Annotated in this window: 99 protein-coding genes and 1 riboswitch (2 of these 100 cut by a window edge); of the genes, 58 read left to right on the top strand and 41 right to left on the bottom strand. The window is 44.7% G+C overall.

Annotated elements, in window-relative coordinates; all coding sequences use genetic code 11:
- From pspC to OCV11_RS06675, 4 genes are all read left to right on the top strand, one after another.
- Positions 1-194, top strand: partial view of an envelope stress response membrane protein PspC gene (gene pspC, locus OCV11_RS06660; protein WP_261895812.1) — the 3' portion only. Its footprint begins 184 nt before the window's first position; only the last 194 of its 378 coding nucleotides appear in the window; the start codon falls outside the window, past its left edge; the stop codon is at positions 192-194.
- 95 nt (positions 195-289) lie between these two features.
- The gene (locus tag OCV11_RS06665; RefSeq protein WP_261896245.1) at positions 290-817 is read left to right on the top strand and encodes a DNA-3-methyladenine glycosylase I; all 528 of its coding nucleotides are present in this window, start codon (positions 290-292) and stop codon (positions 815-817) included.
- A 117-nt stretch (positions 818-934) separates the two neighbouring features.
- Positions 935-1,477, top strand: a complete 543-nt coding sequence (locus OCV11_RS06670; RefSeq protein ID WP_261895814.1) for a shikimate kinase — start codon at positions 935-937, stop codon at positions 1,475-1,477.
- Between the two features lie 269 nt (positions 1,478-1,746).
- Positions 1,747-2,706 (top strand): acyltransferase family protein, encoded by a 960-nt coding sequence (locus OCV11_RS06675; protein WP_261895816.1) that lies wholly within the window; start codon positions 1,747-1,749, stop codon positions 2,704-2,706.
- A 106-nt stretch (positions 2,707-2,812) separates the two neighbouring features.
- Here OCV11_RS06675 and OCV11_RS06680 read toward each other — a convergent pair whose 3' ends face one another.
- Together OCV11_RS06680 and cls are read right to left on the bottom strand one after the other, a co-directional pair.
- Positions 2,813-4,009 carry a cystathionine beta-lyase gene (locus OCV11_RS06680; protein ID WP_261895818.1) on the bottom strand — a complete coding sequence of 399 codons (1,197 nt, stop codon included), beginning with the start codon at positions 4,007-4,009 and terminating at the stop codon, positions 2,813-2,815.
- A 67-nt stretch (positions 4,010-4,076) separates the two neighbouring features.
- Positions 4,077-5,531 carry a cardiolipin synthase gene (cls, locus tag OCV11_RS06685; protein WP_261895819.1) on the bottom strand — a complete coding sequence of 485 codons (1,455 nt, stop codon included), beginning with the start codon at positions 5,529-5,531 and terminating at the stop codon, positions 4,077-4,079.
- A gap of 451 nt (positions 5,532-5,982) precedes the next feature.
- Here cls and OCV11_RS06690 point away from each other — a divergent pair, with 451 nt between their 5' ends.
- The 3 genes from OCV11_RS06690 (at position 5,983) to OCV11_RS06700 (ending at position 9,108) form a co-directional block, all read left to right on the top strand.
- Positions 5,983-7,317 carry a sodium-dependent transporter gene (locus tag OCV11_RS06690; RefSeq protein ID WP_261895820.1) on the top strand — a complete coding sequence of 445 codons (1,335 nt, stop codon included), beginning with the start codon at positions 5,983-5,985 and terminating at the stop codon, positions 7,315-7,317.
- 111 nt (positions 7,318-7,428) lie between these two features.
- Positions 7,429-8,133: a TIGR01621 family pseudouridine synthase gene (locus OCV11_RS06695; protein ID WP_261895822.1), complete on the top strand. Its 705-nt coding sequence runs from the start codon at positions 7,429-7,431 to the stop codon at positions 8,131-8,133.
- Positions 8,134-8,172: 39 nt separating this feature from the next.
- Positions 8,173-9,108: a class I SAM-dependent methyltransferase gene (locus tag OCV11_RS06700; RefSeq protein WP_261896246.1), complete on the top strand. Its 936-nt coding sequence runs from the start codon at positions 8,173-8,175 to the stop codon at positions 9,106-9,108.
- A gap of 93 nt (positions 9,109-9,201) precedes the next feature.
- Here OCV11_RS06700 and OCV11_RS06705 read toward each other — a convergent pair whose 3' ends face one another.
- Both OCV11_RS06705 and OCV11_RS06710 read right to left on the bottom strand, forming a co-directional pair.
- Entirely contained in the window at positions 9,202-10,353 is a 1,152-nt protein-coding gene (locus OCV11_RS06705) for an ABC transporter substrate-binding protein (protein ID WP_261895823.1), read from the bottom strand.
- A 207-nt stretch (positions 10,354-10,560) separates the two neighbouring features.
- Positions 10,561-11,001, bottom strand: a complete 441-nt coding sequence (locus OCV11_RS06710) for an META domain-containing protein (RefSeq protein ID WP_261895825.1) — start codon at positions 10,999-11,001, stop codon at positions 10,561-10,563.
- Between the two features lie 154 nt (positions 11,002-11,155).
- Here OCV11_RS06710 and OCV11_RS06715 point away from each other — a divergent pair, with 154 nt between their 5' ends.
- Positions 11,156-11,404 carry a DUF1289 domain-containing protein gene (locus OCV11_RS06715; protein WP_261895827.1) on the top strand — a complete coding sequence of 83 codons (249 nt, stop codon included), beginning with the start codon at positions 11,156-11,158 and terminating at the stop codon, positions 11,402-11,404.
- Between the two features lie 91 nt (positions 11,405-11,495).
- Here the strand turns inward: OCV11_RS06715 and OCV11_RS06720 are convergent, their stop codons facing one another.
- The 3 genes from OCV11_RS06720 to OCV11_RS06730 all read right to left on the bottom strand — a co-directional run bounded on the left by OCV11_RS06720 (position 11,496) and on the right by OCV11_RS06730 (position 14,931).
- Positions 11,496-11,717, bottom strand: a complete 222-nt coding sequence (locus OCV11_RS06720) for a hypothetical protein (protein ID WP_261895829.1) — start codon at positions 11,715-11,717, stop codon at positions 11,496-11,498.
- Between the two features lie 406 nt (positions 11,718-12,123).
- Positions 12,124-13,383 (bottom strand): aromatic amino acid transport family protein, encoded by a 1,260-nt coding sequence (locus OCV11_RS06725; protein WP_261895831.1) that lies wholly within the window; start codon positions 13,381-13,383, stop codon positions 12,124-12,126.
- A gap of 348 nt (positions 13,384-13,731) precedes the next feature.
- Positions 13,732-14,931 carry a DEAD/DEAH box helicase gene (locus OCV11_RS06730; RefSeq protein WP_261895832.1) on the bottom strand — a complete coding sequence of 400 codons (1,200 nt, stop codon included), beginning with the start codon at positions 14,929-14,931 and terminating at the stop codon, positions 13,732-13,734.
- Positions 14,932-15,277: 346 nt separating this feature from the next.
- Here OCV11_RS06730 and OCV11_RS06735 point away from each other — a divergent pair, with 346 nt between their 5' ends.
- The 11 genes from OCV11_RS06735 (at position 15,278) to OCV11_RS06785 (ending at position 26,645) form a co-directional block, all read left to right on the top strand.
- Positions 15,278-15,829 carry a flavodoxin family protein gene (locus OCV11_RS06735; RefSeq protein ID WP_261895834.1) on the top strand — a complete coding sequence of 184 codons (552 nt, stop codon included), beginning with the start codon at positions 15,278-15,280 and terminating at the stop codon, positions 15,827-15,829.
- A 292-nt stretch (positions 15,830-16,121) separates the two neighbouring features.
- On the top strand, positions 16,122-17,555 hold the full coding sequence (gene rhaB, locus OCV11_RS06740; protein WP_261895836.1) for a rhamnulokinase: 1,434 nt from the start codon (positions 16,122-16,124) through the stop codon (positions 17,553-17,555).
- A 14-nt stretch (positions 17,556-17,569) separates the two neighbouring features.
- Positions 17,570-18,829 carry an L-rhamnose isomerase gene (locus OCV11_RS06745; RefSeq protein ID WP_261895838.1) on the top strand — a complete coding sequence of 420 codons (1,260 nt, stop codon included), beginning with the start codon at positions 17,570-17,572 and terminating at the stop codon, positions 18,827-18,829.
- Positions 18,830-18,912: 83 nt separating this feature from the next.
- Positions 18,913-19,941: an L-rhamnose/proton symporter RhaT gene (locus OCV11_RS06750; RefSeq protein WP_261895840.1), complete on the top strand. Its 1,029-nt coding sequence runs from the start codon at positions 18,913-18,915 to the stop codon at positions 19,939-19,941.
- A gap of 10 nt (positions 19,942-19,951) precedes the next feature.
- The gene (gene rhaM / locus OCV11_RS06755) at positions 19,952-20,266 is read left to right on the top strand and encodes an L-rhamnose mutarotase (protein WP_261895842.1); all 315 of its coding nucleotides are present in this window, start codon (positions 19,952-19,954) and stop codon (positions 20,264-20,266) included.
- The gene (gene rhaD / locus OCV11_RS06760; protein WP_261895844.1) at positions 20,263-21,066 is read left to right on the top strand and encodes a rhamnulose-1-phosphate aldolase; all 804 of its coding nucleotides are present in this window, start codon (positions 20,263-20,265) and stop codon (positions 21,064-21,066) included. Before rhaM ends, rhaD begins: the two co-directional genes overlap by 4 nt.
- 220 nt (positions 21,067-21,286) lie before the next feature.
- The gene (locus tag OCV11_RS06765; protein ID WP_261895846.1) at positions 21,287-22,096 is read left to right on the top strand and encodes a helix-turn-helix domain-containing protein; all 810 of its coding nucleotides are present in this window, start codon (positions 21,287-21,289) and stop codon (positions 22,094-22,096) included.
- Between the two features lie 430 nt (positions 22,097-22,526).
- Positions 22,527-23,501 (top strand): calcium/sodium antiporter, encoded by a 975-nt coding sequence (locus OCV11_RS06770; protein WP_261895848.1) that lies wholly within the window; start codon positions 22,527-22,529, stop codon positions 23,499-23,501.
- 409 nt (positions 23,502-23,910) lie between these two features.
- Positions 23,911-25,554: a phosphoethanolamine transferase gene (locus OCV11_RS06775; protein WP_261895850.1), complete on the top strand. Its 1,644-nt coding sequence runs from the start codon at positions 23,911-23,913 to the stop codon at positions 25,552-25,554.
- 126 nt (positions 25,555-25,680) lie between these two features.
- Entirely contained in the window at positions 25,681-26,019 is a 339-nt protein-coding gene (locus tag OCV11_RS06780) for a hypothetical protein (RefSeq protein WP_261895852.1), read from the top strand.
- 104 nt (positions 26,020-26,123) lie between these two features.
- On the top strand, positions 26,124-26,645 hold the full coding sequence (locus OCV11_RS06785) for a DUF3750 domain-containing protein (protein WP_373332820.1): 522 nt from the start codon (positions 26,124-26,126) through the stop codon (positions 26,643-26,645).
- A 75-nt stretch (positions 26,646-26,720) separates the two neighbouring features.
- Here the strand turns inward: OCV11_RS06785 and OCV11_RS06790 are convergent, their stop codons facing one another.
- Positions 26,721-26,933 (bottom strand): cold-shock protein, encoded by a 213-nt coding sequence (locus OCV11_RS06790; RefSeq protein WP_261895855.1) that lies wholly within the window; start codon positions 26,931-26,933, stop codon positions 26,721-26,723.
- Positions 26,934-27,451: 518 nt separating this feature from the next.
- On the opposite strand from OCV11_RS06790, the gene OCV11_RS06795 reads away from it, so the two are divergent.
- On the top strand, positions 27,452-27,619 hold the full coding sequence (locus OCV11_RS06795) for a hypothetical protein (RefSeq protein WP_261895857.1): 168 nt from the start codon (positions 27,452-27,454) through the stop codon (positions 27,617-27,619).
- A 16-nt stretch (positions 27,620-27,635) separates the two neighbouring features.
- On the opposite strand, the gene nikR is transcribed toward OCV11_RS06795, so the two are convergent.
- The 6 genes from nikR to nikA are packed head-to-tail and all read right to left on the bottom strand — an operon-like array spanning position 27,636 to position 33,016.
- Positions 27,636-28,076 (bottom strand): nickel-responsive transcriptional regulator NikR, encoded by a 441-nt coding sequence (gene nikR / locus OCV11_RS06800; RefSeq protein ID WP_261895858.1) that lies wholly within the window; start codon positions 28,074-28,076, stop codon positions 27,636-27,638.
- A gap of 6 nt (positions 28,077-28,082) precedes the next feature.
- Positions 28,083-28,880, bottom strand: coding sequence for a nickel import ATP-binding protein NikE (nikE, locus tag OCV11_RS06805; RefSeq protein ID WP_261895859.1), 798 nt, complete (start codon positions 28,878-28,880; stop codon positions 28,083-28,085).
- Positions 28,877-29,668, bottom strand: coding sequence for an ATP-binding cassette domain-containing protein (locus OCV11_RS06810; RefSeq protein WP_261895861.1), 792 nt, complete (start codon positions 29,666-29,668; stop codon positions 28,877-28,879). The genes nikE and OCV11_RS06810 overlap by 4 nt, the downstream gene beginning before the upstream one ends.
- Positions 29,668-30,498 (bottom strand): nickel ABC transporter permease subunit NikC, encoded by an 831-nt coding sequence (gene nikC / locus OCV11_RS06815; RefSeq protein ID WP_261895862.1) that lies wholly within the window; start codon positions 30,496-30,498, stop codon positions 29,668-29,670. The genes OCV11_RS06810 and nikC overlap by 1 nt, the downstream gene beginning before the upstream one ends.
- Positions 30,495-31,442: a nickel ABC transporter permease subunit NikB gene (nikB, locus tag OCV11_RS06820; RefSeq protein ID WP_261895864.1), complete on the bottom strand. Its 948-nt coding sequence runs from the start codon at positions 31,440-31,442 to the stop codon at positions 30,495-30,497. Before nikB ends, nikC begins: the two co-directional genes overlap by 4 nt.
- On the bottom strand, positions 31,442-33,016 hold the full coding sequence (nikA, locus tag OCV11_RS06825) for a nickel ABC transporter substrate-binding protein (protein ID WP_261895866.1): 1,575 nt from the start codon (positions 33,014-33,016) through the stop codon (positions 31,442-31,444). The genes nikB and nikA overlap by 1 nt, the downstream gene beginning before the upstream one ends.
- A 327-nt stretch (positions 33,017-33,343) precedes the next feature.
- Here nikA and OCV11_RS06830 point away from each other — a divergent pair, with 327 nt between their 5' ends.
- From OCV11_RS06830 to OCV11_RS06840, 3 genes are all read left to right on the top strand, one after another.
- Positions 33,344-33,931 carry a GNAT family N-acetyltransferase gene (locus tag OCV11_RS06830; protein ID WP_261895868.1) on the top strand — a complete coding sequence of 196 codons (588 nt, stop codon included), beginning with the start codon at positions 33,344-33,346 and terminating at the stop codon, positions 33,929-33,931.
- Complete coding sequence (locus tag OCV11_RS06835; RefSeq protein ID WP_261895869.1) at positions 33,916-34,623, top strand: helix-turn-helix domain-containing protein; 708 nt, start codon at positions 33,916-33,918, stop codon at positions 34,621-34,623. Before OCV11_RS06830 ends, OCV11_RS06835 begins: the two co-directional genes overlap by 16 nt.
- Positions 34,624-34,740: 117 nt before the next feature.
- Complete coding sequence (locus tag OCV11_RS06840; RefSeq protein WP_261895871.1) at positions 34,741-35,646, top strand: DMT family transporter; 906 nt, start codon at positions 34,741-34,743, stop codon at positions 35,644-35,646.
- Between the two features lie 81 nt (positions 35,647-35,727).
- On the opposite strand, the gene OCV11_RS06845 is transcribed toward OCV11_RS06840, so the two are convergent.
- The gene (locus OCV11_RS06845; RefSeq protein WP_261895872.1) at positions 35,728-36,780 is read right to left on the bottom strand and encodes a GGDEF domain-containing protein; all 1,053 of its coding nucleotides are present in this window, start codon (positions 36,778-36,780) and stop codon (positions 35,728-35,730) included.
- A 357-nt stretch (positions 36,781-37,137) separates the two neighbouring features.
- Here OCV11_RS06845 and OCV11_RS06850 point away from each other — a divergent pair, with 357 nt between their 5' ends.
- Positions 37,138-38,316 (top strand): flagellin N-terminal helical domain-containing protein, encoded by a 1,179-nt coding sequence (locus OCV11_RS06850; RefSeq protein ID WP_261895874.1) that lies wholly within the window; start codon positions 37,138-37,140, stop codon positions 38,314-38,316.
- A 4-nt stretch (positions 38,317-38,320) separates the two neighbouring features.
- Here the strand turns inward: OCV11_RS06850 and mntP are convergent, their stop codons facing one another.
- Complete coding sequence (mntP, locus tag OCV11_RS06855; RefSeq protein WP_261895875.1) at positions 38,321-38,905, bottom strand: manganese efflux pump MntP; 585 nt, start codon at positions 38,903-38,905, stop codon at positions 38,321-38,323.
- 8 nt (positions 38,906-38,913) lie between these two features.
- A riboswitch (yybP-ykoY riboswitch) is annotated at positions 38,914-39,078 on the bottom strand.
- Between the two features lie 281 nt (positions 39,079-39,359).
- Here mntP and OCV11_RS06860 point away from each other — a divergent pair.
- Complete coding sequence (locus OCV11_RS06860; protein WP_261895877.1) at positions 39,360-39,566, top strand: TOBE domain-containing protein; 207 nt, start codon at positions 39,360-39,362, stop codon at positions 39,564-39,566.
- 164 nt (positions 39,567-39,730) lie between these two features.
- On the opposite strand, the gene OCV11_RS06865 is transcribed toward OCV11_RS06860, so the two are convergent.
- Both OCV11_RS06865 and OCV11_RS06870 read right to left on the bottom strand, forming a co-directional pair.
- Positions 39,731-40,024 carry a hypothetical protein gene (locus OCV11_RS06865; RefSeq protein WP_261895879.1) on the bottom strand — a complete coding sequence of 98 codons (294 nt, stop codon included), beginning with the start codon at positions 40,022-40,024 and terminating at the stop codon, positions 39,731-39,733.
- A gap of 212 nt (positions 40,025-40,236) precedes the next feature.
- Positions 40,237-40,977, bottom strand: coding sequence for an NADPH-dependent oxidoreductase (locus tag OCV11_RS06870; protein WP_261895880.1), 741 nt, complete (start codon positions 40,975-40,977; stop codon positions 40,237-40,239).
- Between the two features lie 556 nt (positions 40,978-41,533).
- Between OCV11_RS06870 and rarD the strand changes: the two genes are divergently transcribed.
- The 6 genes from rarD to OCV11_RS06900 all read left to right on the top strand — a co-directional run bounded on the left by rarD (position 41,534) and on the right by OCV11_RS06900 (position 49,042).
- On the top strand, positions 41,534-42,424 hold the full coding sequence (gene rarD, locus OCV11_RS06875; RefSeq protein WP_261895881.1) for an EamA family transporter RarD: 891 nt from the start codon (positions 41,534-41,536) through the stop codon (positions 42,422-42,424).
- Between the two features lie 182 nt (positions 42,425-42,606).
- Positions 42,607-43,311 carry a hypothetical protein gene (locus OCV11_RS06880; RefSeq protein ID WP_261895882.1) on the top strand — a complete coding sequence of 235 codons (705 nt, stop codon included), beginning with the start codon at positions 42,607-42,609 and terminating at the stop codon, positions 43,309-43,311.
- Between the two features lie 493 nt (positions 43,312-43,804).
- A complete protein-coding gene (locus tag OCV11_RS06885) occupies positions 43,805-45,997 on the top strand; it encodes a TonB-dependent receptor (RefSeq protein ID WP_261895884.1) in 2,193 nt (730 codons plus the stop codon).
- 65 nt (positions 45,998-46,062) lie between these two features.
- Entirely contained in the window at positions 46,063-47,178 is a 1,116-nt protein-coding gene (locus tag OCV11_RS06890) for an ABC transporter substrate-binding protein (protein ID WP_261895885.1), read from the top strand.
- A gap of 9 nt (positions 47,179-47,187) precedes the next feature.
- Positions 47,188-47,985, top strand: coding sequence for an ABC transporter ATP-binding protein (locus OCV11_RS06895; protein ID WP_261895887.1), 798 nt, complete (start codon positions 47,188-47,190; stop codon positions 47,983-47,985).
- On the top strand, positions 47,975-49,042 hold the full coding sequence (locus OCV11_RS06900) for a FecCD family ABC transporter permease (protein ID WP_261895889.1): 1,068 nt from the start codon (positions 47,975-47,977) through the stop codon (positions 49,040-49,042). The genes OCV11_RS06895 and OCV11_RS06900 overlap by 11 nt, the downstream gene beginning before the upstream one ends.
- 113 nt (positions 49,043-49,155) lie before the next feature.
- Here OCV11_RS06900 and OCV11_RS06905 read toward each other — a convergent pair whose 3' ends face one another.
- Positions 49,156-49,461 (bottom strand): DUF4282 domain-containing protein, encoded by a 306-nt coding sequence (locus OCV11_RS06905; protein ID WP_261895890.1) that lies wholly within the window; start codon positions 49,459-49,461, stop codon positions 49,156-49,158.
- A gap of 268 nt (positions 49,462-49,729) precedes the next feature.
- Positions 49,730-50,008, bottom strand: a complete 279-nt coding sequence (rplY, locus tag OCV11_RS06910; protein WP_261895891.1) for a 50S ribosomal protein L25 — start codon at positions 50,006-50,008, stop codon at positions 49,730-49,732.
- A 346-nt stretch (positions 50,009-50,354) separates the two neighbouring features.
- Here rplY and OCV11_RS06915 point away from each other — a divergent pair, with 346 nt between their 5' ends.
- Together OCV11_RS06915 and OCV11_RS06920 are read left to right on the top strand one after the other, a co-directional pair.
- A complete protein-coding gene (locus tag OCV11_RS06915) occupies positions 50,355-51,086 on the top strand; it encodes a glycosyltransferase family 2 protein (protein WP_261895892.1) in 732 nt (243 codons plus the stop codon).
- A 324-nt stretch (positions 51,087-51,410) separates the two neighbouring features.
- Positions 51,411-53,348: an AAA family ATPase gene (locus tag OCV11_RS06920; RefSeq protein WP_261895893.1), complete on the top strand. Its 1,938-nt coding sequence runs from the start codon at positions 51,411-51,413 to the stop codon at positions 53,346-53,348.
- A 357-nt stretch (positions 53,349-53,705) separates the two neighbouring features.
- Here the strand turns inward: OCV11_RS06920 and OCV11_RS06925 are convergent, their stop codons facing one another.
- The 4 genes from OCV11_RS06925 to OCV11_RS06940 all read right to left on the bottom strand — a co-directional run bounded on the left by OCV11_RS06925 (position 53,706) and on the right by OCV11_RS06940 (position 58,016).
- On the bottom strand, positions 53,706-55,055 hold the full coding sequence (locus tag OCV11_RS06925; RefSeq protein ID WP_261895895.1) for an ATP-binding protein: 1,350 nt from the start codon (positions 55,053-55,055) through the stop codon (positions 53,706-53,708).
- Positions 55,045-55,704 carry a response regulator transcription factor gene (locus tag OCV11_RS06930; RefSeq protein WP_261895897.1) on the bottom strand — a complete coding sequence of 220 codons (660 nt, stop codon included), beginning with the start codon at positions 55,702-55,704 and terminating at the stop codon, positions 55,045-55,047. The genes OCV11_RS06925 and OCV11_RS06930 overlap by 11 nt, the downstream gene beginning before the upstream one ends.
- A gap of 5 nt (positions 55,705-55,709) precedes the next feature.
- A complete protein-coding gene (locus OCV11_RS06935; protein ID WP_261895898.1) occupies positions 55,710-56,096 on the bottom strand; it encodes a PepSY domain-containing protein in 387 nt (128 codons plus the stop codon).
- Between the two features lie 147 nt (positions 56,097-56,243).
- Positions 56,244-58,016 carry a DEAD/DEAH box helicase gene (locus tag OCV11_RS06940; protein ID WP_261895899.1) on the bottom strand — a complete coding sequence of 591 codons (1,773 nt, stop codon included), beginning with the start codon at positions 58,014-58,016 and terminating at the stop codon, positions 56,244-56,246.
- Between the two features lie 86 nt (positions 58,017-58,102).
- Between OCV11_RS06940 and rsuA the strand changes: the two genes are divergently transcribed.
- The 3 genes from rsuA to OCV11_RS06955 all read left to right on the top strand — a co-directional run bounded on the left by rsuA (position 58,103) and on the right by OCV11_RS06955 (position 60,791).
- Positions 58,103-58,798, top strand: coding sequence for a 16S rRNA pseudouridine(516) synthase RsuA (gene rsuA / locus OCV11_RS06945; protein ID WP_261895900.1), 696 nt, complete (start codon positions 58,103-58,105; stop codon positions 58,796-58,798).
- Between the two features lie 131 nt (positions 58,799-58,929).
- Entirely contained in the window at positions 58,930-60,135 is a 1,206-nt protein-coding gene (locus OCV11_RS06950) for a Bcr/CflA family multidrug efflux MFS transporter (RefSeq protein WP_261895901.1), read from the top strand.
- Positions 60,135-60,791 carry a DUF2913 family protein gene (locus tag OCV11_RS06955; RefSeq protein ID WP_261895902.1) on the top strand — a complete coding sequence of 219 codons (657 nt, stop codon included), beginning with the start codon at positions 60,135-60,137 and terminating at the stop codon, positions 60,789-60,791. Before OCV11_RS06950 ends, OCV11_RS06955 begins: the two co-directional genes overlap by 1 nt.
- 99 nt (positions 60,792-60,890) lie before the next feature.
- On the opposite strand, the gene OCV11_RS06960 is transcribed toward OCV11_RS06955, so the two are convergent.
- On the bottom strand, positions 60,891-62,339 hold the full coding sequence (locus OCV11_RS06960; protein ID WP_261895903.1) for an SDR family oxidoreductase: 1,449 nt from the start codon (positions 62,337-62,339) through the stop codon (positions 60,891-60,893).
- A gap of 557 nt (positions 62,340-62,896) precedes the next feature.
- Here OCV11_RS06960 and OCV11_RS06965 point away from each other — a divergent pair.
- The 7 genes from OCV11_RS06965 to nspC all read left to right on the top strand — a co-directional run bounded on the left by OCV11_RS06965 (position 62,897) and on the right by nspC (position 74,531).
- Positions 62,897-63,568: an ABC transporter ATP-binding protein gene (locus tag OCV11_RS06965; RefSeq protein WP_261895904.1), complete on the top strand. Its 672-nt coding sequence runs from the start codon at positions 62,897-62,899 to the stop codon at positions 63,566-63,568.
- On the top strand, positions 63,549-66,005 hold the full coding sequence (locus OCV11_RS06970; protein WP_261895905.1) for an ABC transporter permease: 2,457 nt from the start codon (positions 63,549-63,551) through the stop codon (positions 66,003-66,005). The genes OCV11_RS06965 and OCV11_RS06970 overlap by 20 nt, the downstream gene beginning before the upstream one ends.
- On the top strand, positions 66,005-67,126 hold the full coding sequence (locus OCV11_RS06975) for a lipocalin-like domain-containing protein (protein WP_261895906.1): 1,122 nt from the start codon (positions 66,005-66,007) through the stop codon (positions 67,124-67,126). Before OCV11_RS06970 ends, OCV11_RS06975 begins: the two co-directional genes overlap by 1 nt.
- Positions 67,127-67,329: 203 nt before the next feature.
- The gene (gene nhaA, locus OCV11_RS06980; RefSeq protein WP_261895907.1) at positions 67,330-68,499 is read left to right on the top strand and encodes a Na+/H+ antiporter NhaA; all 1,170 of its coding nucleotides are present in this window, start codon (positions 67,330-67,332) and stop codon (positions 68,497-68,499) included.
- A gap of 643 nt (positions 68,500-69,142) precedes the next feature.
- Positions 69,143-72,031 carry a pyridoxal phosphate-dependent class III aminotransferase gene (locus tag OCV11_RS06985; RefSeq protein ID WP_261895908.1) on the top strand — a complete coding sequence of 963 codons (2,889 nt, stop codon included), beginning with the start codon at positions 69,143-69,145 and terminating at the stop codon, positions 72,029-72,031.
- 16 nt (positions 72,032-72,047) lie between these two features.
- Positions 72,048-73,295: a carboxynorspermidine synthase gene (locus OCV11_RS06990; RefSeq protein ID WP_261895909.1), complete on the top strand. Its 1,248-nt coding sequence runs from the start codon at positions 72,048-72,050 to the stop codon at positions 73,293-73,295.
- A gap of 102 nt (positions 73,296-73,397) precedes the next feature.
- The gene (gene nspC, locus OCV11_RS06995) at positions 73,398-74,531 is read left to right on the top strand and encodes a carboxynorspermidine decarboxylase (RefSeq protein ID WP_261895910.1); all 1,134 of its coding nucleotides are present in this window, start codon (positions 73,398-73,400) and stop codon (positions 74,529-74,531) included.
- Between the two features lie 143 nt (positions 74,532-74,674).
- On the opposite strand, the gene OCV11_RS07000 is transcribed toward nspC, so the two are convergent.
- Together OCV11_RS07000 and OCV11_RS07005 are read right to left on the bottom strand one after the other, a co-directional pair.
- Positions 74,675-76,282, bottom strand: a complete 1,608-nt coding sequence (locus OCV11_RS07000; RefSeq protein WP_261895911.1) for a methyl-accepting chemotaxis protein — start codon at positions 76,280-76,282, stop codon at positions 74,675-74,677.
- Between the two features lie 245 nt (positions 76,283-76,527).
- A complete protein-coding gene (locus OCV11_RS07005; protein WP_261895912.1) occupies positions 76,528-77,043 on the bottom strand; it encodes a glycine cleavage system protein R in 516 nt (171 codons plus the stop codon).
- A gap of 433 nt (positions 77,044-77,476) precedes the next feature.
- On the opposite strand from OCV11_RS07005, the gene OCV11_RS07010 reads away from it, so the two are divergent.
- Together OCV11_RS07010 and OCV11_RS07015 are read left to right on the top strand one after the other, a co-directional pair.
- Positions 77,477-78,718, top strand: a complete 1,242-nt coding sequence (locus OCV11_RS07010) for a CinA family nicotinamide mononucleotide deamidase-related protein (RefSeq protein WP_261895913.1) — start codon at positions 77,477-77,479, stop codon at positions 78,716-78,718.
- A gap of 267 nt (positions 78,719-78,985) precedes the next feature.
- Positions 78,986-79,240, top strand: a complete 255-nt coding sequence (locus OCV11_RS07015; RefSeq protein WP_261895914.1) for a hypothetical protein — start codon at positions 78,986-78,988, stop codon at positions 79,238-79,240.
- 52 nt (positions 79,241-79,292) lie between these two features.
- Here OCV11_RS07015 and yfaE read toward each other — a convergent pair whose 3' ends face one another.
- The 4 genes from yfaE to ubiG all read right to left on the bottom strand — a co-directional run bounded on the left by yfaE (position 79,293) and on the right by ubiG (position 84,276).
- Positions 79,293-79,571 (bottom strand): class I ribonucleotide reductase maintenance protein YfaE, encoded by a 279-nt coding sequence (gene yfaE, locus OCV11_RS07020; RefSeq protein ID WP_261895919.1) that lies wholly within the window; start codon positions 79,569-79,571, stop codon positions 79,293-79,295.
- The gene (nrdB, locus tag OCV11_RS07025) at positions 79,571-80,704 is read right to left on the bottom strand and encodes a class Ia ribonucleoside-diphosphate reductase subunit beta (RefSeq protein WP_261895920.1); all 1,134 of its coding nucleotides are present in this window, start codon (positions 80,702-80,704) and stop codon (positions 79,571-79,573) included. The genes yfaE and nrdB overlap by 1 nt, the downstream gene beginning before the upstream one ends.
- A 130-nt stretch (positions 80,705-80,834) precedes the next feature.
- A complete protein-coding gene (gene nrdA / locus OCV11_RS07030) occupies positions 80,835-83,120 on the bottom strand; it encodes a class 1a ribonucleoside-diphosphate reductase subunit alpha (protein WP_261895922.1) in 2,286 nt (761 codons plus the stop codon).
- A gap of 448 nt (positions 83,121-83,568) precedes the next feature.
- Positions 83,569-84,276 carry a bifunctional 2-polyprenyl-6-hydroxyphenol methylase/3-demethylubiquinol 3-O-methyltransferase UbiG gene (gene ubiG / locus OCV11_RS07035; protein ID WP_261895923.1) on the bottom strand — a complete coding sequence of 236 codons (708 nt, stop codon included), beginning with the start codon at positions 84,274-84,276 and terminating at the stop codon, positions 83,569-83,571.
- A 368-nt stretch (positions 84,277-84,644) separates the two neighbouring features.
- On the opposite strand from ubiG, the gene gyrA reads away from it, so the two are divergent.
- From gyrA to OCV11_RS07060, 5 genes are all read left to right on the top strand, one after another.
- Positions 84,645-87,284 (top strand): DNA gyrase subunit A, encoded by a 2,640-nt coding sequence (gyrA, locus tag OCV11_RS07040; RefSeq protein ID WP_261895924.1) that lies wholly within the window; start codon positions 84,645-84,647, stop codon positions 87,282-87,284.
- A gap of 471 nt (positions 87,285-87,755) precedes the next feature.
- Complete coding sequence (locus tag OCV11_RS07045) at positions 87,756-87,935, top strand: hypothetical protein (protein WP_261895925.1); 180 nt, start codon at positions 87,756-87,758, stop codon at positions 87,933-87,935.
- 320 nt (positions 87,936-88,255) lie between these two features.
- The gene (locus OCV11_RS07050; RefSeq protein WP_261895926.1) at positions 88,256-88,855 is read left to right on the top strand and encodes a GTP cyclohydrolase II; all 600 of its coding nucleotides are present in this window, start codon (positions 88,256-88,258) and stop codon (positions 88,853-88,855) included.
- 191 nt (positions 88,856-89,046) lie between these two features.
- Positions 89,047-90,621 carry a L,D-transpeptidase family protein gene (locus tag OCV11_RS07055; RefSeq protein ID WP_261895927.1) on the top strand — a complete coding sequence of 525 codons (1,575 nt, stop codon included), beginning with the start codon at positions 89,047-89,049 and terminating at the stop codon, positions 90,619-90,621.
- Positions 90,622-90,727: 106 nt separating this feature from the next.
- Complete coding sequence (locus OCV11_RS07060; protein WP_261895928.1) at positions 90,728-91,381, top strand: MBL fold metallo-hydrolase; 654 nt, start codon at positions 90,728-90,730, stop codon at positions 91,379-91,381.
- On the opposite strand, the gene OCV11_RS07065 is transcribed toward OCV11_RS07060, so the two are convergent.
- Positions 91,378-92,061: a DUF2982 domain-containing protein gene (locus tag OCV11_RS07065; protein ID WP_261895929.1), complete on the bottom strand. Its 684-nt coding sequence runs from the start codon at positions 92,059-92,061 to the stop codon at positions 91,378-91,380. The genes OCV11_RS07060 and OCV11_RS07065 overlap by 4 nt on opposite strands.
- 218 nt (positions 92,062-92,279) lie before the next feature.
- Between OCV11_RS07065 and OCV11_RS07070 the strand changes: the two genes are divergently transcribed.
- A complete protein-coding gene (locus tag OCV11_RS07070; protein WP_261895931.1) occupies positions 92,280-92,669 on the top strand; it encodes a MarR family transcriptional regulator in 390 nt (129 codons plus the stop codon).
- A gap of 99 nt (positions 92,670-92,768) precedes the next feature.
- Here the strand turns inward: OCV11_RS07070 and OCV11_RS07075 are convergent, their stop codons facing one another.
- On the bottom strand, positions 92,769-93,248 hold the full coding sequence (locus OCV11_RS07075; RefSeq protein WP_261895933.1) for a MarR family winged helix-turn-helix transcriptional regulator: 480 nt from the start codon (positions 93,246-93,248) through the stop codon (positions 92,769-92,771).
- Positions 93,249-93,630: 382 nt separating this feature from the next.
- On the opposite strand from OCV11_RS07075, the gene OCV11_RS07080 reads away from it, so the two are divergent.
- From OCV11_RS07080 to OCV11_RS07090, 3 genes are all read left to right on the top strand, one after another.
- Positions 93,631-95,202, top strand: coding sequence for a BCCT family transporter (locus OCV11_RS07080; RefSeq protein WP_261895935.1), 1,572 nt, complete (start codon positions 93,631-93,633; stop codon positions 95,200-95,202).
- Positions 95,203-95,412: 210 nt separating this feature from the next.
- Entirely contained in the window at positions 95,413-97,296 is a 1,884-nt protein-coding gene (locus OCV11_RS07085) for a methyl-accepting chemotaxis protein (protein WP_261895936.1), read from the top strand.
- Positions 97,297-97,653: 357 nt separating this feature from the next.
- Positions 97,654-99,537: a methyl-accepting chemotaxis protein gene (locus OCV11_RS07090; protein ID WP_261895938.1), complete on the top strand. Its 1,884-nt coding sequence runs from the start codon at positions 97,654-97,656 to the stop codon at positions 99,535-99,537.
- Positions 99,538-99,644: 107 nt separating this feature from the next.
- Here OCV11_RS07090 and OCV11_RS07095 read toward each other — a convergent pair whose 3' ends face one another.
- The 4 genes from OCV11_RS07095 to asnS all read right to left on the bottom strand — a co-directional run bounded on the left by OCV11_RS07095 (position 99,645) and on the right by asnS (position 105,313).
- A complete protein-coding gene (locus OCV11_RS07095) occupies positions 99,645-100,361 on the bottom strand; it encodes a 3'-5' exonuclease (protein WP_261895939.1) in 717 nt (238 codons plus the stop codon).
- An 8-nt stretch (positions 100,362-100,369) separates the two neighbouring features.
- Complete coding sequence (locus tag OCV11_RS07100; RefSeq protein WP_261895940.1) at positions 100,370-102,259, bottom strand: DUF294 nucleotidyltransferase-like domain-containing protein; 1,890 nt, start codon at positions 102,257-102,259, stop codon at positions 100,370-100,372.
- 181 nt (positions 102,260-102,440) lie between these two features.
- A complete protein-coding gene (locus OCV11_RS07105) occupies positions 102,441-103,631 on the bottom strand; it encodes an amino acid aminotransferase (RefSeq protein ID WP_261895942.1) in 1,191 nt (396 codons plus the stop codon).
- Positions 103,632-103,912: 281 nt separating this feature from the next.
- Positions 103,913-105,313 carry an asparagine--tRNA ligase gene (gene asnS, locus OCV11_RS07110; protein ID WP_261895943.1) on the bottom strand — a complete coding sequence of 467 codons (1,401 nt, stop codon included), beginning with the start codon at positions 105,311-105,313 and terminating at the stop codon, positions 103,913-103,915.
- Between the two features lie 489 nt (positions 105,314-105,802).
- On the opposite strand from asnS, the gene OCV11_RS07115 reads away from it, so the two are divergent.
- From OCV11_RS07115 to OCV11_RS07130, 4 genes are all read left to right on the top strand, one after another.
- Positions 105,803-106,753: a substrate-binding domain-containing protein gene (locus OCV11_RS07115; RefSeq protein WP_261895944.1), complete on the top strand. Its 951-nt coding sequence runs from the start codon at positions 105,803-105,805 to the stop codon at positions 106,751-106,753.
- Positions 106,754-106,797: 44 nt separating this feature from the next.
- Positions 106,798-108,780, top strand: a complete 1,983-nt coding sequence (locus tag OCV11_RS07120) for a HAMP domain-containing methyl-accepting chemotaxis protein (protein WP_261895945.1) — start codon at positions 106,798-106,800, stop codon at positions 108,778-108,780.
- Positions 108,781-108,890: 110 nt separating this feature from the next.
- Positions 108,891-109,358 carry an ASCH domain-containing protein gene (locus tag OCV11_RS07125; protein ID WP_261895946.1) on the top strand — a complete coding sequence of 156 codons (468 nt, stop codon included), beginning with the start codon at positions 108,891-108,893 and terminating at the stop codon, positions 109,356-109,358.
- Positions 109,359-109,708: 350 nt separating this feature from the next.
- Positions 109,709-110,965, top strand: a complete 1,257-nt coding sequence (locus tag OCV11_RS07130) for a sensor domain-containing diguanylate cyclase (RefSeq protein WP_261895947.1) — start codon at positions 109,709-109,711, stop codon at positions 110,963-110,965.
- A 120-nt stretch (positions 110,966-111,085) separates the two neighbouring features.
- Here the strand turns inward: OCV11_RS07130 and OCV11_RS07135 are convergent, their stop codons facing one another.
- From OCV11_RS07135 to acnA, 4 genes are all read right to left on the bottom strand, one after another.
- Complete coding sequence (locus tag OCV11_RS07135) at positions 111,086-111,979, bottom strand: GntR family transcriptional regulator (protein WP_261895948.1); 894 nt, start codon at positions 111,977-111,979, stop codon at positions 111,086-111,088.
- A 213-nt stretch (positions 111,980-112,192) separates the two neighbouring features.
- The gene (locus tag OCV11_RS07140; RefSeq protein WP_261895949.1) at positions 112,193-113,458 is read right to left on the bottom strand and encodes an SLC13 family permease; all 1,266 of its coding nucleotides are present in this window, start codon (positions 113,456-113,458) and stop codon (positions 112,193-112,195) included.
- A 13-nt stretch (positions 113,459-113,471) separates the two neighbouring features.
- Positions 113,472-114,533, bottom strand: coding sequence for a lactonase family protein (locus tag OCV11_RS07145; protein WP_261895950.1), 1,062 nt, complete (start codon positions 114,531-114,533; stop codon positions 113,472-113,474).
- 279 nt (positions 114,534-114,812) lie between these two features.
- Positions 114,813-115,343, bottom strand: partial view of an aconitate hydratase AcnA gene (gene acnA, locus OCV11_RS07150; protein WP_261895951.1) — the end only. It continues 2,085 nt past the right edge of the window; 531 of the gene's 2,616 nt are visible here — the last part of the coding sequence; its start codon lies beyond the right edge, outside the window; its stop codon occupies positions 114,813-114,815.

Consider the following 115,343-nt stretch of genomic DNA (forward strand, 5'->3'; position numbering starts at 1 on the left):
AGCAACCTTATGTGAAAGAAGAGTACTCTGCGCACACCATCAAGAGTAAACCTTGGGAGCAGGGGAAAACGGCGAAGCAATTACTTGAAACACTGGAAAGTGATTTAAAGCAAGTGGAACGCCGCGTTCAGAAGATAGAAGCCTATGTCACTTCTGAAGCGTTTGATGTAAACCGAGAATTCAATAAACTCTAACTGGAGCCAGCATGTCGAGTAAACCGAGTTCTAATCGTGTTGTTTCAGTTGTGGCCCCTCAAGACACGCCTCAACCACCAGTATGTGCTTGGGCGATGAACCATCCCCTGGAGCGAGAATATCACGATAGCGAATGGGGTAAGCCGGTCCACAATGATACCGTCCTGTTCGAATTTCTAACCCTAGAGGGTGCTCAGGCCGGGCTAAGTTGGCTTACCGTGCTGAAAAAGCGCGCTGGCTATCGTGCTGCATTTTTATCTTATGACCTCCAAGCGCTCGCTCAACTTGATGATTCTGCGGTAGAAAGTATCATTGCCCAATTTGATGTAGTGAAACATCGTGGCAAAATCGCGTCGGTTTTTTCCAATGCACGTGCGGCGTTGGCGCTGCAACAAGAGTTTGGCTCACTTGATAAAGCGTTATGGCAGTTTGTTGATGGCAAAACGGTAATCAATCAGTGGACTGAGCAGTCTCAGGTTCCTGCATCGACCGACCAATCTAAAGCGATGAGCCGTTTTCTCAAAAAACGCGGCTTCAAATTTGTTGGTGAAACCATTTGTTATGCGTTTATGCAAGCAACCGGTATGGTTAATGACCATTTGGTCGGCTGTCCTTGCCGATAGGGAATAGGAATTTCCTATACCGAGCCAATCAAGAAGTGTAGAAGCACCTGCCTCGTTTTTAGTGGCTAGCCAATCCTTGGCTAGCTTGTTCTATTACAAAATATATGTCAGTTAACGATGAATAAAAACATAAGAAAAATCAATATTATCGGCACTAGTGGCAGTGGCAAATCGACATTTGGACGCCAGCTTGCTGCAAAACTGGATATCCCATACGTGGAGATGGATGCACTTTATTGGAAACCCAATTGGCAGGAGCCTTCCGACGAAGAGTTTTTTGCCAATTTAGAAAAGGCATTGCAGCAAGATTCATGGATTCTAGACGGAAACTATAATCGGACGGCACCGATTAAATTCGCCTACGTACAAAGCGTGATTTGGATTGATTATTCTTTTGTTCGTACGCTTTATCAGGCAGTGAAACGGGCCATTGTGCGTTCTATCAGCCAACAGGAGATTTGGGCTAATACGGGCAATAAAGAGAGCTTTCGCAAGACGTTTTTCAGCAAAGACTCGATCATTCTCTGGACATTAAAAACCTTCAAAAATAATCGAGTTCGGTATCAAGCTTTACTAAATGATCCCAACTATAGCCATATCCATTTTGTGAGATTGAAAAGTCCAACCCAAGCAAAAGCGTTTTTGGAAAGTCTAGATTAAATCATTCGTAATATGAATGATTTAAGCTAGTAATAATAGAAATATTTAGCGATTTTGAGCATAAAAATATGGGTCGTTAAGGTAAGCTGTAATACCGATGAGATAATGGCCTATTTTATTTTCATAAAGACTATTTATGATTGACGCCTAGGTCATAAGGTGCTGTCATCAATTATACATCAAAAGTAAATAACAAATTGAGCTTACTATTATTTTTGATTGAAAGGCGATTTATTCTTTAAGTTTTAACGATATTAGAGATAAAATCAATGGAAAGAAATGTTGCACTAGATTATCTAAAATTGTTTTTATCTTTTATGATTGTCGGACTTCATGGCCATTTCTTAAGTGATTACTCATTAATTGGTTATTATCTTACGGTGAATGGCATTTTTAGAGTTGCTGTTCCATCCTTTCTTATTATTAATGGATTCTATTTTTTCTCAGTAATTAAACGCAATCGATTCTGTGGTTGGTTAAAACGAGTTCTTATCTTATACCTGTTTTGGATGGTTTTTTACGCCTACTTTTGGTTGTTTGTCCCAGATCTTTATCAAGTGGGTATCATCAAGACAGTGGTTGTCAATATGGTATTAGGCTATTTTCATCTCTGGTATCTATCAGGAATGATTATTGCTGGAGTGCTACTTTTTTGGCTTAGAAAGTATTCGGCGTTCATCCTTATCATGTGCTCGCTCACGCTATTTCTTATTGGCGTTGCTTTACAGTATCTCTTCGAGTATCACCAATTAGATAGTCTTATTATAGATTCTGCTATTAATAGACATTTCCTACACCGTAATGCATTACTCTTTTCTTTTCCCTTTTTTTGTATGGGGTATCTGATTAGAAAATATGATCTTCATAATAAGGTAAGTGTTAATTTAGTTTGGATGATCACTGTACTCGGAGTAATGCTGCTCTTCATTGAGTCGTATCTAAATTATGCATTCTTGGGAGTAAATAGTGATTTTGATAATTATCTCTCACTTATCCTAATCGTGCCGTTTTTATTTATAGCGATTATCAAGTTGAATGTTATCGGTCACAGTAAAAAAGTCGCACTATACTCATCGGCAATCTATTTCATCCATGCGGCTATATTGTATGCCTTAAAGAAGTACACTGTAGTGGGTTCGACCAAGTTAACTATGCTATGCATTCTATTATCGACAATCGCAGCCTATTTTATTATTGCGGTCAATCGCCGAATTCATCTCATCTTATGATAGACATATGATTGATAGCACAAGATAGCGCTTATTGGTGAGTGGAGCGAAAGTAAAAAAGAGCGCAAATGCGCTCTTTTAATCGATGAACTGACACAACAGTTATTTAAGCGTTTTGTTCTAGTGCCGCTTGATAACGATCTAGGCCTTCTGCTAAATCGGCAATAAGGTCGTCGGTATCTTCCAAACCAATATGCAAACGAATTAGCGTACCAGAGAAGTGAGGGTGTGCTACGGTGCGCAGCGCATCAAAACTACTTGGCTCGTTCGCCAAAATAAGGCTTTCAAAACCGCCCCAAGAGTAACCCATACTAAAATGCGACATGCCATCGAGTAAGGCTGTGGTCGCTTTAGGTGCACTCTGTTTTAAGACGAATGAAAATAGGCCATTACCGCCGGTAAAGTCGCGATTAAAAAACTCATGACCAGGGCAGCTTGGTAAGCCTGGGTGACGAACTTCTTCTACCATTGGGTGGTTGGCTAGCCACTGTGCCACTTTTAGGCTGCTTGCTTGATGTTGCTGTAAGCGTACGCCCAGAGTGCGAATACCGCGCATGGCGAGGTAAGCATCATCAGGTGAAACGCACTGACCCATCAAATAGCTCTGTTCGCGCAGTTGATCCCAATAAGGAGCAGAAGCGACCGCGGTACCTAACATCACATCGGAGTGACCAACGATATATTTTGTTGCTGCTTGAATAGAAATATCAACGCCGTGTTTAAATGGGTCGAAATTCACACCCGCCGCCCAAGTGTTGTCGAGCATGACGATGATGCCGTGCTCGTGAGCAATACTAGACAAAGTAGGAATATCTTGGACTTCCATGGTGATAGAACCAGGAGATTCGGTAAACAGGACTTTGGTGTTGGGCTGAATCAAGTCACGAATACCTGCACCGATCATCGGATCGTAATAGGTGGTTTCAACACCTAGCTTTTTCAGCATGATGTTACAAAAATCGCGGGTTGGTTCGTAACAGGTGTCGACCATCAAAATATGATCGCCTGTGCTTACAAATGACAAAATGGCATTTGTGATTGCTGCTGCGCCACAAGGGTAAAGTGCACATCCTGCACCCCCTTCGAGTTCTACCATGGCATCTTGCAGCGCGAAATGCGTTGTGGTGCCACGACGTCCATAGAAAAGTGTTTTATTGGCACGATTGGCCGTTGCATGGTGTTTTTCTGCAACAGAATTAAAAACGATAGTCGAGGCGCGTTGTACGGGTGGGTTTACCACTCCTTGGGTCCATTTCTTATTACGGCCTGCGGTGACAAACTGTGTCTTCTTACCTTCTGACATTGGCTGTCCTTGTCTAACTAATTATATAAAACATGGGCGGCCAAGTGGCTCGCCCATCTGAAAAGGGTTACAGCAGTGGGCTAAAGAGATAGAACAAACGCTCTTTAAAACGGTGTCCTAGGGAGCGCTGCTTCCACTGCTGAGCATCGATCGTGCTGGATTGACGCATATAATCGCACTGTTGCCAGTAGAGCTCTTTGGTGAACTCTTCATCATCAACCGCTAGGGTTAACTCAAAGTTGAGCCACAGGCTGCGCATGTCGATGTTAACCGTACCGATTAAGCAGAATTTCTGGTCGATCACTACCGATTTAGTGTGCAATAAGCCACCATGAAACTCATGGATACGTACACCAGCAAGCATCAACTCTTCATAAAATGCCCGCGATGCCCATTGCACCATGTATGAGTCATTCTTTTTCGGCAAAATGATATCAACTGAAACACCACGTTGTGAGGTCATCTTGATGGTGGCAAGAAGATCCGCACTTGGCACAAAATAAGGTGTGGTGATGCACACCGATTTTTTGGCTTGATGCATCGCCAGTGTCAGTACTTGCGATATCAAATTTTCCGGCATACCCGGACCCGAAGGCACCACTTGAATTGGATGGTGATGTGTCAGTGGATCCAATTGGCATTCAGGAATATCAGGTAATCGGCGTTCACCAGTTTCAAATTCCCAATCCCAAGCGTGGATAGCGGAAAGAACATTGACTGTTGGGCCGGTGACTCTAACAAACACATCAATCCATTGTCCTACGCCGGAATCTTGCTTGAAGTAGGCGGGGTCGACCATGTTCATTGACCCTGTATACGCAATTTTTTCATCAATCACAATGATTTTTCTGTGCTGACGTAGATCCAAACGGTTTAAGAAAATCCGCCATGGATTAACGTGCATCACCTCGACAAGGCGAATCCCAGCATCACGCATCATGTTGACCCAATGACTGCGGAAAAATCGCGCACTTCCTGCTGAATCAAGTAGCAGTTTGACCTCAACACCTCGACGTGCGGCACGAATTAATGCAGAAGCAACGGCATCCGTTAAGCCCCCTGGGTGCCAGATATAAAACACCATATAAATGCTGCTTTGCGCCGATTCGATGTCTTTGATGACTGAATAAAGTATGTCGTTAGGGGAATTTTGTAGAGTCAATGTATTGCCGCTAAGCGCAGGTATGCCCATACGGTGATTACACAGCTCGTCGATTTTGGTGATATGCGCACCCATACCTTGAGGGTTATGAGCTTGGCAATCCATCAGCGAACGAAACCATTGCTCAAAAGGAGCAAACATCTCTTTAGCGCGCTCGGCACGTTTTCGACCTAAATTAAGTTCACCAAATAAGAAGTAACAGATCACCCCGACAATCGGAATGATGTAAATGATCATTAGCCAAGAGAGGGAAACACTGACTGCCTTACGTTTTAACACTACTCGCAAGGTGACCCCAGCGACTAACAGCCAGTAGATCCCGATGCCAACTAAAGTAAGTATGTGATAAATCTTTTCCATGCGTCACTGTTCTGAAAGTGTTCAACTCTGTGATAGTAAAGCGAATGCGTAAGCATAGGAAGAGCACAGCCATGTTTTCTTACTATTCTTATACAAAGTTGGCGCCTATCGGCGCAGGGATTCGAGCGAAAAATGAATACCAGACGTCTCTGCAAGCTAATTGATGGCGTGGTTATTGTGCGTGTAAATGATATGAAATTGTTACAGCTGATTATGGTCGAAATAGAGGAAGGAGTAGTAGGTAATGCATCATATGAGCAAAAAAGCAGCGCTTAAACAATAAAAGTGCGTCAAATGCAGAAAATTACACTGTTCGGGCTTCCAATTTTAGCGGCTAACTGGTCTACTTGCCATATCAACGGTGCCACTTCACTTTTTGTTAGAGTGTAAAAAAATATATACACAATAAATTTTGGCACACCATTTAACACAACATATTTGGTAAACATGTATGGCGAGTAGTTCAAGAAGCCAATTTAGTTCGAGATTTGGATTTATCATGGCCGCGGCAGGCTCTGCGGTCGGATTAGGTAACGTATGGGGATTTCCAACGCAAGCGGCCAGTAACGGTGGTGCAGTCTTTTTGATTGTTTACCTGTGCATGGTATTTTTGCTCGCGTATCCCATGTTGGTAGCCGAGATGACCATTGGTCGTTATGGTCAATCTAACGCGATTCGCTCATTCCGTGCAGCATGGCCAAAAGGCAAGGCGGGCGCCATTTTACTTGGCATCGTTGGCCTAGTCGTGGTGTCTCTCATTTTAAGTTTCTACGCCATTGTGGCTGGATGGCTGATGGGCTCTTTTGCGGACAGCGGTATGAGCCTCTTGGGGTTACACGATCACAGCCACTGGTTAACCACCTTTGGCACTGAGCGTAACCTGATTTTGATGGTGGCATTTATGCTGCTGACCATGTACGTCGTGCGTAATGGTGTGGCGGATGGTATCGAAAAATGGTCGACCCGTTTGATGCCACTGCTGTTTGTATTGTTCATCGTACTGACCGCTTATATCTTTACCCAAGATGGCGCGATGGAAGGTTTGAAGATGTATCTGATCCCAGATCTTTCTCACCTGACTGCAGAATTGTGCGTTAGCGCTATGGGTCAAGCCTTCTTCTCCCTCTCTTTAGGGGTGTGCGTGATGACCACGTACGGTTCTTACCTGAAGAAAGATGCCAATATTCCGAAAACCGCGGCGCAAGTTGCCTTGATTGATACCGGTGTTGCGTTTATCGCTGGATTGATGGTTCTGCCAGCGATGTTTGTGGCCAAACATAACGGTGTACAGATCTTCTCTGATACTGGCGCGTTATTAAATTCGGATACTTTGGTATTTGACGTTCTTCCTGCCATGTTTAACACCATGGGCTTGATTGGTGCATTGGTTGGTGCGATTTTCTTCTTATTGATGATTATTGCTGCGTTGACTTCATCAATCTCGATGTTAGAAGTGCCTGTATCTTGTGCGACTGAAGAGTTGAAACTGAGCCGTAATAAAGCGGTATTGATCATTGGTGGACTGATTACCTTGGTTTCTGCTGTGGTCGTGCTCAATTTTTCAAGCCTGTTTGGTCTTGTGGTGACATTTACCACCGTTTACTCACAACCTATTATCGCTTTGATGATTACATTGATTGTGGGTTGGATTTGGAATCGTAACCAAATTCTCAACGAGCTAAAACAGGGCTGTCCAGAGATCGAAAAAGGCTGGTTCTGGAAAATTTGGCCAATCTACGTACGTGTAGTTTGCCCAATCTTGATGCTCTTGGTGTTCTTTGCCTAAGAACTGTGCAATAGAGGAAAAAGCTGCCGATTTGGCAGCTTTTTTTATGACTCGCGTACTGACCTTTTGGGCGACATAGGTATAATTGGCAGCCTGTTACAGAGAGGTCTTATGTTTGATATCGTCTACACCCATGCGGATTTTGTGCTGATCAATAAGCATCCTAACGTCTCAGTTCATAAAGACGATGGCGATGTTATGTTGCTACAAGAAGTGGCAGCCGTGACCGGAGATGAACATCTCTATTTGGTACATCGTCTCGATAAAATGACCTCTGGCTTATTGCTTCTTGCTCGTCATGCCCAAGCGGCTAGTGAACTTTCTGGGTTATTTGCTCAACGTAACGTGCAGAAATTTTACCTCGCGATTGGCAGTAAAAAGCCGAAGAAAAAACAGGGGTTAATCAGCGGTGATATGGAGCGTACGCGCCGATCTGCGTGGAAGCTTGTGGCAACGCAAAACAATCCTGCGATCACCCAGTTTCTTTCGGCTGCTGCTGAACCGGGCGAGCGACTTTTCCTCTGTAAGCCATATACTGGCAAAACACATCAGATTCGTGTTGCGCTCAAATCAATCGGCTCTGCGATTGTTGGCGACCCAATTTACAATCCTACAAGCCAAGCGGACCGCGGTTATTTACATGCTTTCGCCATCCGTTTTGATTACCAAGGCGAGACTTTTTCTTGGGTATGCGACCCTAGAACTTTTGTCGCCTGTGGCAGTAAATGGCATGAATCAACCGTTAGTCAAGGGGTTGATGAATGGTTATCGCCATGGCAACTCAATTGGCCGACGTTAAAAGTATCTTCAAAATAGGGACCCTTTATGCAGGATCTTTCCACTAGCGATGCAGGCATGCAGGTAGCGGCTTTACCTGAGTTCTTTAGCCATGTGACACAACAACTTTCACAGATGACTCATGAAGTGAGACGTCTATTTCACGGCCGTGGCCGTCAATGGCCAGGTTTAGAACAGCTCACTTGTGACTGGCTGGGTGGTCAATTGGTGGTGAATTTGTTTAAGCCAGTTGATGCTGAGTTTATGCAGGCATTGGTTGATGGCTTAGTCGAGTTAAGTACCAGTGCTCTATGGCAAGAGAAGCAAGGAACGTCAATCACTGTGCAACATCGCTATGCGGATGGAGCACCAGCACAAGTGGTGGTCGGTGAACTAGAATCGCGTCCAGTGGTTATTGAAAATGGCTTGAAATACCAGCTTGATTTGGGACGTAACCAAAATATGGGCCTATTTCTGGACATGCGTTTAGGTCGCCAATGGGTTCAGGAACATGCACAACATAAGAATGTGTTGAACTTGTTTTCTTACACTTGTGGTTTCTCGGTGGCTGCCATTGCTGGTGGTGCTGATCAAGTGATTAACGTGGATATGGCCAAAGCTTCACTATCAAAGGGACGCGATAACCATCGCCTCAATGACCACAATCTCAACCAAGTGAAGTTTTGGGCGCATGATATTTTTAAATCTTGGGGCAAAATTAAGAAAGGTGGTCCTTACGATTTGATTATCATTGACCCACCATCGTTTCAAAAAGGCAGTTTCGCCTTAACCAAAGATTATCAGAAGATTTTACGTCGTTTGCCTGAACTGCTCAGTGAACAGGGCGAAGTGCTGGCGTGTGTTAACTCCCCAGCCGTACGTGAAGATTTCCTGATTGATGGCATGGCAGAGCAAGCACCGGAACTGACGTTCCGTCATCGCTTGGAAAACCCGATTGAATTTGGCGATATTGATGAGCAAGCCGCATTAAAAGTGCTACTGTTTAGCCGTTAATCGTTACTGGCTGTTTCATCAAGAACCGTTGATAAAGCTCGATTTTAGAAAGCGCCGACTCATCACTTGAGTCGGCGCTTTTTCATCTAATCGTTAGCGTCGGTTACCATAGCGTTTGAGCCAGGCTTGATTAAGCGCATTGGCCCAAGAAGGCGCGGGGGATTCGATCGCTTGATAGGTAGGCACATGTTTTAGTGCTCCGCTGAGTGACTCACTCCGTAATACGGAGAGATCACCCCAGATATTGATCATTCCTTTACGACTTTGTGCTTCAGGGCTAAGCAGAAAATTAATCGTCATCAATGCCCCTTCCTTTGCCGTAGCTTGGGCTGGAATTGCCAAGTAGTGAATATTGGTGAGGGCACCACTATCCATGGCATAGACCTTAGTGCTTAATGGCAAACGACCTTGCGACTGAGCAGCGTAAAGCATATTGGGATTGAAGGTCGGTACCAGGTCAATCTCCTTTTTGGCTAACATCTCAATCATGGCATTACCACTGGGTGGAAAGCTCATTCCCTGATGCCATAAATATGGATGAAGATCATCAAGATAGCGCCACAAAGGCGCAGTGATGTCTGCAAAGTTCGCTTTGTCGACGGGGCGCTGTAATGCCGGGTCGTTACCTGTCAGTTCAATCAGTAGCGCTTGCAAGAATTGCGTGCCTAAAAACTGTGGTGGTCGTGGGTAGGTTATTCTGCCTGGAAAAGCGCGGGCATAGCTTAATAACTCAGAAAAGTTTTGCGGTGGGTTATAGAGTAGCTTGGCATCATGAATAAACACCAGTTGTCCCATTCCCCACGGTGCTTCCAAACCGAGTGTTGGAAAGGAGGCATCTTTATCCACTGGTAATGTTTGATTGACGTAACTCCAGTTGGGTAACTGCTCTACTAACGGGCCATAAAGTAAAGCGTGATTACGTAAGTGGGCAAATGATAGACCATTCAGCCAGAGAAGGTCGATTTCTGTGGGGTGGGGAGCTTCTCCAGGTTTTGGCGTTAGCTGTTTTATCACTTGATCTAGGTCGTTCACTGGGTGAACTTGCAGTTCGACCTGATAGCGAGTTTGTAATGTGGTGGCTGCCCAATGCAAATAGTTCAAAGCATCAGGGCTACCAGACCAAAGATAGAAGTGAACGGTTTGACCTTTGGCTTTTTCTGCGATGTCAGACCAAGGTGCAGCGTGCCCGGGAAACGTCAATAGGAGCACTAGCCATAGACAGGTGGCTCGGATTCTTTCCCACATGGCAACTCCTTTTGGTGTGGTGGGTAACAGTACTAACGTGATAAACATACTTGCCCTTTGGGCATATGTGATTAGTATGTGCCATAGCGTAGAGTTTGGGCAATATGGAGCATATAAATGAGAAGTGAATAAAAAAAGCAGCCGTCGGCTGCTTTTTATTGACTGGCTTAGGTGAACAGGGACATCTAAGCAAAATAGGAAAGTTGGCTACTTTTTGGCAACTTCTTTAAATTCTAGGGTGTGTACGTCGTTTTTCAGGGTCAACACGTTTTCTTTCAACGTGACTTTGTTCCAGTCGCCTAGGCTTTGTTGTACCGAGAACTCACTGTCCATTACATCACCGATGCACATTTTCATGGTCATCGACATTTTCTCAATACGGAATTGGTTGTTTTTCTTCAGTTCACCTTGACCAAAGAAGTCGTTACAGCCAGCGTTTCCGCTTGCCATCATCTTCTCACTAAATTGAAGGAATGGAGTGCTATTACGTGGATCAGGTTTAACAGCTTGGTCATCGATTTTAACCAGTTGCCAGCGGTGACCTTCGAGGTCTTTAGCGGTGATAGGGGCATCGCCGTGATTGGCACAACCACTCAAAACAAGCGCACCGACCGTTGCGGCCAGCAATGATTTTGAACTAAGCTTCATAGTAATTCACTCCAAATTCAGGCAATGTTGACCAGTATATGCACTTAGTCAGATAGTTTGTCAGTGTATCGTTATGGTTTGATCTTTTCATGACGCAAGGCTGATGTTCACCAGACAGTCGCCAACAATTGATGACCTATGAGCAGATAACATTATGGAACAGCTAGAATTTTTTACAGTCCCAAGCCCTTGCGTCGGCGTGTGTACCGTTGATGATAAAGGCTATTGCCAAGGCTGTATGCGTAAGCGAGAAGAGCGGTTCAATTGGTTAACTATGACGCCAGCTCAACAGCTTTATGTCATCAAATTATGCAAACAACGTTATCGCCGTAAAGTATCACAAAGTCAGTCTCAGCCCGAGAAAACTAATCAATCAGACAGTCCGCAACAAGAGTTATTTTAAATTTTTGGGCGAGTATCAAATTTTGCTCTAGAGGAAGGAAAACGCTAGGGGAGAGATGGAGACCGCCATCATTACATGGCGGTCATATAATTTATTCTGCAGGGTTCCAGCGATCGCTTACCCATCCACCCACGTTTTCGTCAAAATGCACTCCAGCGAACTGCACTTTGGGTTCTGCGTGTTGTACACGAGCGTCAGGGTTAGTGATGATTTGGAAGATGTAATCCGCCATTGGATCGGTATGTACGGTTTGTGTGCGGGTTGCCACTTCTTTGATCATCTGTAAGCGATAGGTTTTGCTGGCGCGTTTCATTTCATTAACCTCCGAGTTTATTGCAGCGAGTAGATCAAAGTTAGAACTGTCACTAGGGAAGGTCAACACAAGCGCTGGGGTATATTTTCTAATGCGTAAAGCGTTAATAATCGCGATGAAACACCGAAAAATGGGGAATGTCAGATGAATTTTGGGTCGATAAAGGCATCACTAGCGGTGAAAACCTCACCAATTTGGTGAGTTCGTTAGCTAAATTGCACTGATTTAATGCAATCAATGGCACTGAATAATGCTGTTATACCATAGGTTGGATTACAATTTGATAACACGAGATGCCAAATGTCACAATACTTTTTTGGCAGCGGAAGGAAAATGTGTGGGAGTGTTGGCATTTTTGAGCCGATTTTCCAAACAAAAGAAAATCGGCTCAAGGAGATATGTCGGATTAGAACAATAGGTTATACAAGATAGCCGACACTGCTAATGCACCCGTAAAGAGAATAAAGTAGGTGCTCATATGATGGCGATATTGCTTAAGTCCCGGCACTTTAAACACCGCTAACATTGGCATTAAGAACAAAATCATCGCAATTACCGGGCCAGAAAGTGCTTCCATCATGCCTAGAATACTTGGGTTCATAACGGCAGCTATCCAAATTGAGACAAACAAAATGGCAATACCCAACTTGTCAGCGACTTTAGCGTTGAGGTTAAAGTGTTTACCCAGCAAGCCATTGATGCTCTCTCGAGCGCCAAGGAAATGCCCTAAGAACGATGAGGTAATGGCCACAAACGCCACAAGTGGACCTAAACTCGCAATAAACGGATTATCCGTTACGTTCGCTAAGTAAGTCAGCACGGAAATGTTTTGTGCTTTTGCTTGTGCAAGCTCAGCTGGTGACAGTGAAAACACACATGAGAAAACAAACAGCAGGACAAAGATGATCAGCAGTACGCTGGTGTTACGCAAAATCTGTTCAGATTTTTCAACCGCTTGACGACGGTAATGACGACGCTGTGTGTTGGCAAAACTGGAAATCGCCGCCGCATGACTAAATGAGAACACGACTACCGGTATCGCTAACCAAACGGTACGTCCGAAATCGCCCCAAGCAGGCATGGCCAGTGTTGGTGCATGCCAGTAAGGAATCAGATAGAACGAGAGTGCAAGTAAGGTTGCTGCTAATGGATATACCATTGCGGCAAATGCCCTTAACATCAGTTTCTCACCGCCAAGCATGATGGCAATCAGCACAAAAATCATTGAACCGGACAAGAGCCAACGCTCAGGAGAAGCGAATCCTGCTTGATTCACTAGAAAGCTGTCAACCGTGTTGGTCAGGCCCACACCATAAATAAGCAGAATGGGAAAGATCGACAAAAAGTACAGCCATGAGATCAAACGTCCAGCTTTAGGCCCAAAGTGTTCATCCACCACATCGGTAAAGTCGGTAGGCTCTTGCTTCGATGACAAGACAAACCGCGCTAAACCGCGGTGCGCCAAATAGGTCATAGGGAAGGCAATAAGGGCCATGATAATTAATGGCCAAAAGCCACCAATACCTAAGTTAATGGGTAAAAAGAGAATACCTGCTCCCACGGCTGTGCCAAATAGGCTAAGTAGCCAATGAGTGTCGTGTTTTGTCCAAGTACTACTCTGAGTTTGAGTTACGCTAAAGCTAGTGGTTTCTTGAGATTCTTTCACTGATATACCGCTAATTGTGAAATTTAATGCGGGCGATACTACTCCTTTCAGAATATATGGTCATATTGGAAACCCAGTTAGAATCACTGTGATAAAAAAGTATCTCTTCCCTCAAAAACCTGTTTTCTCCATAAAAGCAGTGTTTACTTTCGATTTTTAACTTAAAATTAGAATAATAAACCAAATTTTTACAACAAATCAGAATTCAAGAGTTTGTCTATTTGTTGTACATGGAGATTTTTACCCTGTTGGTATGTGGGGGAGAGTCTCGAGGGCGTGGAGAAACTATCAGAAGGGAAGAGCGAATAAAAAGCCAACAGCGCCATAAGGAACTGTTGGCTGGAAGGTTTACTGCTCGTCTTTGGTTGGACGTTTGTTCTTAGGTACGTAATTCAAAATGGAAATTGGCACTGGCTTTTTCGGAGTAAAACCTTCCACTTCACGACGTTCTAAAAGATGACCTAGGCGACTTTCAATCATGCATAAGTTTTTAAAGTTATCTTTAGAAACTAAAGAGATAGCTTCACCTTTTGCATCCGCACGACCTGTTCGACCAATTCGGTGAATGTACTCATCGGCTGGGAAAGGCAAGTCGTAGTTGATGACGCGTTCTAGTTGGTCGATATCGATACCGCGCGCACCCACACCTGTCGCGATTAAGTAGGCAATCTCACCGGCTTTAAATTGCTCAAGTAACTGATTACGTACTGCTTGGCTGCGTCCGCTATGGAAGGCTTCTGCATGGATGCCACGTTTCGCTAGCTGATCTGACAGTTTGGCCGCACCATGTTTGGTTTCAATGAAAATCAACGCTTGTTTCCATTGGTTCTCTTTAATGAGGTGACTCAGTAGTGCCGATTTTGTGTCCTTATCGACAGTGATGATCCATTGTTCGATATTTGACTTAGAGGCGTCTTTGGCAGCAATACTGATTTCGTGAGCATCATGTACCGCTGATTTAGCGAGATCACGGACTTTATTCGAGAGGGTTGCGGAGAAAAGCAGTTGTTGAATCTGTTCAGGCAAGCGATCCAGAATCTTGTTGATATCGTCGATAAAGCCCATATCCAGCATACGGTCTGCTTCATCTAAAACCACGGTTTCCACTTCCTCAAAATGCACCGCATGTTGACCGTACAGATCAAGTAGACGACCTGGTGTTGCCACCAAAATATCGCGGCCTTCGATCAGCGCTTGCTTTTGACTTTTATCATCTACACCACCGAACGCTGCCATTCCTTTTAGTGAGGTGAAAAGGCAATAATCGTCGATCGATTTTGCCACTTGGAGGGCTAACTCACGAGTGGGTACTAAAATCAGCGCACGAACGCGTTTCTTACGTTGGGTTTCACCTTGACGTAAGCGTTCGATGATTGGCAGCAAATAGGCAGCGGTTTTACCTGTACCGGTTTGCGACGCAGCAATCACATTTTTGCCCGCTAGAATCGGTGGAATCGCTTGATTCTGAATGCGAGTTGGTTTTGGGTAATTCAGTGCTTTAAGCGCTTGAATTACATTTTGGCTTAAGCCAAGTTGTTCAAAAGACATAACATGCTCAATAAGTAGAATCCGCGTTAGCGGAGATCACATCAACCGATACCTACGTTTTATCAAGGTGTTACCGAGCCAATGTGAGTGGATACATAATAAGGTGTCGCTATTGGCGGCGACTATATCATATCTCCTCGGCTGTACTGAATAAAAGCGCACACTTGCCCACAAAAATGCTTCTAAATGGAGCGTATTCTTTTGGACTAACTTACCAAAAAGTGAGCTACCCACTTTTTTGTGGGTTATTGCTGTTTATACTAACTAAGAGTTAGTATGTGTTCAGTTGGTTAGGAAAAATGACTTTTTCTCGACCTGTAACGAAAAAAGAATAGGGGTTTTTTACATGAGTAATACCGTCGTTGTTTATTTCTCAGGATATGGTCACACAAAAAAAGTGGCTGAGTATGTAGCTAAAGGCGCCAATGCAAAGCAGATTGCGATCAGTGCTGAAGGCGATATTACCGATGCTGACTGGGATACTTTGAATGCGGCTGATGCCATCATTTTTGGTGCGCCAACTTATATGGGTAACTACCCATGGCAATTCAAAAAATTTGCTGATGCATCGTCTAAAATTTGGTTTAACCAAGGCTGGAAAGACAAAGTATTTGGTGGTTTTACTAACAGCGCTAGCCTAAATGGCGACAAACAAGTGACGATGATTGCGCTACAAACTCTTGCCTCTCAACATGGTGGTGTTTGGGTTAGCCTAGGTTTGCCACCTTCAAACACACTTGCTGCAACTCGCCAAGATGTGAATAACTTAGGGGCTTCTGTTGGCGTATTGGTTCAATCTCCATCTGATGCGGGTGACGATGCGATTCCTGCGGGCGATTTAGAAACTGCTCGTTTGTATGGTGAACGTGTTGCTGCTGTTGCTGCTCGTTTAAAATAGGCACAGTTGTTTTACCTACGCCAATCGCCAAAGGTGCAAGCTATGCAATATCACCTTAACAGGTGTGACCATTAAAAATCAGAGCCGATGCATTGCATCGGCTTTTTCATCTCTATTGCTGCCTATCTGAATCCCACTCATTCTCTATCTGAGTCAATTTTAGAAATTTTGAACTGGTACTGAGTCATCTTAGAAAAAAAGATCGCTGGCTACTTTGTCAGGCTGTTTTATTAAGTTTTTGCTCGGTGATTTTGGCTTTAATCACTCTCATGATGAATGAGGATTATCGCCAATGAAAACAGTGATAGCTATTGACCTTGGAGCGTCCAGTGGCCGTGTAATGGCTGGCCATTTCTCTCAAGGAAAAATCAGTCTAGAGGAAGCGCATCGCTTCCCAAACCAGCAAGTAATCCGCGATGGACACAGCTGTTGGGACCTCTATTCCATTCTGGAAGAGATCAAAGTTGGGATTAATAAGGTAGTCGCAACGTACCCCGACGTGTGCTCTTTAGGGATTGATACATGGGGCGTCGACTTCGTACTGCTCGATCAATTCGGTACTCACCTTGGGGAGTTTGTGAGTTACCGCGATGCACGCACGCAAGGCGTTGGCGCAGCCATGCAGCAACATCTTAGTGCCAATGACATTTACGCAATCAGTGGCATTCAATTTCTCTCTTTCAACACCATTAATCAGCTCAAAGCGATCGTCGATAGTCAGCCTCAATGGTTGGACAAGGTCGATACCTTGCTGTTTATTCCCGACTACCTCAACTACAAATTGTGTGGGGTTAAACATTGTGAATACACCAATGCATCGACCAGCCAATTGCTCGATTGTGCGCAGAAAACATGGAGCGTTGAGTTAATTAACGCCTGTGGTGCAAAAGCACAATGGTTTTTGCCACCGCAAATGCCTAATCGCTTGATTGGTCAGTATCAGCTAGGTGATGTCACTATCCCTGTTTGTTCGGTTGCCAGTCATGATACCGCTTCTGCGGTTGCGGCTACGCCACTGCATAACAGTGAAACAGCCTATTTAAGCTCGGGTACTTGGTCTTTGATCGGTATTGAAAGCTTAACACCATGCCTTAGCGAGAAAGCGTTTAGTTACAACCTCACTAATGAAGGGGGAGTGGACGGGCGCTATCGCGTGCTAAAAAACATCATGGGCCTTTGGCTTATCCAACGGATTAAAGCAGAAAATCCATCACTGACGTTTAGTGATATTAAGTTGCTTGCTCAGAATGCAACGCCGTTTGCGTTCATTCTCAATCCCAACGACGACCTATTCCTCAATCCTACATCGATGACGCAAGCGATCAAACAGTGGTTTGAAGATCGTCAGCAAGCGGCTCCGCAAACTCTTGCTCAGATAGTGCGCTGTATCTATGACAGTCTCGCACTGGCTTACAGCGATGCACTGACACAACTGAGTGATGTGCTCGGCAAACCCATTCAAGAGCTGCGCATTGTTGGCGGTGGCACGCAGGATAATCTGCTCAATCAATTGTGTGCAGACGTGTGTGAAATCCCGGTTTCTACTGAACCCACTGAAGCCTCTGCATTAGGCAATGTCATTAACCAATTTATCGCGTTGGATGTGATCTCATGCTTGGAGGAAGGACGACAAATTATCGATTCCTGCTCCGACGTGAAACGTTATCAACCAACACCTATCCCTCAATTACAACAAATCAAAATGCAGTATCAACTGCTGAAATGAACCAAGGTGAAACAATGAAAGAAGAATACATTACCTCAGCATATCGCGCTGCCCAAGCGCGCTTTCAAGAGCTCGACGTTGATACCGAAGCGGCCATGGCGCAACTCGCTCAAACTCCAATTTCGATGCACTGTTGGCAAGGCGATGATGTACGTGGCTTTGAATCCCCTGATGTGGCATTAAGCGGCGGTATTCAAACCACAGGGAATTACCCTGGTGCAGCCAAAACCCCAGCTCAACTGCGCGCCGATATGGAACAAGCGTTTGCGATGATTCCAGGGAAAAAACGCATCAACTTGCATGCTATTTATCTCGATTGTGAAGAGAAAGTCGAACGTGACCAACTTGAACCTAAACACTTTGCGTCTTGGGTCGAGTGGGCTAAACAGCAGAAAGTTGGCTTGGATTTTAACCCAACACTCTTTTCACATCCGCTGGCTGATGATGGCTTTACCTTGTCTCATCCTGATGAAAAGGTAAGGCAGTTCTGGATTGATCACGTCAAAGTGTGTCGCAAAATCTCCGCCTATTTTGGTAAAGAGTTAGGCACGCCTTCTGTCATGAATATCTGGATTCCTGATGGCATGAAAGACCAAACTTTTGACCGTTTGGCACCTCGTCAACGCTTACTGGCTGCGCTGGATGAAGCCATCTCTGAAAAGATTGACACCAAATATCATATCGATGCGGTGGAAAGCAAACTGTTTGGTATTGGCGCTGAAGCTTACACCGTTGGCAGTAACGAGTTTTATATGGGTTATGCAGCCACACGTGGCACGGCTTTGTGTCTGGATGCAGGCCATTACCATCCTACCGAAGTGATCAGTGACAAAATTTCCGCGTGTTCACTTTATATCCCTCACTTGCTGCTGCATGTGACTCGTCCCGTACGCTGGGACTCTGACCACGTGGTTGCTTTCGATGATGAAACTCAAGCCATTATGCGCGAAATCGTACGTAACCAACTGCAAGACCGCGTTTCGATCGGTTTGGACTTCTTTGATGCGTCAATTAACCGCATTGCCGCGTGGGTCATCGGGACTCGTAACGCGCAAAAAGCGCTATTGAAAGCCCTGCTTGAACCCACAGCAACACTCAAACGTGCGGAGCAATCTTTTGATTACACCACCCGTTTAGCACTCCTTGAAGAAAACCATTCTCAACCATGGAACGCAGTATGGGATTACTTCTGCTGGAAACAAGGTGCACCTGTTGGTCAAGAGTGGTTACCCCTAGTTAAAGACTACGAAGCGACGGTTCTCGCTGCTCGTTAATGCTATTTCGTGAAACACCGTATTTCGGCTCAGAGTGAGACCGAAATACGGATTAAACCCTACAAAATAATAAGGAAAATAGTATGTCTGTTGTCGCCGGTATTGGTTGGCACTTAGTCGGGGCCGCGTCTGCAGCCGCCTTCTATGCGCCATATAAAAAGGTTCAAGGTTGGTCATGGGAATTGATGTGGTCAATCGGTGGTTTGTTCTCATGGATCATCATGCCATGGCTGGTCACTATGTTACTGGTGCCCAATCTTGGTGAATTTTATTCGAATATCCCGATATCGACATTCGCTATGTTGATGTTCTGCGGTGCGATGTGGGGGATTGGTAACATCACTTATGGGTTGACCATGCGCTACCTTGGTCTATCGATGGGGATTGGGATTGCTATCGGTCTTAACTTAGCGGTTGGCACTTTATTACCACCACTGATTCGTGGTCAATTGGGTGAACTGATTCATTCACACGGTGGCTCACTCACTATGCTGGGCATTGCCATTGCCCTAGTGGGTATTGCGATCGTGACTTATGCGGGTAATGCAAAAGAGAAAGCCATTGGCGAACGTGCGCAAGAGTTCAATCTGCGTAAAGGGGTCATGTTGGCGATCGTTTGTGGCATTTTCTCAGCTGGCTTTGCGTTTGGCTTAGATGCTGCCGGTCCTATCAAAGCGCAATCAGAAGCATTAGGTATCAACTATCTTTATGTCGCAATGCCTGCCTACGGTTTCATTATGGGTGGTGGCGCTATCGTCAACTTTCTCTTCTGTGGCTACAACATTTTTACCAATCGCGAGATTTCTGTTCGTCACGACTTGTCACTGAGTAAATCACTCATGACTCGCAACCTGCTCTTCACCGCCATGGGCGGCATCATGTGGTATTTGCAATTTTTCTTCTATGGCTGGGGTGAAGCGTCTGTTCCTGCCCGTTTGGGGTACATCAACTGGATGTTGCATATGTCTGGTTACGTTCTATTTGGTGGGGTTATCGGTTTGATCATGGCGGAATGGAAAGGGGTGGGTACTCGCCCAGTGCGCATCTTGATTGCTGGCCTATTGGTGATTATTGGCGCTGCTAACGTCGTTGGTTTAGGCATGGCTGCTTAGGAGAAACATTATGATTCGTAAAACATTTGTTATGTACGTTAACCCAGATTGTCATCAAATTTATGAACAGCGCCACAACGAGTTGTGGCAAGGGATGAAGGATGTGCTCAAAGAGCATGGCGGCCATAACTATTCAATCCATTTGTTTGCTGAGCAGAACTTACTGTTTGGCTATGTAGAAATTGAAAACGAGGCGCAATGGGAAGCTGTCAGCGAGACCGCGATTTGCCGTGAATGGTGGGATTACATGCAAGATGTGATGGCCACCAACAGCGACCATTCTCCAATTAGCAAACCATTGAAAGAGGTTTTTTATTTAAAATGATTACATTAAATCAAGCGGTTCAACATGAAATCGACAAAGTACAAGAAGTCTCTCAGTATTTGTGGCAAAAAGAGTGGGCTGAACGCAATGGTGGCAACATTTCTGTTGATTTAACCGATATCTTTGGTCCTGTGACAGGCATCAGCTCCCTGCAAGAGCAGGCTCTGCCACTGCAATTGCCGCTAAGTGCTGCACATCGAATCTATTTCGTAAAAGGGACAGGGCAACGAATTCGTGAGTTGCGCGATCCAAGTTATGCTGGTTGTGTTTTGCAGATCAATGCGAGTGCCAATGGCTACGTGATTCTTTGGGGAGGAAGCGCGAGCCAACATTTTGCACCGACATCTGAATTCATCAGTCATATTAAAATCTTGGAAGCGAAGCGTGCGCACGGTGCACCGGATAAATCGGTGGTCCACACGCATCCTTTAGAATTGATTGCTCTGTCCCATCATCCAGATATTTCTACCAGCAGTGATCTTTTCACCTATACCTGCTGGAAGATGCTGCCAGAAGTGCGCGCTTTTGTACCAAAAGGGATTGCGATGATTCCTTACTGTTTGCCTTCTTCCGAAGAGTTGGCAGACCGTACAACGCAAGCGCTATTGGAGCATGATGTGGCGATTTGGGAAAAGCATGGCGCGACAGCCTCTGGTGCTGATGTATTGCAAGCCTTTGACTATATTGATGTCTCAAACAAAGGGGCAAAACTGTATCTTATGTGCCTAGCTTCGGGTTATGAACCGCAGGGGGTTAGCCGAGAAAATATGGAGATTTTGAAGCGCGAGTTTCATCTTTAACAACACAATATTTAATTTAAATAAAAGGCCGTTCTTAGAGCGGCCTTTTTGTTTTAAGGTATTGATTAAAAATGAAATATGGTTGGAAATTTGTGCTACGTGACACTGTTAACAAACTGACAATTTGTTGCTCAGAACGGAAGGCAGGATGAGATAAATATCGCATCTTAACCGCAGCAAATGTGGAGAATAGCGAGAGGACATTAATGAGGCAAACGGTATGCTATTTTTATCATCGGAAGAGTACGTTGGTAATGCGGGAAACATTCGTGTTCTATCACGCCAACCGCAGCTGGACTATCCAGAACATTGCCACGATTTTTCGGAATTGGTGCTCGTAAGTAGCGGCAGTGGCACGCATATCGTTAACGGCAAACAGTCGCTGTTACTCCCAAATAGCGTCAGTTGCATCAGCGAAAAAGATTATCACCAGTTTACCGATAACAAAGACGTTTATTTAGTCAATGTCCTTTACAGTAAACGTGATTTGCACATTAACCAACGTTGTGCGCAAGTGATTGAACAATTAGAGCAGCAGACGCGACAATTTTTTATCACTCACGACGCGTTTCAACCATTATTTCAATTAGCTCAAGCCATTGAACGTGAACAGCAGACAGGGTTTAAAAATGGTGATGTGATGATCACGGTGCTGTTCGAACAATTATTGCTGTGTATCGATCGACTTGATGCCCGAATGTTAGAAAACTCACCAGTGATGAACGCGATTGTCTATCTCTCTAATCATTACATGGAGTCGGATCTTTCTGTCGGTGCCGTGTGTGACAAGTTTACTGTACCAGCCAAAATATTAGGTAAAGAGATTACCCGCCTGACTGGATTATCAACCAATAAATTCATTAATCACTTACGTATTCGCCATGCGATGCGTGAGCTGGAGTTAGGCGAGAGCGTTACTGAGGTCGCGTTTAATTGCGGTTATACCGACAGCAATTATTTCAGCTCCAAGTTCAAAGCGGTGACCGGAGCGACGCCAACCGGCTATCTAAAGCAAATTCAATCTCGTTAGTCGACATCGGGTGCAATATTTACCACCAAGCCATCGATTTCTGTTGAATCGGTCTGCGTGATTGTATTCTCCAGCCTCCTTCTCTATAATCCCTAGCGCTTAAGGGAGTAGCCTTCTTTATCGACTTATCCATCGGGTAAGGGATAAAGAGTGATCATCAACAGTCTCCGAGCTATATGCTTGTGGTGATCACATTCCTCTGGTTTGGCAAGACTTAAGCAGATGTTCTAACGCGGGTAGGGGTTAGAGGGTCTGCTTTAAGTTCATGTCCTACCCAAGGAATGTGTCTATAGTGCTGCAACCGAAACGCTTCTTTAGTCAAAATCTTTTATTTGACGTCGCCTTTCTCTCTCACTGACACCTTCTAAACTTACTGTGCTTAATGTCGTCGGCATTAGGTGACGAGTCACTTTTCTAAGAGAAATGAGCAATGTTAACTGCAATACTCGCCATCATATTGGGTTTCGTTTTATTGGTTTGGAGTGCGGACAAATTTGTAGAGAGCGCCTCTGCAACAGCTTTCCACGCCGGTATGCCACCGCTATTGATCGGTATGTTGATCGTCGGGTTTGGTACTTCAGCACCAGAAATGGTGGTATCAGCCATGGCGGCTTTAGAAGGATCTCCAGCACTTGCGTTAGGTAATGCACTGGGTTCAAACGTCGTCAATATCAGCTTAGTCCTTGGCTTTGCTGCAATGATTACTCCGCTAACGGTTCAATCAAAAATTGTCACAAAAGAGTTGCCACTGCTAATGGTAGTCGTATTGGCTCTCGGTGTGATGTTGTGGAACCACACACTGTCACAAATGGAAGCGTGGATTCTATTAGCCGGTTTCTGTGCAGTGGTCTTTTGGTCGATTCACAGTGGTATGAAAAACAAAGGTGATGCCCTAGAAGAAGACGCTCTTGATGACCTTAAATCCAATCCCATGTCACTTAAAGTGGCGGGTATTTGGTTGGTGGTGAGCTTAGTGCTTCTGATTGGTAGCTCTCGTTTATTAGTATGGGGTGCGGTGGACGTGGCTCATGCGCTTGGCATCAGTGATTTGATCATTGGCCTCACCGTTGTCGCACTAGGCACCTCACTACCGGAGCTTGCTGCTACCGTGATTGCAGCGCGCAAAGGCGAGCATGATATTGCTTTAGGTAACGTTATCGGTTCCAATATGTTTAACATCCTAGCGGTCATTGGTATTGCGGCAGCGATTAAACCGATGGAGCACATTGGTAGCGAGATCTTCTGGCGCGACTGGATGACCATGATGATAACCACTGTGGTTCTGTTTGTAACTGCGATTAGCTTTAAAGGCAAGACAGGACGTATCAATCGATTTGAAGGGGCTATTTTGCTGCTGTTCTATATCGGTTATAACGGTTACTTAATTATGGACGTGTTGAAATAACACGTTAATTAAAACCCATCTTCGGATGGGTTTTTTTATATCTGTCATTTCTAATGTTCACTTTGATAAAAATAATTATCACCATTTTGAACATGGTTTCTGCTTTTATGTAACGCAACTTCTTGCAAGTGTTGTTATACAGCCTTTCTTATTTTCATAATTTATTAAATGCTCAATTGAACTTTCATTTTAGCCTATAGTCTGAGTGATTATGAACAGTGTTCAAAAAGACTTGATTTTCCCTATGAATGGGAAGAGTATCTTGACGTTGAGGTGCGAAGAGTGTTGCCCTATATAGGTTTTATGTTAATAAAAAATAAAAAATTCAATTAGTTGAAACTCTTTTTCTCTTTGTACTATGCTTTGTAAGAGCAATGTCATCTGATCCTCGATCACAAGGAGCTTGAGGTTGGGTAAATTTAAAATAAAACCAATATCAAATTGGTTAATTACACTATTTTTGGCTGTTTATTTTGCGCTTGCATTAAACTTATCTGTGTATAAAGAGTTAGCTGAGATCTTTTCTCAATTAGATGAGGTCTCGATCGGTTTCATTATTTCTATTCCCATTTTTTTTATCGCGGTCTTCAATCTGCTGTTTAACATTTTAAGCTGGCCTTATTTTACCAAGCCATTTTTTATATTACTGATTATTATTTCCAGTATGATCAGTTATGCCACTTATCAATATCATGTGATTTTTGACCGCGATATGATGGCCAACTTTTTTGAAACCAACAGCAAAGAGATGGATCCTTACATGAACCCCTTTGTGTTGGGGTGGATCTGCCTGTTTGGGGTGTTGCCAAGCCTTATTTTGGCGTTATTGCCGATCAAGAAAGAACATACTGTCTGGCGTTTATTGGTAAAAAAAATTGCGTCTATTGTGGTGTCAATTGTCGTGATTTTGCTGGTGGCGGCGTTCTACTATCAAAACTATGTTTCGGTAGGGCGTAACCATAGCGTATTAAAACGTTTAATCGTGCCTACCTATTTTGTTAACGGCTTAACGGGGTATCTAAAAGAAAACTACTTTACTAAGCCCATGCCTTATCGCTATATCGGTGAAGATGCGCAATACAATCCAGCGCAATTTGGTGCAGCAACGCAAAGCGCTAAGCCAACCTTGATGGTTTTGGTGGTCGGAGAAACTGCACGTGCGCAGAACTACCACTATCATGGTTACCCTCGAGATACGAACCCTTATACCGCGCCACTCAAACCCATCTATTTCCAAACGGTGACTTCCTGCGGTACGGCAACCGCCGTATCCGTGCCCTGTATGTTCTCGAATATGACGCGGAAAAATTTCAATCGTAAACGAGCGGATAACCAAGATAACGCGTTAGACATTCTTAAACGAGCTGGGATTGATATTTTGTGGAAAGAGAATGATGGTGGTGACAAGAATGTGGCGAAAAATGTGCCTATTATTAAGCTAGATAACAACAAAAAAGACCGCTTGTGTAATGGTGAGAGTTGCTTAGATGAAGGGCTACTCGAACAATTACCACAACAGATTAATGGCATGAAAGGCCATCGTTTGGTGGTGCTGCACATCATGGGTAGTCATGGACCTAGCTATTACTTACGTTACCCGCAAAATATGGCGTACTTTAAACCGAACTGTTTACGCTCGGACATTGAAAATTGCTCACAAGAGGAGCTGGTCAATACTTTCGACAATACCATTCGTTATACCGACTGGGTGTTGGCTGATGTGATAAAAACGCTTAAAGGTTTTGAAAAACAATACAATACCGTGATGCTTTATCTTTCTGACCATGGTGAATCACTCGGTGAGGACGATTTATATCTGCACGGTATGGTGTATAGCCTTGCCCCAGAATATCAAACACATGTGCCTATGTTGCTATGGATGTCGCCTGGCTACACCAAAGAGCAGAAGCTGAATGAGCAGTGTTTACGACAAAGAGCTAAACAAGATTCTTATTCGCAAGATTTCATTTTCCATAGTTTGCTTAGTGCGATGAATGTTGCCACTAGTGCGTATGACAAACAGCTCGATATTTTTGCTCCTTGTCGTCACTGAATAATACGGTAAGCCAAAGTTTTGCCCTAAACGACGGCAAGGAATACGCCCTCAATTTGCTCTGCGGACAAATCTTGATAGGATGGAAGGCAAAGTGAAAGAGAAAGTGAAAGAGGGCTATTAATTATGTCGTTGGTGGAATACGTTGCCGCAATTGAAGGTTTAGCATCGGCAAAAGTGATTGTTGGTCGTTCTGTTCCTGTGATTGAACAGGTCGACGAATCACTGAGTGCTGCTGAGCAATATTTTCGTTTCTCTGATGGTGCTGTCATTGCTAAACAGAGTGAAATGGATGGTGAAGAGCGTGCTGAGTGTGACCAAGTGTGTGAAGAAGTGTGGTTGAAATACCAAGTAGCAACACAGCCTCAAGCCGAGACTATTATTCCCACGCAGAAGTCATTTACCAATCGTTGCCAACAATCCTTTTGGATAAAAATGCAGCGCCAGCAAGCTGAAGCATTCTAGACTAACCAGTAAAAGTCGTGTCGTAACTTGATCTAATCGGGCTAAGTATCTGTATGGAGGAGAGTATGGACCAACGAAGTATCAGTAAAGTGGTGTCCAGTTTAATGACGTTCGCTTTAGTGGTGAGTTTAACCGCATGCAGTGATGGTGGTGGTTGGCGTAATGCAAGTCGAGAACCGGCGGGCATTGCTCTCGATCCTAGCGTATATCATCAAGCCATCGTCGAAGTCTATGGTGCGGATGCCTATAGTTGGCGTGGATGGTTTGCGATTCATACTTGGATAGCGGTAAAGCCAAAGGATGCCGCCGAGTATACCGTTTATGAAGTGGTTGGATGGCGTTTAAAACAAGGGTTGCCCGCTTTGTATCACTATCAAACCACCACTCCGGATAGATATTGGTTTGGTTCACGGCCGAAGAAGATATTGTCGATTCAAGGCAAGCTTGCCAGTCAACTGATTCCTGAAATTGAAGCGGCCGCAGAGCGTTATCCATGGGCAAATGAATATACCGTTTTCCCCGGACCAAATAGCAATACCTTCCCTGCATGGATTGGTATTCAAGTACCAGAGCTGGAGCTAAAGTTACCCTTTAGCGCATTGGGCAGTGGTTATGCCGATGAGTGATGAAGGAAGAACGACTTGAAAATAAAAGGGCCGGTTCAATGAACCAGCCCTGACAAAATCGATTTCGGTTGCAGCTTACAGCGGAGTGACTTGGCTGGCTTGAAGACCTTTAGGGCCGTCTTCTACCACAAAGCTGACTTTTTGGCCTTCAGTAAGAGTTTTGAAGCCGTCGCCAGCAATAGCACGGAAGTGTACAAACACATCTTTCCCGCCATTGTCTTGTGCAATAAAACCAAATCCTTTTGTTTCGTTAAACCATTTAACTGAACCTGTCACTTTCTCTGACATGCTAACCTCTATTTTGACATCTAATAAACATGTGAATCGATATCTAATCGCGTTTACTAAGGATGCACATCGAGACTTTGACAATCAATAGTGAGCGCAAACTCAATCGTGGCAAGGTATCTTAAGTAGGGTTACCGTTAACCACTGCAAATTAAATATCTGGTTTCACTATACTCGTCTTTGGAGGAATAGCGAGTGATATTAGTGAATTTTTCGTGACCCCGACCAAGATATATCCAAATGAGTGCAATAGGCCAAATTTTGAGACGCATCAACCGCTTCAGTTGCAGTGAATTTGCTGCTAATTGACGATGTTGTCGACAGTTGTGCATAAGTTGAATTGCTTTTTACGCTCTGCTGACGCGGGTTCTCTATTCGTGCGTACTCTTAACTTAATCGTTGCCGAGAGCTTGGCGATGATCATGATGATTAAGTTTCCCAGTATCGACATCTAAGATGGCAAAATTCCAAAATAGCGATTGAGGTGGTACTGGGGATGCAAGAGAAAGGAAGTAGTGATGAAATTAAAATGGTTACCCCTGTTAGGTGCTCTATTGTTGGGTGGTTGTATTTTGCCTCCACCGCATGGGCATCATCCACACGCAGAGCCAGGGCCGTCTCATGTATCGCCCCAGCGTGGCCCAGGTCCAGGCAACAGTGGTTGTAACCCTGGGCACCCTTGCTAATTAACTCTTTGATTAGTTATTGTTGATGCTCATGCTCATGTGAATGGGCATGAGTGTCAGGAGCAGGCACTAACTGCAAATGCCCATGATTCACACCGCGCTGTGAAGTAACGCTATCAGCGAACTGTTCCAACTCACGACGTTCTCCTTTCAATATGCTCACCTCCAAACAATCCTCTTCATTAACATGCATGTGCAGCGTTGAAACCGATAAGTCGTGATGGTGATGTTGTGTATCGGTGAGGCGTCGAGCAAGTTCTCGGGTATTGTGCTCATAAAGATAGGAAAGTATGCCAAAGCAGTGCTGTTCATCGGATTGCTGATGATGAGTCACTAACGCATCGCGCACCAAATCTCTCACTGCTTCAGAGCGACTTGGATAAGATTTTTGTGCGATATAGTCGTCCAAGTAAGCGGCCAGCTCATCATCCATTGTGATCGTAATTCGTTGCATCATGATTTCCTAAGATTGCGTTACCATGGTTGGTAACGGTGGCAAGATAGCTTCTTTAAGACGAATAGAGGCGGGATGTTGAAAGTGGGGTGTGTCTCCGGTGTGGCACTCTTCGACAATTTGCCCGTTATCCATCACCATTATTCTGTCGCAAAAACGTTGGGCGATACGCAAATCGTGGGTCACAAGTAGCCAAGCTGTCCCAGTTTTGCGTTGAATCTCTTTGAGTAAATCAATGAGCTGAATTTGCAATACCAAATCGAGATTAGAGAGCGCTTCATCGAGAATAACAAGCTCCGGTTGTAGAGCAAGAGCGCGGGCAATGCACACTCTTTGTAGTTGACCACCACTCATCTGAGCTGGACGTTTATCCATATCCTCGGGCTTGAGATCTAAACTGAGTAACAGCTCCGTGATACGTTGTTCCTGATGATGTTTATCCATATCCGCCAGATGACGCAGTGGCTCAGCGATAATGTCGCGAATCGTTTTGCGTGGATTGACGGCGCTGACCGAATCTTGAAACACCATTTGAATATGCCGGTGCATTTCGTGCTTTTGACGTTGATTCATCTGCTTTGTCGTGCGACCGCGAAATACCACTTCTCCCATCGCCGGTACCTCAAGCCCACATAAGGTGCGAGCAAATGTGCTTTTGCCACTGCCACTTTGGCCAATCAGAGCGACCGATTCGCCACTATGAAGGTTTAAGGTAATGTCTTTAAGAATCTCTCGATAGGTGTGGCGATGGAGCAGTGAGAAGCGCCGATAACCATGAGAGAGATGATAGGTGGTTAACAAAATCATAATGCAGGCTCCAAATCAGAAAGAGAAAGGCCATATAAAGAGAGATGCGCACCAATCAGTTCGCGCGTCACGGGATGGCGAGGATGATGAAATAACGTTGTGATATCTGCTCGTTCTACAATTTGCCCCTGTTCCATGACGAGCACCCGATGGGCTAGCCTAGCAACCACCCCCATGTCGTGGGTAATCAAAAGCATCCCTAAACGTTCGCTGCTTACGAGTGATTCTAACAGATTCAATATGTTGGATTGCATGACTAGGTCAAGATCTGTGGTGGGTTCATCAGCAAAAAGAAACGGAGCGTTACTGAGCATCACGAGGGCGATCATCATGCGTTGCAACATGCCACCACTCATCTCGTGCGGATAGAGTTTCATCACCGCGGCCACATCTTCTAATCCGGCGCTGAGCATCTGTTTTGTGACTTGAGCTCTGGCATCGGGAGGAACAATGCCATGGGCAGCGTGCAATGTCTCTTGAGCATGTTGCCACATGGTATGGACAGGATTAAACGCACTGCGAGGGTTTTGCATAATGGTTGAAACATAGCGCCCACGTAATTGTTCAGCAGACATCTCGTGACCATTGATGAGTACTCGGCCACTGGTTTGCGTCAAACCGTGGGGCAAAACCCCCAGTGCGGCGCTACAGGTAAGCGATTTTCCTGAGCCACTGGCCCCTATCAGCGCGACGGTTTCGCCACTGTGAAGCGAGAGCGACACCTCTTTGACTAACGGTGTTGCGCCTAAATAGACCGAGATGGTCTCTAATTGCAGAAGTGGGTTCATCAGTGGCAGTGCTCCCGAGCTAAAAAGGGATCTAAATGGTCACGTAACGCATCGCCTAACCAGTTAAACGCGACAACACAAACAAACAGCGCTAAACCCGGCCATAACATCAGTAACGGTTCTGTCCAGATGTACTGGCGCGCATCGCTGATCATCACTCCCCATTCTGGGGTAGGGGCTTTGACGCCCAATCCTAAAAAGGACATCCCGGCAATGTGCAGCATCATATGTCCAATATCCATGGTGGCTAGCACCCCCATTTGCGAGAAAATAGGCACCAGTAAATGTTCTTTAAACAGGCTTATCCCGTGATTGCCTGACATGCGAGCGGCGAGGATAAAATCTCGGTTTTTCATTGAGATGACAACGCTTCGTACCATACGGGCATACCAAGCCCAATGGGAAAGGACAATCGCCAAAATAACATTGGTGATTCCTGTACCAAGTACTGCCACCATAAACAGTGCGAGTACTAATGTTGGGAAGGTAAGAAACACATCGGTTATGCGCATCAACAGTGCATCCGTTTTTCCTCCAACCAAACCCGAGAGAGTGCCAACGGTAATCCCCACCACCAAGATGAGACCAATGGCAGTCGCTACCGCGCTCAATGATACTCGGCTACCAACGACTAAACGGGTCAAGATATCTCGCCCCAGATGGTCAGTGCCAAACCAGTGATGATACGAGGGCGGCAAAAGGCGTTGACTTAAATCGATGCTGTTGGGGTCGGCGCTTAACCAATAAGGACCGACTAGGGCCACCAGGACAATCATGGTGACCAATAACAGCGCCAAGGTATTGAGTTTATGTTGGGAAAAACCGTTCATACGTGGCTCTCCAAGGTTGATTTGCGAATTCGTGGATCAACTCCAGCGCAAACAATATCCACCAACAGGTTACAGAGAACATAAATCACCACCATGGCCAAGGTGACGCATTGAATCACAGGATAGTCTCGGTTGAATACTGCCGTGACAGCGTAACGACCAACCCCAGGCCAGCCAAAAATACTTTCGACGACCAGCGTGCCACCAATTAATTCACCGATGTGCATTCCAAGCGAGGTGACGACCGGTAACATCGCATTACGCAAGATATGCGAGAGTTCGATACGCCGCTCACTAATACCACGCAATCTTGCCCATGTGACATGCCGCTGGTTGGCTATCTCGAGCATGTTGGCACGAATAAGCCGCGCATTAATTGAGAGTGACATCAAGGCAATAGAAAATGCAGGCAGCCACAGATGAGATAGGCCACCAAAGCCAAGGGCGGGAAGCCAATGCAGATAAATAGAAAACAGCATGACCAATAAAAAGGCGAGCCAGAAATTAGGGATACTGACGCCAATAAACATCACCACGCGCACCAGATGATCCGGTAGCTGGTTACGAAAACGTGCAGCGATAATGCCCATTGGAATGGAAATCAGCAAAATCAACGCCAGTGCCGTGCCTGCCAAAAGCAAGGTGGCGGGAATAAAGTGCAACAGTTCAGGAAATACCGCACGTCCTGTGGTGTAGGAGATCCCAAAATCCAAAACCAACGCCTTTTTCAGCCAAACGATGTACTGAATTAACAGCGGTTCATTCAGTCCTAACAGCTCTCGAGTGCTATTAAGTAAGGCATCGGTGGGTGGAAGCCCTGATAAGCGCAAGTAATCCATCGCTGGATCGCTTGGCCCTAAACGCAGCATAAAAAAGATCACCACAGAAGCGCACAGCAAAATAGGAATTAAAGTCAGGAGACGATGTAGGATAAACCTAACCATTACAGCGCTCCTTTGGGCTTGATGCGTTCGAAAGGAATGTCACTTGGAATGGGATTAAAAGGAATATTGCCGAGTTTTGGGTTGGCAACAACGTACATTCGTACCCAAGTCAGTGGCAAATAGACTGCCTCAGAATGCAAGCGCGTCATGATGTCGCGATACAGTGCTTGACGCTCTGGTTCGCTGGTGGTGATCAGTGCCTGCGCAATTTCACGATCGATCAGTGGCTTATCTGCTAATCCCAATTGAGCTTGATAATCGGCATGCGATGGGACACGCATTGAGCTCATAAAGGCATGTGGGTCGTACGGCGCGCCCCAAGTCCGGTTGAAAATCATGCCAAACTCACCGGATTTTTGGCGGTGATAAACGGAGCTCTCTTCTTCGCCAATCAAATTGACCTCAATGCCAATTTTTCTTAAGTCTCCTTGGATGATCTCGGCCAGTGATTTATTGACGGCATTCGTTCCCATGTAAATTAAGTCAATACTGAGCCGTTGAGCGCCTTTATAACGTACGGTTTTATCTTGGCCAAAGCGCCATCCAGCCTCCTCTAACAGTTGATTTGCAAGGTTTGGGTCATAGCTGAAAGGCAAAAGTCCGATATTGGCATAGGGAACTGAGGGGGCGAACAAACTATCAGCGGGCAGTTGGGTATGGTAAAGCACGGTATCGAGCATCAAGTGTTTGTTAACGGCGTGATTTATCGCTTGGCGTACGGCTTTATCTATTGTTGGCCCTTTGTGGGTATTTAACGCAAGATCAATCGTTTCAATTGGTTCGGAGAGTTCGGTGGTATATAAGCCTGATTGGCGAAAACGTTCAAAAGTGTCTGGTGACACACTGCCATCGACGCCATAAAGCAGATCGACTTCACCGGTTTCAAAGGCCATAGCACGGCTGTTTGGATCGGGAATCACTTTGACCGTAATCGAATCAAGCGCCGGCGTATCACCCCAGTAGTTTGGATTGCGGACAAATTCATCAAATTGGTTGAGGCGGATTTGTGTCAGCATCCACGGCCCTGTCCCGATGGGTTTATTAATGCCATTTTTCGTTTCATGGTTGATAAATTGGGATGGGGCAATAAAGCGAAATGGGCGAGGCAAGGAGAGCTCAAGTAACGCTGGGTAGTAAGGGTGTTTTAGAGTGAGTTGGAACGTATCGTCGTTAATGGCTTGAAATGACTCAATTTGGTTAACTAATTCAAGCCAAGAGTGGCGCTCTTTGTTATCCATTACCGCACGAAAGTTAGCCACCACCGCTTGAGCATTAAAGGTTTCACCGTTAGAGAAAAATACGTGGTGGCGAAGGGTAAACGTATAAGTTCGTCCATCGGGAGAGAGCGTCCAGCGAGTTGCTAACCAAGGCGTTACTGTTCCATCTTGTTGATATTTGATCAGTGGCTCGTAGACCATGCTTTGGGCAAACATCTGGTTGGGCGCATAAAGGTGAGGATTAAGCGGCCCTACATTGACAGGCCAAGCGAAATTAAGATGATTAGCCGAAGAGCTGGGCCAACTACAGAGGGCTAAAAGTGCTGCGATCCAAAGTTTTACACAAGACGATGCCATGACGATATTCAAGTGAGAGACAAGTGGTAAGACATTTTATTGAAAAGATCACACTGCAACCCGATCTATATCAATCTTTATTCAACTTGGTGCATTAATTTGGTGCATGTAGTTGAATATTGCCTGTAGATAAGGTGTAGCCACTGACAACCGAGTTAAAGAATGAAGGTTATTCGATAAGTAATAGCACTAATTGATAAAAATGTGATAAATAACTTAATGATAACTAAAACATTCGGCTATTATCGCATTCGGTTATCGTGATGCTAAGCCGTGAGAAATCGCCTGTTACGATAGAGTTCTTATTCGCTTAACGTGGAATAGTCAATGAAGGTTGAACCTTTTCAAATCATGCATAATGACCGTGTCACTGTGGTAAAACCCAGTGCTCATTTGGCGCTTAGAATATGGCAAACCATTCAAAAAGAGAGCTGCAATGAGTTGCTTCCTTTTCTACCTAAGGTGGATCTAAAGCCTTCGCTAACCCAAATTGAAGACGCGCTACATCAGATGTCCTGCGAGTGGCAAGACAATACCGAGCGGTTTACTTTAGTGATTTGGGATAATGTGCGAGATGAGTGGACCGGCTGCATCCGCCTAGCACAGGCGCATGACTCTGAAGATCGGATTCAACTTGACTGTTGGATTCGCCCTAGCTTTGCGGGTAATGGTGTGGCGAGGCTGGCATTGCTGCTGATCCAACAAGAACTTCATCACCAACGCCCGGAAAGTTCACTGGAACTGAGGTGCAAAGAGACCGATCTTATTAATCGCGGCTTAGCCTTAACCTGTGGTTTTCATTATCAATCGACATTGAAACGCGCGGCAACTCTACCTAGTGGGTTATTAGATAATGTCGTTATTTATGCACGAAAAGCGTTGAACGAAGCGACTGCTGTATGTCAACTAGCCTAACTATTCGCGCTTATACAAAGCAAAAACATAGCCATACCCACGATTATCATCAATTAGTGTTACCCGTGGCGGGGAGTATCAATATTCGCGTCGCTGCTTTCTCTGGCAAAGTCTCGGTCGGTGAATGTGTGATTATCCGCGCAGGTGAGGAGCATCTCTTTTCTGCCGATGAAGCTGCACGCTTTATTGTGGCGGATATGGATGAATTACCGGTCACCATGACCATCTCTCCCTGTAGCTGCTTTTCTGTTACCCCTCCATTATTGAGCTATCTCTTTTATGTCGAAACTCAACTGGAATATCAAGTTGATGGGGAAATGGAGCAAGCGTTGGAAAGCATGTTTGACCAATTATTGGCTAGGCAAACGTTCGATGGACGTCATGATCCACGCATTCATCTGGTGCAAACCTACATTACTGAGCATTTAGCGGATTGCCTAACATTAGATGAATTGTCGGCTTTGGCGTATTTAAGTCCTACTCAATTTAAAAAGCGCTTTAAGCAAGAGACCGGCTTGACCACGTTTCAGTTCATCACTGAACAACGCATGTTAAAGGCCAAAGCGTTGCTAACCCACACCGATTTGACCGTACAAACCGTTGCAGAGCGCGTCGGATACCAAGATTTGTCGGCCTTCAGTCGTCGTTTCTCTGCTTACTTTGGCTTATCACCACGCGCCTTAGCTCGTTAGCGGTTGGTTCAACGGTAATTGGTGCGCCGCAACAAACAATTAAAGCGTCTTTTCGGCAAAGTCATCTTCCATTTTTAATGTTACATTGAGTCCATATTCAACGTGTTGGAGTCGGTGGTGTACGGCGTTTTTGCAATTTTACTCGCCTCAGTATTTTGGGGAACAACAGGAACGATGGCTGCGCAAGTTCCCGACGTGACCTCTTATGCTTTGGGCGCATTGTCTACAGGGTTAGGTGGAACACTATTATCTTTAACCGCCTATAAATCGATACGCCAAGATTGGAAGACATTGTGTGTTAACTATCGGCTGTGTCTGTTAGGTGGCCTTTGTGTGGCGTTCTATCCGATGGCGTTTTATACCTCCATGCGCTTCTCTGGAGTGGCGATTGGCACCGTGATTTGCATTGCAACCTCTCCGTTTGCTGCTGCGATATTGGAACGTGTGCTTAGTAAACAAGGCCATTTTGGTCGACGTTGGATTGGCAGTTTATGTTGCGGAGTCATAGGTGTCATTCTGATGAGCTGGCAAGATACACCAAAAGCGATGGTTGATGATGCTAACGGCCTGTTTGCGCTGGGTATCTTTATTGCTGCCTTGAGCGGATTTGCCTATGCAGGATACACGTGGGTTGCTAAACAACTTATTGAGCGTGGAGTCAAATCGGCAAGTGCCATGGGGTGCCAGTTTGGTGTTAGCGCCGTTTTGTTGGTTCCCAGCCTTTGGTGGACAGGTCATGCTTGGCTATCAGATAGTCATCATTTATGGGTGGCAAGCTATATGATTGTTATCCCTATTTGCACCGGATACTTGCTCTTTGGCTATGGGTTAAAAACGGTAGCGGCAAGTCAGGCAACGTTGCTGAGTCTGCTAGAACCTTTGATAGCAACTCTGCTGGCAGTCACGATTGTCGGGGAAAAACTCAATTTGTTTGGTTGGATAGGGATGGTGGCCATCATGATTTGTTTGTTAATTCAATCTTGGCCAAATCGAAACGTCAAAGTGGAGTACAACCCAGTATAAAATCCATTGCGCTGCGGTTTGGTTATGTTTGATTTACCGATATTTCGCTCACCTCGTCCTTTGCAATGCTGCGTACTCCAATCAAGCGTACACTGCGGATGTTGGCAAAAATATTTTGACGTTATTACGACCATCACTTTTGGCGAGGAAAAGTGCTTGATCAGCACGGGTTAGTACACCCTCAAAACTCTCTTCAGTAAGCGCTTGTGCCACGCCAACACTGGCAGTTAACGAATCCACATGTTTAAAATGGTGGTTGTGGATGATCGCAAGGAGAGATTCTGCGACAGTTTGAGCCTGAGTTAATTGGGTATTTGGCATCACCACACAAAACTCTTCCCCCCCAAAACGGCCTACGCGATCGCCGCGGCGTACGTGCTCCTGTAGCAATTTGCCAAATTCAACGAGTAGACCGTCTCCGACCATGTGGCCAAAGGTGTCGTTGACCTGCTTAAAATAATCCAAATCGATCATCAGCACTGAAATTGGCAGATGCTGTGCTTGCTGACTCTGGTGAAAATAACGCTGCATGGCATGACGATTTAATAGATGGGTGAGGTTATCCATATCGGCAATTTCAGCCAGTTTTTGCTGCTGCTGATAAATAGAGAGGCTGATCTGTCGATAGAAGATCGCCGTGACCAACCCAAACACCGCTGACGATAGCATCCACAAGAAATACAAAAACATAAATGGCTGTTCCGCGTCTCGTGAATAATGAAACAATAAGGTCAAGATGACATAGACCAATACCGCAAGGCTTCCTAGTCGAATCGATAGGCCCGACATCGCTAAAGTCCAAATCATACAGAGATAAATCTCGGGAACGAAGCAATCAAAGGCAGCCGTACCCACGTTGAGATATAAGTTGCCAACTATGGCTACAATAGGGGAGAAAAACAGTAACGTTTTCATTACCGTAGTAAATGTGGGGACGTAAGTCATGCCAAAGACAACCATCAAGATTGATGGGATAAACAATCCGTGGAAAAACACCCGCAATTCGGGCATTGGTAAATCCATCTGAAATTCGATGAAGCCGTACAACATATACAGTGGCGCGGTGAAAAGCATCATATAGCGTATTTGTGGCAGACGGTTGTTGAAAAACCAAGCCTCGAACTGTGTACTCATTTACTACCTATTTGTGCCTATCGAAGGTTGCCTGACTGAGGCGTTGTTAAGATGCAACTTATGCAACTGAAGTTGCTCTATATTATTTCCCCAAGATATTAGTAGAGGAATCTCTAGGTTGGGTATCACTCTTCTTGGGTGTATTTCAAAGAGAATGAAATTAATTTGATTTTGGTCAATCGCAATATGGAAGGTGTTTATGTGATATTCATCACTTAATATAGAGCTGCTGGGGTTCATTTTTTCAGGAATGTGCCGTTAACGTAACTAAGGTATAAAAAGAGATTTACAACTTCGTATACAACGACTTAATGCAAAATAACATCGGCAAGGGGCATTCGTTCTAGTGATATGACGGTGAACTTACGTACCAATTTGACCAGTTTGCTAACACAGCGGTATTTAGATGGCGCAAATCGTCGCGTCGATAATTCGCTGCAACGGCTGACGTCTGGACAAAAGATCAATAGTGCGAAAGATGATGCCTCTGGTTTGCAAATCGCAAGTCGTTTACAAGCACAAAAGAGTGGCTTTGATATTGCCAGTCGTAATGCGAATGAGGGTATTTCTGTGGTGGAGACCGCCGAAGGAGCCCTCAAGCAGTACAATGAAGTATTAATGCGTATGCGTGATTTGACATTACAATACGCAAATGGTGCCAATTCATCCGATGAGCAAGGCGCGATTCGAGATGAATTTGACTCGTTGAAAGATGAACTTGGTCATATCACTCAAACCACCCGTTTTGGTGGTCAGAACCTATTAACGGGCTGGAACAGTGAACGCTCATTTCAAATCGGCGCTCAATCCGGCGAGGCAATTAAAGTCAATCTGCCAGATTTAAGCCAAATTCGCGATCAAGCGAATGTCAATAATGAACCGATTCGCGCTCGTTACGCTTACGTTCATTCCGATTGGCAGGGGCAAAAAGGCGACATATTTCGTTTTCGCGATGATACCAATCCTTATAAACCATCTGTCGAAATCGAATTGGCTGGTGGGGAATCGATGCATGACGTTGCCGCCAAAATCAATAGTCATTTGGGTGACTATTTGCATGCTGAGATTGAAACGACCGATGACCATAGTGGTCAGCGCTTGGTCTATTATGCCAAAGGGAGTGATCGCTACCTACATGACCCATTTCAAGGCGCGAGTTCACTCAGTCGCTCACCTTTTTATGGAGTGGATGGAGAGATGTCAATCAAGCCTGAGCAAGATTCTCCTTTGCTACTGCCGGTCCTTTCTCCTGGGCATCACACCGATGAAGTGCTCAAGCGCCTTGATGAAGTGATGGGTTTTGTGAATAGTCATCGGGCAAAGTTAGGTACATTGCAAAATCGTTTTGCTCATGCTATCGATAATTTAACCCAAAGCTCGATTAGTGTCGCGAGCAGTCATGGCCAAATCCGCGACACCGATTTTGCCAAAGAAGCGCAGAAGTTGACCCGCGAACAAATATTGAAGCAGGCCAACGTCACTATGCTAGGGCAGGCCAATCAAACCCCTCAAGAGGCGATTCGCTTGTTAAGCTAACGAATTAAAGCATCGCGCTGGTGATAATGCCGGTGTGTTCACCTAAAATCCACAAACCAATGATAATGAGAGTTACACCACCAAGCAGTTCGGCACGGTGACCAACTAAGTTGCCTACCACTCGACCTATCATCACACCAAGCGTCACCATAACGGTGGTTGCAAGCCCAATAAGAATAGCGGCTTCAACGATACTCACGTTAACAAACGCTAAGCTCACCCCGACGGCTGCAGAATCAATACTGGTTGCGATGGCAGTTAAGACTAAAGAGAGAAACGAGTGCTTATCGGCTTTATCAACCTCTTCATCGTCGTTATTAGACAAGCCAGATTTGATCATATTCAGGCCAAGAAAGGCGAGCAGAATGAACGCTATCCAGTGATCCCAAGCTTCAACATAAGCAGAGGCAAATTGCCCTAAGAACCAACCGATAAGTGGGGTAATGGCTTCAATGACACCGAAAAGAATACCCATGCGTAGGGCATCGGAAAAACGAGGACGTTGTAAGGTTGCACCTTTACCAATCGCAGCGGCAAAGGCATCCGTAGACATAGCAAAAGCTAACAAAAGTAGAGCGATAAAATTCAATTTGGGTTCCTCTCGGGCTACAAAAACCACGACTTAACCACACGCCCGAACATCAGCATGATTAAATCGATGGTCTTGCCAACCGAAAAGGTGTCTGCACCACGGCAATGAGGCCGATTATGTTGATACAAACGCTTTCTTACGAAAGTAGGCTACTCCCCAACGAGGCGCAATATACCACCCAAGTTTTGCTCTATCAACCCAGAGGCTGTAAGGAAAAGTAAGTAAAATCATTAAGTTATATGATAATGAATCTCATTTGCAGTGGTGAGTGACATCCATGAGATGATTATGAAAGTGGTAATTGCTTGAATACCCATATGTTTTATCATAGTATCGAATGTGACTATTGTCTCATATAAAATGAATGCATATGTCGTTTTCTCATCCACCGATGGATTGTGTGCGGTTGGGCCATTTTGACCCTGAATTATGTTTAGTATAAGGAATCGTTATGAAAATCAGTGCAAGAAACCAGTTTGAAGGTATCGTCAAAGAGATCAATGAAGGCGCGGTTAATGCAGAAGTATTAATCGAGTTAGCGGATGGCTTGGTGATTGCGTCAATTATTACGATGAGCGCAGTAAAAAATATAGGTTTGGAAGTGGGTAAGCCTGCTACTGCCATCATCAAAGCTTCAAACGTCATGGTTGGCGCGTAATACCCAATCATGACCACTGGGTATAAGGCTTAAGCGACAGTGCTTTTTTTTAGCCAGCAGGAATAATAAAAGCAGCCCTCGGTAGGCTGCTTTTATTTATGCATTCTTTTTGTCTTTACATCGTCTATGGTACTGGTCTTTATTTAGCCATGACCTTTAAGGATTTAGTGCGTGAGCATCACTTGAGCACTAGCACCTAACTTTGGGTCGATAGGCTGCCATAATTTGTCGTGCTTAACCATGTATCCTTCGCGCGTAAAAGAGAGCACTTTAACATTGGTGCGTTCTAGGCGATGAATATCAACATCGGAGAGCCAAGCTCTCGGAAATTGACAGTGGATGCTACAAGGCTGCTGAGCAAAAATCGATTCAACGAAATCGTCAAAACTCTCTTTGCTACGAGCAATAAACGTATTGAGTGATGGAGTCATAATCTCTAGCCAATTCTTACTATTCATTTTTTTGTCAGTATATGGCGAAAAATAAGTCGTATTGTCACGGAAATTACAAGATTCGGTTGAGAAACTTCACGGTATTTAAGGTGTAAAACATCCAAATTCGTCGATAAATCTAACAATATCTAGCTAACTCTATGAGTTATAATAATAAAGGCTTCCAAGAGGAAGCCTTTATAAGCTAAGTCAGCAATGCAGTCATAAGCGTAATGGCTTTAGAACTTATTGGTGAAACCCTGTTTTTTCAATGTTGGTGCCACATCTGGGTAGTAAACACGTTGGTAGTAATTGGCAATCGAATGACTCCAATCTTCACCCTCGCTACGGCCAATGTTTTGCCAATGTTCTAGCAATTGTTGGTTGTACTGTTGGATATGCTCGACCATGTTTGCTTCTTGATAACGTTCTTCATGGCGGAACGTTGCCATCGGTAAGCGAGGTTTGACGTGAGCGTGCTGCTCAATATGACCAATCGCTAAGCCAGCTACGGCAAAGGTGTGTTGTGGTAAGTTCAGGTATTCAACGACTTGTTGTGGATGCAAGCGAATGCCACCAATAGGCACTCCGCCCAAACCAAGAGAGTGCGCAGCCACCAGTGAACTACTTAACGCGATCCCCACATCAGTTGCACCAGAGACAATCGCCTCAATGCTCTCATGAGCTTGCTGTTTCACCTCTACTTGCGCCATACCTAGCTCTGTTTTATGCATGTCGAAGACAAACACCAAGAAAACAGGCGCTTTTGCCACCCAAGGTTGGTTGCCGCACAGCTGTGCTAGGTGAGCTCGGCGCTCTTGGTCTCGCACGACAATCACTGAAACTTGCTGAGAGTTGATGGACGTCGGTGCGTGATAAGCGGCGTTGATGATGTTGTCGAGCGCTGCATCATCGATGGTTTCATCAGTAAATAGACGATCGCTTTTGTGGTTGAAAAGAGTACGAAGTACATCGTTCATTTCATGATCCTTAGTTATCTTTCTTATGCGAACCAACTACTCTAACGCCAATTTGCTTTGATGCCAAATTTCGTCGCTGAGTGATTTAAATAACACATCATGGGTGATAACAAATTTTAATCAGCGAATTTGGTGCTGCGGCATGACAAGATAGGCGGCTAAACAGTCGTTAATTTGGCAATTCTGGCTATCTATAAGCACAATATCGGGTGGAGTGGGTGGTGGCCAACCTGTCACGAAAACTTCTCAAAGTGGCCTATTGTGCTTTATGTTGCTTACTGAAATAATTGCGCCCGTTTCTGCCGCAGAGAAGCGCTTAATCCGTGTTGTTCACAGTTAACATCTCCCAAGTCACACCCAGTTAAAAGAGTCGATTAAAGACTGAGTAAGGGTGAACTATTACAAAGATGTTTTTCACTTAGCATGCTCTTTAGCTGCGACAACTTAGTATTTTTACAAGGTTGTCACCGTGATAAATGCGAATGACAGAGCTATTTGCCTCAGACAAACAGATGAGCAATTCATCATTTTATCTGTCATTTTCTTGGGTGTATCGATGTTTAAAGGGGTCTTTCTTTCTGTTCTTTCGAGCAGTCTTTTTGGTGGATTGTATTATTACGCTACCTTGCTAATGCCTCTGACTGGCCAACAGATTTATGGTTGGCGGATGTTGCTGACGTTTCCATTTATTACCGCATTTCTCTGGTTTTCTGGTGATTTCCAGTTGGTCACTAAGCTGTTTCAACGTATCAAGCAAAAACCCATTTTGATTTTGTACTTAGCGATTTCTTCGGGATTACTCGGCGTGCAACAACTGCTGTTTATGTGGGCCCCGATTAATGGTCGAGCGATGCAGGTCTCTGAAGGGTATTTTCTGCTGCCGTTAACGATGCTATTGGTGGGCCGTTTTGTTTACCGTGAACATTTAACACCGATCCAAATTTTGGCTGGAATCAGCGCCGCTATTGGCGTAGGACACGAAGTGTTGCAAATGGGTGGAATCTCTTGGGAGACGGCGCTTGTCGCTTGTGGATTTCCCATCTACTTCATGTGGCGCCGATATTTAGATGCCAACCATCTGGGTGGCTTTTGGTTTGACATGATGTTTATTTTGCCTGTTGCAGCTTGGTTTACCACTCAAGTTGAAGATTACTCAGTGACCTTGAGCATCAATCATCATTTGCCACTGTTATTGCTGTTTTTGGCGTTAATCAGTGCGATTGCTTTTATCGCATACATCATTTCGAGCCGCTTACTGCCGCTAAGCCTGTTTGGCTTATTGGGGTATGTGGAGCCGGTGTGGCTGGTGATCGTATCGATTTTATTGGGTGAAACCATTTCCCAAGCGCAGCTCTTTACTTATGTACCGATTTGGTGTGCGGTGGCGTTGTTAGTGTTAGAAGGGATACTCAGTTTGGTGCATAAAGTGCGGTTGCGTTATGCCTAATTGACGAGCGTTAGGCTTGGTTCAATGACACCATTCATTAAGAGACGGTTTTCAAGCTGTCTCTTTTTTTACCTAGCTAACTTGTTGACGTGATAGGATAAATAACACTCATGCTCAACATAAACTATCGACAAAAGACGAAGTTGAGCGCGCTTTAAGTTAACAGGTAAGGAGAGCATCGGATGCAGACCATTTATGACGGAATGTGGCGCTCATTTGTCAGTGCGATGGAAGAGGGAAACTATGTCCTTGACCCTTGGTTGAGTAAGCTTGAAGAGGATGACCGCCGTGGTATCACTGCTTTGGCTTATTTAGCGCCTCATAGCTCGTCTTTGACGCGCAATATCGGAGAATTTCTTCGTTGTGTTAGAGAGTTAGAGCCTTCTCAGTATTACCATCCCGTCAGTGAACTGCATATCACGCTGTTGTCGATCATTAGCTGTGTTAGTGGTTTTCGTCTTGATGATATTGATAGTCAGGCGTATATCGACATTTTCCTTGATGTCGTTAAACAACACCAACAGCCGATAGAAATTGAGTTTAGCGGTATCACCGCCTCACCATCTTGTCTTCTTATACAAGGATTTACCCAAGGTGAGGGATTAGACCAATTACGGCAAACTCTCAGAGAACGTTATCAGTCATCCGGACTGAGATCGAGTATTGATAGTCGCTACAAAATCGCGACTGCGCACAGTTCGTGCGTGCGTTTTTGCCAACCGCTAAAGAACCCTCTCGCGCTTCTCTCCTTATGCAAAAAATGGCGAACAACCTATTTTGGCTCGATGAAATTAAACGAGATTGAATTGGTATTTAATAATTGGTATCAAAATTTATCGATTACTCAAGTGCTCGCCAAACAATCAATAGATAAGCAAATTTATTAATATCAAGTACCAAATAATATGTTCTATTTGGATATTTTATTGTCGCTGGATTTTAATGATTAAGAGTCATTAATCCAGTGCAAAATAGGATTATTTTTATAATATATATTTATGAAGATGATAATCTGAAATTATGCTTATCCCCGAGTGGTAGTTTAATGAAAATAGACAATAAATGAGTAAGTGTGAATAAATAAAAACACATATTCATTAACGTCAATTTGTGTAAATTTATTTGACCCACATGGCTATGGCGCGCAACGTATTGTTACATATGGTGTTGTGTTTTGGCCTCTCACAGGTTTAGTCAACTCATAAGAAAAATAATAAACATTCATAAAGCCCTTCAAGCAGCGAAGTTTTATCTTAGTTTTTTAAAATGCCATTCTATATAGTTAGATTCTATTAATACATATGGGTCTGATTTATCCGTATGTTTTTAATAAGTCAATTTTAATGAGTGGTTTTTGTTTATGAGCAAGTGGGTAATGTAATGAATAAATTTCGCTACAATAAAATAAATATCGCATTGAGCATGATTCTCTCAAGTATGATGGTTTCTACAGCAGCCTATTCGGCAGATGAAAATTCCAGCACCAGTGAGTCAAATAAAAATCAGGCTCAAAATAAAACAAATTCAAAAGTTCAAACCGAAACCATTGTTGTCATGGGAGATAAAGAGAAAGGCACCACTTTTCGTCCTAAAAGTGTCACCATGGGGCCACTTGGTGAGCAAAACTTGCATGATTTGCCTTATGCCGCCACTGTCTTTAATCAAGATATGTTGGAAGACCGCCAAATTACGGGCTTAGATGGGGTGTTAAAGTACGACTCTTCTGCGCAGATGGAAGCGCGTGGTGGCATGGATGTAGGGCGTCCGCAAACACGTGGTGTTGAAGGTAGTGTTGTGGCAAATACTCATCTTGATGGTATGAATGTGGTCGCCACAACAGCACAACCTATCGAGCTTTATCAACGTGTTGAAGTGATTCATAGCTTAACCGGTGCGCTATATGGGTCAGCAACGCCCGCAGGAAACTTTAACTATGAATTTAAGCGACCAACGCTCGATTATCTTAATAATGTCAATGTCGGTTTAGACAGTAATGGTGCGCGTAAACTGGCTCTTGATCTCGGTGGTACGCCATATCAACACTTAGGATATCGAATCAATCTAATCAAAGAGCAGGGCGCAGGTTACGTCTCTGGCTCACAAATTGACCGCAAAGCGGTTGGGCTAGCGTTTGATATCTACGCCACCGATCAAACCACCATTGAGCTTAATGGTAGCTACTATCGCTATAAAAAATATGGATTTCCTGGCTCCTTTTCCTACACTGTTTCGTCAGGTTTACCCAGTGCTGTTGACCCGACTAAGCGTGGTTATGGTCAGAGCTTTGCGGGGAGTGATCTAGAAACCACAACGGGCAGCTTTAAAGTCAAACACGACATCAATGATACGTGGAAATTTGAAGCGGGCATGTTGGGGCAGAAAGTCGATCGTACAATGACATCTCCAACTAACACCATTAACGGGGATGGCACGTTCACGCAAACTGTGTCGACCCAAAAAGTGGCTCGTCGTTTCAAACTGATCAGTAATGAAGCTCGCTTTAATGGCAATTTTTCCACTGCGGGTATTGACCACCAAATGACGGTGGGAACAACGGGGTACGATTGGAAAAACTATTCAGTGACAGGTAACTCTGGGGTAAGTCGCTATACCTTAGGTTCTAATATTGATTTGGATGATCCGCAACAGGCTGATTCACCAACTTTCTACACCGATGGCGATTACTCATTAGCATCAAAAACCATCACACAGTCAGGCATATTGGGCGATTTGATTCAGTTTAATGATCAATGGTCAATGCTATTAGTGGGAAGTTACAGCCATTTCGATACCCTCAATAGTTCATCGAGTGATTACCACGACGATGGTGTGAGCAGCACTGAATCGGTGATGTATAAACCTTTAACCGACACCATGACTTACGTAGCGTATTCTGACACGCTTGAAGCTGGGCAAGTGGTGACGGATACGGACTATGATAACTACGGCGAAACCTTAGCTCCTTATCGCAGCCGTCAAATTGAAACGGGTGTTAAACAGAGTTTTGCTGGAATGGATGCTAACTTGGCACTGTTTAGAATCAAACGTCCATTGGCTTATGCGTCGAATAATGTGTATCAAGTTCAGGGGATGCAGCGAAATTATGGTTTAGAGTTAGGTCTCAACGGTAATGTAACCTCCCAAGTGAAAGTGATGGCGAACGGCACCTGGTTAGACGCCACTTTAACTGACGCCTTTAGTGAATCTGCGGAAAACAAACGTGTGGTTGGTGTACCACGTTTTCAAGCCAACCTATTAGCGGAATACGACTTTATCGACTTACCTGGATTTTCTGTAAACGCAAACGTGCACTATGTGGGCAAACGTGCCGCTGATGCCGATAACGATATTTGGGTAAGTGCGTATACCACACTAGATTTAGGTGCCAAATACATCACTCGCCGCTTCTACGGTAAAAAAATGACCGTTCGTTTGAATGTGACTAACGTAACCAATGAACGTTACTGGGCATCGGTATTCCCATCCACGATCTACGGTAATGCCAGCTCTGGTGGTTCAGCCTTCCTCGGCGATCCGCTACAAGCCAATCTCACTACTTCTATTGAATTTTAATGATGTCGTTCGCGGTGCAGCTATGCTGCACCGTTTTGTCAGTGCTTATTTTCAGGACATTTAGTATGGCTATAAAACGAATGCCATGGTTAAAACCAGCGAGTTTGAAACCCTATTTTCTAACAACGATGTGTTTGCTGGTGGGGGTATTGTGCGTGACGAAAGTTTTCGCTGATGTTCCTTCCTCCCATCCCATTTTTACCGGAACGCCTGCCGTTCATACGGTGACCTATTACGATCATGTTGAGGTCACGGTTCCTAAAACCATTCATAAAGTGGCTTCTGCATGGGAAGCACAAAATTCCATTCTGGTGATGCTTGGGGCTGGCGACAAAATTGTCGCAACGACACGAGTAGCCAAAAGCATTCCCGCTTTTCGTCGCTTTGTTCCGTCGATTGCACATACGGCATTGGCGACCATGGGGCATGCCAATGACATCAACGTTGAAGCCCTAGTGGCGCTTCATCCGGATATATTGTTCTCACCCTATGGACTTTCACCAGCAAAACAGCATCAGCTCGAACAAGCTGGTATCGCCGTGGCGAGTTTTCACAGCAACTCATTGGCCGCGTTGGTGGAACGTGTTGGTATTACTGGAGAACTATTAGGACCGCAGGCAGCAATTAAGGCCAAACAGTACCAAGATTATTTTCGTGCCAATGAACAGTTAGTCAAAGAGCGGTTATCTACCATTCCTTCCAAGCAGAGGCTCAAAGTCTATGTGGCGTCGGGGATGCCTCTTTTAACCTCAGGCCGACCATCGCTAAATCAGGATTGGATTGATTTGGGCGGCGGGATTAACGTTGCTGAACATTGGCACCTTGGACCTACCCATTACGGCAAGGCCAATGTCAATATTGAGAAGATCATGGCGGCAGATCCCGACGTCATCATTGCCATGACCGCTAAGGACGCACAGACCATTCTTACCTCCCCACAATGGCATAGTGTGCGCGCAGTAAAGCAGCATCATGTCGTAGTCAATCCTCGTGGGCTGTTCTTTTGGTGTCGTGAAACTTCTGAAGAGGCGCTGCAGTTTGTTTGGTTAGCAAAGACACTCTACCCAGACCTATTTTCTGATTTAGATATGGCGCACATTACCCAAGACTTTTATCAGCGTTTTTATGCAGTGACGTTAACAGCAGCGGAAGTGGATGACTTCCTTCATCCGACGCATTGAGGAGACTTTATGGATAAAGCCTATCAATCGGTGCCGTTGTTAACGGCGCGCCATTTAGCTTTTAGTTACGGGCAAACGCCACTGATTAGTGATGTATCGCTACAAGTCGCACAAGGTGAAATCGTCTCTTTATTGGGAGCCAATGGTGCGGGGAAAAGTACCCTTTTGCAGCTATTGTTGGGTTTTTTAACGCCCCAGCAAGGGGAAATTTTGTTGGGAGATAAACCCATGAACAACATGAGTCGCCAGGAGCTTGCCTCTCACATCGCCTATGTTCCTCAATATCACCAGTGTCCATTTCCTTACAAAGTTCATGAGATTATCGAGATGGGCTGTTTTGCACGTAACGGATTTTTAGGTAAGCAGAGTAAGGAAGACCGCTCTCGAGCTCTGACATTACTTGAAGAATTTCAAATTGCCCACTTGGCTCATCGTGCGTACACCCACATTTCCGGTGGTGAAAGGCAGTTGGTGTTACTTTGTCGAGCTCTGATGCAGGGGGCAAAGTTGTTGCTGCTTGATGAACCTGCTTCTGCCCTTGACTTTGGTCATCAAGCACGATTTTTAGGTCAGTTAAAAAGGCTCACTCAACGCGGCATTTCAGTGCTGATGAGTACACATCATCCTCAACATGCCCAAGCGATCGCCCAGAGAGTGGTACTCCTTGCCGAGGGAAGATTGATCCAACAAGGTACTCCGAAGGAGGTGCTCACTTGTGCAGCAATGGCGAAATTGTATGGTCTATCTGCTCAGGAGTTAGCGCTAGTGATGACACCTGCGGTGCGAGGAGGTGAGCATGAGCTCTGAGTTGCTCGATAAAACAAGCCAAAGCTCAGAGAGGTTAGTGAGCTTGTGGCACAGTTATGGATTGAAAATGGTGGGGTTACTCGCCTTAGTTCTTATCGTATTGGTCTTTGGGCTGACCGTGGGAAGTTACCCAGTCAGTTGGCAGCAAGTGGTTACGGCACTGGGTCGAGAATTACAAAATGCGCCGCTTAATGAGCATGAACTGCTGATTCACGATGTCATCTTTGCCATTCGCTTACCTCGAGTATTAGCCGCGGTTATCGTTGGTATGGCTTTGGCAACGGCTGGCTCAGCGTATCAAGCGATATTTCGTAACCCTCTTGTTTCGCCTGGAATTTTGGGAGTGCTATCAGGAGCTGCTTTTGGTGCGACACTTGGGATGCTCTTGCACCAAAGCGACCTGTGGATTCAAGTCTGGGCGTTTGGCTTTGGTTTAGTTGCCGTTATGGTAGGGCTGTTGATCGGGCAGATGTTTGGTGGCGCCTCACTTATCATGTTGATTCTTGGTGGGATGTTGAGCTCCGCGTTGTTCGGCGCTTTTCTTTCCATCATCAAATACCTTGCCGATCCAACCGATGAGCTGCCATCAATCACTTATTGGTTGATGGGGAGCTTAGGTATGACCTCGCTCAGCGAGACTCTTTGGCTTGCTATCCCAATCGTGATATCCACACTATTGCTCTGGATGCTGGGGCGAGCATTAGACATCTTGTCGATGGGTGATCAAGAAGCTTTATCATTGGGTGTGCCAGTCAAAACGGTACGTTACGTGGTGATTGGATTGGCAACGCTCATTTCCGCTTTATCTGTCTCGATAGCTGGGATGATTGGTTGGATAGGTCTACTTGCTCCGCACATCGCGCGTTTAGTGCTTGGGCCGATGAATACTCGACTTCTGCCAGCCAGTACCTTGCTTGGTGCTGTTTTTCTTGTGTTAGCCGATTGTGTTGCTCGCACGGCGGCGCAGGTTGAAATTCCAATTGGGATCGTCACTGAGTGTATGGGGCTTCCGATGTTCTTGCTGGTGTTACACCGAGCTAAACAAGGGTGGAATTAGTGCTTAGGAATAATGGGGCAACCGCTCTTTGTAACCTTGAGTGAGGGTGCAAAAGAGATGCTATTTTGGGCACGTTGGGTTGCTACTCACCGTGCCAATTGACGCAGTCGTGATTACTCCTTGTTATTGAGTTCATTATTATTGAGTACATTGTTCGCGCGTAAATTGCTATCGCGTAAACCTTGCAAGTTATCGTTGATTTTAAAAATCACGATCATCAGTTCACACCAGATGCGTGCGGCCACTGCGCACCCAAGCATGGTGACCAATCCCAATAAGAAGCTCATAAAGGTCACGCCACCATAGCCACTAAACATCGTGCCTACTCCAGATAAAAATGAGATCACCAGCAGTAACCAGTACAGAGCGGTGATCAATTTTGGGGTTAACATAGAGTCAAATACGAGAACAGATTTCATTGCCTTATCCTTAGTGTTATTCCAGCAAATCGAGTTGCCAACCGAATGAGCGCAATAGTACGCGTGATAAAGCAGGGGAGTATTTTTATAAGCTTACAAAGTGGGATGTTTGTGGTAACAAGGGACAAATATAGGTGGCTTAAAAACGGTGAAACCCCGATGTTGGTAGCATCGGGGTTTCGAATTTTTAGATGTTTCGGATGGTAAGGCCGATAATCTTAATGCAAAAGGCTGGAATAAATCCTAGCTAAATCTCTGGTAAGGAGAATTAGATACGGATGAAGTCCATGTGTTCAACTTTTGGCTTGTACGCGTGGCGTTGAACGTCTTGTGGTTTAACCTTAACTTCTTGACCGTCGATCACTAGAGTGATTGCTTCGTAGAATTCAGGTTTGTCCATTTGGTTCATCACTTCATCGTGATTCAACGCGATTGATACTGGAGCTGCTTCACCACCGTAAACGATAGCAGGAAACTCACCAGCCATACGTAGGCGGCGGCTCGCACCTTTACCTAGTTCAGTACGTACTACTGCTTCAAATTTCATAGTATTTACTCTCAAATAGTAAAATAAAAAAAACGAGTTTACAGGAACAATGCGACCTTGTTCATCTGTAGTAAAGTTTCGAAATGCAAAACAAGCACTTCAAAACGAGCGCGGATACTAACATTCCAACGCCGTGAGAGCAATAGAAATTGTTCTTTTCTCTAGGTTTAAAGGGCTTTTGCTCTCTTCTGCAGCGAAGTGGTGAAATGTTACCCAAATAAGATAAAAAGGGAAGGGTAACCTCTCTATCTTAGATGAACCGAATCTGAATATTGAGATCAGCATGGGTTCAGTTGTGTTCACGTAAAGTGGCTTTAAAACGTGGATATACCAACGAGGAGCCCACATGAAGCCTATTAGTATCGTTATCATTACCCTTAATGAAGAAAAACGCATTGGCCGTCTTTTGAGTGACTTAGTTGGCCAAAATTATCGTCATTTTGAAGTGATCTTGGTTGACTCAAACAGTGATGACCTCACCTTGCAAGTCGCCAAAGGTTACCAAGCACATTTGCCTGCGATGACCATCCATAAAATGGATCAACGTGGTGTTAGTCTGGGGCGTAATACTGGTGCAGCACTAGCAAAACATGAACGTTTGCTGTTTTTAGATGCAGATGTTCGTTTACCACCCGATTTTCTTGATAACGCCATGGAAGCGTTAGAAGAGAGCAAGTTGGAAGTTGCCGGTGTGTATCGCAGTGCTCAGCACTTGTCGATGAAGTACAAATTAGGTTACAGTCTGTTCAACTCAGGCTTGTATGCATCGCAATTCTTCTTCCCAACCGCGGTAGGAGCGTGTTTGTTCTCAACTCAAAGAGTGCATAAAGAACTCAATGGTTTTGATGAACAGATTGAACTGTGTGAAGATTGTGATTATGTAAAACGAGCTTCTAAAACATGGCGTTACCGTATGTTGCCAGCGTCGGTTAAGTTTGAATTTGACCCAAGACGGCTTGAGCAAGACGGTTACTTAAAAACGGGCGGGTTGTATTTAAAAGCGAACCTGCGTCGACTGTTCTTAGGCGAGATGCGTAATCGTGAAATTCCGTATCAATTTGGTCACTATGAACAGTAAGCCGACCTCATCGCGCTACACGTTAATTTAGTAAAGGCAGTCCCCTTTGCGTCCACAAAAACGTTAACGTATTGAGCGATATGTCCCAGCAGCCTGCCAGCTGCTGGGACTTTTTATTGCCTGCTGCTCTAACAAGGTTTTGCCCCCTTTCTTTTTTCCGTTCAGGTATGGCATAAAACTAATGGACTTAGAGTTTATGATTCCCAAAATCTGCTATCAATAGGAATACAACTGTTACTTTGCCCCTAATTAGTTACTTTTAAAGCAGCTCGTTGAAATGCATTAAAGAGCATATTACTATAAAGAAAAAAAGGTGACTTAGATATGCTATTTTCTTTAATTTTAAGAAGTTACAAGACATACGGTAGGCTAACTTATGTACCAGTATCTAATAGCAACAACTTTACAGCTTTCGTTGGTGAAAATGGTATAGGGAAGAGCTCGGTAATCGAAGCGCTAGATACTTATTTTAATAAACCACAAGCAGACTGGAATCTTCATCACTCAACGAGTAAAGGTGTTCAGGAACGAGAACCTACTATCTGCCCAATATTTTTTATATCTAAAAAAAATATCAATCCCACAGCTAACATATATAAGTATTTGAACGTTATTAGCGATATAACATGGCAGTTAGAATTTGATGATTTTAATAGCTCGCAACATAGAATATCAAAAGAATTTTGCTCTCATCGTGACGCCTTAATTAAAGAGAGATCAAATGTACATAATGAATATTTTTTATTTCCATTAGGCTTGAAGATAACATCTCTAAGACCAAGAGCAACAATTAAATCACTAAGCATATTTGATGCGATTGATGATTATAAAGGTAGACTAAAAGATGAGTTAGATGTCAACCTTGAAGATGCTTTGGAAAAAATTTATTCATATTTACAACAAAACTACAAATATATCCATATACCTTCAGATATAGATTTTGAAGAATATACAAAAATAGAAAGTGATACAATACAAGCTCTAATGGGAACAACTGTTGAGGATATGATTAAATCAGCGGTTGATACAAAATTTATAAAAGATATAAATCGGCAACTTGACGAATTCATAAGAAAGACATCATCTGACTTGGAAAAATATACTTATAAAAAGCCAGGGCAAAAGCAAACTCTATTTAATTTGTCTCACCTTTCAAGTAAAATAATAGATACTTATTTTGAGTCAAAAGTATTAAATTTAAAAACCGGAAGTGATACCACACCTATTTATAATCTTAGTTCAGGTGAAAAAAGAATGGCTTTAATTGATTTAGCAAAAGCATTCTTAATAAATACTCATGAAAAAACTAACAAAAGAATTATTTTAGCTATTGATGAGCCTGAAATATCCCTTCATACATCATCATGCTTTGAACAGTTTGAAAAAGTAAAAGAAATATCTAACTTTGGTGTGCAAACACTGATAACTACTCATTGGTATGGTTTCATGCCAATAATAAGCAATGGACTATCAGTCTATGTAGCTGACTTAGATGAAAATAAAGTATGTAGGCAAATAGATCTACGATGCTTTAGAGATGAATTTAAGAGACTTAGAAAAGAAACTAAAGGGAAATTACCAAGAGAGATAGAGTTAAAAGGAACTAATGATTTAGTCCAATCAATAGTCGCATCAATTACTTCAAAAGACTATAATTGGATTATTTGTGAGGGTTCATCTGATAAAATATACCTAGAACACTTTTTGAAAGGACAAAAAGATGTATACATACTACCCATAGGTAAAGCTAGCAATGTAAAAAAACTATATTCTTATCTTTATTTAGCATTAAGTGAAGAGCGGGATTATATTATAGGCAAAGTGTTCATGCTATTGGATACGGATAGAATGTATGAGAAATACAATCCAGAAGGAGAGTTAAACTCCATCAGAATAAATAGATTGTCAAACTGTTTAGAAACGAAAAGAACAATATTAAAGAAAACTTCTGATACTGCATTTTATCCACCAACAGAAATAGAAGATAGTTTGGTAGGGGAGGTTTTTCTTGAATCTTTGAATTATTTTTATGAAAATGGATATGAAGATGATTTAAAGGAATTAATGAATAATATAAGTATAAAATATGAAAAGTCGTGTTCAGGGTTAGCATTTGACTGGACTGAATCACAAAAATCGGCATTGGCGAATTTTTTTGATCTCCCTAATGTAAAAATAAATTTCGCCCTTAAATATGTTGAGCTAGATAAAGATAAAAATATACCAAGCTGGATTAATGAGATAATAAAGTTTCTCAACTAGATATAAACTTATTAATTTGGATATAAATAATTTTAGTGACTATGAAAGTTAATTTTAGTACTTAAGATAGGAGTACTTTTTCTTCATGCTCAAGATACTTTTTTATCAAAACAGGGAGTCTTTTCTAACAAACGTTTGTCCAAAACCGAGTTTCAATCTTTGTTGTTCACAATCCCATTACGCTTGAGTGGATGCAAACACTGCCTATTATTTCGGTGCTTGCTATAAACAGTGACTTTCTGACTTCCTCTTTGCTGTTTGCAGAGGGGGCGTTAGAAACACGTGCCGAAATAGCGTGGGGATTTAGGCCAATAAAAAAGCAGAACGGATGTTCTGCTTTGATAGCGAAATAGCGTATTAAGAGGCCATTTTTAGTTTCAGCGTTGCTTTTAAACCACCGAGCTTGGCTTTTTCTAAGCGTAATTCTCCGCGATAGCTGTGCGCCATTTCGGCGACAATGTTTAAGCCAAGACCCGTTCCTGGCATGGTTTCGTCAAGGCGGACACCGCGTTCAATCGCGCTCTCAAGCTTTTCTGCTGCAATTCCAGGGCCATCATCTTCAATACACAGCTCAACCCACTCTTTATCGATAGGTTGGCTATAGATTCGAATCAAGGAATTGGACCATTTATAGCTGTTTTCCAGTAGGTTACCTAACATTTCATCTAGGTCAGAACCATCTACTGCGACCAAGAGGTCTGAATCGAGTTCGTTAACTAAGGTCACTTCTTGGGAGGCGTAGATTTTATCGAACGCCATCGAGATAGCATCGACACGTTCACTTGGACAAGATTTGACAGCCAAAATATTGCTGGCACCAGCCATGCGGGCGCGCCCAAGGTGATAGTCTATCTGCCCTTGAATTTGGGATACTGGCGCCGACAGTTTTTGATACGTCTCTTCATCGAGTTTATCGATTTCGTTTTTCAGCACCGATAATGGCGTTTTTAATGCGTGAGAGAGGTTTCCCGCGTGATTACGCGCACGGTCTAACAGCTCTTGATAGTGAAAGAGTAGGGCGTTGAGGTCTTTAACTAAAGGAGACACTTCGACTGGGTAGCTGTCACTTAATTCGGATTGTTGACCTTGACGCAGAGACGTGAGCTCTTTTTGCATCCGGCGCAGTGGCAAAAGCGACCAAGAGACTTGCACGCTAACCAACATGAGAATCCCCACGAACAGCAAGCCAAGAATGAGCCACAGCTGGTTAATCACTTTGGATACCGTCTCTTCCACTGGTGCTCGGTCCATCCCGACGACTATATCAATAGAGTGCGAGAATTCCGGTAAATAGATAGTGCGGGTTAGGGTAATCAGCGGCTCGCCTTTGGCCCCAAGCCAGCCTTTAGTTAAGCCATGTTTATCTTGTTTTAACACTTGGTCCCACAAGGAACGCGAGCGCAGCAGTTGATCGTCCATCTCAGCTGTCCAGTAAAGCCCACTGTAGGGCTGGCTGTAACGCGGATCGGAAAGGCGAATGGGTAAGGTCAGTTGGCCTTTGCTATTGGCTCCGAGATTCGCGGTGATTTGGTCCATTGCCAGTGTCATCTGCTGTTGAGCATTTTGCACTAGATATTGACTGACGAGGCTAGGAATTAAATAGCCTGCGGCCAAAATCATCAAGCTTAACCAAAGCGTAGCCGCCCATAGTAGGCGGCTTTTGATACTCAATTTAATGGAACGTTTACTTAAGGCATTATTCAGCATGTAAGCGGTAACCTAGTCCTCGAACGGTTTTGATCACATCCGGCGCAATTTTTTTACGGATTCGGCCAATGAACACTTCAATGGTGTTGGAATCACGGTCAAAATCTTGTTTGTAGATGTGTTCAACCAGTTCTGTACGTGAAATGACTTTTTCTGGGTTATGCATAAAGTAAGCAACGACTTTGTATTCCAATGCCGTTAAGCTCACCGCTTGGCCTTGCCACATCACCTTAGAGCTGCGGGTATCCAAGCTTAGCGACCCCACTTGCATCACGGGCGAGGCATTGCCAGAGGCGCGGCGCAATTGAGCGCGAATACGAGCAATCAGCTCCATCATCTCAAATGGTTTGGTGAGATAGTCATCGGCACCGGCATTTAACCCTTCGACTCGTTGAGTGAGATTGTCACGGGCACTGAGAATCACCACTGGAGTATTGATGTTCTCATCGCGTAGGCTTTTTAATACGGTGAGGCCATCCAGTTTTGGCAGTCCTAAGTCAAGGACAATGACATCCCACTCTTCGGAAGTGGCACGATAAAGAGCATCGACACCATCTTGCGACCACTCTGGGACCCAATCATTGCCTTCTAAAGCAGCCATAATCTGCTCACCTAAACGCACGTCATCTTCAACTACTAATATTTTCATTATCGTTATCTTTTAATCAGTTCCATCACGTTACGACCACGTAGGGCAATGATGCTCAGGTCGCGTGCATTGTATTCCACTTTGTAGACACTGTTTTGGTAGACCATTTTCAGTTCGTACACCCACATGTCATCGTCTTCATCCAGTTCTACTTTTATCACACGTCCGTTCAATTGCTGAGCAACGGCTTGATAAAGTTCGGAGAAGGGCCGAATTTTGCCTTCACGTACCGCCTCGTACACCTCATCTTGGTCTTCGTCGATATCGATTTGCGCCCCTGGTGGATGCATCTCTTGTTTTGGCGGTGGTGGAGGTGTGTCTGCCCAGCTCGCAAAGGAGAGACTGGTTAGTAAAGTGCAGAAAGCCAGCGCTTTGCCATGTAAATTAAGCATAGTAGACACCTTAATCAGTTGTTCATAAGCCAACACCTTCACTCAATCACGTTGTTGCTGCCCGTTAGGCAAGCAACAACAAAGGCTGACTCAACGTATATAGGAAGAAGTATAAACAGTGCAAGATGAATGTAAGCTGAACTCACATTAAGCTTGTGATACGGCGTTGATTTGTGCCATCGCTTCTTCACTTGGGCGTTCAAATAACTTGTCGCGAATGACCCAAAAGCGGCCTTCTTTACGCGCAATGATCAGTTCGGGTGGCCGAAAGCGATGTTCATTGGCAGCGATTTTGGTGGGCGCTGTTTCTTCAAAGGGACGATGGCGATCGACTAAGTGTGGATTGACAAAGCGGCGAAGAAAATCCTCTTTTTGCCGTTTGGTGCTCAGTTGCCAAAATTCGCTGATCTCGGCATCGGTATCGCTGATGTAAGTGATTTTGAGCTGAGGTTTGCCGAGTTTGTTTTTGCCCGGCTCCATGCGCAAATCGACACAATGCATGATGAGCGCATCTTTGAGTTTGAGCGCATCGCGCAGCTTCTTATCTGGGTCGACCAGAACCGCATCACATTCGTGACAGCGGCGGGCAGCGATGTCATTGTCAGCGCCACATTCACCACAGAATTTGGCGCGAAAACGATAGCCACACTCTTCGCGTTCGCCGGTTTCGTCATCTTCAAAATAGCCTTGGCAGCGACGACCATAATGTTCAATAAGAAAACCGTTGCTATCGAGCTTGCCCCAAAAGTTATTGTTAAAACCACAAGCAGGGCAGGGAATGGTGACGATTTCACTGTCGGCATTGGGTTGCGGTTCTCCCACCTCTGGTTGAAAAAGGTCGTAATGATTACCGGCGTATTCCAGCACCAAACAGTCGGTTTTCCCTTCGCTTAAACGCAAACCACGGCCGACGATTTGTTGATACAAACTGATCGATTCAGTGGGGCGTAGTACTGCAATAAGATCCACATGAGGCGCGTCAAATCCAGTGGTTAACACGGATACGTTGACGAGGAATTTGATTTCTCGACGCTTAAAGGTATTGATAATTCGATCGCGTTCGTCAGCGGAGGTATCGCCAATAACCAAAGCAGCCGATTCATCAGTGAGATAACTCATGATCTCTTTTGCGTGGTCAACCGTCGAGGCAAAAATCATCACCCCTTGACGATCTTTGGCTAATTCAATGACCTGTTCAATGATGGCCGGTGTCGCACGGGAAGACTTTTTAAGTACGGCATTCAGGTCGGATTCGCGATAGTAACCGTTCGCAGAGGGGCGAATCGTCGAAAAATCATAGCCTAATACTGCCATGTCCATGATGTTCGCGGGGGTGAGAAAGCCTTCATCGAGCAGATAACGAATTGGCAGCTCGAAGATACAATCGCGGAAAAAACGGTCTTGCTCGGTGCGCACTTGACCACGAGTGTGGTAGCGGTATATCCAGCCCATATCCAAACGGTAAGGCGTCGCGGTTAAGCCAAGGATTTTGATATTGGGATTGCACTCTTGGACGTGCGCAATTGCACGGCGATAAGTGCTTTTGTCGTTATCAGGTACGCGATGGCATTCATCGATAACCAGCAGTGAAAACTCTTCCGTGAACGCATCGAGGCTATTAGCCATCGACTGCACTGACGCAAACACGACTTTTTCGTCCGTCTCTTTGCGGCCTAAGCCAGCAGAGAAAATCGCCGCGGTTAATCCGTAGCTTTCGTATTTCGCGTGGTTTTGTTCAACCAACTCTTTAACGTGAGTCAGCACCAAAACACGGCCTTTTGCCAGCCGAGCCAATTCTGCGATAACCAGGCTTTTGCCCGCACCAGTAGGAAGGACGATCACCGCTGGGGTGCTGTGATGACGAAAGTAGTGAATAACGGCTTTAACCGAATCACTTTGATAAGGGCGCAGTGTATACATAATCGGGGCGAATAAATTCTGTGAAATAGCTCAACTATTTAAGTTAGGCTCTGTATAATACCCGACTTAAAGCAGATGAGGTACGCATGCGTTTAGATAAATTTCTGTGTGATGTTTTAGGCGTGACACGTAAAGAAGCAACTCAGCTTCTAAAAAGCGGTGAAGTTGAAGTCAATGGCGCGGTTGAGAAGAAAGGCGCGACTCAAGTTAACGAACAAAGTGAAGTGCTTTGGCAAGATCGCGAGCTGATTCTCACTGGGCCAAAATACATCATGCTCAACAAACCAGAAGGGTTTGTTTGTTCCCATGCTGATGAGTTTAATCAAACAGCGTTTGTTTTGCTCGATTTGCCAAACATGAAAGATTTGCACTTTGCGGGTCGATTAGATGTTGATACCACAGGTTTGGTTTTGATCACCGATGATGGTAAATGGTCGCATCGCATTACTTCGCCAAAACACAAATGCGATAAAACCTATCGCGTGTGGCTTGCTGATCCAATTCAAGCAGATTATGCAGAGCAGTTTGCGGCGGGGATTGAACTGCGTAACGAACGTGAGAAAACGTTACCAGCACAATTAGAAGTGATCGACGAGACTCAAGTACTGTTGACCATCCACGAAGGCAAGTATCACCAAGTGAAGCGTATGTTTGCTGCATTGGGCAACAAGGTGATTGGTTTGCACCGTGAAAGTGTCGGCGCTATCGTTTTAGATGACACCTTAGAACCGGGTGAATACCGTTTCTTGACTGAAGAAGAAGTCGCTTCAGTTTGGGCTTAATCAACAACAAGTTCTAGCCTAATTACATAGTTACCATAGAGTTACGAACATACGTAACCGGTAAAGTCGCTCAAATGAAGTGAGATGGTTTCGCCATTTCACTTCTTTTTTTCATAGTAAATTGGAGATTTATGCGCTCAACATCCCCAACGTCTAGTCATATTTCACACATCAGTTTTCTGATGTTTATCGCTCTTGGTGCTATCGGTGCTTTAACGCCGTTGGCGATCGATATGTATTTACCTGCCATGCCTTCAATCGCAAAAGATTTAGGGGTCGCTGCAGGGGCAGTTCAGATCACGCTAACGGCTTACACGGCGGGCTTTGCCATTGGTCAGTTAATTCATGGTCCCTTGGCAGACAGCTTTGGTCGTCGCCCTATTATGATTATTGGCACCTTATGCTTTGCGTTGGCTGGTATCCTTAGTGCCTTATCACAGGGCATTATTGAGTTGACTTGGGTGCGAGCAGCACAAGGTTTTGCTGGTGCCGCTGCGGCGGTAGTTATTCAAGCCGTAGTGCGCGATATGTTCGATCGCGAAGATTTCGCTCGCGCGATGTCATTTGTGACCTTAACGGTCACTTTGGCGCCGCTGATTGCTCCAATGCTGGGCGGCTACTTGGCCATTTGGTTTGGTTGGCGCTCGATTTTTTGGGTGCTAGCGCTGTTTGCTATTGCAGTGATTGGTTTGGTGCTTTGGCAAACTCCAGAGACGTTAAAACCAGAAAACCGCCAACCATTGCATCTTGGTAGCACGCTCAAAAACTATTTTAGCCTCTGTCGTAACCGTGAAGCGATGGGCCTCATTTTTGCTGGGGCGTTTTCTTTCTCTGGCATGTTTGCTTTTTTAACGGCAGGGTCTTTTATTTACATCGATATTTTTGGTGTGAGCCCCAGTGAGTTTGGTTACCTGTTTGGTTTAAACATTGTCGCTATGATCGCCATGACCATGCTCAATGGTCGTATAGTGAAAAAGGTGGGTTCCCATGCGATGCTACGTTTGGGCTTAACCATTCAATTGCTCGCTGGCCTTGGTCTATTCTTAGGCTGGTGGTTTGATGCAGGAATTTGGGGAACCGTGCCATTTGTGGTGATGTTTATTGGCACGATTTCGACGATCGGCAGTAATTCAATGGGGCTACTTCTTAGCGGGTATCCCCGTATGGCTGGCACAGCATCTTCTTTGGCGGGAACGTTACGTTTCGGCACAGGTTCGCTGGTCGGTTCTATTGTGGCAGCATTACCGGGCGACACTATGTGGCCGATGGTCTTTGCGATGGCAGGGTGTTCACTGCTGTCTGTTGCCTGTTATTGGATATTTGGAAGAAAAGCATAGTGACTGAATATTATCTAGAAATTCAAAACGTGGTGAATACCGCATTAGCTGAGTTAACTCAGGAGCACCAAGCGGGCAAGCTGGTCGACGCACCTGTAGCGAATAACCACTTTTTAGTTCGTTGGGTAACGAAAGCGATCAAAGGTCAGCGTTTTCATCGTTGCGTGCTAGGCGATTTAAACCGTTGGCAGAAAGCTGGGCGTTCACAAGGCAATGACGCAATGTTGTTACCAACATTTCGTCGTATTTCTGCCTATTATCAGCACTTTTTTGCTGCAGGCGAAACCGTCATTACGGACAGTAAAATCGAAGCGTTTTTGGACAAGATGGAACAAGAGGATTGGGAAGTCACCACCTCTGAACCTATCGTTGGTCAAAGAAAAGTGCAGATCTTCACGGATGGTCAAAACTCATTGGCACTTTGCTCAGTGCAATGTGAATCTTGTTTTGATGGCCCGAATCTAGTTAAGCCAATGAGCTGGTTTGTTCGCGGTAATCATGCTCGCTTTATTGAGCTGGCGATGGAAGCAGGCTTTATGTTGCACAAACGCACCGATTATAAATCGAACGTGAAATACCATGGTGAGTATCTGATTTACCCGCTTAACCAAGGTGTTCAACTGGCGGAAATGCCCCTGTCGTTTACTGGCGCATAACGCTTTCGTGGCGATGATGTCATCGTTTAAAAAGGCTTGGTGTTATTTCTCAATAACGTACCAAGCCTTTTGTCTATCTAAAGGCTACTGACTATCGAGTTAGTGGCTATGGCCTTGCTGGATTTTGCGCGCTTTGCGTTCAATGGCTTTGACCATACCGCGAAAAATAAACAGGTGCGCTGGCATCATGGCAAACCAGTAGAGGAGGCCGGGCATGCCTTGGGGATGCCACCACGCGCGGATGTCTAGTTCACGCTTATCTCCTTGATCGCTAATCGTACATTCAAGACGACCTAACCCAGGGGCTTTCATCCCAAAAAACAGCGAGAGGAAGCGATTAGGCTCACAGCGAATCACTTTCCAAGAATCAATAAAATCTCCCACCTTCAGTTCTGGCCCAGGAGGGGAACGACGCACCGGAATGCCACCGCCAAAGAACAGGTCTAGCCATTCTCGCGTTCGCCATAGAATGTTGGCAAAGAAATAACCTTCTTGGGCACTGCCGATCTTTTGTATCACTTCCCATAACGCTTCAGCGGGAAGATCTGTTTTAATCGAAGCGCCTGCTTGTTTGGGATAATAACCAAACCCCGGTTGCCAACGGTGCAGGGCTGTTGGGTCAAACCCCCACACCTTGCTGCGCACAAACACGCCCTCTTGTTCGATAGTTTGGCGAGCCGCTTCTCGATAAGTGATTAATGGTTGCGGAAAGCGTGCTTCGATTGCCTGGCGATCAGCAATAAAGTCATGGGATAACCCATCCATCAAGGCGCGCCCAATGGATTTGGGCACTGAGGTAATTAATGAGAGCCAATAGGATGCCATACGTGGTGTGAGCAAGCGTGTTGACCATAAACGAAACGGCTTATTGGCCAATTCGCAGATGATACGAAATTGCTCGCGATAGCTGAGGATGTCAGCGCCGCCCACCTCGTAGGTTTGATGAGATTGCGGCGCATCATTAATCAAACAGAGCAAATAGTAGTTCAGGTTATCTAAGGCGATTGGGTTTGCGCTTGAGTCTACAGACTTTGGCGTCACCAATATGGGTAGGTTGTAGACAAAGTCCCGCATGATTTCAAAGGCGGCAGACCCTGGGCCGATGATGACGCCAGCGCGCAGTTCCGTAACGGGAACGTTGCCTTCGCGCAAGATTTTGCCAGTTTCACTGCGTGCTTTGATGTGTTCGGAACTGCCAGATAAGGGCTGAATCGCACTAAGGTAGATAACATGCTGTACTTGACTATCGGTTAAAGCATCACGAACGTTTTTTGCCAGAGAGAGTTCATAATTAACAAAGTCGTCACCTTGTGCCATGCCGTGGACTAAGAAAAAGACGAGGTCGAAATGTGGCACGATCTCTTGCACAGCAGGTGCATTAGCCAAATCCAAATATTGAATAGTCAGGTTTGGGTGATCGTGTAAGCGAGCGTACAGGTATTGCACATTACGGGCGGCCGCTGTGACGGTATAACCTTGGTCTAATAGAATAGGGACTAACTGAGAGCCCACATAGCCAGAAGCACCAAGCACCAAAATTCGCTTCATCCCATCTCCTCAGGATTCAACAGATACGTTATTGTAAGGCCTAGAGTTTAACAACTTTGTTACCTTATCAACAGATCAACGCGAAATCTCAATCTCGACACCGGAGTATTTGTTTTTTCGCGCAAGATTACCTTGCCAATACACATACAAATTGTGTTAGGATTTGTGTCGATAATAAGTGTCCCGCTAAAATTATCGTCGTTGTTTCAATAGGGTGCATTAGTTTGGTAACTTACTGAAATAATTTTATAAAAATATAAATGGCGAAATTGATTATCCTCGGTGCCAGGCTAAGTACTTCGAAGTAAGTTTAGGTTAAGTACCGATCAAGCGAGTAAGACACAGCCTACCCAAATCATGGGTATCAACATAACGTGAAATCTACATCTGCTGTCACATCGGAACGAAGACGTAAAAAATCGTGCGCCGAATAGAGTTTCCACTCTACTAATATGTAAATTTTTGCATATAATGTGATCCGGTTGGCAAATCACTTCCTGTTCGTCGGGATTTGGTGTAGATTCTGCCCCGAACCGAGAAATGCAGAGAGAGTGTTAATGTTACGACTAGTAAACCTATCCAAAGGATATGCAGACGGTGATGAGTTCCATCCAGTACTGCAAGGAGCTAAGTTAACATTACACCGTGGTGATCAAGTGGCCTTAATGGGCGAGAGTGGTTCAGGTAAAAGTACCTTGCTGAACTTGATCTCTGGGCTTGATGTCGCTGATTCAGGTGAAATCTGGTTTGATGATTTTGCCATGCATGACACCAGCGAAAAGAAACGTACTGAGTTTCGCCGTAATGGTATTGGTCATATCTTTCAGCAGTTTAACCTGCTGCCTACCTTAAATATCGCAGATAACATTCGTTTTTGCCGTCAATTGAAAGGCATGCCTGAAGATCCGAGTTTATGGCGTCAAATTTTATCCGCATTGGACTTAATGCCGCTATTAGGGCGTTACCCTGAAGAAGTCTCGGGTGGACAGCAACAACGCGCGGCGATTGCTCGGGCTCTTTACATGGAGCCGCGTATTTTGCTGGCAGACGAACCGACGGGGAGTTTGGATGAGCGCAATGCGGAAGCGGTAATGCGACTTTTAACTAGCCTAGCGCGTGAAGTCGAGTGCACATTGCTGTTAGTGACTCACAGCGAACAGGTTGCGAAACATTTGGATGGCAGTATCAAGCTGCAAGGGGGACAACTGCATGTTATGGCCCGTAGTTAAGGCACTACTTGGTCATTACCGTCGTTATCCACTGCAAATCGTTTTGGTCTGGCTGGGATTAACGCTTGGTGTATCACTGCTTTCCGGGGTGACGGCAATTAACCAATATGCACGCCAGTCTTATCAGACTGGGGAGAAGCTCTTCGCCAGTCCTCTGCCTTATCGTATTCGTCCGCAACACCTTGCATCGCGTATTCCTCAAGGTTTTTATGTCCATTTACGCCGTTTAGGTTTTGAACAGTGTGTTCCGCTTGATAGTTACACCGTTATGACGCAAAAAGGGGTCGAACTCAATTTGATGGGGATTGATCCTGCAGCGATGGTTCCGCTTGATAAAGGGTTGAACCTTGATAGTTTGCCTACCTTACAGCTGATGTATCCACCTCATCCGATTATGGTGAGTGCGGATTTGGCTCAGCTACAGCATTGGCATGATGGCGATTCAATTACCCTTGAAGATGGCAGTCAACTTGGCCCCATCTTGATTGATAAACATAACTTGCTCAAAGGTATTCGCATCGTTGCGGATATGACAGTCGTACATCAATATCGTAACAGCAGTGGTTTTTCCATGATTGCCTGTGGCGATATGTCATCTGCGACACTTGACCGATTACAACATCAGTTGCCACAAGGTATGGTGTTGGTCCGCACCGCAAAAACTGAGCTTTCATCATTAACTCGTGCATTCCATCTCAATCTTACTGCAATGGGGATGCTGTCGTTTTTAGTTGGTCTATTTATCTTTTACCAAGCCATGTCGTTATCATTAACTCAGCGCCAGCCTTTGGTGGGCATGTTAAGGCAGGCTGGTGTATCGGGTGGACAATTAGCTAAAGCATTAATCATAGAACTGGTGCTGCTGGTCGGCGTTAGCTGGTTGTGTGGTAACTTATTTGGTTTGATGTTAGCCAATAAACTGATTCCATCGGTGTCTGCCAGTTTGCATGATCTGTATGATGCCAACGTAGGTCTCTCAATTACGTGGCAGTGGTCGTGGAGTTTATACAGTCTACTGATGGTATTTATCGGCGCGTTCGCTTCCTGTGCCTGGCCGCTAGTGCGTTTGTTAAAATCGCAGCCGATTCGCCTTACTACTCGTCTCTCCTTAGTGCGCTTTGCAGGGGCTGAATTTGCTATTCAAGCGGTGATTGCCGTGGCACTGGCCATTACCGCATTTGCTATCTACCAATCACCTAAAACCCAATCTGTCGGGTTTATTTTGATTGGTTTGGTGCTGCTCAGTGTCGCTTTGATCACTCCTTTTATTGTATGGAAGGTGTTTGATTTCTTCTCTTACCGTCTGTGTTGGGTAAAAGTGCGTTGGTTTTTTGCCGATGCGGCGGCCAGTATGAGTTATCGCGGCGTGGCTACCATGGCATTTATGATTGCGATGGCGGCGAATATCGGTGTAGAAACCATGGTGGGAAGTTTTCGTAGCACGACAGACCAATGGTTAAATGATCGTTTGGCGGCGGATCTTTATCTCTATCCAACGAATGCCAACGCGTCGCGCATCAGTAATTGGTTGGAACAGCAGCCTGATGTCGCCGATGTGTGGTGGCGTTGGCAAAAAGATGTGATGTCGCCCAAAGGCACGATTCAGGTGGTGAGTACGGGTAACTCGCAAGGCGAGCAGGACTCGATGACAGTGAAACTGGCGATTCCTCACTACTGGTATTTCACTCATTCAACCAAGGCGGTGATGATCAGTGAATCGATGGCAGTGAAACAACACATTCGGCCGGGCGAATTTATCGATTTACCAACGCCATTAGGGAAAAATTGGTTGGTGACTGGCGTCTATTATGACTATGGCAACCCCTATGGTCAGGTGATGATGTCACAGTACAACTGGTTGTCGGTATTTGCGGGAGCAGGCAATATTTCTCTGGCGGTGGTACTGCGACCTGATCATCAAGATGCTGATGCATTGAAAAAACGTCTTAATGAACAGTTTCGTTTTGGAATCGATCGCATGCACAGTAATACCGCGATTCATCAACAGGCGATGCGAGTCTTTGACCGTACGTTTACCATTACCGATACCTTGGGCAATATCACCTTACTGATTGCTGTGTGTGGAATTTTCTTTGCGACGTTAGCGGGGGAGATTTCTCGTCAACGTCATGTGTCACTGCTGCGTTGTTTGGGGGTTTCTGGTAAAGAGCTCGTGTGGGTAGGCGCATTGCAACTGTTTGTCTTTTGGGCTATTGCTCTGTTAATTGCCTTGCCTCTGGGTATCTTACTTGCGCATTTGATGGTGGATGTACTGTTACGTGATTCATTTGGTTGGACCATGCAAGTTCAGCTCGTTCCAAGTAAATATTTGCAAACAGCGTTGTTTTCTATGTTGGCTCTGCTGGTGGCAGGAGCATTGCCCGTCTTACGTTTAGTGCGTAAGTCACCATTAAAATCGTTGAGGGATGCCCTGTAATGAGATTATTCCGTCATGGTTGGTGTCTGCTGCTGATTGGACTGCTGACGTTATTGTTGGTGCTGGGGTTAGGGTACGCGTATTGGGCTGGCTTTATTCTTCATCACGTTAATAAAGAGAACAGCCTCGATCCTTTTTTTGCCGATCGTCAAAGTTATCATCCTGTCACTAACACTCAATCGGTGGTGCTTCCCGACGATTTTGCTTTTCATCCGGCTTTTCAAAATGAGTGGTGGACGCTGCTTGCCAATGTCTCTGACACTAAAGGTCATCGCTATGGTGTTCAATGGACTTACATGCGACTTGCCCATGATGATGCTGAATCGGTAAGTTGGGATCACCCACAACTCTATTTGGCACAGGTCGTGGTTTCAGATAAGCATCATGTATGGAAAAGTCAGCGCTTATCTCGCGGTGGTATTGGTCAAGCCGGACTCTCTTTTGCCCCTTTTCATCTCTGGCTAGATAACTGGGATTGGCGTGGGGTAAGTGATATGCCATTACCGGGTCTACTCGCGGTAGATAGTGATGAGCTGGGATTGAAGTTGGAAATGCACTCGGCACTGCCTTTTGTATTGCCAGGGGAGCGGGGCTATCGCCGCTTAAATCGAGAAGGTCCAGTTGCGGTTTATGCTATTGATGCTCCGAGAGTCCAAATTGAAGGTTCTCTACGTCTGAATGGTGTTACTGAGCCTATTTCTGTATCCGGTGTTGCTTGGTTAAGCAAACGCTGGGGCAATGATTTTGTTATGCAAAAACGGCGCAATTGGGATTGGCTTGTGTTTCATCTTGAGGGGGGGACAGAACTCTCCATTACCCGTTTTAGACAAGTGGGTGATCTGCCATTTTCAACAGGATTAATTACCCTACCGAGTGGTGAAGTATTGAATCTGGGTCCTGACGAAGTTCAAGTCACGCCACAACTTACCGCGACCACGGACAATGGTCATGAATTTCCGTCTCAATGGCATATTCAGGTTCCAGCGTACGATATCGATTTAACTGCCACGGCGATGAACAAAGACTTATGGTTGCCGTTTATTGTGCCGTACTGGCAAGGTCCAGTGAATGTCAGTGGATCACACAATGCACAAGGGTTTATGCAACTCACTGGCTATTGATTGATAGGGTTGTTGATAGCTTTGCTGCAATCGGTTTTGAATCGCACAGCACCATCATTTTTCAGTATTTACGTTCTTAATGTATTAATACATCGGAATTTCCGAGGTGTTAACTCATTACAAGCGATTATTCATTCATCATTTGAACAGCTAAACTTTGGTTATCACATTGTTACGTGTTTTAACACAATAAGGATAACTATATGGGTGAACGGATACGTAAGTTTTTTCAAATGGAATCCGCCAGCGGCATTATGTTAGTGATTGCCGCAATTTTGGCCATGGCAGTGGCGAACTCTTCTCTCTATCCAATCTATGATGGATTTTTACAGCAGTACATTGCTGGACTCTCTGTAGCCCACTGGATCAACGACGGCTTAATGGCCATTTTCTTCTTACTTATTGGCCTTGAAGTCAAACGTGAACTGATGATAGGAGCTTTGCAATCTAAGGAAACCGCCATTTTCCCAGCGATTGCGGCGGTGGGAGGGATGCTTGCTCCTGCACTGATTTACACGCTATTTAATTATCAAGATCAGCATGCGATTGAAGGATGGGCTATTCCTGCGGCAACCGATATCGCTTTTGCGTTGGGCATCATGGCGCTACTTGGTAGCCGTGTGCCAGTGAGCTTAAAAGTATTTTTGCTTGCGCTGGCGATTATCGATGATTTGGGTGTTGTGATTATTATTGCGCTTTTCTACAGCAGCGATTTGTCGACACTTGCTTTGTCGGTCGGATTGGCCATGACCGTCATGCTGTTCGTGTTGAACCATTTCAAAGTGACTCGCTTACTTCCTTATCTGATTGTTGGTGGCATTTTGTGGATTGCGGTGCTGAAATCGGGCGTGCATGCGACGCTAGCAGGGGTAGTGATTGGTTTTGCCATCCCGCTTAAAGGCAAAGAGGGTAAACCGTCTCCATTGAAAACGTTAGAACATGGCTTACACCCTTACGTGTCGTTTGCCATCTTACCGCTGTTTGCCTTTGCCAACGCAGGGATCTCGCTAGAGGGCGTTTCGCTTTCCGGTTTGGCCAGCGCATTACCGTTAGGTGTTGCCTTAGGTCTCTTGATCGGTAAACCACTAGGTATCTTTACCTTCAGTTGGTTAGCGATTAAATCTGGTGTGGCCAAAATGCCAGCAGGGGTTGGAATTCAGCATATTTTTGCTGTGTCGGTGTTGTGTGGTATTGGATTTACTATGTCTATCTTCATCTCGTCTTTAGCATTTGGTACGGAACATTCCACTTACGATACTTATGCACGTCTAGGGATTTTGATGGGCTCAACCACTGCGGCGATTCTGGGGTACTGTTTACTCAATTCGTCTTTACCGAAGCAAGTGCTTAAAGCGGAATCAATTTCCGAATAGTAATCACTAAAATTTGTGTGACTTTTAAAGGAATTGGCTAACACCAATTCCTTTTTTATTGAGCTAACTCTGTAGAAAAACACCATATATAGTGGTTTATACTAAATAATCTACAAAATAGGCAACTTGTTGCAATATTTTGTTAGCGATAAGTAAATATGAACTCCATCTCAAAAAAACGAGGCAATTGTTTGTGGTTATCACATAAAAGTGATTGCAAGGGGGGATCTTTTTATGTTAATTTCCGCACCAATCTCAGACGGTGTTTCTGGGGGATACGCGAAGTGACCATCAGGCTGATTGGAACATTTCGTAGGGTAGGTACTGGTAAAGCCTTTTGCCAGTAGACGGGATACTCTTGCTGCGTAAAACAGCATGTGAATGGGAAACCCAACATTGAACTCACTTAACTTACACGCATTAATCAGCTTTGTACTTCCTCTGTGCCCAGTCTGTCAGGATCGGAGCATAACAGAACCTTGAAATTCTGATTTTTATATAGTTAGTGGCCTATGTCGCCATTTCCCTGCTGTTGTCCCGCTGTACATATAGTACAAGCGGATTGTTTGCTATTTGTCGTCTCCTCATCTCGCTTATTCGAAATGAGGCAGTGAACTGAAATTTTTACATTCAAGGTGATGAAATGAGTACAGCCTTTGAAGTCGATAACTCAATCTCGACCAAGTTTTCCACACAAGTACCAGTACTGACAGGTACTTATGATCTTACTCCGGATGAAGTGCTTCTTGATCAAGCAGCAATGGAGTCAGAAGTCCGTTCATACCCACGCCGTCTTCCTATTGCAATTAAACAAGCTTATGGCTGTTTAGTTGAGGATACACGTGGTCAGCTATTCCTAGACTGTCTAGCTGGTGCGGGTACGTTGGCTTTGGGTTACAACCACCCAGAGATCAACCAAGCGCTTAAAGACCAACTTGATGCGGGTTTGCCATACCAAACTCTAGATATCGCAACAAAAGCGAAAACTAACTACATCAAAGCTGTTCGTGGTTTCCTTCCAGCAGCGCTCGGTGATAACTGTGTAATTCAGTTCTGTGGACCTTCAGGTGCAGACTGTGTTGAAGCTGCTATCAAACTGGCTAAACAAACTACCGGTCGTAACACCATGTTTGCGTTCCGCGGTGCATACCACGGTATGACCAACGGCACTATGGGTATGATGGGTAACTTGGGTACTAAAGCTCGTCGTACAGGCTTGATGTCTGATGTACACTTCATGCCTTTCCCATATGACCTACGTTGTCCGTTTGGTCTAGGTGGCGACGAAGGTGCGAAAGCAGGTATTCGTTACATTGAACGTATTCTAAACGACGACGAAGCGGGTATGCCTAAGCCAGCGGCGATCATCGTTGAACCTGTTCAAGGTGAAGGCGGTGTGATTCCAGCTCCAGCATTCTGGTTACGTGAACTTCGTCGTATCTGTGACGAACACGGCATCATGCTGATTTTTGATGAAATCCAATGTGGTGTAGGTAAAACAGGCTACAACTTCGCCTTCGAAGAGTCTGGTATTATTCCTGATGTATTGTGTCTATCTAAAGCTATCGGTGGCGGTATGCCAATGTCTCTTCTTGTTATCAACAAGAAGTGCGATACATGGCGTCCTGGCGAACACACTGGTACATTCCGTGGTAACCAACTTGCTATGGTTGCAGGTGCAAAAGCACTTGAGATCATCACTCGCGATCACCTGACTCAACAAGCTCGTGAAAAAGGTCAATACCTACGTGCAGGTCTACACAAAATCGCTAGCCGCGTGAACTGCGTTGCAGACATCCGTGGTAAAGGTTTGATGCTGGGTATCGAAATTAAAGATCCTAGCGGTGAACTGAACAAATTTGGCGAACCAAAAGCAGCATCTGAATTGACTCTAAAAATTCAACGTGCAGCATTGGAACGCGGTTTGATGGTTGAAAAAGGCGGTCGTCAAGGTTCGGTTGTCCGTTTCCTACCACCTCTAATCATCTCTTACGAACAGCTTGACTTCGCGTTACGCGTGCTTGAAGAAGCAATGCTAGCCGCTGGTGCAAGTCGTCGTGACGAAGAAGAAGCACACAATGATGAGTGGAAAAAACACTTCATTCACACTGGTGCTCTAGGTAGCAAAGATTTCGCTCGTGCAATGCACCAAACTACAGAAGCAATGCGCGCTGTATTTGAACAAGTGAATGCACCTTATTCAGGCATTGAACCTGAACAGCTTGAGCAAGCAATTAATGCTGTCGACCTAGACAACAAAAATGCACCTCTTCAACAAGTAATTGAAGAGACAGCAGATCTTGTTGCTAAAAACTCTATCATCGTGCAACACCCACATTGTATTGCACACCTACATACGCCACCACTAATGCCATCTGTGGTTGCTGAAGCAATTATTGGTTCTCTAAACCAATCTATGGACTCTTGGGACCAAGCTTCTGCAGCAACTTACGTTGAGCAAAAAGTGATTAACTGGCTATGTGGCAAATATGAGCTAGGCACTGCAGCTGACGGTATCTTCACTAGTGGCGGTACTCAAAGCAACCAAATGGGTCTAATGCTAGCTCGTGATTGGATCGCAGACAAAACTTCTGGTCACTCAATTCAAAAATTGGGTCTACCTGAATACGCGCACAAATTGCGTATCATCTGTTCGAAAAAATCACACTTCACCGTGCAGAAATCTGCAGCGTGGATGGGTCTTGGTGAGAAATCAATTATTGCTGTTGACGCACACGAAAATGGCACAATGGATGTTACTCAACTAGATTCAGTTATCGCTGCAGCGAAAGCAGAAGGTCTGATTCCATTCGCTATCGTTGGTACTGCAGGTACAACTGACCACGGCGCTATCGATGATTTGAACGCGATCGCAGACGTTGCTCAAGAATACGGTATCTGGATGCACGTAGACAGTGCATACGGTGGTGCGTTAATTCTGAGCAGCCACAAAGATCGTTTAGCAGGCATTGAACGTGCTCAATCTATCAGCGTTGACTTCCACAAATTGTTCTTCCAAACAATCAGTTGTGGTGCGTTGATCGTAAGTGACAAAGCAAATCTGAAATATTTGCTACATCACGCAGATTACCTAAACCGTGAGCATGATACTCTGCCTAACCTTGTGGACAAATCTATCGCAACAACAAAACGTTTTGATGCGCTAAAAGTGTTCATGACTATGCAAAGTGTCGGTCCTAAACAGTTAGGTGACATGTACGATCATTTGTTAGCTCAAACTCAACAAGTCGCTGATATGGTTCGTAACAACTCTGCTTTTGAGTTGTTGGCTGAGCCTTCTCTTTCTACGGTATTGTTCCGTGCCGTAAATGCTAAAGCTTCAAATCTAGACAAACTGAACCAAAAAGTGCGTATTGAAGCCTTGGTTAAGGGTATCGCTGTGTTAGGTGAAACTATTGTGAATGGTCATTCTGCACTTAAATTCACAATTCTTAATCCATGCCTAAAGACTTCGGATTTCGAAGCTCTTCTGGCGAACATTGAAACGCTAGCGCAAGAGTTAGCGAACTAAAGGTACTTAATAAAAAATGTCGATTCTACAGATTGGTGCGGGCGGAGTTGGTTGGGTTGTTGCACATAAAGCGGCTCAAAACAACGACGTGCTGGGTGATATTACCATTGCTTCTCGTCATCTCGGGAAGTGTGAGAAAATCATTGAATCAATCAGGTCGAAGAACAACCTGAAAGATTCGACTAAGAAGTTAGAAGCTAAAGTGATCGATGCTGATAACGTGGAAGCGTTGGTAGCATTGATCAATGACATCAAACCGGATTTGGTAATTAACGCTGGCCCACCATGGGTCAACGTTACCATTATGGAAGCATGTTATCAGGCTAAGGTTTCTTACTTAGACACTTCTGTCGCTGTGGATTTATGTTCCGAAGGTCAACAAGTTCCTGAAGCTTACGATCCTCAATGGGCATTCCGTGAGAAGTATGAGGCAGCAGGAATTACCGGCATCCTTGGTGCCGGTTTCGACCCTGGTGTTGTAAGTGTGTTTGCTGCTTATGCCGCGAAGCACTTATTTGATGAGATCGAGTCAATCGATGTCATGGATATTAATGCTGGTGATCACGGCAAAAAATTTGCTACCAACTTTGACCCTGAAACGAACCTTTTGGAGATTCAGGGCGACTCTTTCTACTGGGAAGATGATAAGTGGCAGCAGGTTCCTTGCCATACCCGCATGATGGAGTTTGATTTCCCGCGTTGTGGTAATTTTAAAGTTTACTCAATGGCACATGACGAAGTTCGTTCATTGAAGGAATTTATTCCGGCTAAACGTATCGAATTTTGGATGGGTTTTGGTGAACGTTATCTGAATTACTTTAACTGCATGCGTGATATTGGCTTGCTAAGTCCCGAACCGGTGACGTTGCAAGACGGAACTGAAGTACATCCCCTACAAGTATTGAAAGCATTGTTACCTGAGCCTACCTCTTTGGCTCCGGGCTACAAAGGCTTAACTTGTATTGGTACTTGGGTTCAAGGGAAAAAGAATGGTGAAGATCGTAGCGTGTTCATTTACAACAATGCCGATCACCAAGAAGCTTATCGTGATGTAGAGCATCAAGCGATTGCGTACACCACAGGTGTTCCAGCGATTACTGCCGCTTTACAATATTTCCGCGGTGAGTGGGCTAACAAAGGGGTGTTCAATATGGAACAGCTCAACCCGGAGCCTTTCTTGGATACCATGCCTTCCCTTGGTCTCAACTGGGAAGTGCTGGAGCTTGCCCCTTGCAAGCCACAAATCCATATCCTAGAAAAATAATGAATCACCTTCGGTGACAAAAACAAAACAGCTGTAGTTTACTACGGCTGTTTTTATCTTGGACTTTGACTATCGGGCAATAGTTCGATTGCGAGATACAACATGCAAAAAAGTGATTTAAAGACACCGTATTTTATGATCGACGAAGCTAAGTTAATTCGTAACTTAGAAACGGCGAAGCGTCTTAAAGAGTTGTCTGGTGTTAAATTGGTTTTAGCACTGAAATGTTTTTCAACTTGGGGTGTCTTTGACATCATCAAGCCATATTTAGACGGAACAACCAGTTCTGGTCCATACGAAGTTAAACTCGGATACGAAACCTTTGGCGGTGAAACACACGCTTACAGCGTGGGTTACAGTGAAGATGACGTTAAAGAAGTGGCAGATATCTGCGACAAAATGATCTTTAACTCTCAATCACAATTGAAAGCGTATCGTCATCTGGTCGAAGGCAAAGCGTCTATTGGTCTACGTCTAAACCCAGGTGTGAGTTATGCAGGACAAGATTTAGCCAATCCTGCTCGCCAGTTTTCTCGTCTTGGCGTCCAAGCTGACCATATCGATCCAGAAGTGATGGCATCGGTCGATGGTGTCATGTTCCACATGAACTGTGAAAACAAAGATGTGGATGCATTCATCACGCTACTTGACTCTCTTTCAGAGCGTTTCGGTCAATACCTCGATACGATGGACTGGGTGAGTCTAGGCGGTGGGGTATTCTTCACTTGGCCTGGCTACGACGTCGAAAAGTTAGCGGCCGCTTTAAAAGCATTTTCTGAACGTCATGGTGTCCAACTTTACCTTGAGCCTGGCGAAGCGGTGATTACCAAAACGACTGATCTTGTGGTCACTGTGGTTGATGTTGTTGAAAACGGTATGAAAACCGCGATTGTCGATTCAGCGACAGAAGCGCATCGCTTAGATACCTTGATATACAAAGAGCCGGCTTCGATTCTTGAAGCCTCTGATAACGGTGCACACGAATATGTGATTGGTTCATGTTCATGTCTTGCTGGCGACCAATTCTGTGTTGCGCGTTTTGATGAGCCGCTAGAAGTAGGGCAGCGTCTGCACATTCTTGATAGTGCAGGTTATACCATGGTGAAACTTAACTGGTTTAATGGCTTACGTATGCCAACGGTGTACTGTGAACGCACTAATGGTGAAATCCAAAAAATCAACGAATTTGGTTTTGATGATTTTAAACGCACCTTATCCTTGTGGTCGATCAACTGATGATTGATGTAGAGCGTTGAATGCTTTCGCATTGATGTTCTGCCGTCAACAGATAAGCCCGTCTCAATGAGACGGGCTTTTTCATGACTTTTTAACGGCGAGAGTTTTACCGCAGTAACGCGACGCCGATATTGAATACAACTTTATAAAACAAAGCGTTTCAGTTCACCATCAAGCCTGCGAGAAAGTTCGGCGAGCTTTTCACTCTCTTCTGCGAGGTAGTTAGCCGCTTGAGACATTTCCGTTGCTGACTCATTAATTCCCGATACGTTTTTGTTCATGTCTTCTGCTACGACACTTTGCTGCTCTGCTGCGGTGGCGATTTGGGTCGCGTTGTCGCTCACTTTACGAATGTGGCTAACGATCAATGAGAGGTCGCTACCCGCGTTTTCTGCCCGTGCCACACTGTCATAGGCCAGTTTTTGGCTGGTCTCCATCGATGTGGCAGAGGTCATCGCTAATTGCTGTAAGCGGTTGATGGTGGTTTGAATTTCGTCGGTTGAGTGATGGGTACGGCTGGCAAGATTACGCACTTCTTCGGCAACCACAGCGAAACCGCGTCCTTGTTCACCCGCGCGAGCGGCTTCAATCGCAGCGTTTAACGCGAGTAAGTTTGTCTGTTCCGAAATGCCACTGATGACCGCAGTCACTTCACTGATTTCCATTACGCCTTCTTTCAGTTTGGTTACTTGGTCGTTGGCGGTTTCAAGTTCATCGGTCAGAGCCTTAATACTGTCGACGCTGGCATGAACATCTTTGTCACCCAAATTCGCTTCGGTGCTGGCTTCTTGCGTATCTTTAGCGGTGTCTTCGGCATGTCGAGCCACTTCTGCCACGGTGGCACTCATTTCGTTCATGGCGGTAGCGAGGTTATTTAACTGACCTTGCTGACTGATAACGGCCTGGCTGGTCTCTTCTGCAGTAGAGGCGATACGAATAGCCGCTTCAGCAACCGCGTTAGCCGAGGTGACAGACTGAATGAGTGCTTCGTGCACCGCCCCAATACTTTCATTAACTCGTTTGCCTAAAATACCAATTTCATCTTTGCCATCGTAATCCACGCGTGCTGTTAGGTCGCCTTTAGCAATTTTGTGCATGGTTTGCACGATTTTATCGAGTGGCTGCAAAATAGAATTACGTACGATAACACCAAGAATGATCATCACCACAACGACAATAGCGGCTGCGATACCCATCGAAATAAATTGTTGATGAACGGCGGTTTCGATGTCATCGATGAGCATGCCAGATCCAACGACCCATCCCCAAGGAGCAAAACCTTGGACAAAAGAAAGCTTCTCTGCACTCGCCCCTGTGCTGAGTTTCCATTCGTATTCAATTTTCCCACTGTTGCCACCTTTAGCAACATTCACTGCACGCAGCCAAACGTTATCGGGTTCTGGATTATCACCCCCCATGATTTTGCCTACGAGATCGGGTTGAACAGGGTGAACGATTGAGCGACGGCTTTCATCGATAACAAATACATAGTTACCGTTATCGTAACGTTGATTGTTAATCAATTCTTTAGCGAGAGTCTGAGCTTGTTCCTTAGGGTAGATAGAGTTGAGGTGCGATATTTGTGAAAGAGTGCTTTGCACAACAGCTTTAAGCCGAGCTTCTCGTTCAAATTTCAGATTATTCTCTAGGGCATTTGCTGCGATAAGCAACATACAAATAAACCCTAATACGCAAGCAACTAAAATTAGGGTGAACTTGTGTCCAACTTTAATATTCTTGAGATGAAACATTACGATTACCACCTAGCTATGTTACACGCACTGATGTGCGTTTAGGTTGTTGGTTATGTTTTGGGGAGTTTTATTATGAAACGTTATGAGCACTCAATAAGTTCCATAACAAAGCGTGGTAGAAAAATGTGATTTTTCTACCCACGACGGAGTAGATTGTTAACTAGTTCAAGATTTTTTTTGCGGTGAGTAATAAAAAGGAGATAGTTAAGACTATCTCCTAAATAACGCAGTTATTGAAAAGGTTACTTCGAAGTAATCATGACGCGAGTATCTTCAGAGAGCGATTCTAGCTCTTTAGCAAGATCGTCTATCTGACGTTCTGCGGGTAATCGTAGTGCAATGTTAGCAGTAAAAATACTGGCCTGAACACCACCATCATTGGCAATAAAGACACGATTACAGTCCATATCCAATAGGGTAATACCTTGTGAATCAAGTAAATGGGTAATGTCATTGACAATACCCGTGCGATCGTTTGCGTCCAAGCGCAGTTTAAACACCGCTTGTTCATCATGAGGAAGCACATCACTGTCGACGATACTGACCGTCAACTCTGGGTAAGACATAAAAGCATCTTTGACGATGTCGGCGCGATCAATCGGAACTTCCACCTTAATGATCGCTGCAATTTGTTGGTCAATAAAGTTCACTTTGCTTATTAGCCACTTGCCTTCGTTCTCATTGGTAATCGCCGCCAAGTTTTTCAGGGTGCTCGGTGATGTTTTACCAATAAAGCTGACCACAAAATTTTGAATCATAATAACTCTCCAAACGTCGGTTGGGCTTTGATACGCGATTCACTCCACGATGGTAAACCGTATCGAATGTGCTTGAGAAGATCCCTTGCTAGCCGCTCGAGGTGAATTGGGTTTATCTAGTGTATATCTTGGTGAAAATGAGGCTTTGACCCTCTTCAAAGATCCCAAAGTTGCTACTAATACTCCTATTAAGAGGTAGAGCTAACATTTTGAACTAACAGGGATCTGGGGTAAGAATAGTGGTATGTCTTGCGCCAATTCTGAGTAAAATAGCAGGTGGTCGATGGTGTTCTTTATGTAAATGTTATCTAAGCCAAATTGACGTTATCACTCCAGTCTGGCTTTAATCATCAATGACAAGTACAGTAGAGAATCTACTCTTATAAGAGCCGCTAATGTACGAGCGGTCGTAAGAACAATAAGGTGAAAGTATATGCTTAAAATAGCGATGTTGAGTACCGGGGAAGAAGTTCTGCATGGGGACATCGTCGATACGAATGCTGCGTGGTTAGGTCGCGAATGTTTTCAACATGGCTTTGCTTTAGCTAAACGTTCAACGGTAGGAGATAGCCAAGCGGCGATTACCGAAGAACTGATGATGCTCAGCTTTAACTATGATGTCGTGATAGTCAATGGCGGCCTAGGCCCGACAAGTGACGATCTCAGCTCTGCGGCTGCAGCAGAAGCTGCAGATCAGCCATTGGTTCTCTTTCCTGAATGGGTAAAAGTGATGGAAGGCTTTTTTGCTGCGCGCAATAAAGCGATGCCTCAAAGCAATCTCAAACAAGCGATGTTGCCAGAGCAAGCCACCATAGTGGATAACCCCATTGGTACTGCATGTGGGTTTAAGTTGCAGATCAATGATTGTTGGTTCTATTTTACCCCTGGAGTACCCAGCGAATTTAAGCGCATGGTCAGTGAGCAGATATTGCCTGATCTGGCAGTGATGTTCCCTGATGAGCCGCGCTTAGAGTGCAGCTATTTCTATACCTTTGGTTCGTCCGAATCTGGCCTGTCCGATATTTTGGATAAAATGCAATTGCCACAAGGTTACTCACTAGGCTATCGCTCTTACTTGCCATTTATTGAAATTAAGCTGTTTGGTCCCGCGGGAGACGATGAGATTCGTTTGAAGCTAGGGCAGATGATTTATCGTCATATTGAACCCTTCTTGGTCAGTGTGGATGAACCAATGCGCGATCATCTGGGTCATCTTATGCAAGATAAGCAGCAAACCCTATCGATCGCAGAGCAAAGCAGTAAAGGGTGGCTTTCCTATTGGCTGCAAGGCAACAGTGATATCGAGAAACTCTGTGGGCACAGCTGGGTGTTAAGTCATAAAGTCGAAGCCGATTTGGGTATTAAAGATCCATTGGCTGCGGCTTTTGCTCTGGCTGGCGCGACAAAAGAGAAATGCAGTACCGACTTGGCGCTGGTGACCGGTCCGCTACTTGATGGTGACCAATTTACGGTAGCGCTCTCAGCCCCAGAAGGAGAGTGGGGACAAATTTTCCGCTTTAGTCGCCGTTATCCTGCTGATGATCAGAAACAGGTGATCGGCACATTGGCTGCAGATATGTTGCGTCGCTATCTAGCGGGTAAGTCAGTATTCACACAATACAACGCCGCACTGAAAGTAAAAGAGCTTTATATCCCTTCGAGTGCACTCAAGTAATTTCCTCTTTTGTGAGGATAGGGTTAATTTGACCTATCCTCACACTGTCTATTACGTTCTTACACGCTCGTTTTTGCCATCAATTTAATGAATGGTAAGCTTATTCTCTATCCGTAATCTTAATCATTTTTTATGCTTAATCTGTCTAAGAACTAAGCGTATGATTTCGATGGAGAGCTTATTTTTTCGCCAAATTTGCGCTTTTTTTGCTGGTGTTTATCGGTACACTGAGTTGACCAATAAACAATAAGTCGGCAGGAGGCTGGTATGTTTAACCAATCCAAATTGTTGGTCTGGTATGAAGTAGCAAGTCAAAAAGTCGTTTTAGGTGAGGCAATTAGCAGCGGTGCTTACGATATAGCGTCTATGTGGCGGCACATCCCAACTGATTGGGAAGAGCAGGACCATCTTGGGTATCGTCTTTCATTGTTTGATGCAGACGGTCGAGAAATCGCGGCCAAGCCGATACCGGTCGCATTAGTGGATGAAATTTTATCCGGAATAAAACAAGCCAGAGCATAGCTCTGGCTTTTTCTTGGTGATTTGCTTAATAAGTCAAGCGCGAGAGAAGGGACTAAGCGCGCTTGGCTTTCACCTGATAACGAACATCTTTTAGCTCAACGGCGGTTTTTGCTTTGCAAATACAAGGCAATATTTCCCCCGGTTGAGTATAAGCCATGGCAAAACCAACGTAGTCCACGGAGCCAGCAACTAGCTTGCAACGACAAGCACCACAGTGTCCATCGCGGCAGTTATACTCTGGAACAAGCCCTGCTTGCTCCATGCTTTCTAACAACGTATTTGAAGAATTAGACTCAATGGTAACGCTATCGTTGATTTTGACCCGTGCCATTACAGTTCGAAGCCCTCGAAATCATCGCTATTCACTTCAGTGTCGATTTGACCAACCAAGTAAGAGCTGATTTCTGCTTCTTGAGGGGCAACTTGCACGTTGTCAGAAGATAACCATGCATTGATCCATGGAATTGGGTTAGTGTTGGCGCCAGGGTAAGCGGCATCCAAACCCACTGCTTGCATACGGATGTTGGTAATGTATTCAACGTATTGGCATAGAATGTCTTTATTCAAACCGATCATTGAACCATCTTTAAACAGGTATTCAGCCCACTCTTTCTCTTGCTCTGCTGCTTCTTTAAACAGGTCAAAACACTCTTGTTTTGCTTCTTCAGCAATCTGAATGAATGAGAAATCGTCCATACCGTTACGTAGCAGGTTAATCATGTGCTGAGTACCGGTAAGATGTAGAGCTTCATCACGCGCAATCAGCTTAATGATCTTCGCGTTACCTTCCATCAATTCACGTTCAGCAAATGCAAATGAACAGGCGAAACTGACATAGAAACGAATCGCTTCTAGGGCATTAACCGACATCAAGCACAAGTAGAGCTGTTTCTTCAGCGCGCCAAGACTCACATGCACTTGTTCGCCGTTCAGATTGTGTTCGCCTTCACCAAAACGGTGGTAGTCGTTCGTTAGCTGAATCAGTTTATCGTAGAAATGAGAGATGTCTTTCGCACGTTTGATGATGTGGTCGTTTTCAACGATGTCGTCAAACACTAACGCTGGATCGTTAACGATGTTACGAATGATGTGCGTGTATGAACGAGAGTGAATCGTCTCAGAGAATGACCAAGTTTCAATCCAAGTTTCCAATTCTGGTAGCGATACCAAAGGCAGTAGCGCGACGTTTGGACTGCGTCCTTGGATAGAATCCAACAGAGTTTGGTATTTCAAGTTAGAGATGAAAATGTGCTTTTCATGCTCAGGAAGCTTAGCGTAATCGATACGGTCAGCAGAAACGTCAACTTCTTCTGGACGCCAGAAGAAAGAGAGTTGCTTCTCGATAAGCTTTTCAAAGATTTCGTATTTCTGTTGGTCGTAGCGCGCTACGTTTACTGGCTGACCCAAGAACATTGGTTCTTTTAGTTGGTCATTTTTTGTTTGAGTAAAAGTACTGTAAGCCATGTCACTTTCATCCGTTTGGTTACTGCTGTTGAGCATGCAGCAACGTTCAAATTAATGAGGGTTTGCTCTGCAAAGGAGCTGCAATTCTAGCAGCTCCTTTGTCACTCAGAGCGAGATATCGTCAAATCGCTTAGATTTTACAAGCGCCGCCTGCACAATCATCGTCTTGTGGTTGAACCACAGCGTCTTTTTGATCGTCTTTCGCACCATCACGGGTGTTATGGTAGTACAGGGTTTTTACACCAAACTTGTACGCAGTCAGCAAATCTTTCAGCAGCTGTTTCATTGGCACTTTGCCTGATTCATAGCGGCTTGGGTCGTAGTTCGTATTCGATGAAATCGCTTGGTCTACGAATTTTTGCATCACGCCAACAAGGTGTAAGTAACCGTCATTGCTTGGAATATTCCATAGCAGCTCGTAGTTCTCTTTGTATTTGCTGTACTCAGGAACCACCTGCTTCAAAATACCATCTTTCGATGCTTTAACGGATACGTAACCACGAGGTGGTTCGATACCGTTAGTTGCGTTAGAGATTTGTGATGAAGTCTCTGAAGGCATCAATGCAGTCAGGGTTGAGTTACGCAGACCATGTTCCATGATCTCTTTACGTAGACCGTCCCAATCGTAGTGCAGTGGTTCTTCACAAATCAAATCGATATCTTTCTTATAAGTATCGATTGGTAGTAAACCTTTTGCGTAGTTGGTTTCATCAAACGCAGGGCAACGACCTTGCTCTTTCGCTAACGCAACGGATGCTTTGAGCAAGTAATATTGCATTGCTTCAAACGTGCGGTGAGTAAGACCGACAGCACTGTCGTCTGAGTAACGCACGCCATTTTTCGCAAGGTAGTAAGCGTAGTTAATAACACCTATACCCAGCGTACGACGGTTCATGGTTGACTTACGCGCTGCTGGCAGTGGGTAGTCTTGGTAATCCAATAGTGCATCTAGCGCACGAACCACAAGATCAGAAAGCTCTTCAAAGTCATCCAGAGACTTAATTTCACCTAGGTTAAACGCAGAGAGAGTACAAAGTGCAATCTCACCAGAATCGTCTTCTACGTTAGACAGAGGTTTCGTTGGTAGGGCAATTTCCAAACATAGGTTGGACTGACGTACCGGTGCCACACTCGCGTCGAATGGGCTATGAGTATTACAGTGGTCGACGTTTTGGATGTAGATACGACCTGTAGAGGCGCGTTCTTGCATCAATAGGGCAAACAGTTCAACCGCTTTAACAGTCGTTTTCTTGATCGATGAATCGTTTTCGTATTTCACGTACAGACGTTCGAACTCATCTTGATCTTGGAAGAAAGCGTCGTAAAGTCCAGGTACATCAGAAGGAGAGAACAACGTAATGTTGCCACCCTCAACGAGACGTTGATACATCAATTTATTCAGCTGTACGCCGTAGTCCATGTGACGAACACGGTTCTCTTCCACACCACGGTTGTTACGTAGAACCAGTAGAGATTGCGCTTCGCCGTGCCACAATGGGTAGAATACGGTAGCTGCACCGCCACGAACGCCGCCTTGAGAACAGCATTTCACAGCAGTTTGGAAATATTTGTAGAATGGGATACAACCAGTGTGGAACGCTTCACCACCACGAATCTCAGAGCCCAATGCACGAATACGGCCAGCGTTGATACCGATACCAGCACGTTGAGAAACGTAACGTACAATCGAGCTTGCTGTCGCATTGATAGAATCAAGGCTATCACCACATTCAATCAGAACACATGAGCTGAACTGACGAGTAGGGGTACGCACGCCTGCCATGATCGGGGTAGGCAAAGAGATCTTGAATGTCGATGTCGCATCGTAGAAACGTTTGATGTAACCCAAACGCGTCTCTTTTGGATAGTTAGCAAACAGGCAAGCCGCAACCAACATATACAAGAACTGAGCGCTTTCGTAGATTTGACCCGTCACGCGGTTTTGTACGAAGTATTTGCCTTCTAGCTGTTTAACTGCAGCATAAGAGAAGTTCAAATCACGGCGGTGGTCAATATAAGAGTCTAACTGGTCTAACTCAGCACGAGTGTAGTCAGTCAAAAGGTGTTTATCATATTTCCCTTTCTCGATCATTTTCGTTACGTGATTGAATAGCGTTGGTGGCTCATACTCGCCGTACGCTTTCTTACGTAAGTGGAAAATGGCAAGACGCGCTGCCATGTATTGGTAATCTGGCGTCTCTTCGGAGATCAGATCCGCTGCAGATTTAATAATGGTTTCGTGAATGTCTGAAGTCGTGATGCCATCATAAAACTGTATGTGAGCGCGCAGTTCTACTTGAGAGACAGATACGTTCTCTAATCCTTCAGCCGCCCATGTGATAACGCGGTGAATTTTATCGAGATTGATCTTTTCTTTACGGCCATCACGCTTGGTGACAGTGAGTTCTTGGTTCATTCTGCTTTATTTCCCTAACAAAACTGATAAAAGCTGCATTTTGTTTAGTTGTTGTCGAATAACTGCTAACTTTTCTCAAAAAGCAAACCCTATAGATAGTGGGTCAAAACACTATATATAGGGGTCTGTGTCGTTTCGCATTACAAGATAGTGCCATCAAATGGCTATTGCAAGTAAGACTTCTTGAACAGATTGTGGATAACTCGCAAAACAAAAAAAATCAGTTAGTGACTACTTACCGATGATCTAAGAGCAGGGTTGAAGTGAAAAAATCCCTGCTTAGAGATTGTTTTATTGATAACCAAGATTAAAAAAAAATTTCTTGATCTTTCGAAGAAAATTGCTCCGTAAGTCAAGGCGGTTAAAGTGGAATCAAACGCACAAAAGCGCACCAAAAACTGGCAATTTTTCAAGCTGGTTATTTTGTTATCATCTGTTCGCTGGCGAACTAAAACAGCCGAGTGTGGACGATGTAGTTGACATCCACATTACGGCCAAGGCGATAGGTGTCAGTCAAAGGGTTATACAAAAGCCCAGTGATGCCCATCTCCTGAAGAGGGGTATGATCAATCATCTTCATCATTTCAGATGGACGAATGAATTTATCGTGATCGTGAGTGTTCTCTGGCACGATTTTCATTAGCTTCTCTGCACCAACAATGGCAAACAGATAGGATTTGAAGTTGCGGTTTAGGGTAGAAAAAAACACATGGCCACCCGGTTTAACCAAGCGAGAACAAGCATCAATTACTGACTGTGGATCAGGCACGTGTTCTAACATCTCCATGCAGGTGACCACATCGTAATGTTGAGGAAGCGCTAATGCATGGTCTTCAATTGTGCTTTGAATGTAATTGAGCTTAGTACCGGTTTCTAATGCGTGAAGTCTGGCAACTTCAAGTGGCTCTTTACCCATATCAAGACCAGTGACGAGAGCCCCTTCTCGTGCCATACTTTCGGCGAGGATACCACCACCACAGCCAACATCGAGCACGTTTTTACCAAACAGGCCTTGGGCCTTATCTAAGACATAATTGAGACGTAGCGGGTTAATCTGATGTAGCGGTTTAAATTCGCCTTGCAGGTCCCACCAACGAGAAGCCATATCTTCAAATTTTTTTATTTCGTTTGGGTCGACATTTTGTGCTTGAGTCATGCGTATCTTGCCTATGATGCTCATTGAACGTGTTGAGTGTGGGTCGCATTATAACTCTGCGACGAAAGTTCACCAGTGCTTATCTTGGATTACCTGCCGTGTGCCTAATTTTTCAACGCTTTAGTCTTGAGGCTTTGGATAATGGGCAATTTGTCGACAAACGAATCTCAACCAAGGTCACAACATGATAAAAGCAGTGGGAAAGTAATGCCTCAATAACAAAATTTGTGTTATATTTTTTCACCTTATACGTATCAATTATATCTAGAAGGCAATTTTGCTCAGTTTTGGTTAAAAGCTAATCAAAATGGCAAAGGGAGCCGTTTTATCTGGATATACCGATCAAACTATAGAGGGATAATGGCTCTATGAGCGATCTAGCTAAAGAGATCACGCCCATAAACATTGAGGATGAGCTTCGCGGTTCATACCTAGACTATGCGATGTCTGTTATCGTAGGTCGTGCTCTTCCTGATGTGCGTGATGGCCTAAAACCAGTACACCGTCGTGTTCTATTTGCGATGAATGTATTGGGTAATGACTGGAATAAACCTTATAAAAAATCTGCCCGTGTTGTCGGCGACGTAATCGGTAAATATCACCCGCATGGTGATACAGCGGTTTACGATACTATCGTGCGTATGGCTCAGCCATTCTCACTGCGCTACATGCTTGTGGATGGTCAAGGGAACTTTGGTTCGATCGATGGTGACTCTGCTGCAGCAATGCGTTATACCGAAGTGCGTATGGCGAAAATTGCCCACGAGTTGCTGGCAGACCTAGACAAAGAAACTGTCGATTTCGTTGATAACTATGACGGCACTGAACAAATTCCTGCCGTATTGCCAACGAGAGTTCCTAACCTACTGGTCAACGGTGCCTCTGGTATCGCGGTAGGTATGGCAACCAATATTCCACCACACAACCTCACTGAAGTGATTAACGGTTGTTTGGCGTACATTGATAATGAAGCCATCACTATTGACGAGTTGATGGAATTCATTCCTGGTCCAGACTTCCCAACGGCAGCTATCATCAGCGGTCGTAAAGGTATCATCGACGCATACAAAACCGGTCGCGGTAAAGTGTATATGCGTTCGAAAGCGGAAATTGAAGCCGATAAACATGGTAAAGAAACCATTATCGTGACTGAAATTCCGTATCAAGTGAACAAAGCTCGCTTGATCGAGAAAATTGCTGAACTAGTTAAAGACAAAAAAGTTGAAGGCATCAGTGCTCTACGTGACGAATCTGATAAAGATGGTATGCGTATTGTTATTGAATGTAAGCGTGATGCTGTAGGTGAAGTGGTGTTAAACAACCTTTACGCCAACACTCAGCTACAAACCACTTTCGGTATCAACATGGTGGCACTAAACGAAGGCCAACCTCAGTTGTTTAACCTGAAAGACATGCTGAAATGCTTCGTTAACCACCGCCGTGAAGTGGTGACTCGTCGTACGATTTTCGAACTTCGTAAAGCGCGCGACCGTGCACACATCTTGGAAGGTTTGGCACTTGCATTAGCCAACATCGATGAGATCATTGAACTGATTCGTCGTGCACCAACCCCAGCAGAAGCAAAACAAGGCTTGATTGCTCGCGGTTGGGAATTGGGCAACGTTGCTGCCATGTTAGAACGTACTGGTGAAGATGCACGTCCAGAGTGGCTAGAGCCAAACTTTGGTATTCGTGATGGTCATTACTATCTAACAGAACAACAAGCTCAAGCGATTTTGGACTTGCGTCTACACCGCTTGACTGGTCTAGAACACGAAAAAATTCTAGATGAATACAAAGCGCTGCTACAACAAATCGAAGAACTGCTGTTCATTCTGTCTAGCACAGAACGTCTGATGGAAGTGATTCGTGAAGAACTTGAAGTGATTCGCGATAACTACGGTGACGCACGTCGTACCGAAATCACAGCAGCTAGCCATGACATCGACCTAGAAGAGCTGATTGCTCGTGAAGATGTTGTAGTGACACTGTCACACGAAGGCTACGTGAAATACCAACTACTGAGCGACTATGAAGCTCAACGTCGTGGTGGTAAAGGTAAGAGTGCAACTCGCATGAAAGACGAAGATTACATCGAACGTCTTCTTGTTGCGAATACTCACGATAATATCCTTTGCTTCTCGACTCGTGGTAAAACGTACCGCTTGAAAGTATATCAATTACCTCAAGCAACCCGTACTGCACGTGGTAAGCCAATTGTGAACATTCTTCCTTTGGAAGCGAATGAACGCATTACGGCGATTCTTCCTGTTGCTGAATACTCTGAAGATAAATACATCTTCATGGCAACGGGTGACGGTACAGTTAAGAAAACATCGCTTGATCAATTTGCCAATGTACGTGCAAATGGTCTGATTGCCGTTAACCTGCGTGATGATGATTCATTGATTGGTGTCGACATTACTGATGGTAACAGCGATATCATGCTGTTCTCTAAATCGGGTAAAGTCGTACGCTTTAACGAACAACACGTTCGTGGCATGGGACGTACTGCTTCGGGTGTACGTGGTATGAAACTGGCCGAAGGCGACCAAGTGGTTTCTTTGATCGTACCTCATTCAGATGGCGACATCCTTACTGTCACTGAAAACGGTTACGGTAAACGTACCAAACTTGAAGAGTACCCACAAAAAGGTCGTGCGACCCAAGGTGTGGTTTCAATCAAAGTGTCAGAGCGTAATGGTTCCGTAGTTGGCGCTGTTCAAACAACTGAACGTGATGAGTTTATGATGATCACAAACGCGGGCACATTGGTTCGTACTCGCGTGGCTGAAGTGAGCCAAGTGGGTCGTAACACTCAAGGTGTCACGTTGATCCGTACCTCTGAAGAAGAGCAGGTTGTTGCACTACAACGTATCGATGAAGTGGAAGAGTCTGATGAAGAGCTACTTGATGGCGAATCAGAAGTAATTGAAACTCAAGATATTATTGAAGAAAGTGACGACAACGATGTTGCTTCAGACAGTGATGAAGACGAACAAGAATAACGCCAAATAAGGCTAAGTTCGTTAATTGCCACTCGAAAAAATAAACCAAAGCCGGATGAATAATCCGGCTTTTTTATTGATCAAAAATGGGCAATAAATAGATCTATTTTGAGGATCAATAACGATCCTTAATTACTTTCTGGTAATTACGATCCCAAATTATTTGTTGGCGAATATATAAGATCAGGTGATTAGCAAAATTTTTTTCAGTAATTTATTTACATTTGATAAATTTATATATAATTATAATAAATAGAGATACTGGTTAAGCACTGAGCAGTCATGTGTCATTTGGAATGGATATTGACCACAAACTGATGGTTCTTTCATCTGTGGATAGTTTTGATGGGAATGCAAGGTCAATTTTGTGATGATAATTCCATATTTTTCATTCATTTGGCATATATCAGTGAAACATGTTATTATTTTTGAGACTCATATATAACGCAATAACGCATTGGGGAAACCATCGTGGAATACGAAACTATTACTCAGTTAAAAAAGGATTTTTATACGCGTATTCGTTCGATTCAAACGAACTCAGTTCCGCAATGTAAGCCGACGCTATCTCTGCTCACGGAAGAGGAGCTGAAGCAACTCGAGCAGATATGGGTTGAACTCACCATGTGGAAAAACAGCCAGCGTCATTAATCATTTGCTAAATTATTTGCCAGAGTCACTATCTGAATTGTAAACCCAGGTCTATGAATGAACTGGGTTTTTTGTTGCTCTTTTATCAATTTGTTATAATATAACATTTAAAAGTCGTAGGTTTTCGTTGAAAAAATGGGAGTATGTCCCCATAGTTAGCAACACGAAAAGATTTCGACACACAGACTATACCCAAATCACCTTAATCCGTTGTCTTTGCTAGTGTCGATAAGCTAAGTTTCGCACTTGCCGTACCTCTTGAAGTGATTTGGGTATAAGTAACGTGCATTAATACAGAATATAGATAAGTGAGTGAAGATATGGCGGAAGTAAGAGCCAGGGTTGACTTCAAAGTAGGCGCTAAGAGTAATATCGATGCAGAGATTCTCTCTTTTCGCGGGTTAAAAACGGATAAAGAACACGTTGCTGTGATCTTTAAACATGCAGACGAAACCCAAGAAGTCCCTTTAGTGCGTATGCATTCTGAGTGTTTGACGGGGGATGTTTTCCATTCGTCTCGCTGTGATTGCGGCGAACAGTTAGAAGAAACTATCAATAAGATGGGTGTGCACGGCGGTATTATCCTTTATTTACGTCAAGAAGGGCGTGGTATTGGTTTATACAATAAGATCGATGCTTACCGCCTACAGAGCCAAGGTATGGATACATACCAAGCCAATAATGAACTCGGTTTTGCTGACGACTTGCGTGATTTCACTGAAGCGGCGCAAATGCTTAAAGCGCTAAACATAACTAAGATTCGTTTAGTGACCAACAATCCTAAAAAAGTACGTGAATTAAAAGAGCACGGTATTGAGATTGTGGATGTGGTCAACACGGCTGCCCATATTAAAGACGGTAACGAAAGTTACCTGAAAGCCAAAGTTTCTCACGGTCATCACCATCTTAAGCTTTCTTAACGTTAGACAGAGCGCTTATCGACAGGTTTGGCTTTCGATAACCGATGAAATAGAACCTCGCGAATGCGGGGTTTATTTTTATCTGTCGTACTTATTGAGAAAATAATTACTACTCTTGGCATAACACTCAGGGGAAATCTTTGCCATAATGTGGATACACTGTAAGTTATTATTTTGCATAGGTTGAATGGATGAAGCTACGCTATCGGTGCTGGGTGGCATTTTGGTTGGTGTTGGGATGTCAGCACGTTGGCGCACAAGACTTAAACCCCTTTATTGAGCGTGATTGGATTGTCGCCAAATCACCGGTGACCTTTTTTATTCAATATCCCGATCAAATAGAGCAACTCTATGCGAAAAATGGTTATCAGCGCCTCTGGGTTGATCTTAATAGTGGCTTAGCCTTAGAACATCAGTTGGAATTGATCAAAAGTGCCGGGATCAGTCCATTATTTGATCGTCAGCTACGCTATCTCACTTTATATCGAGAACGTAAATCGTGGTACGAATATGATCTTCTCGCAACCGACACCTTGTTGATGTTTCTTAGCTATGCTGAACGTGCGCCCCACGAAGGCATGACGTGGTTTTTTAAATTAAAGCTGAATCATCGGTTACCTGTACCAAGTAAACAAGCGCTATTTAATCTAGAGATGGCGTTTGAATTACACACCCTTATCGATTTGATCAACGATTACGCGCCGCGGGATAAAAGCTATTTTCAGCTTGTTAATGCCTATGACTTTTTAGGACGCATAGCAGACTCTTCTTTGCCAATATATCGTCAGCAAGGAGTGGTTTCTCCCGGAAATAAACTCGCTGATCGCAAAGCATTAATTGCCCGCTTAGCTCTGGTGAATATTGATACTAGCCAAATCGTGCAAGAGGGTGACCGCTATGATGATTCATTACTTAAGCCGGTGGCTGATTTTCAACGTATGCATGGATTGCATGCTGATGGCGTGATAGGTCCAACGACGGTTCGGTGGTTAAATATGAGCGTTGCCGAGCGGCGTCATCTATTGGCAGTTAATGCTGAACGAATGCGCCTATGGCCGGTACAAGAGAAAGCGTCCATTGTTGTCAATGTACCAGAGTACGAGATGACCTATTGGTTTGAAGGCGCTAAAGTCTTTCAGTCTCGTGTGATTGTTGGACGCAGAACGCGGCCAACACCGCTAATTACAACGCGATTAGATTCACTCATCTTTAATCCCATCTGGCATGTCCCACATAAGATTATGGTGGAGGATATTCTGCCGTTGGCGATTGAAAAACCAGATTATCTGAAAGAACACAATATTGAAGTGGTCAAAGAGTGGCGCGACAGTGAAACGGTCGACCCTGCGACGATTGACTGGCCCAATGTGGATCCGTCGCATTTCCCTTACAAAATGCGTCAAACGGCAGGGGATCATAATTCGCTTGGAATATACAAATTTAATACCCCGAATCGTAACGCCATTTATTTGCATGACACGCCACATAAAGAGCTGTTTGGCAGTGCTGCTCGTGCATACAGCTCGGGCTGCGTTCGCGTACAAGACGCCAGTGGGTTCGCCAAACTTCTGATGACCAAGCCCGGATTGGCTCTTGAGCCAACGGTTGAAGAAGAGGCCAGCAGCAACTTTGCTGTTGCGTTGAAACAACACATTCCCGTACGTATGATCTATCAGACCGCTTGGTACGCCCAAGGGGAAGTCCATTATCGCGCGGATATTTACCGCTATGATCGAATCTCGTCGGTTAAGGGCAAAGTTCATTAACGAGAATGGGCTGAATCAATGCGGCATCAAAGGGTTGCGAGCCTTGTCAAATCGAGATGAGAGTGTCATAGTGCGATCAATTTCGATAGACAAACAAGGTTTTATTATGTCTCTCCAATATCAAATTGTGCCAGTCACTTCATTTGCACAAAACTGTTCGATTGTCTGGTGTGATGAAACCATGCAAGGGATCGTGATCGATCCAGGTGGTGACGCTAAACAGTTGGCAACCTTGATCAATGAATTGGGTGTCAAGGTGACGCAATTGGTGTTGACTCATGGTCACTTAGATCACGTGGGTGGTACTGAAGATTTGGCTCGCCGTCTTGAGCATGTCCGCATTGTTGGACCTCAAAAAGAAGATGAATTCTGGCTCCAAGGCTTAGAATCACAAAGCCAGATGTTCGGCTTTGCCAAAACAGAATCGTTTGAACCAGACCAATGGCTTAACGATGGTGATACCGTGAGTTTTGGTAACCAGAGCTTGCAGGTGTACCACACTCCGGGTCATACACCAGGTCATGTGATTCTGTTTAGTGAAGAGGCTCGTTTAGCCTTTGTGGGTGATGTGTTGTTTAATGGCAGTATCGGTCGTACCGATTTCCCGCGTGGTGATTTCAACACCTTGATTCAATCGATCAAAACCAAATTATGGCCGCTAGGTAATGATGTCACCTTCGTACCTGGGCATGGTCCTAAATCGACGTTTGGCCGTGAGCGCGCGAGTAATCCGTTTGTTGCGGATGAAATGCCACTTTAAGCTTGAGTTGTGTCTGGCTCGGCTGCTGCTAAATAGCGGCGAGCCAGACCAACAAAATCTTCCGCTTCTCGATCAAGATCTGCCGTCGAGATAAAAATATCGTAACCATGAAACTCACGCTGATAATGCATGCGGTTAGCGAGCATCGCTGCTAGCCCAGAATAGCGTTTGCCGTGCTTTCCTTCATAAGGCAGCGCATCAAGAATAATATCTTCAAATTGTGCCCCCATAGGATGCTGTTTAGCACCGAGGTAGAGCAGGGCACGTTGACTCATCAAAATATCACTGGCCAAGCGTGGACAAATGCTGTCTAGATACGGTTCATACTGTTTTAAGCGAATTCCAATCCATGGCAGTGGTTGACACCAACCCTCGGCATTTTGATATTCACAAATCCCTATTTGTTGAATGTTGCTCCACTTCACCACCCAACCGCCTTTAGCCACCTGCTGTGAGAGATGCGTCGCCGTTAAGGTGAATTGCACACGGCTTAAACGCAATATCCACCACGACAAACCAAACAGCAGCACCAACAAACAGAGAATCACCACTAAATGGTAAAGCGAGGGTGCCCACCATAAGGTAAGGCAACATAAGATGGCAAATAACCCGACCGCGCCCCATTTTAGCCACGGTGTTTGCCAATCGAGATGATGGTTGCATAAATGAACAGTTTGCATATGTTGGCTGATTACTGATTGAAAAGTCTGTATTTATACTCAGTATTTATAACTTGGATCACTATAACTCATGGTTAAATAGTAGTCATCCACTTCGATAAAATGCATTTTTCGTCGATTAGATCGGGGATGACCCTACAAAAGACCACGAATATTTGGTATAAAACGCGCTTCAATTTTCACCACTGCACCAACGCAGTGAAATGGAGACATACTCAATGAGACTTGCTCATAAGCGCAAAGTGCAGGCAAAACTGCAAAAGCGCATGAAAGCGATTGTAGCTAATCTATCTTCAACGCCAAAAGTAGCAAAAACGGCTAAGGTAAAACCTGTTACAGAAAAAACTGTAAAAGCCGTACCAGCAGCCGCAAAAGTAGTAGCTGCAACTCAGGCGACTGTTGCTTTGACACCAAAACAACAACAAGTATTAGATATCGTTGCTGCAAACGCTGAAGGTATTAATCCAAAATCGATTGGTTTGGCTGCAGGTCAAGAAGACGCAAAAGCGGCTTCTTGGGCAACAGGTGCTTTGAAAAAACTGTTAGATGAAAATCTTGTAGTGAAAGAGCAGCTAAGCGGCAATAAAGTTATCTACAAAGCGATCTAATCTACACTTACCAGTGTCGATAACTTTATTAAAAAAAGAGAGGCCCCGTCATCACGGGGCCTCTCTTTTTGTATTGCGTCTATTGTGTTTCTAGCGCACTTAATCTTCGTGCTTTGAAATACTGCCAATTTCGAGCATCGGCGCAACATCAATTTTCTCGGCGTTCATCATTGCTGAAAGGCGCTGTACAGAAGAGAGCAGTAGCGTCTGTTCCCAATCATCTAATTTCTGGAAACGTTCCACGAAATTGTCTTGGAGCGGCTGTGGTGCTTTAGCCAATAACGAACGTCCTTCATCAGTCAAGTAAGCGTGCACTTTACGTTTGTCTGATTCACTGCGTACGCGTGTAACGTAGCCATTTCTTTCTAGGCGATCCAGGATGGTGGTCGCTGTCGCTTGGCTCATATTGGTGTGTTTCGACAACTCACGAATGGTCACTTGACCTAGTGAGTCAATCGAACGCATTAAAATAAGCTGCGGTCCGGTTAAACCAGCGTGTTTACTCAACTGTTTTGAGTGTAAATCGATGGCGCGGATGATCTGGCGGATGGCAACCAGAACTTCTTCATGTTTTTCCAATTTATCCAGTCCGAAAAGAGGGTTGTAACTTTAGCGGGGACAATAACGCACTTGAGTGCTGATGAAAAGTGTTGAAGTCATACTTTTTTTTACGCCCATCGATACCATATTAAACCATATGTTATGTAGTGAAATGTTTCGTCTAGTAATTAAATGCAAAACTCAATCTGGCTATTTATTGCTCTCAAGGTTGCTAATTTACGGTTTTTTAGGTCAGTTTTACGCCATTAGCTAGACGGGCTAATGTATATATGTATACTATTATGCCTCGATGAAATCCGAATTAAAGTATGTAGACGAAACAATTGGATTGAGATTTCTTCTCTCTTGTTTTGATAACACACCTATTAGGATCCATCTGGAATAATTTAAGAGAGGTCAAATGACGAAGGGTATCGATAAATACAGTATTGATAATACGGATTACACCATAGGGCAGGATAACGTCCAAAAATGGGGTTTTGATGTCCATAACTCAGTATTCGGCATTAGCGCCGGATTGATTTTGCTATTTTTGGTGGCCACCTTGGTGACGGATCCAGAAACAGCGAAGACAGCCCTTAACGGGGTAAAGACTCAGATCATCAACACTTTTGATGTCTTGTTTATGTGGTCTGGTAATATTTTTGTGATTTTCTGTTTGGCGTTGATTGTCTCGCCTTACGGTCGTATTCGCCTTGGTGGTAAAGAAGCAACAGCAGAACACTCATTCCTATCATGGTTGTCGATGTTATTCGCTGCTGGTATGGGTATCGGTTTGATGTTCTGGAGTGTGGCTGAACCGGCTGGTTATTTCTCTGGTGCTTATGGCACGCCGCTCAATGTAGCAGCTAACACCCCTGAAGCGGCGAAAGTCGCTCTGGGTGCAACCATGTTCCATTGGGGTTTACACCCTTGGGCTATTTACGGTGTGGTTGCGTTATCCTTGGCATTTTTCTGTTACAACAAAGGCTTGCCGCTTTCGATTCGCTCCATCTTTTTCCCAATTCTTGGCGACCGTGCTTGGGGCTGGGCAGGTCATATCGTTGATATCCTAGCGGTTCTAGCCACCTTGTTTGGCTTAGCAACATCGTTAGGCTTAGGCGCACAACAGGCTGCAAGTGGTATTCACCATGTATTCGGTATCGATGCTGGTATCGGCTTACAAATTGTGGTGATCATTGGTGTCACGATTTTGGCGACGATCTCCGTGGTACGTGGTATTGATGGTGGGGTGAAAATCATCTCTAACATCAATATGGTGATTGCCTTTGGTTTATTAATCGCAGTGGCGTTAATTGGTTATTCAGTGACCTTTAGCACCATTCCAGAAACCTTAACGGGTTACGTAGAAAACATCATTGCCTTGAGTAATCCTCATGGTCGTGAAGATGAAACTTGGATGCACGGTTGGACAATCTTCTACTGGGCATGGTGGATTTCATGGTCACCATTCGTGGGTATGTTCATTGCACGCGTTTCGAAAGGTCGTACTGTACGTGAATTTATGATTGCTGTGCTTTTGGTACCAACCTTAGTGACTCTGATTTGGATGTCGGTATTTGGTGGCCTAGCTATCGACCAGATTGTTCATCAAGTGGGTTCACTTGGTCACGAAGGTCTCAATGACGTTTCGCTGGCAATGTTCCAAATGTTTGATGCTCTGCCTTATGGCGACGTACTTTCAGTGATTGGTGTCGTGCTCGTATTGGTGTTCTTTATTACCTCATCGGACTCAGGTTCGCTGGTGATCGACAGTATTACCGCTGGTGGTAAATTGGATGCGCCAGTTCCACAACGAGTATTTTGGGCATTGATGGAAGGGGCGATTGCGATTGCATTGCTTTGGATTGGTGGTAGTGATGCGATTCAAGCACTCCAAGCCGGCGCTATCTCTACCGCACTGCCGTTTACCGTGATTCTATTGCTGATGTGTGTCAGCTTGATCAAAGGGATGCGCACCGAAGAGTTCTAATCTCAGTTAGAAGATCAAACATCCATGCAATATAAAGGGCCAATTTATTGGCCCTTTTCGTTATTTATGTAGAACGATAAATAGTTAACTAGATAAAACTGTTAGTATTACTGCTTAATTTGATAGAAAACGTTGAATAAATATCGTGCATATTTGCATGGATTTTTATACTATCCCGATTCTCAATTGTGCAATAGCAGAAACATTTATATGCAACTATCTCTAAAACAGAAATTGATCGGAGTTAGTCTTTCCGCTGTATTTTTGGTGGCTGGTATTTTGACATGGTTGTCAATCTCTCACATCAATAAGCAGACGATGCACGACCTTCAATTGCGGGCTACAACCGTAGTTGATAGGTTTGCGAAAGGGATATCCGATTGGGCCGATCAACGTCGCCAAGTCACCTTAACCGTCAATGATTATATTCAACAACCAAACCTTTCTTCTTATCTAGCCCAAGCATCTAAGGGCGGCAACATTTTCGAGGTTTATTACGGTACTGAGCAGGGAGAGATGATTCGCTCTGTTCCTAAGCCGATGCCAGAGGGATACGATCCTCGAGCTCGTGGTTGGTATAAAGATGCTCATGCTGCTAATACACAGATCATCACTGCGGCATACCGAGGTTCTAGCAGCCAGAAGATGATGATTACGATTGCTCAACCAGTTTACCAAAATGGTCAATTTACCGGTGTGGTTGGCTCTGATGTGTTAATCGATCAAATGGTTGACGACATTGTTAATGTGGATGCAGGTAAGAATACGCAAGCGTTATTAATCGATGCGCGTGATGGTATATTGCTTGCTCACAAGAATGCCGACCTGCGCCTTAAGTCCACGGATAAAATTGACCCTCAGTTAACTCTCAGCACGATTTCCAATGCAGCTCAGCAACATAAGATGTTATCAATCGATGTTGATGGCGCGAGTAAGTTTTTCTTTTTCAAAAAGATTGAAAATACCCCATGGATTTTCGGCTTAGAGTTGGATGAAAAAACAGAGTTTAGTGCGCAAAGTTCGTTAGTGACTTCTTTAGTGATTGCAGTTGTCATTCTTACGATTTTTGCTGTCATTGTAGTTTCTTGGCTCGTAAGTTTCTTGACCGCAGACTTAGTGCGCGTTTCTGATGCTCTGGGTGAAATCGCCTCTGGAGAAGGGGACTTAACCCAACGCCTAGAGCCTCGTAGCGACGATGAAGTCGGTAAGCTTGCGGCGAACTTCAATATCTTTGTTGGCAATATGCACGCCATGGTCACTCAGTTGAGCAAGATCTCGTCAGCACTGAATACTGAAGCGAAGACAACAGCCAGCCATGCCAAAGAGCGCAACTCTCGTATTCGTGTTCAGCAAGATGAAATCAATATGGTGGCAACAGCAATCAATGAGATGGCTGCTGCGACCCAAGAGATTGCAGGCAACGCAGATAATACGGCAAGCCATGCTTCTGAAGTGGTTATGGCATCGGTCGATGGCGCTGCGCAAGTGGCTCAAAGTCAACAATCTATTGATAAATTGGCGAAAGAGGTACAAAACGCGACGGTTGTTATCCAAGAGCTTGAAGCGCATGCTGCAAACATCAGTACGATTTTGTCGACGATTCAAGGCATTTCTGAGCAAACCAACTTGCTTGCGCTTAACGCAGCGATTGAAGCGGCGCGAGCTGGCGAGCAAGGGCGTGGTTTTGCTGTGGTTGCCGATGAAGTTCGCGTTCTCAGTCAGCGTACTAATGCGTCGACTCAAGAGATACAAACCATGATTGATACCCTGCAGAGCACGACAGCAAAAGCGGTTACCATGATGAAAGCCAGTGGTGATCTGTCGGCGACTTCTGTCGAAGATGCGATTTCTGCGGCAGCGAGCTTGACTCAGATTCAGCATGCGGTTGAGAGCATTAGCGATATGGCGACTCAAATAGCCTCTGCGGCAGAGGAGCAAGCTCTGGTGACCTCTGAAATCACCCGCAACACGGAAGGAATTCGTAATGTGTCTAATGAATTAGCGGAAGATGCCCACGAAGCACAAGCACAAGCTGCTTCTCTATCGGATCTCTCCCATCAATTAGACAACGAGATTAAACGCTTTAAACTTTAATCTTGATAGTCAATTTATCCATCGCATTGCAAAGACCAGCTTCGGCTGGTCTTTTTTTATCTCTGTGTTGTATCGCTGTGATACAAGTGCAGTGCTTGTGGTCCATAAGACGATTAATGAATGGCAACAGATGTGTATAGTTCATTAATATCATAAGGTTATATTAATTTAGGTGTCATAAGTTTGTCGTGCAAACGTCAAATATAAGGCGAAATAGGGCATAAAATAATTAGAGTAAATAACCTAGAGTAATAAAAAATCAACTGGTTATAAAATCTATTAAATTGCCTGTACAAAGTATGAAATTAGGCTACCATCAGCCTCACTCACTACTTTTGGCTATAATTTCGTCTTTTTATGAAACTATCATTAAAACAAAAATTGATACTTGCTAGCTTCGCTGCTGTGGTGTTAATGGCAGTAGCCTTAACTTGGCTTGCAGCGTCACAACTTAAGCAAGAAACACAAAGCAATGTGCAACTTAGAGCGCAAGGTATCGCAGCAACTGCGACGAAAGGCATCTCTGACTGGATCGGTCAAAACGCGTATATCGTGGCTGCAGCAGAAGAGAACGTAAATGACGCACAATGGCTTACCTTTTTAAAACAAACTCGTAAAGCGGGTGGTTTTGATGATGTCTACTTTGGCACCGTCGATGGTGAAATGCGCCGTTCTTTGCAAGAGCGTAATAAAGCCGGTTATGACCCACGTACTCGTGGTTGGTATCAAGACGCACAACGAGCTGGCAAACAGATCATTACCGAAGCTTATAAAGATGCAATCACTGGCGCTTTGATGGTGACCATCGCTGAGCCAATTACTGTCAATGGTCAGTTTAAAGGCGTACTGGGTGCGGACGTTCTGATCGATCAATTGGTTAGCAACGTTATCAACATCAAAGCAGGTAACCACGCTCAAGCCATGTTGATTGATGGAACCAACGGCACGTTGCTGGCGCACACCGATAAAAACCTCCTGTTAAAAGCGACCACCGACTTTGATGCATCATTGACCATGAACCGCATTAACCAGGCGATCAGCACGAATGATTTGATGCCATTTGAAATCAATGGTTCAGACAAGCTGGTTTACTTTACTCACGTTAATGGTACACCTTGGATTATGGCTGTCGCCCTTGACCGAGAAAGTGAATATGCCGCCTACGACAGCATGCTAACGCGTCTAGTGTTAGTGGCGCTGTTGATTACCCTCATCGTGATTGTTGCCGTTTACTCACTGGTCAACGTGCTGACGAAAGATTTGATTCGCGTCTCTAAAGCACTGGAAGAGATCGCTTCTGGTGATGGCGACTTAACTCAACGCCTAGAACCTCGTAGCGATGATGAAGTGGGGCGTTTGGCGAAGAACTTCAACGTGTTTGTGAGTAACATGCACAGTATGATGACCACGCTAAGTGACATCTCAAGTTCTCTGACTACCCAAGCTCGTGGCACTGCGCAGCATGCAGAAGAGCGCAGCGCACGCATTCGTGTGCAGCAAGATGAGATCAATATGGTCGCAACGGCAATTAACGAAATGGCCGCAGCAACCAAAGAGATCGCTGGCAACGCGGACCATACCGCAAGCAGTGCGAATGAGGCCGTTGGCGCAGCAGTGCATGGCACAACGCAAGTGACACAAACGCAAACTTCAATTGCCAACTTGGCCGATGAGGTTGTGGTCGCCACTGGTGTTATCGAAGATCTGCAAAATCATGCTTCAAGCATCAGCACCATTTTGTCTACGATTCAAGACATTGCCGAGCAGACCAACTTACTTGCATTGAACGCAGCGATTGAAGCTGCGCGTGCCGGTGAACAAGGTCGTGGTTTTGCGGTGGTGGCAGATGAAGTGCGTATCTTAAGTCAACGTACTCATCAGTCGACGAAAGAGATTCAAAGTATGATTGAAACCCTTCAATCAACCACCAATAAAGCAGTGGGCATCATGACGGACAGTCGCAAACTGTCTGACACTTCTGTCGATGATGCAACGGAAGCTTCTGCCAGCTTAACCCAAATTCAAAAAGCGGTTGAGATGATCAGCGACATGGCAACCCAAATTGCCTCAGCAGCAGAAGAGCAAGCGTCAGTAACATCGGAGATTACGCGCAATACGGAAGGTATCCGTGATGTGTCTGACGAGCTGGCGAACGATGCGCATGAAGCAGCAAAACAGGCGACTGGTCTTTCAGATTTGTCCCATCAACTGCACGAACAAATCCGCCGTTTTAAAATCTAACTCATTTGAAACGCTAGCTTATTGTTACTTAGATCTCTAGATTAAAACCAAAGCCGCTCATTTATCACGAGCGGCTTTATGTTATGGGGCCTGCAGTGATTACCTGCTCAGAGCCAGTAGCTTTGCACCGTATCTTGAGCTGCAAAATGGTGGGCAATCTGCGCCTGGAAAAGCTCTGCTGTCGCAATCGCATCAGTTAACGCGTGATGAGGTGTGTAGGGCGGTAAATTGTAGCGTTGACGTGATTGACCAAGGCGCACCGATTGGGGCTTTTTGCCTTTAAACCAGTTCCATAGACCACCATTGTCACGCCGTTGAATCACTTGTTCGAGTGTCATGGTATCGATGACGGGAAACTCAATCCCTTCATCAATACGACGTCGCAACGCTTTGTCCAACATCTCCCGTTCAATTTTTCGATAGTGCACCACCATGACTTTACCCGCCATCAAGGTGAGCACATCTTCGATGATTTCCGAGAGATCGGGGGCATCCATAATGTCACTATGGGTGATGCCATGAATGATCACCGAATCTTCGTTGAGCTTCTGCCTTGGACGTACCGTCCAATGGCGAGCACGATTAAGATAAATGCGGTTTAGCGTAAAAGGCACCGCGCCGATAGTGATGATCTCGTCTTTGTCGATATTCAACCCGGTCGTTTCATAGTCGATAGCAAGAAACTCGATTTCCTCTAAGGGGGTATTTTTGTCCGGTAACTCTTTGGCATAAAACTCTTTGAGTAACGGATGCTTAGCCACTTTCAGTTTGGCTTGAAACTTATAGGGCCAGTCGATACTTGGCGTTTTAAAATTGGGTTTCATCGGCAGCCTTACTTAAGCGCATTGCCCGCTTGATAGCGAAACTTCAGGAAGTTTTGCGCGCTACTTAAAATCTGAAAAGCATCTTTTAAGTTACGGCGTTCAAAGTCAGAGAGGTTCTCTGGTTCGATATTGTTGTCCGGTTCTTGGTCTTGCTCAACATCAAAGGCTTGGTGGCGAATACGCACCATCGAGATAAATTCCAATGCATCGCGTAAATCTTCGCCGCGACCTTTAGGCAAAATACCTGCGGCAATAATATCATCGAGGCGTTCAAAGGAGTTCTTCGCCCGTGATCCAACCGCGAGCGCATGGACGCGAATCAGATCCGCCAGCGGCGCAGTTCCGCGGCGTTTAAGATTGATCGAATTATTATGACGACCATCTTTTTCCATCACGAAGCTTTTGAAAAAGCCCAGCGGTGGAGTGCGATTTAGGGCATTACGTGCCAAACAAGCAAGGAAGCGATTATTACGACGCGCTCGACGCACGATAAAGCCGTTAAGTTGCTCGGCCCATTTGAGTTTGCCCGCCACACCATCTAGGTCAAAAAAGATCGAGGCATTCAATAGCGCTTTAGGATTGGGATCATCAATCCAATCAGCAAAGCAGGCTTCCCATTCGCGACGAGTCATACGCCACATCGGGTTGGTCGCCATAATATCGCCGGTACAATAGGTGTAACCGCATTTATCCAGACCATCACAAATGAACTTGGCAAAGTCGGCAAAATACTGGCCATGCAGTTTTTCATCGTAGGTATCATCAAGGATGATCGCATTATCTTGGTCGGTGACGACGAGCTGTTCATCACGCCCCATCGAACCTAAAGCGAGGAAGCAATAGGGAATAGGGGCGGGGCCTAAATTTTCTTCTGCTAACTCGATAATGCGCTGTTTGAAGCTTCGTCCAATGGTCGACATTGCGGTGCCAACCATGTGGCTATTGGCATCTTCGTTAACCATACGCACAAAGCTACTTTTTACTTGAGCGGCGACTTGGGCCAAATCGTCAATGTTGTGCTGTTGGAAAATACTGCTTACTAACAGCAGCGAGTTTTGCGATTCGTAACGAACGATATCGGTTATTTCAATAATGCCGATAGGGTTGCGTTCTTTAAGAATCGGCAAGTGGTGCACGTTATAACGCAGCATGGTCAGCATGGCTTCGTATACATAGGCGTTATGGTCCAGTGAGATCACTTCTGAGGTCATCACTTCGCTGACACACTCATCATGATTGATCCCTGCGACCAAAACCCGACGACACAAGTCGCGATCGGTAATGATACCGATGATTGGCGATGCTTCATCTTCGTTATCGTCCATGATATCTGGGTCGATAATCAGCACGGAAGAGATGTTCTCTTCCGCCATCTTGATGGCCGTTTCTTGAATGGTCGCATTTTTATAAACAAATGGGGCAGCACCAGTGAGCAAGGTTTTGGCTTTTACAGTGGTGAGGTCATTCTCTTCGCTTTTGCTTGAGATGGCGTGGCGCAACCTAGCGTGATTATCGACTTCAACAAAGTCAGCAAACACATCAAATTCATCGTAGAGTTTTTGAAACACGGCATTGGGAATGCAATACACCAAGGTGTCTTCTATCGCCGTGACGGGAAAGCGCACTTTATTGTTGGTGAGGAGTCCCATCTGACCAAAAATGTCGCCTTCGGTCATACGGTTATAGAGTTCTCCTTTACGGCGATAGAGTTCAACTACGCCACTACGGATCACATAGAGATCTTCAATGTAGTCGCCGAAATGGATGATCGGAGTATCTTGGCGATAGTAGGCTATCTCGATATTCTGGGCGACTTCTTCGAGCGTTTCTTCGGGAAGTTCGTTAAAAGGGGGGTATTGGCTGAGAAAGTTTTTGATTTCTAGCAGCTCGGCTTCCATCGATGGCTCCTTTCGTTACGTCTTACAGGTAATTCCTGTATAGGCTTGGCGGTATTAGCGAATAGGTATACTACACTAATTTTAGCCAAAACGCAGAAACCAGCAGTGTTTGTGCTTGGAAAATAAGCAAAAAGCTGGCAAAGCCAGCTTTTTGTGATTTATCAAAGTCGTGCGCAGGTGATTAAAGAACCGCAGCAATACCTTGGCAAAGTGGTAGCATGTTTGCTTTGGTCATACCAGCAACGCTGATACGGCCAGAGCCAACGATGTAAATACCAAATTCTGCTTTCAAACGTTGTACTTGCTCTTTGTTCAAACCTGAGAATGAGAACATACCGTTTTGACGTTCGATAAAGCTAAAGTCAGCGGTAACACCTTGTTCTTTCAGAGTGTTCACAAATAGGCTACGCATTTCGTGAATACGTTCGCGCATTTCAGCCACTTCTTGTTCCCATTCAGCACGAAGCGCAACATCGTTAAGAATATGGGTAACGACTGCAGCACCGTGAGCAGGTGGGTTAGAGTAGATAGAACGAATAATTGCTTTTGCTTGTGAAAACGCTTGTGCTGCGGTGTCGGCATTTTTCGCCACGAGCGTAAATGCGCCCACACGTTCGTTGTACAAACCGAAGTTTTTCGAGAACGAACTTGCTACTAAAATTTCTGGGTTGTATTGAGTAAACAGGCGAAGGCCTGCTGCATCTTCTTCAACACCTTTAGCAAAGCCTTGGTAAGCGAAGTCGAACAGTGGTAACAAACCTTTTGCTGCGATAAGTTTAGCTAGGGTTTCCCACTCTTCGATGGTTGGATCGATACCAGTTGGGTTATGACAGCAGCCGTGCAATAGCACGACGTCACCCGCTTGGGCTTGTTCAAGGTCTGCCAGCATTGCTGGAAAATCTTTTGCTTTGGTTTGTGCGTTGTAATAGGTGTATTCAGCGATTTCTAATCCAGCACTCTTAAACACAGAATGGTGGTTGGCCCAAGTTGGGTTGCTGATCCAAATTTTCACATCGCCCAGTTGGCGTTTAATGAATTCACCAGCGATACGTAGCGCGCCAGTACCACCAGGTGCTTGAGCGGTTTTTGCTAGGTGTTCAGTAACGATCGCTGAGTCTGCACCAAACAGCAGTTTTTGCACCGCTAGACCGTAATCAGCCATCCCTTCAATGCTTAGATAAGATTTGGTTTTTTCGTTATCTAACAGGGCAGCTTCTGCCTTCTTCACTGTCGCTAAAACAGGAGTTTCACCCGCTTCGTTCTTATAGATACCTGCGCCCAGGTTAATTTTGTCTGCACGAGGGTCTTTTTTGAACTCTTCAGTCAAACCAAGAATTGGGTCTGCCGGAGCCGCGACAATTTTTTCAAACATAATGGTCATCCATGTGTGGTTAAAAGGAAATGAGGTCGATTTCCCTATTTATACCTTCACCCTGTTTCGCTGACAACAGGACATAACATAAAAATTCAAAATAATTTCGCTTTCCTCTACTACGTTTTGAACAGTGCGCTTTTGTTATGCAGAAAAACTGCATTTACAACGGACTTATAGCGTATTGCTCTTAAGCAACAGACAAAGAAAAAGGGCTATCTAGCGATAGCCCTTGGCGATGTATTCCGCAGATGCCAACCGTAATGGTTATGCAAATGTGATTAGAAGTTTGCGCTACGTGGAGTACGTGGGAATGGGATCACGTCACGAACGTTGCCCATACCAGTTACGTAAGAGACGAGACGTTCGAAACCAAGACCAAAACCAGCGTGTGGTACAGTGCCGTAACGACGTAGGTCACGGTACCAACCCATGCTTTCAGGTTCGATACCCATTTCGATCATACGAGCATCAAGTACATCTAGACGTTCTTCACGTTGAGAACCACCGATGATTTCACCGATGCCAGGGGCAAGAACGTCCATTGCTGCAACCGTTTTGCCATCTTCGTTCAGACGCATGTAGAACGCTTTGATGTCTTTAGGGTAGTTCTTCACGATAACTGGAGCTTGGAAGTGTTGCTCCGCCAAGAAACGTTCGTGTTCAGAAGCAAGGTCGATACCCCATTCAACTGGGAATTCGAACTCGTGACCTGATTTGATAAGGATATCCACTGCATCAGTGTAATCCACTTGAGCAAAGTCAGATGTCACGAATTTTTCTAGACGAGTAATCACGTCTTTGTCGATGCGAGATGCGAAGAACTCTAGGTCGTCACGACGCTCTTCAAGTACCGCTTTGAACACGTATTTCAACATGTCTTCAGCCAGTTTTGCTACGTCATCTAGTTCAGCAAATGCCACTTCTGGTTCAACCATCCAGAATTCCGCTAGGTGACGGCTAGTGTTCGAGTTTTCAGCACGGAATGTTGGGCCGAAAGTATACACTTTAGACAGCGCACAAGCATAAGCTTCAGCGTTTAGCTGGCCTGAAACGGTTAGGAAAGTTTCTTTACCGAAGAAGTCTTCGTTGAAGTCCACTTTACCTTCTTCTGTGCGAGGTAGGTTTTCCATGTCTAAAGTAGACACGCGGAACATTTCGCCAGCACCTTCTGCGTCAGCAGCAGTGATCAGTGGAGCCGATACCCAGTTGAAACCCTGTTCGTGGTAAAAACGGTGGATTGCTTGAGAAAGGCAGTTACGAACACGAGCTACAGCGCCAATCACGTTAGTACGTGGGCGTAGGTGAGCGACTTCGCGAAGGTATTCGATAGAGTGACGAGTTTTCGCCATTGGGTAAGTTTCTGCGTCTTCTACCCAACCTACTACTTTTACATTAGTAGCAGCAAGTTCGAAATCTTGACCTGATGCTGGAGACTCAACAACAGTACCGGTCACTTCTACTGAACAACCAGTGGTCAACTTAAGGACTTCTTCGTCGTAATTATTCAGATTATTTGGGACCACGGCCTGGATCGGGTTGAAACAAGAGCCGTCATAAATGGCAAGGAAAGAGATTCCAGCTTTGGAATCACGACGTGTGCGAACCCAGCCGCGTACAGTGACTTCACTGTCTACTGCGAGCTTGCCGCCAAGAACGTCTTTTACAGGCGCGTAAGTCATGTTTAGTTATGTCTCCATAGAAGTAAAAATTCAACACGATGCCGCCTTGCTCGCTGCGAGCAAAAAATAACCGAAACATCGGGTTGTAGAGAATTTTACAGATTCAACGGAACATATTACCTGTCAATTCGCGCGCATCAACCTTTAATGTGTCTAAAGTGAACATTATTTATGCGAATAGACCAGTTTCTTGGTAAAAATCCATTTTTTCTGATGTGGAAACCCAGAATCACTGCATTTGCGACGGACAAAAGCTGCGTTTAGTGGTGATGGACAAAATATTTGTGCCTCATATCTAATTTTTCGCTTATGGCAAAAGTCACATTTATTTCGTAAATGAATGTAATGCGTTGTAATCGCATTAGGTTTTGCTGACAACGCTATTAAGCCACCTAAGTGGTTGCTCAGTGCCCAATCGCCATCCTGTCTATACTACAACTCAGGTTTTTCTGTTTGCATGGCTTTTGAAAAAACATGGGGTTAGACAGTATGAAAGGTTCAAAACTGCGTTTAGGCCTTGGATTGCATATGGCAGCGCTGATGATGGCAGGCGGTGTTTTACTGCATGCCCCGACAGCAGAAGCTAAGTTCATTGCGGTTAGTGTGAGTGCGGAAGATAACTTTCGAAACATTCTAAGCTCTCATATTGAAGCTGCAGTGGATGCGCGTAATGACCAAGTGTACATCGATTCGGCTGAAGACGATTTCGACTTACAACTTCAGCAAGTGAAGAATTACATTGCTGCTGGCGCGGATGCCATCATCATTTTCGCTACAGGCACGACAGAGAAAAATCGCCAACTTTTTGAATTTGCTAAGCAAGTTCCACTGGTTTTTATTAACACTGAACCTGTAGAAGACATGAGCACTATGCCGGCAAATACGGTGTATGTTGGCTCCAACGAGCTGGAATCTGGCACGTTAGAAATGGAAGAGTTGGCAAGACTTGCCAACTATAAGGGTAACGTGGCGTTACTGCAGGGTGACCCAACCCATAAGGCCGCCGTTTTGCGCACCAAAGACGTTGAAGATGTGGTCGCTAAATACCCCAATATGAAGATTGTGGTTAAGGAAACGGGACACTGGGCGCGTAATGAAGCCTACAAGATAGTCTCTGACTGGCTGAAAAAAGGCACCAGTTTTGACATTTTGGCTGCGAACAACGATGAGATGGCCATTGGCAGCATCATGGCGATGCGAGATTCGGGTAAAGATCCTAAGAAATTTCTGGTGGGTGGGGTTGATGCTACTCGCGATGCGCTTTTAGAGATGTCGAAAGGGGATCTCGCGGTGACGGTATTACAAGATGCGGAAAATCAAGGCAAAGATGCGGTGGATATCGCGTACAAGTTGATTAACCGCCAGAAAGTGAAGAACCCACACTGGGTGCCATTTCGCTTAGTCACTAAAGAGAACTACCGACAATTGATCAAAGAGTAAGTTGGGAAGTTGCCCGCACAAAAATGACTTTGGAGTAACAGGTTATGTCTTTAGTTTCTCGAATTATTGGTGGTTTCTCTATCTTAATCATCTTTTTGTTGGTGTTGGTAGGGGTGAGCTACTTTTCCGTCAACAAGATTGATACGGACATTTCAGAGGTGACCCGTGTCACCTTGCCGTTGTCTAAATCGGTGACCTTATTAAAAACCGATGTACTACAACAAAATAACTACGTGGTGAGTGTGTTTACCGTAGAAAGTGCAGCTCAAATCGACGCTCTTCAGGCGAGTTTTAACAAGCTAAATGAGAGTATCGATAACACGCTGAGTACCATTGGTCAGTCGTCTTTGAACCGCGATGGCGCTTTTTCAGAAGACATCAGTCAGATCAGTCAACTACGTACCAGTTATGCTGCCGCTGCGAAAGCATTAATGGACATTCGCCGCGCCAGTTTGGCCAACGACAAACAAATTGATGCTGATTTAAAAGTGATGAGTAATACTGAGCGTCGTCTCACTTATTACCTCAATAAGTACACATCCGACCGTTACTCCGATCCGCAATTCAAACTCACTATGGTCGGGATGGAGCGTGAAACTAAGCGGGTATTGACTGGGTTTAACGCGTATTTGGTCGGGCGAGATTTTAATGATCTCACCAAACGTCTCGATGGGATGGATGTGGTGATCAAAAACCGTTTTAACGATATCAATAATTACGATACCGATATTGGTAAGGTGTTTAGCTTGATGATCAATCCCTTACTGGATGAGATCAAAAAACCTGATGGTTTGTATGCCTTGTACAAAAAGCGTCATGATTTAAAAAGCCAAACCGATAAAAACATGAATATTATTCGTGATACGACGGCCGCCATGCAGGTCTCTGTCGATAAGTTTATTGAACAGGCTGATAACGTAGTGGCGCAAGCACGTGATAGCAGTTCTAAAAGCATCGGTTTGATTAAGCAGAGCATGGTCATCATTAGTGCGATAGCCTTGGTGATTGCCATCTTTGTGCCGACATGGATTGCCGGTTGGGTGAAGAAAGCCATCTACAACTTCAAACAGAGTTTGATGCAGATGACCAAAGGCGACCTAACAGTGCAATTTCAGCAATCGACCAAAGATGAGTTTGGTGAGTTGGGCAATTATCTCAATGGCTTGGCTAATAACCTACGTGATACCTTCAAAGGGCTTAGCCGCTCAGCCCAAGAGCTTTCGCAAGTGGCGGACAGTAACTCACTGATCAGTAACCAAACCACTTCAGCGGTATCTAGCCAACGTTCATTATTGGAATCAACCGCATCGGCGATGACCGAGATGGAAAGCTCGGTTGCCGAAGTGGCACAGCGTGCTCAAGATACCATGATGGCGGCAGAGCAAGCACATGACCAGACCCAAGAAGTGGGCAAGAGTATCAAACAAGCGATTGATAATATTCGCGAACAAGCTCAGCAAATTGAGAAAACTTCAAAAACAGCGCTAGAGCTTAACGAATATGGGGTGAAGATCGACAGTATCATCGAAACCATTCAAGACATTGCAGAACAAACCAACCTATTAGCATTGAACGCGGCAATCGAAGCGGCTCGTGCTGGCGAACAGGGACGTGGGTTTGCGGTGGTGGCCGATGAAGTGCGTAACTTGGCCAGTCGAACCAAAAAATCCACCGAAGAGATCCAGAGCATGATTGAAATCATGCAAAAATTGATTCGCGCGGTGGTGGATGTCATTAATGTCAACGTGAGCAAGAATGATTCCAATATTGCCGTGGCAGAGCAAGCGGACAACGGGCTGGTTCAGATGAGTTCTTTGATTGGGCAGATCGTGGAAATGAACATGCAAATAGCGACGGCAACCGAAGAGCAAAGCTCAACAGCGAAAGAGATCAGCCAAAGTGTGGTGCATATCAGTGATTCGGCAGAAGAGACTGCACGCGGTGCAATCAGTAATGCTGAGTCGAGTGACACCTTGAAAGCGCAAGCCAGAACACAGCTGGGATTAATTGAGAAATTCCGCGTTTAGATATCATTGAGAGTACCCGTGTGAACAAAGGGAGCTAAATGAGCTCCCTTTTTGTTTCCCTTGTTCTTCTGTGTTAAATTATAAAAATCAAAAAGTTATAAGGATATAAAATGAAGCTTGAACACAGAGCCTTTCTTAATGAATATCTCGCGACCCTGACATTAAGTGAGCGAGAGGCCATTCCTAAAGTCGCTGCCGAATACTTTTGTGCCGATGAATACAATGCCAATGAGTGCGCGCGGCTAATCAATGCAGGCATTAAAACTGCCACGTGCAGTTTAAAACAGGGGTATGACGCCGAAAATGAACCACTACCTCAAGTTGGGCAACTGCTGGTGGTGCTGGATTGGCAACAAAATCCTATCTGTATCGTAGAAAACACCAAAGTGGCGGTGTGCGAATTCGGTGATGTAGACGCCGAGTTTGCTGCCAAGGAAGGGGAAGGGGATCGCACCTATGAGTGGTGGCGTAACGCTCATCTAAACTTCTTCCACAATTATGCTCAGGAACTGGGCTGTGAATTTAATGATCATTCGTACATAGTGCAAGAGTGGTTCCAAAAGGTTTATCCCCGTTAATGACTAAAGCCGCTAGGCGTCTTTCCCATCATAGAATTCTCTTCTTTTTCATGGAATATCATCGTTAAACCGAGATATTCCATCGACCACTGACACTTTCTTACTCTGCAATAAGCGCTGCTGAACTTGATTTTTTAACGCCATCGAACAGGGTTGATAGTGTGTTAATTCCCTTATTTAAAGTGTTATTTGATAGGTATCTCGGTATCTAACGATAAAGGTGTGAACAACACCAAATCAATCTATTTCCTTGTATACCATACGTTATGAGGTGAATACCCATGCTTTTTTAAGGTGAATTATTATGGCAATGATTCAGGAAGAATTGGCGTTAAATGGAGTGGGGAACGATGACATTGCATGCGCGTAACCAGCATACGCGTCTTTATCGTATTGCGAGATTGTTTGTTGTGTCATATGGGGTGCTGACGCTCTTAACTCTATTGCTCTACAAGCTGGTGGATTTACCTGGGTTAAAGGCTGTATTAGTTCAGGATAATGCTTTCTACAATGCGCTGGCTCAGGAGGATTTTGAGCATTGGAGTGATGATATTTCGCTGATTTATCTGGTGGCTAATCTATTAATGGGTACCTGTCTTGTGTTTGTCGCCTGGTATGTGGTTTCGCTAGCCATGCGTCGCGAAGCGGCTCAGTTAGATCTTGTCATGGAGCGGGAGAAGTTTCGTATCGTCGCCGATTTTACTTATGACTGGGAGTTTTGGATGGCTCCCTCGGGGGAATTCATCTATATGTCGCCAGCCTGTGAACGTATCACGGGCTATTCGATTGAGGAATTTACTCAAGATAGTCATTTACTTGAGCGTTTAATTCACCCTGATGATTACGACGAGGTGGTACGACACCTTGATAAAGAACATCGTGAGCAGGGGGTGCACAAAATTGATTTTCGTATTCGCACGGCCGATGGCGTTGAAAAATGGATTGCTCATACGTGCCAACCCGTATTTAGTGACGCTGGCCATTTCATCGGACGTCGAGCGAGTAATCGTGATATCACGGATCGAAAGCAGATGGAGTTAGCGTTAGAACAATCGGCCACTCACGATAGCCTTACCGGTTTGCCTAATCGAAAACTGCTTTACGAGCGGCTTGATCAACTCTTTATGCTGGTACAACGAGCAAAAACGCAGATGGCGATCCTCTTTATCGACCTAGACCATTTTAAAGAGATCAATGATGAACTTGGGCATACCGCGGGTAACTATGTACTGTTAGAGACCGCGGGGCGAATGAACCAACTGCTACGTCAAGGTGATACGTTGGCAAGGCTAGGTGGCGATGAATTTGTGGTGATATTGACTGATAGGAATACACCGCAGACCAGCCAAGAAATGGCTCATGGCCTATTGAAAGAGATTCACCGTGACATTGATATCCCGACTCAGGACAACACTATAGCGGTGCGTCGAGTGAGCGCCAGTATTGGCATTAGTTTCTATCCTGATAACGGCGAGTCGATAGATAGGTTAATTAATGCAGCTGATGAAGCCATGTATTTGGCGAAAGCCTCTGGGCGTAACCAAGTTCGTTTTGCTGCAGAGGTTGCCGACAATACGGTGCAAGACGGAGCGTTTAGTGAAGCCTAGTGCTTTGATCAGCGAGCTAAACGGTTTTTAGTTAAGCTGAGTCTTAAATCATGAAACTCAGGGGAATCCGCCAAAGTAGTCAGTCACATGATGAGGGCTCGATAGGGAGCCCATAGTATGTTAAGAGAGTAACGTATCGATTTTAGACAAATTAGCGATGGTGCTTTCAATGTGCTTGCGTAAATAATCGGACGCTTCGACATTCTTGCCCGCTTCCAGCAGATCCAACAAGTGCAGATGTTGGTGCACCTGTTCCAGATAGCGAGTACGATCTTTCATCGAACGATAGGAGAGCAAGCGACGTACGTTGTTGATTCTTAAAAGTGTATCAGAGAAAAATGGGTTGCCTGAAGCTTCCACAATCGCTTGGTGAAATTTAACGCCACGTTCATGTAACTGATCTGCCGTAAACGATTCAACATCCGCTTCTAGCATCTCCAATTCAATTTTGCGACATTGATCGATGGTCTTTTGAGCGAGATGATAGCTAGGCTCTAACAGAGCGGCGGGTTCAAGCGCCATACGTACTCGATAAGTTTGGATTAAACTCTCCGGCGTGGTCAGCATCGGGGAGAAAGTCCAGCCGTAGCCAGGCTTTTTAATGATCCAGCCTTCTTCAGCAATTCGTTTTAGTACGCTCTGTAATTGCACACTGGTTAAGTTGTAGCGCTGCTTTATCTGCTTTTCAGAAAACACATCATCCAGTTCACCTTTTAAGCGATCGTCTGCCATTTGGAAATAGACCGATTTGACGATGTCTTGTTCAACTAAGCCCATTTCATCGAGCATGTCATCTGTGGGCATATCGACGATTTTTGCTAAAAAGTAGCCGCGCATCGGCTGTTTTTCCAGAATGCCTTTTTCCGCTAATGTTTCAAAAGCTCGATTAATTGGGCTGCGCGATAAGGAGAGCTTATCAGCAAAATATTGCGCAGAGAGATGTGCCCCTATTGGAGTACGCTCTTGAGTTAGTAGATCGAGAATTTTGGCAGCGGTGGTGTGTTTTTTGGTCATTCGGACATAGATGCAATTACGACAGAGAAGGCTAAGAGTATCGCTTAATCTGCCATAAATTCAAGCTACTAATTATAGAATAAACCTATCGTTGGCATTGGATGTAAGGATGGTAATGACAGACACGTGCCGACAAAAAGTGAGATAGTCCCGCATAACTCAGGATTTAGAGAAGATGCGGGACTACTAGTCAGTGTGGCTAAGTTTGCGCTGCTAGCATATTAGGCTAAAAAAACCGACGATCGCCAAAACAAATGAGATCACCATGGCAAAGGTTGCCCATGCAAAGAGTTCAACAAACATTTTGCTTGGAGTGTAGGTTTGCTCAGCTTCTTTATTGGTGGCAATACCGGACATGATCAGTGCTCCAGTGGTTGATACTGGGCTAAGTCCAGACACTGTACCGCCCACTACCACCATAGCGACTAACTCGATAGCAGAGGCGTGTCCACCGAGTTGTTCAATGATGCCTTGGCATGTGGGTATGAGAGTTGGGAATACGACCCCAAGGCCAGAACTAAAGAAGGACATGATCGCCGATGTCATCACCATCACTGATGAGGCTGTTGTCGCAGTCATAATCGATGCTAACGATTGAGTAAGGATATCAAGCCCCCCAGATTTGAGCACGATGTGCATGAGTAGCCCAACGCCACTGACCAAAATCAGTACCGACCAAGGAATGTTTTTGATGGCTTGATTCTCGTTGCCAGAACCGAACGCGGAGAGCGCGGCACCAATGACAAAAGCAGTGAGTCCAACATTGAGTGAGAATCCCACGGCGCAAACGATCAGCAGTAGCAGTGCGCATAAAGATGTCCAGTGCACCCAAGTCATATGGGTATTCTCTACATAGTGATCGCTTGGCGCTGTGTCTTCTTCGGTTTTCCAGCCTTTGTACCAAATGTAGCAAGCGATAGCCAAGGCCACAGAAGTAAAGAATAAACTAAACCACACCGGAAACATTTGGTTTTCGATTTGTTGGCTGCTCATCAAATCTTTGACTAATACGCCTTCAGGGGTAATTTGGGTCATCCGCCCACCAAACACACCACATTGCCCAATAATGGCGAGCATAATGGGGTTAAGTTTCGCTTGGAAAGCAATGGGGATCGCGATAACTGGCACGATAGCTAATACGGGGATTGCACCCGGACCGACAGCGCACAAAATAAATCCCACCAAATACATGGCGACGGGCAATAACTTTTTATTGTGTACCACGTTAACGATCTTTTTCGAAATAATATCGAGTGTGCCATTGCCACTCATGATGCTAAATAAATAAGTGACTCCCAGCATGGTAATAAAGAGTTTAACGCTGAATCCAGATAGTATTTCCTTAGTTGGAATGTTATAAATGATGCTTAATATAAAAGCAAAAGCGATCATTAATATACCAACGTTAGTCTTTTTATAAAATCCGATAATAATCGAAAAACAAATCCCTAATATGGACATGACAGCTAAACTAGGCATGATAATTTCCCTATTATAATTCGCTGAAAATGATAGACGTAGGGCTGCCTACACTGGAGATCGTCTCCGCTTGACTTAATATGCCGAGCTGACGGTCAAAGTGATAGGCGATGATTTCATCGCTGTCTTCACAAGCGACATACAGCTTTTCACCTTGGCGATCAAAGGTCATAAAACGCGGTGTCTTGCCAGGAATCTGTAAAGAGTAACGATAGGTGATAAAGCCTGAATCGTTATCTACTTTGAAGACAGATAGCGCGTCATAAATTCGTGTTGATTCAATGACCCATTGGCCGGATTTATCGACCAAGATAGCACTCGATTGTCCTTCGCCTGTGTAGGTTTCTGGCATTACTGGAATGATTTGTTTCGCGGTTAATTTGCCAGATTTATCGTCAAAGTGGAAAAAGGTGATGGTATTGTCTTTTTCGTTCACTAGATAACAGAAGCGATTGTTAGGGTGAATCGCAATATGACGAGGTTCTGAATACTCTCTTGAACGGAAGTAATCTGCTTGGGTAAAACTGCCGTTATCATGATCGTATTTTAGAACGGTGATACCCGCATAGCCAATTTGACGGCCTTGCTGTGGAACAAACAAGTAGTTCTCTTTGTGATCCCAAATACATTGGTGGGCATGGGAAATGGTTTCATCTGTTTTGCCCGCGAAACGAAATTGAGATACGAGTTTACCCAACGAACCGTCTTGCTCACGTTCGACAACAAACACAGTTCCACCTTGGAGCGTTGCAATCACTAAACGTTGATTGAATTTTTCCGGCACAATATAAACTGGGTTTTGACCTTCTGGTAAGGTCACCGTATTGAGATGGGTTAAGGTGCCGTCAGTACGATCGATTTTATACGCAGAAACCTCACGTAAGTCACCATGGACGGTATAAACAAACTGTCTTTCTTTATCGAACGTTAAATAAGAAGGGTTATCCAGAATGTTAAGCGATTGACGTTCCTGCCAGCGATTCTCTTGGTCTATTGCAAAGAGCGTAATTCCTTTACCTCGCGCATTGCGATGTTTGGTAGTACGGGATCCAGTGTAGGCAATCGATGTAGTCATGTTATTATCCTTTTTGTAGAGATAAGTTTCTAAATTAATATAACCATGAGCATGAAATGTAATCTGGCTTTATATTTCCATTTTTACGGCTGTTAATTTAAAGATTAGTTATTGGATAAGTATTATTATTTTTAGTTGTTTTTAAATATAATGGTGTTAGTGAGGTTTAAAATCTCCTTGAATTAATTAGCTATTCTTTGTGATGATTTAAGATAGGGTGGATATCTTCTATTTTCTGATATCCATCCTATTTATCGTTTAATGTTTATTGAGTGGGTATTACTTTACACAGCCAAAGCGTTGCAAAATAAATTGGAATACCCCACCTTTACGTAGCAGCTCTGCCTCAAGTTGTGTCTCTACTGCTGCGGTTGCATGCAGCCGATCGATGGCACCATCTTTGCGTTTTACCGCAATAGTAATGCTCGCTTGAGGTGTCACATTTTCCGGTAAAGCGACAATTTCGATGGTATCGCCTGCTGTTAATCCCATGGTTTGCCACTGATATCGCGTAATCACTAGCGGCAAAATCCCCATACCAATTAGGTTGGAACGGTGGATACGTTCGTAACTTACGGCGATCACCGCGTGAACATTAAGTAATTGCTGACCTTTCGCTGCCCAATCGCGTGATGAGCCCATACCATAACGTTCGCCGCCGACAATCACCGTTGGCTGGTGGTTGTCTCGGTATTTTTGCGCCACAGACCAAATGGGCTCGATGGTGTTGGTTGGAATATGCAGCGTATGACCTACGGGCGCTTCAGGGCAGAGCTTATTTTTCAAACTTTTGTTATAAAACGCACCACG

It is taken from the genome of Vibrio porteresiae DSM 19223, assembly GCF_024347055.1.
Taxonomy (GTDB): Bacteria; Pseudomonadota; Gammaproteobacteria; order Enterobacterales; family Vibrionaceae; genus Vibrio; species Vibrio porteresiae.

Excerpts from the sequence above, each read along its gene's own strand:
- OCV11_RS06665 (WP_261896245.1), top strand. The coding sequence starts at position 290 with ATGAACCATCCCCTGGAGCGAGAATATCACGATAGCGAATGGGGTAAG.
- OCV11_RS06670 (WP_261895814.1), top strand. The coding sequence starts at position 935 with ATGAATAAAAACATAAGAAAAATCAATATTATCGGCACTAGTGGCAGT.
- OCV11_RS06675 (WP_261895816.1), top strand. The coding sequence starts at position 1,747 with ATGGAAAGAAATGTTGCACTAGATTATCTAAAATTGTTTTTATCTTTT.
- OCV11_RS06680 (WP_261895818.1), bottom strand. The coding sequence starts at position 4,009 with ATGTCAGAAGGTAAGAAGACACAGTTTGTCACCGCAGGCCGTAATAAG.
- cls (WP_261895819.1), bottom strand. The coding sequence starts at position 5,531 with ATGGAAAAGATTTATCACATACTTACTTTAGTTGGCATCGGGATCTAC.
- OCV11_RS06690 (WP_261895820.1), top strand. The coding sequence starts at position 5,983 with ATGGCGAGTAGTTCAAGAAGCCAATTTAGTTCGAGATTTGGATTTATC.
- OCV11_RS06695 (WP_261895822.1), top strand. The coding sequence starts at position 7,429 with ATGTTTGATATCGTCTACACCCATGCGGATTTTGTGCTGATCAATAAG.
- OCV11_RS06700 (WP_261896246.1), top strand. The coding sequence starts at position 8,173 with ATGCAGGTAGCGGCTTTACCTGAGTTCTTTAGCCATGTGACACAACAA.
- OCV11_RS06705 (WP_261895823.1), bottom strand. The coding sequence starts at position 10,353 with ATGTGGGAAAGAATCCGAGCCACCTGTCTATGGCTAGTGCTCCTATTG.
- OCV11_RS06710 (WP_261895825.1), bottom strand. The coding sequence starts at position 11,001 with ATGAAGCTTAGTTCAAAATCATTGCTGGCCGCAACGGTCGGTGCGCTT.
- OCV11_RS06715 (WP_261895827.1), top strand. The coding sequence starts at position 11,156 with ATGGAACAGCTAGAATTTTTTACAGTCCCAAGCCCTTGCGTCGGCGTG.
- OCV11_RS06720 (WP_261895829.1), bottom strand. The coding sequence starts at position 11,717 with ATGAAACGCGCCAGCAAAACCTATCGCTTACAGATGATCAAAGAAGTG.
- OCV11_RS06730 (WP_261895832.1), bottom strand. The coding sequence starts at position 14,931 with ATGTCTTTTGAACAACTTGGCTTAAGCCAAAATGTAATTCAAGCGCTT.
- OCV11_RS06735 (WP_261895834.1), top strand. The coding sequence starts at position 15,278 with ATGAGTAATACCGTCGTTGTTTATTTCTCAGGATATGGTCACACAAAA.
- rhaB (WP_261895836.1), top strand. The coding sequence starts at position 16,122 with ATGAAAACAGTGATAGCTATTGACCTTGGAGCGTCCAGTGGCCGTGTA.
- OCV11_RS06745 (WP_261895838.1), top strand. The coding sequence starts at position 17,570 with ATGAAAGAAGAATACATTACCTCAGCATATCGCGCTGCCCAAGCGCGC.
- OCV11_RS06750 (WP_261895840.1), top strand. The coding sequence starts at position 18,913 with ATGTCTGTTGTCGCCGGTATTGGTTGGCACTTAGTCGGGGCCGCGTCT.
- rhaM (WP_261895842.1), top strand. The coding sequence starts at position 19,952 with ATGATTCGTAAAACATTTGTTATGTACGTTAACCCAGATTGTCATCAA.
- rhaD (WP_261895844.1), top strand. The coding sequence starts at position 20,263 with ATGATTACATTAAATCAAGCGGTTCAACATGAAATCGACAAAGTACAA.
- OCV11_RS06765 (WP_261895846.1), top strand. The coding sequence starts at position 21,287 with ATGCTATTTTTATCATCGGAAGAGTACGTTGGTAATGCGGGAAACATT.
- OCV11_RS06770 (WP_261895848.1), top strand. The coding sequence starts at position 22,527 with ATGTTAACTGCAATACTCGCCATCATATTGGGTTTCGTTTTATTGGTT.
- OCV11_RS06780 (WP_261895852.1), top strand. The coding sequence starts at position 25,681 with ATGTCGTTGGTGGAATACGTTGCCGCAATTGAAGGTTTAGCATCGGCA.
- OCV11_RS06785 (WP_373332820.1), top strand. The coding sequence starts at position 26,124 with ATGACGTTCGCTTTAGTGGTGAGTTTAACCGCATGCAGTGATGGTGGT.
- OCV11_RS06790 (WP_261895855.1), bottom strand. The coding sequence starts at position 26,933 with ATGTCAGAGAAAGTGACAGGTTCAGTTAAATGGTTTAACGAAACAAAA.
- OCV11_RS06795 (WP_261895857.1), top strand. The coding sequence starts at position 27,452 with ATGAAATTAAAATGGTTACCCCTGTTAGGTGCTCTATTGTTGGGTGGT.
- nikR (WP_261895858.1), bottom strand. The coding sequence starts at position 28,076 with ATGATGCAACGAATTACGATCACAATGGATGATGAGCTGGCCGCTTAC.
- nikE (WP_261895859.1), bottom strand. The coding sequence starts at position 28,880 with ATGATTTTGTTAACCACCTATCATCTCTCTCATGGTTATCGGCGCTTC.
- OCV11_RS06810 (WP_261895861.1), bottom strand. The coding sequence starts at position 29,668 with ATGAACCCACTTCTGCAATTAGAGACCATCTCGGTCTATTTAGGCGCA.
- nikC (WP_261895862.1), bottom strand. The coding sequence starts at position 30,498 with ATGAACGGTTTTTCCCAACATAAACTCAATACCTTGGCGCTGTTATTG.
- nikB (WP_261895864.1), bottom strand. The coding sequence starts at position 31,442 with ATGGTTAGGTTTATCCTACATCGTCTCCTGACTTTAATTCCTATTTTG.
- nikA (WP_261895866.1), bottom strand. The coding sequence starts at position 33,016 with ATGGCATCGTCTTGTGTAAAACTTTGGATCGCAGCACTTTTAGCCCTC.
- OCV11_RS06830 (WP_261895868.1), top strand. The coding sequence starts at position 33,344 with ATGAAGGTTGAACCTTTTCAAATCATGCATAATGACCGTGTCACTGTG.
- OCV11_RS06835 (WP_261895869.1), top strand. The coding sequence starts at position 33,916 with ATGTCAACTAGCCTAACTATTCGCGCTTATACAAAGCAAAAACATAGC.
- OCV11_RS06845 (WP_261895872.1), bottom strand. The coding sequence starts at position 36,780 with ATGAGTACACAGTTCGAGGCTTGGTTTTTCAACAACCGTCTGCCACAA.
- OCV11_RS06860 (WP_261895877.1), top strand. The coding sequence starts at position 39,360 with ATGAAAATCAGTGCAAGAAACCAGTTTGAAGGTATCGTCAAAGAGATC.
- OCV11_RS06865 (WP_261895879.1), bottom strand. The coding sequence starts at position 40,024 with ATGAATAGTAAGAATTGGCTAGAGATTATGACTCCATCACTCAATACG.
- OCV11_RS06870 (WP_261895880.1), bottom strand. The coding sequence starts at position 40,977 with ATGAACGATGTACTTCGTACTCTTTTCAACCACAAAAGCGATCGTCTA.
- rarD (WP_261895881.1), top strand. The coding sequence starts at position 41,534 with ATGTTTAAAGGGGTCTTTCTTTCTGTTCTTTCGAGCAGTCTTTTTGGT.
- OCV11_RS06880 (WP_261895882.1), top strand. The coding sequence starts at position 42,607 with ATGCAGACCATTTATGACGGAATGTGGCGCTCATTTGTCAGTGCGATG.
- OCV11_RS06885 (WP_261895884.1), top strand. The coding sequence starts at position 43,805 with ATGAATAAATTTCGCTACAATAAAATAAATATCGCATTGAGCATGATT.
- OCV11_RS06890 (WP_261895885.1), top strand. The coding sequence starts at position 46,063 with ATGGCTATAAAACGAATGCCATGGTTAAAACCAGCGAGTTTGAAACCC.
- OCV11_RS06895 (WP_261895887.1), top strand. The coding sequence starts at position 47,188 with ATGGATAAAGCCTATCAATCGGTGCCGTTGTTAACGGCGCGCCATTTA.
- OCV11_RS06900 (WP_261895889.1), top strand. The coding sequence starts at position 47,975 with ATGAGCTCTGAGTTGCTCGATAAAACAAGCCAAAGCTCAGAGAGGTTA.
- OCV11_RS06905 (WP_261895890.1), bottom strand. The coding sequence starts at position 49,461 with ATGAAATCTGTTCTCGTATTTGACTCTATGTTAACCCCAAAATTGATC.
- rplY (WP_261895891.1), bottom strand. The coding sequence starts at position 50,008 with ATGAAATTTGAAGCAGTAGTACGTACTGAACTAGGTAAAGGTGCGAGC.
- OCV11_RS06915 (WP_261895892.1), top strand. The coding sequence starts at position 50,355 with ATGAAGCCTATTAGTATCGTTATCATTACCCTTAATGAAGAAAAACGC.
- OCV11_RS06920 (WP_261895893.1), top strand. The coding sequence starts at position 51,411 with ATGCTATTTTCTTTAATTTTAAGAAGTTACAAGACATACGGTAGGCTA.
- OCV11_RS06925 (WP_261895895.1), bottom strand. The coding sequence starts at position 55,055 with ATGCTGAATAATGCCTTAAGTAAACGTTCCATTAAATTGAGTATCAAA.
- OCV11_RS06930 (WP_261895897.1), bottom strand. The coding sequence starts at position 55,704 with ATGAAAATATTAGTAGTTGAAGATGACGTGCGTTTAGGTGAGCAGATT.
- OCV11_RS06935 (WP_261895898.1), bottom strand. The coding sequence starts at position 56,096 with ATGCTTAATTTACATGGCAAAGCGCTGGCTTTCTGCACTTTACTAACC.
- OCV11_RS06940 (WP_261895899.1), bottom strand. The coding sequence starts at position 58,016 with ATGTATACACTGCGCCCTTATCAAAGTGATTCGGTTAAAGCCGTTATT.
- rsuA (WP_261895900.1), top strand. The coding sequence starts at position 58,103 with ATGCGTTTAGATAAATTTCTGTGTGATGTTTTAGGCGTGACACGTAAA.
- OCV11_RS06950 (WP_261895901.1), top strand. The coding sequence starts at position 58,930 with ATGCGCTCAACATCCCCAACGTCTAGTCATATTTCACACATCAGTTTT.
- OCV11_RS06960 (WP_261895903.1), bottom strand. The coding sequence starts at position 62,339 with ATGAAGCGAATTTTGGTGCTTGGTGCTTCTGGCTATGTGGGCTCTCAG.
- OCV11_RS06965 (WP_261895904.1), top strand. The coding sequence starts at position 62,897 with ATGTTACGACTAGTAAACCTATCCAAAGGATATGCAGACGGTGATGAG.
- OCV11_RS06970 (WP_261895905.1), top strand. The coding sequence starts at position 63,549 with ATGTTATGGCCCGTAGTTAAGGCACTACTTGGTCATTACCGTCGTTAT.
- OCV11_RS06975 (WP_261895906.1), top strand. The coding sequence starts at position 66,005 with ATGAGATTATTCCGTCATGGTTGGTGTCTGCTGCTGATTGGACTGCTG.
- nhaA (WP_261895907.1), top strand. The coding sequence starts at position 67,330 with ATGGGTGAACGGATACGTAAGTTTTTTCAAATGGAATCCGCCAGCGGC.
- OCV11_RS06985 (WP_261895908.1), top strand. The coding sequence starts at position 69,143 with ATGAGTACAGCCTTTGAAGTCGATAACTCAATCTCGACCAAGTTTTCC.
- OCV11_RS06990 (WP_261895909.1), top strand. The coding sequence starts at position 72,048 with ATGTCGATTCTACAGATTGGTGCGGGCGGAGTTGGTTGGGTTGTTGCA.
- nspC (WP_261895910.1), top strand. The coding sequence starts at position 73,398 with ATGCAAAAAAGTGATTTAAAGACACCGTATTTTATGATCGACGAAGCT.
- OCV11_RS07000 (WP_261895911.1), bottom strand. The coding sequence starts at position 76,282 with ATGTTTCATCTCAAGAATATTAAAGTTGGACACAAGTTCACCCTAATT.
- OCV11_RS07005 (WP_261895912.1), bottom strand. The coding sequence starts at position 77,043 with ATGATTCAAAATTTTGTGGTCAGCTTTATTGGTAAAACATCACCGAGC.
- OCV11_RS07010 (WP_261895913.1), top strand. The coding sequence starts at position 77,477 with ATGCTTAAAATAGCGATGTTGAGTACCGGGGAAGAAGTTCTGCATGGG.
- OCV11_RS07015 (WP_261895914.1), top strand. The coding sequence starts at position 78,986 with ATGTTTAACCAATCCAAATTGTTGGTCTGGTATGAAGTAGCAAGTCAA.
- yfaE (WP_261895919.1), bottom strand. The coding sequence starts at position 79,571 with ATGGCACGGGTCAAAATCAACGATAGCGTTACCATTGAGTCTAATTCT.
- nrdB (WP_261895920.1), bottom strand. The coding sequence starts at position 80,704 with ATGGCTTACAGTACTTTTACTCAAACAAAAAATGACCAACTAAAAGAA.
- nrdA (WP_261895922.1), bottom strand. The coding sequence starts at position 83,120 with ATGAACCAAGAACTCACTGTCACCAAGCGTGATGGCCGTAAAGAAAAG.
- ubiG (WP_261895923.1), bottom strand. The coding sequence starts at position 84,276 with ATGACTCAAGCACAAAATGTCGACCCAAACGAAATAAAAAAATTTGAA.
- gyrA (WP_261895924.1), top strand. The coding sequence starts at position 84,645 with ATGAGCGATCTAGCTAAAGAGATCACGCCCATAAACATTGAGGATGAG.
- OCV11_RS07050 (WP_261895926.1), top strand. The coding sequence starts at position 88,256 with ATGGCGGAAGTAAGAGCCAGGGTTGACTTCAAAGTAGGCGCTAAGAGT.
- OCV11_RS07055 (WP_261895927.1), top strand. The coding sequence starts at position 89,047 with ATGAAGCTACGCTATCGGTGCTGGGTGGCATTTTGGTTGGTGTTGGGA.
- OCV11_RS07060 (WP_261895928.1), top strand. The coding sequence starts at position 90,728 with ATGTCTCTCCAATATCAAATTGTGCCAGTCACTTCATTTGCACAAAAC.
- OCV11_RS07065 (WP_261895929.1), bottom strand. The coding sequence starts at position 92,061 with ATGCAAACTGTTCATTTATGCAACCATCATCTCGATTGGCAAACACCG.
- OCV11_RS07070 (WP_261895931.1), top strand. The coding sequence starts at position 92,280 with ATGAGACTTGCTCATAAGCGCAAAGTGCAGGCAAAACTGCAAAAGCGC.
- OCV11_RS07080 (WP_261895935.1), top strand. The coding sequence starts at position 93,631 with ATGACGAAGGGTATCGATAAATACAGTATTGATAATACGGATTACACC.
- OCV11_RS07085 (WP_261895936.1), top strand. The coding sequence starts at position 95,413 with ATGCAACTATCTCTAAAACAGAAATTGATCGGAGTTAGTCTTTCCGCT.
- OCV11_RS07090 (WP_261895938.1), top strand. The coding sequence starts at position 97,654 with ATGAAACTATCATTAAAACAAAAATTGATACTTGCTAGCTTCGCTGCT.
- OCV11_RS07095 (WP_261895939.1), bottom strand. The coding sequence starts at position 100,361 with ATGAAACCCAATTTTAAAACGCCAAGTATCGACTGGCCCTATAAGTTT.
- OCV11_RS07100 (WP_261895940.1), bottom strand. The coding sequence starts at position 102,259 with ATGGAAGCCGAGCTGCTAGAAATCAAAAACTTTCTCAGCCAATACCCC.
- OCV11_RS07105 (WP_261895942.1), bottom strand. The coding sequence starts at position 103,631 with ATGTTTGAAAAAATTGTCGCGGCTCCGGCAGACCCAATTCTTGGTTTG.
- asnS (WP_261895943.1), bottom strand. The coding sequence starts at position 105,313 with ATGACTTACGCGCCTGTAAAAGACGTTCTTGGCGGCAAGCTCGCAGTA.
- OCV11_RS07115 (WP_261895944.1), top strand. The coding sequence starts at position 105,803 with ATGAAAGGTTCAAAACTGCGTTTAGGCCTTGGATTGCATATGGCAGCG.
- OCV11_RS07120 (WP_261895945.1), top strand. The coding sequence starts at position 106,798 with ATGTCTTTAGTTTCTCGAATTATTGGTGGTTTCTCTATCTTAATCATC.
- OCV11_RS07125 (WP_261895946.1), top strand. The coding sequence starts at position 108,891 with ATGAAGCTTGAACACAGAGCCTTTCTTAATGAATATCTCGCGACCCTG.
- OCV11_RS07130 (WP_261895947.1), top strand. The coding sequence starts at position 109,709 with ATGACATTGCATGCGCGTAACCAGCATACGCGTCTTTATCGTATTGCG.
- OCV11_RS07135 (WP_261895948.1), bottom strand. The coding sequence starts at position 111,979 with ATGACCAAAAAACACACCACCGCTGCCAAAATTCTCGATCTACTAACT.
- OCV11_RS07140 (WP_261895949.1), bottom strand. The coding sequence starts at position 113,458 with ATGCCTAGTTTAGCTGTCATGTCCATATTAGGGATTTGTTTTTCGATT.
- OCV11_RS07145 (WP_261895950.1), bottom strand. The coding sequence starts at position 114,533 with ATGACTACATCGATTGCCTACACTGGATCCCGTACTACCAAACATCGC.